The 112,762-nt window shown below is 49.0% G+C and carries 114 protein-coding genes, 3 tRNA genes and 1 pseudogene (1 of these 118 running past the window's edge); 52 read left to right on the top strand and 66 right to left on the bottom strand.

What is annotated here, in order from left to right; translation table 11 throughout:
• Window positions 1–60 precede the first annotated feature (60 nt).
• Genes ACTHRY_RS01110 through ACTHRY_RS01095 form a run of 4 tightly spaced genes read right to left on the bottom strand, consistent with a single transcriptional unit; the run spans window position 61 to window position 2,987 of the window.
• On the bottom strand, window positions 61–699 hold the full coding sequence (locus ACTHRY_RS01110; protein ID WP_049323583.1) for an MBL fold metallo-hydrolase: 639 nt from the start codon (window positions 697–699) through the stop codon (window positions 61–63).
• A 60-nt stretch (window positions 700–759) separates the two neighbouring features.
• A complete protein-coding gene (locus ACTHRY_RS01105; RefSeq protein WP_049323581.1) occupies window positions 760–1,284 on the bottom strand; it encodes a DUF4189 domain-containing protein in 525 nt (174 codons plus the stop codon).
• Window positions 1,285–1,339: 55 nt separating this feature from the next.
• The gene (locus ACTHRY_RS01100) at window positions 1,340–1,990 is read right to left on the bottom strand and encodes an HAD-IA family hydrolase (RefSeq protein WP_049323580.1); all 651 of its coding nucleotides are present in this window, start codon (window positions 1,988–1,990) and stop codon (window positions 1,340–1,342) included.
• A 10-nt stretch (window positions 1,991–2,000) separates the two neighbouring features.
• Window positions 2,001–2,987 carry an RluA family pseudouridine synthase gene (locus ACTHRY_RS01095; RefSeq protein ID WP_049323579.1) on the bottom strand — a complete coding sequence of 329 codons (987 nt, stop codon included), beginning with the start codon at window positions 2,985–2,987 and terminating at the stop codon, window positions 2,001–2,003.
• A 514-nt stretch (window positions 2,988–3,501) separates the two neighbouring features.
• On the opposite strand from ACTHRY_RS01095, the gene ACTHRY_RS01090 reads away from it, so the two are divergent.
• On the top strand, window positions 3,502–6,399 hold the full coding sequence (locus ACTHRY_RS01090) for an Rne/Rng family ribonuclease (RefSeq protein WP_440373974.1): 2,898 nt from the start codon (window positions 3,502–3,504) through the stop codon (window positions 6,397–6,399).
• 233 nt (window positions 6,400–6,632) lie between these two features.
• Complete coding sequence (locus ACTHRY_RS01085; RefSeq protein WP_199900426.1) at window positions 6,633–7,352, top strand: hypothetical protein; 720 nt, start codon at window positions 6,633–6,635, stop codon at window positions 7,350–7,352.
• Between the two features lie 121 nt (window positions 7,353–7,473).
• Here ACTHRY_RS01085 and mscL read toward each other — a convergent pair whose 3' ends face one another.
• Together mscL and fabI are read right to left on the bottom strand one after the other, a co-directional pair.
• Entirely contained in the window at window positions 7,474–7,917 is a 444-nt protein-coding gene (gene mscL / locus ACTHRY_RS01080) for a large conductance mechanosensitive channel protein MscL (RefSeq protein WP_107792171.1), read from the bottom strand.
• A gap of 445 nt (window positions 7,918–8,362) precedes the next feature.
• Window positions 8,363–9,151, bottom strand: a complete 789-nt coding sequence (fabI, locus tag ACTHRY_RS01075) for an enoyl-ACP reductase FabI (RefSeq protein WP_003748060.1) — start codon at window positions 9,149–9,151, stop codon at window positions 8,363–8,365.
• Between the two features lie 208 nt (window positions 9,152–9,359).
• Between fabI and ppk1 the strand changes: the two genes are divergently transcribed.
• The 5 genes from ppk1 to ACTHRY_RS01050 all read left to right on the top strand — a co-directional run bounded on the left by ppk1 (window position 9,360) and on the right by ACTHRY_RS01050 (window position 16,453).
• Window positions 9,360–11,417 (top strand): polyphosphate kinase 1, encoded by a 2,058-nt coding sequence (ppk1, locus tag ACTHRY_RS01070; RefSeq protein ID WP_440373973.1) that lies wholly within the window; start codon window positions 9,360–9,362, stop codon window positions 11,415–11,417.
• 100 nt (window positions 11,418–11,517) lie between these two features.
• Window positions 11,518–13,533, top strand: coding sequence for a prolyl oligopeptidase family serine peptidase (locus tag ACTHRY_RS01065; RefSeq protein WP_049323117.1), 2,016 nt, complete (start codon window positions 11,518–11,520; stop codon window positions 13,531–13,533).
• 398 nt (window positions 13,534–13,931) lie between these two features.
• Window positions 13,932–14,168, top strand: coding sequence for an acyl carrier protein (acpP, locus tag ACTHRY_RS01060; RefSeq protein WP_003679644.1), 237 nt, complete (start codon window positions 13,932–13,934; stop codon window positions 14,166–14,168).
• Between the two features lie 162 nt (window positions 14,169–14,330).
• A complete protein-coding gene (fabF, locus tag ACTHRY_RS01055; RefSeq protein ID WP_049323116.1) occupies window positions 14,331–15,578 on the top strand; it encodes a beta-ketoacyl-ACP synthase II in 1,248 nt (415 codons plus the stop codon).
• Window positions 15,579–15,760: 182 nt separating this feature from the next.
• Window positions 15,761–16,453 (top strand): hypothetical protein, encoded by a 693-nt coding sequence (locus ACTHRY_RS01050; protein WP_049323115.1) that lies wholly within the window; start codon window positions 15,761–15,763, stop codon window positions 16,451–16,453.
• A 55-nt stretch (window positions 16,454–16,508) separates the two neighbouring features.
• On the opposite strand, the gene ACTHRY_RS01045 is transcribed toward ACTHRY_RS01050, so the two are convergent.
• Both ACTHRY_RS01045 and ACTHRY_RS01040 read right to left on the bottom strand, forming a co-directional pair.
• Window positions 16,509–16,838, bottom strand: coding sequence for a rhodanese-like domain-containing protein (locus ACTHRY_RS01045; RefSeq protein WP_049323114.1), 330 nt, complete (start codon window positions 16,836–16,838; stop codon window positions 16,509–16,511).
• A 52-nt stretch (window positions 16,839–16,890) separates the two neighbouring features.
• Window positions 16,891–17,547: a protein-L-isoaspartate O-methyltransferase family protein gene (locus tag ACTHRY_RS01040; RefSeq protein ID WP_049323112.1), complete on the bottom strand. Its 657-nt coding sequence runs from the start codon at window positions 17,545–17,547 to the stop codon at window positions 16,891–16,893.
• Window positions 17,548–17,729: 182 nt separating this feature from the next.
• Between ACTHRY_RS01040 and tpiA the strand changes: the two genes are divergently transcribed.
• The 5 genes from tpiA (at window position 17,730) to ACTHRY_RS01015 (ending at window position 20,108) form a co-directional block, all read left to right on the top strand.
• On the top strand, window positions 17,730–18,503 hold the full coding sequence (tpiA, locus tag ACTHRY_RS01035) for a triose-phosphate isomerase (protein WP_004464448.1): 774 nt from the start codon (window positions 17,730–17,732) through the stop codon (window positions 18,501–18,503).
• Window positions 18,504–18,510: 7 nt separating this feature from the next.
• Window positions 18,511–18,870 carry a preprotein translocase subunit SecG gene (secG, locus tag ACTHRY_RS01030; protein ID WP_049323110.1) on the top strand — a complete coding sequence of 120 codons (360 nt, stop codon included), beginning with the start codon at window positions 18,511–18,513 and terminating at the stop codon, window positions 18,868–18,870.
• A gap of 15 nt (window positions 18,871–18,885) precedes the next feature.
• A tRNA-Leu gene (locus ACTHRY_RS01025) sits at window positions 18,886–18,971 on the top strand.
• Window positions 18,972–19,061: 90 nt separating this feature from the next.
• Window positions 19,062–19,619, top strand: coding sequence for a UbiX family flavin prenyltransferase (locus tag ACTHRY_RS01020; protein WP_049323108.1), 558 nt, complete (start codon window positions 19,062–19,064; stop codon window positions 19,617–19,619).
• Window positions 19,620–19,673: 54 nt separating this feature from the next.
• Window positions 19,674–20,108: a pyridoxamine 5'-phosphate oxidase family protein gene (locus ACTHRY_RS01015; RefSeq protein ID WP_036492087.1), complete on the top strand. Its 435-nt coding sequence runs from the start codon at window positions 19,674–19,676 to the stop codon at window positions 20,106–20,108.
• Between the two features lie 52 nt (window positions 20,109–20,160).
• On the opposite strand, the gene ppk2 is transcribed toward ACTHRY_RS01015, so the two are convergent.
• Window positions 20,161–21,090 (bottom strand): polyphosphate kinase 2, encoded by a 930-nt coding sequence (gene ppk2, locus ACTHRY_RS01010; protein ID WP_036492084.1) that lies wholly within the window; start codon window positions 21,088–21,090, stop codon window positions 20,161–20,163.
• A gap of 166 nt (window positions 21,091–21,256) precedes the next feature.
• Between ppk2 and ACTHRY_RS01005 the strand changes: the two genes are divergently transcribed.
• The 11 genes from ACTHRY_RS01005 (at window position 21,257) to ACTHRY_RS00955 (ending at window position 31,204) form a co-directional block, all read left to right on the top strand.
• Window positions 21,257–23,038, top strand: coding sequence for a bifunctional chorismate-binding protein/class IV aminotransferase (locus ACTHRY_RS01005; RefSeq protein WP_049323107.1), 1,782 nt, complete (start codon window positions 21,257–21,259; stop codon window positions 23,036–23,038).
• A gap of 101 nt (window positions 23,039–23,139) precedes the next feature.
• Window positions 23,140–24,000, top strand: coding sequence for a ParB/RepB/Spo0J family partition protein (locus ACTHRY_RS01000; protein ID WP_049323106.1), 861 nt, complete (start codon window positions 23,140–23,142; stop codon window positions 23,998–24,000).
• Between the two features lie 281 nt (window positions 24,001–24,281).
• Window positions 24,282–24,635 carry an ATP synthase subunit I gene (locus ACTHRY_RS00995; RefSeq protein WP_049323105.1) on the top strand — a complete coding sequence of 118 codons (354 nt, stop codon included), beginning with the start codon at window positions 24,282–24,284 and terminating at the stop codon, window positions 24,633–24,635.
• Window positions 24,625–25,491 (top strand): F0F1 ATP synthase subunit A, encoded by an 867-nt coding sequence (gene atpB, locus ACTHRY_RS00990; protein WP_440373972.1) that lies wholly within the window; start codon window positions 24,625–24,627, stop codon window positions 25,489–25,491. Before ACTHRY_RS00995 ends, atpB begins: the two co-directional genes overlap by 11 nt.
• Before the next feature lie 64 nt (window positions 25,492–25,555).
• Window positions 25,556–25,792: a F0F1 ATP synthase subunit C gene (gene atpE / locus ACTHRY_RS00985; RefSeq protein WP_003748101.1), complete on the top strand. Its 237-nt coding sequence runs from the start codon at window positions 25,556–25,558 to the stop codon at window positions 25,790–25,792.
• A gap of 73 nt (window positions 25,793–25,865) precedes the next feature.
• A complete protein-coding gene (locus tag ACTHRY_RS00980; RefSeq protein ID WP_003708446.1) occupies window positions 25,866–26,336 on the top strand; it encodes a F0F1 ATP synthase subunit B in 471 nt (156 codons plus the stop codon).
• A 4-nt stretch (window positions 26,337–26,340) separates the two neighbouring features.
• Window positions 26,341–26,874, top strand: coding sequence for a F0F1 ATP synthase subunit delta (locus ACTHRY_RS00975; RefSeq protein WP_440373971.1), 534 nt, complete (start codon window positions 26,341–26,343; stop codon window positions 26,872–26,874).
• Between the two features lie 10 nt (window positions 26,875–26,884).
• The gene (gene atpA / locus ACTHRY_RS00970; protein ID WP_036492075.1) at window positions 26,885–28,432 is read left to right on the top strand and encodes a F0F1 ATP synthase subunit alpha; all 1,548 of its coding nucleotides are present in this window, start codon (window positions 26,885–26,887) and stop codon (window positions 28,430–28,432) included.
• Window positions 28,433–28,456: 24 nt separating this feature from the next.
• Entirely contained in the window at window positions 28,457–29,332 is an 876-nt protein-coding gene (gene atpG, locus ACTHRY_RS00965; protein WP_049323104.1) for a F0F1 ATP synthase subunit gamma, read from the top strand.
• A gap of 38 nt (window positions 29,333–29,370) precedes the next feature.
• The gene (gene atpD / locus ACTHRY_RS00960) at window positions 29,371–30,768 is read left to right on the top strand and encodes a F0F1 ATP synthase subunit beta (RefSeq protein WP_003748111.1); all 1,398 of its coding nucleotides are present in this window, start codon (window positions 29,371–29,373) and stop codon (window positions 30,766–30,768) included.
• 10 nt (window positions 30,769–30,778) lie between these two features.
• Window positions 30,779–31,204: a F0F1 ATP synthase subunit epsilon gene (locus ACTHRY_RS00955; RefSeq protein WP_036492070.1), complete on the top strand. Its 426-nt coding sequence runs from the start codon at window positions 30,779–30,781 to the stop codon at window positions 31,202–31,204.
• Window positions 31,205–31,578: 374 nt separating this feature from the next.
• Here ACTHRY_RS00955 and ACTHRY_RS00950 read toward each other — a convergent pair whose 3' ends face one another.
• From ACTHRY_RS00950 to ACTHRY_RS00935, 4 genes are all read right to left on the bottom strand, one after another.
• Window positions 31,579–33,291: a flotillin family protein gene (locus tag ACTHRY_RS00950; RefSeq protein WP_049323103.1), complete on the bottom strand. Its 1,713-nt coding sequence runs from the start codon at window positions 33,289–33,291 to the stop codon at window positions 31,579–31,581.
• Between the two features lie 211 nt (window positions 33,292–33,502).
• Complete coding sequence (locus tag ACTHRY_RS00945; RefSeq protein ID WP_049323102.1) at window positions 33,503–34,168, bottom strand: YqiJ family protein; 666 nt, start codon at window positions 34,166–34,168, stop codon at window positions 33,503–33,505.
• 213 nt (window positions 34,169–34,381) lie between these two features.
• The gene (locus tag ACTHRY_RS00940) at window positions 34,382–35,044 is read right to left on the bottom strand and encodes a PspA/IM30 family protein (RefSeq protein WP_049323101.1); all 663 of its coding nucleotides are present in this window, start codon (window positions 35,042–35,044) and stop codon (window positions 34,382–34,384) included.
• 53 nt (window positions 35,045–35,097) lie between these two features.
• Window positions 35,098–35,598 (bottom strand): hypothetical protein, encoded by a 501-nt coding sequence (locus ACTHRY_RS00935; RefSeq protein ID WP_049323100.1) that lies wholly within the window; start codon window positions 35,596–35,598, stop codon window positions 35,098–35,100.
• Between the two features lie 182 nt (window positions 35,599–35,780).
• Between ACTHRY_RS00935 and polA the strand changes: the two genes are divergently transcribed.
• The 7 genes from polA (at window position 35,781) to ACTHRY_RS00900 (ending at window position 46,868) form a co-directional block, all read left to right on the top strand.
• The gene (polA, locus tag ACTHRY_RS00930) at window positions 35,781–38,573 is read left to right on the top strand and encodes a DNA polymerase I (RefSeq protein WP_049359623.1); all 2,793 of its coding nucleotides are present in this window, start codon (window positions 35,781–35,783) and stop codon (window positions 38,571–38,573) included.
• A gap of 9 nt (window positions 38,574–38,582) precedes the next feature.
• Window positions 38,583–40,067 carry a hypothetical protein gene (locus ACTHRY_RS00925; protein ID WP_440373970.1) on the top strand — a complete coding sequence of 495 codons (1,485 nt, stop codon included), beginning with the start codon at window positions 38,583–38,585 and terminating at the stop codon, window positions 40,065–40,067.
• A gap of 185 nt (window positions 40,068–40,252) precedes the next feature.
• A complete protein-coding gene (locus ACTHRY_RS00920) occupies window positions 40,253–41,221 on the top strand; it encodes a tetratricopeptide repeat protein (RefSeq protein WP_049359628.1) in 969 nt (322 codons plus the stop codon).
• 149 nt (window positions 41,222–41,370) lie between these two features.
• Window positions 41,371–41,856, top strand: coding sequence for a hypothetical protein (locus ACTHRY_RS00915; RefSeq protein ID WP_049359629.1), 486 nt, complete (start codon window positions 41,371–41,373; stop codon window positions 41,854–41,856).
• Between the two features lie 227 nt (window positions 41,857–42,083).
• Entirely contained in the window at window positions 42,084–45,371 is a 3,288-nt protein-coding gene (locus ACTHRY_RS00910; RefSeq protein ID WP_152901086.1) for a DUF2339 domain-containing protein, read from the top strand.
• Window positions 45,372–45,644: 273 nt separating this feature from the next.
• Window positions 45,645–46,025, top strand: a complete 381-nt coding sequence (locus tag ACTHRY_RS00905) for a putative zinc-binding protein (protein ID WP_049323094.1) — start codon at window positions 45,645–45,647, stop codon at window positions 46,023–46,025.
• Window positions 46,026–46,067: 42 nt separating this feature from the next.
• On the top strand, window positions 46,068–46,868 hold the full coding sequence (locus ACTHRY_RS00900) for a sulfite exporter TauE/SafE family protein (RefSeq protein ID WP_049323093.1): 801 nt from the start codon (window positions 46,068–46,070) through the stop codon (window positions 46,866–46,868).
• A gap of 68 nt (window positions 46,869–46,936) precedes the next feature.
• Here ACTHRY_RS00900 and uvrD read toward each other — a convergent pair whose 3' ends face one another.
• Both uvrD and gap read right to left on the bottom strand, forming a co-directional pair.
• Window positions 46,937–49,144, bottom strand: coding sequence for a DNA helicase II (gene uvrD / locus ACTHRY_RS00895; RefSeq protein ID WP_049323092.1), 2,208 nt, complete (start codon window positions 49,142–49,144; stop codon window positions 46,937–46,939).
• 100 nt (window positions 49,145–49,244) lie between these two features.
• Window positions 49,245–50,273 (bottom strand): type I glyceraldehyde-3-phosphate dehydrogenase, encoded by a 1,029-nt coding sequence (gene gap, locus ACTHRY_RS00890; protein ID WP_049323091.1) that lies wholly within the window; start codon window positions 50,271–50,273, stop codon window positions 49,245–49,247.
• 775 nt (window positions 50,274–51,048) lie between these two features.
• Between gap and ACTHRY_RS00885 the strand changes: the two genes are divergently transcribed.
• The 3 genes from ACTHRY_RS00885 (at window position 51,049) to ACTHRY_RS00875 (ending at window position 53,615) form a co-directional block, all read left to right on the top strand.
• Entirely contained in the window at window positions 51,049–52,584 is a 1,536-nt protein-coding gene (locus tag ACTHRY_RS00885) for a sodium-dependent transporter (RefSeq protein WP_049323089.1), read from the top strand.
• Window positions 52,584–52,676 (top strand): methionine/alanine import family NSS transporter small subunit, encoded by a 93-nt coding sequence (locus ACTHRY_RS00880; RefSeq protein WP_049323088.1) that lies wholly within the window; start codon window positions 52,584–52,586, stop codon window positions 52,674–52,676. Before ACTHRY_RS00885 ends, ACTHRY_RS00880 begins: the two co-directional genes overlap by 1 nt.
• Window positions 52,677–52,985: 309 nt before the next feature.
• Window positions 52,986–53,615, top strand: a complete 630-nt coding sequence (locus ACTHRY_RS00875; protein WP_440373969.1) for a hypothetical protein — start codon at window positions 52,986–52,988, stop codon at window positions 53,613–53,615.
• An 80-nt stretch (window positions 53,616–53,695) separates the two neighbouring features.
• Here the strand turns inward: ACTHRY_RS00875 and ACTHRY_RS00870 are convergent, their stop codons facing one another.
• Window positions 53,696–54,391, bottom strand: coding sequence for an LrgB family protein (locus ACTHRY_RS00870; RefSeq protein WP_003748143.1), 696 nt, complete (start codon window positions 54,389–54,391; stop codon window positions 53,696–53,698).
• 15 nt (window positions 54,392–54,406) lie between these two features.
• Window positions 54,407–54,880 carry a CidA/LrgA family protein gene (locus tag ACTHRY_RS00865; RefSeq protein ID WP_049322216.1) on the bottom strand — a complete coding sequence of 158 codons (474 nt, stop codon included), beginning with the start codon at window positions 54,878–54,880 and terminating at the stop codon, window positions 54,407–54,409.
• Between the two features lie 14 nt (window positions 54,881–54,894).
• On the opposite strand from ACTHRY_RS00865, the gene ACTHRY_RS00860 reads away from it, so the two are divergent.
• Window positions 54,895–55,788 (top strand): LysR family transcriptional regulator, encoded by an 894-nt coding sequence (locus tag ACTHRY_RS00860; RefSeq protein ID WP_049322215.1) that lies wholly within the window; start codon window positions 54,895–54,897, stop codon window positions 55,786–55,788.
• A gap of 244 nt (window positions 55,789–56,032) precedes the next feature.
• Window positions 56,033–57,505, top strand: a complete 1,473-nt coding sequence (mgtE, locus tag ACTHRY_RS00855; protein ID WP_440373968.1) for a magnesium transporter — start codon at window positions 56,033–56,035, stop codon at window positions 57,503–57,505.
• 149 nt (window positions 57,506–57,654) lie between these two features.
• Here mgtE and ACTHRY_RS00850 read toward each other — a convergent pair whose 3' ends face one another.
• Complete coding sequence (locus ACTHRY_RS00850) at window positions 57,655–57,921, bottom strand: SemiSWEET family transporter (RefSeq protein WP_004518970.1); 267 nt, start codon at window positions 57,919–57,921, stop codon at window positions 57,655–57,657.
• A 218-nt stretch (window positions 57,922–58,139) separates the two neighbouring features.
• On the opposite strand from ACTHRY_RS00850, the pseudogene ACTHRY_RS00845 reads away from it, so the two are divergent.
• Window positions 58,140–58,669, top strand: a pseudogene (locus ACTHRY_RS00845) (IS1595 family transposase); the annotation flags it as partial.
• Window positions 58,670–58,689: 20 nt separating this feature from the next.
• Here ACTHRY_RS00845 and ACTHRY_RS00840 read toward each other — a convergent pair.
• Window positions 58,690–59,073: a hypothetical protein gene (locus tag ACTHRY_RS00840; protein WP_004518967.1), complete on the bottom strand. Its 384-nt coding sequence runs from the start codon at window positions 59,071–59,073 to the stop codon at window positions 58,690–58,692.
• A 207-nt stretch (window positions 59,074–59,280) separates the two neighbouring features.
• Here ACTHRY_RS00840 and thiE point away from each other — a divergent pair, with 207 nt between their 5' ends.
• The 3 genes from thiE to ACTHRY_RS00825 all read left to right on the top strand — a co-directional run bounded on the left by thiE (window position 59,281) and on the right by ACTHRY_RS00825 (window position 61,041).
• Window positions 59,281–59,898 (top strand): thiamine phosphate synthase, encoded by a 618-nt coding sequence (gene thiE, locus ACTHRY_RS00835; protein ID WP_440373967.1) that lies wholly within the window; start codon window positions 59,281–59,283, stop codon window positions 59,896–59,898.
• Between the two features lie 41 nt (window positions 59,899–59,939).
• Window positions 59,940–60,134, top strand: coding sequence for a sulfur carrier protein ThiS (gene thiS / locus ACTHRY_RS00830; protein ID WP_004518965.1), 195 nt, complete (start codon window positions 59,940–59,942; stop codon window positions 60,132–60,134).
• A 118-nt stretch (window positions 60,135–60,252) separates the two neighbouring features.
• The gene (locus ACTHRY_RS00825; protein WP_440373966.1) at window positions 60,253–61,041 is read left to right on the top strand and encodes a thiazole synthase; all 789 of its coding nucleotides are present in this window, start codon (window positions 60,253–60,255) and stop codon (window positions 61,039–61,041) included.
• A gap of 71 nt (window positions 61,042–61,112) precedes the next feature.
• On the opposite strand, the gene ACTHRY_RS00820 is transcribed toward ACTHRY_RS00825, so the two are convergent.
• From ACTHRY_RS00820 to ACTHRY_RS00780, 9 genes are all read right to left on the bottom strand, one after another.
• The gene (locus ACTHRY_RS00820) at window positions 61,113–61,880 is read right to left on the bottom strand and encodes a uracil-DNA glycosylase family protein (protein ID WP_440373965.1); all 768 of its coding nucleotides are present in this window, start codon (window positions 61,878–61,880) and stop codon (window positions 61,113–61,115) included.
• Complete coding sequence (gene rimI / locus ACTHRY_RS00815; protein ID WP_049323707.1) at window positions 61,874–62,317, bottom strand: ribosomal protein S18-alanine N-acetyltransferase; 444 nt, start codon at window positions 62,315–62,317, stop codon at window positions 61,874–61,876. The genes ACTHRY_RS00820 and rimI overlap by 7 nt, the downstream gene beginning before the upstream one ends.
• Window positions 62,314–62,988 carry a tRNA (adenosine(37)-N6)-threonylcarbamoyltransferase complex dimerization subunit type 1 TsaB gene (gene tsaB / locus ACTHRY_RS00810; protein ID WP_049323708.1) on the bottom strand — a complete coding sequence of 225 codons (675 nt, stop codon included), beginning with the start codon at window positions 62,986–62,988 and terminating at the stop codon, window positions 62,314–62,316. Before tsaB ends, rimI begins: the two co-directional genes overlap by 4 nt.
• Window positions 62,989–63,150: 162 nt before the next feature.
• A complete protein-coding gene (locus ACTHRY_RS00805) occupies window positions 63,151–63,825 on the bottom strand; it encodes a glutathione S-transferase (protein WP_049323709.1) in 675 nt (224 codons plus the stop codon).
• A gap of 8 nt (window positions 63,826–63,833) precedes the next feature.
• Window positions 63,834–64,229: a hypothetical protein gene (locus ACTHRY_RS00800; RefSeq protein ID WP_049323710.1), complete on the bottom strand. Its 396-nt coding sequence runs from the start codon at window positions 64,227–64,229 to the stop codon at window positions 63,834–63,836.
• Window positions 64,230–65,396, bottom strand: coding sequence for a beta-ketoacyl-ACP synthase III (locus ACTHRY_RS00795; RefSeq protein WP_440373964.1), 1,167 nt, complete (start codon window positions 65,394–65,396; stop codon window positions 64,230–64,232). It lies immediately after the preceding gene.
• Between the two features lie 19 nt (window positions 65,397–65,415).
• Window positions 65,416–65,661 carry a GNAT family N-acetyltransferase gene (locus tag ACTHRY_RS00790; RefSeq protein WP_049323712.1) on the bottom strand — a complete coding sequence of 82 codons (246 nt, stop codon included), beginning with the start codon at window positions 65,659–65,661 and terminating at the stop codon, window positions 65,416–65,418.
• A 34-nt stretch (window positions 65,662–65,695) separates the two neighbouring features.
• Window positions 65,696–66,604 (bottom strand): hypothetical protein, encoded by a 909-nt coding sequence (locus ACTHRY_RS00785; protein ID WP_049323713.1) that lies wholly within the window; start codon window positions 66,602–66,604, stop codon window positions 65,696–65,698.
• A 308-nt stretch (window positions 66,605–66,912) separates the two neighbouring features.
• Window positions 66,913–66,988, bottom strand: a tRNA-Phe gene (locus tag ACTHRY_RS00780).
• A gap of 204 nt (window positions 66,989–67,192) precedes the next feature.
• Here ACTHRY_RS00780 and ACTHRY_RS00775 point away from each other — a divergent pair.
• Window positions 67,193–67,753: a hypothetical protein gene (locus ACTHRY_RS00775; RefSeq protein ID WP_049360232.1), complete on the top strand. Its 561-nt coding sequence runs from the start codon at window positions 67,193–67,195 to the stop codon at window positions 67,751–67,753.
• Window positions 67,754–67,800: 47 nt separating this feature from the next.
• Here the strand turns inward: ACTHRY_RS00775 and coaD are convergent, their stop codons facing one another.
• From coaD to ACTHRY_RS00760, 3 genes are all read right to left on the bottom strand, one after another.
• Entirely contained in the window at window positions 67,801–68,313 is a 513-nt protein-coding gene (coaD, locus tag ACTHRY_RS00770; RefSeq protein ID WP_049323715.1) for a pantetheine-phosphate adenylyltransferase, read from the bottom strand.
• Between the two features lie 107 nt (window positions 68,314–68,420).
• Entirely contained in the window at window positions 68,421–69,107 is a 687-nt protein-coding gene (locus ACTHRY_RS00765; protein WP_049323716.1) for a Bax inhibitor-1 family protein, read from the bottom strand.
• Between the two features lie 162 nt (window positions 69,108–69,269).
• Complete coding sequence (locus tag ACTHRY_RS00760) at window positions 69,270–69,545, bottom strand: oxidative damage protection protein (RefSeq protein ID WP_003682648.1); 276 nt, start codon at window positions 69,543–69,545, stop codon at window positions 69,270–69,272.
• 127 nt (window positions 69,546–69,672) lie between these two features.
• Here ACTHRY_RS00760 and glnE point away from each other — a divergent pair, with 127 nt between their 5' ends.
• Window positions 69,673–72,357 (top strand): bifunctional [glutamate--ammonia ligase]-adenylyl-L-tyrosine phosphorylase/[glutamate--ammonia-ligase] adenylyltransferase, encoded by a 2,685-nt coding sequence (gene glnE, locus ACTHRY_RS00755; RefSeq protein WP_049323717.1) that lies wholly within the window; start codon window positions 69,673–69,675, stop codon window positions 72,355–72,357.
• A gap of 90 nt (window positions 72,358–72,447) precedes the next feature.
• Window positions 72,448–72,960 (top strand): SH3 domain-containing protein, encoded by a 513-nt coding sequence (locus tag ACTHRY_RS00750; protein WP_049323718.1) that lies wholly within the window; start codon window positions 72,448–72,450, stop codon window positions 72,958–72,960.
• 111 nt (window positions 72,961–73,071) lie between these two features.
• Here the strand turns inward: ACTHRY_RS00750 and ACTHRY_RS00745 are convergent, their stop codons facing one another.
• Entirely contained in the window at window positions 73,072–73,299 is a 228-nt protein-coding gene (locus tag ACTHRY_RS00745; protein WP_049323719.1) for a hypothetical protein, read from the bottom strand.
• 321 nt (window positions 73,300–73,620) lie between these two features.
• On the opposite strand from ACTHRY_RS00745, the gene ACTHRY_RS00740 reads away from it, so the two are divergent.
• From ACTHRY_RS00740 to ACTHRY_RS00725, 4 genes are all read left to right on the top strand, one after another.
• The gene (locus ACTHRY_RS00740; RefSeq protein ID WP_440373963.1) at window positions 73,621–74,715 is read left to right on the top strand and encodes an FAD-dependent oxidoreductase; all 1,095 of its coding nucleotides are present in this window, start codon (window positions 73,621–73,623) and stop codon (window positions 74,713–74,715) included.
• A gap of 168 nt (window positions 74,716–74,883) precedes the next feature.
• Complete coding sequence (gene glyS, locus ACTHRY_RS00735) at window positions 74,884–76,947, top strand: glycine--tRNA ligase subunit beta (protein WP_049323722.1); 2,064 nt, start codon at window positions 74,884–74,886, stop codon at window positions 76,945–76,947.
• A 164-nt stretch (window positions 76,948–77,111) separates the two neighbouring features.
• Window positions 77,112–78,191, top strand: coding sequence for an iron-sulfur cluster carrier protein ApbC (apbC, locus tag ACTHRY_RS00730; RefSeq protein WP_049323723.1), 1,080 nt, complete (start codon window positions 77,112–77,114; stop codon window positions 78,189–78,191).
• 59 nt (window positions 78,192–78,250) lie between these two features.
• Window positions 78,251–78,326 (top strand) — tRNA-Lys (locus tag ACTHRY_RS00725).
• Between the two features lie 37 nt (window positions 78,327–78,363).
• Here the strand turns inward: ACTHRY_RS00725 and ACTHRY_RS00720 are convergent.
• The 6 genes from ACTHRY_RS00720 to ACTHRY_RS00695 form a co-directional block, all read right to left on the bottom strand.
• On the bottom strand, window positions 78,364–79,350 hold the full coding sequence (locus ACTHRY_RS00720) for a tyrosine-type recombinase/integrase (protein ID WP_440373976.1): 987 nt from the start codon (window positions 79,348–79,350) through the stop codon (window positions 78,364–78,366).
• Window positions 79,266–79,595, bottom strand: a complete 330-nt coding sequence (locus tag ACTHRY_RS00715; protein WP_083301548.1) for a helix-turn-helix domain-containing protein — start codon at window positions 79,593–79,595, stop codon at window positions 79,266–79,268. The genes ACTHRY_RS00720 and ACTHRY_RS00715 overlap by 85 nt, the downstream gene beginning before the upstream one ends.
• Before the next feature lie 266 nt (window positions 79,596–79,861).
• Window positions 79,862–80,296, bottom strand: coding sequence for a hypothetical protein (locus tag ACTHRY_RS00710; protein WP_440373962.1), 435 nt, complete (start codon window positions 80,294–80,296; stop codon window positions 79,862–79,864).
• Between the two features lies 1 nt (window position 80,297).
• On the bottom strand, window positions 80,298–81,056 hold the full coding sequence (locus ACTHRY_RS00705; RefSeq protein WP_440373961.1) for a nucleotide-binding protein: 759 nt from the start codon (window positions 81,054–81,056) through the stop codon (window positions 80,298–80,300).
• A gap of 150 nt (window positions 81,057–81,206) precedes the next feature.
• Window positions 81,207–81,758: a TrbM/KikA/MpfK family conjugal transfer protein gene (locus ACTHRY_RS00700; RefSeq protein ID WP_049351571.1), complete on the bottom strand. Its 552-nt coding sequence runs from the start codon at window positions 81,756–81,758 to the stop codon at window positions 81,207–81,209.
• Window positions 81,759–81,868: 110 nt separating this feature from the next.
• The gene (locus tag ACTHRY_RS00695; RefSeq protein WP_164836862.1) at window positions 81,869–82,036 is read right to left on the bottom strand and encodes a hypothetical protein; all 168 of its coding nucleotides are present in this window, start codon (window positions 82,034–82,036) and stop codon (window positions 81,869–81,871) included.
• A 139-nt stretch (window positions 82,037–82,175) separates the two neighbouring features.
• Here ACTHRY_RS00695 and ACTHRY_RS00690 point away from each other — a divergent pair, with 139 nt between their 5' ends.
• Window positions 82,176–82,796 carry a hypothetical protein gene (locus ACTHRY_RS00690; RefSeq protein WP_070814584.1) on the top strand — a complete coding sequence of 207 codons (621 nt, stop codon included), beginning with the start codon at window positions 82,176–82,178 and terminating at the stop codon, window positions 82,794–82,796.
• Between the two features lie 1,357 nt (window positions 82,797–84,153).
• On the opposite strand, the gene ACTHRY_RS00685 is transcribed toward ACTHRY_RS00690, so the two are convergent.
• A complete protein-coding gene (locus ACTHRY_RS00685) occupies window positions 84,154–84,837 on the bottom strand; it encodes a S24 family peptidase (protein WP_440373960.1) in 684 nt (227 codons plus the stop codon).
• Window positions 84,838–84,957: 120 nt separating this feature from the next.
• On the opposite strand from ACTHRY_RS00685, the gene ACTHRY_RS00680 reads away from it, so the two are divergent.
• Window positions 84,958–85,170, top strand: a complete 213-nt coding sequence (locus tag ACTHRY_RS00680; RefSeq protein WP_168166787.1) for a helix-turn-helix domain-containing protein — start codon at window positions 84,958–84,960, stop codon at window positions 85,168–85,170.
• A 3-nt stretch (window positions 85,171–85,173) separates the two neighbouring features.
• Window positions 85,174–85,941: a hypothetical protein gene (locus ACTHRY_RS00675; protein ID WP_440373959.1), complete on the top strand. Its 768-nt coding sequence runs from the start codon at window positions 85,174–85,176 to the stop codon at window positions 85,939–85,941.
• 658 nt (window positions 85,942–86,599) lie between these two features.
• On the opposite strand, the gene ACTHRY_RS00670 is transcribed toward ACTHRY_RS00675, so the two are convergent.
• A complete protein-coding gene (locus ACTHRY_RS00670; RefSeq protein WP_440373958.1) occupies window positions 86,600–86,983 on the bottom strand; it encodes a hypothetical protein in 384 nt (127 codons plus the stop codon).
• Window positions 86,984–87,668: 685 nt separating this feature from the next.
• On the opposite strand from ACTHRY_RS00670, the gene ACTHRY_RS00665 reads away from it, so the two are divergent.
• Genes ACTHRY_RS00665 through ACTHRY_RS00655 form a run of 3 tightly spaced genes read left to right on the top strand, consistent with a single transcriptional unit; the run spans window position 87,669 to window position 89,238 of the window.
• A complete protein-coding gene (locus ACTHRY_RS00665) occupies window positions 87,669–88,067 on the top strand; it encodes a phosphoglycerate kinase (RefSeq protein ID WP_440373957.1) in 399 nt (132 codons plus the stop codon).
• A gap of 56 nt (window positions 88,068–88,123) precedes the next feature.
• Complete coding sequence (locus ACTHRY_RS00660; RefSeq protein WP_440373956.1) at window positions 88,124–88,912, top strand: N-6 DNA methylase; 789 nt, start codon at window positions 88,124–88,126, stop codon at window positions 88,910–88,912.
• A 14-nt stretch (window positions 88,913–88,926) separates the two neighbouring features.
• A complete protein-coding gene (locus ACTHRY_RS00655; RefSeq protein ID WP_314052103.1) occupies window positions 88,927–89,238 on the top strand; it encodes a hypothetical protein in 312 nt (103 codons plus the stop codon).
• Between the two features lie 266 nt (window positions 89,239–89,504).
• Here the strand turns inward: ACTHRY_RS00655 and ACTHRY_RS00650 are convergent, their stop codons facing one another.
• The 26 genes from ACTHRY_RS00650 to ACTHRY_RS00525 form a co-directional block, all read right to left on the bottom strand.
• Window positions 89,505–90,755: a Y-family DNA polymerase gene (locus ACTHRY_RS00650; protein WP_440373955.1), complete on the bottom strand. Its 1,251-nt coding sequence runs from the start codon at window positions 90,753–90,755 to the stop codon at window positions 89,505–89,507.
• 1 nt (window position 90,756) lies between these two features.
• Window positions 90,757–91,338, bottom strand: a complete 582-nt coding sequence (locus ACTHRY_RS00645; RefSeq protein ID WP_070615770.1) for a LexA family protein — start codon at window positions 91,336–91,338, stop codon at window positions 90,757–90,759.
• A 150-nt stretch (window positions 91,339–91,488) separates the two neighbouring features.
• Entirely contained in the window at window positions 91,489–92,382 is an 894-nt protein-coding gene (locus tag ACTHRY_RS00640; protein ID WP_440373954.1) for a zeta toxin family protein, read from the bottom strand.
• Window positions 92,383–92,405: 23 nt separating this feature from the next.
• A complete protein-coding gene (locus tag ACTHRY_RS00635) occupies window positions 92,406–92,621 on the bottom strand; it encodes a hypothetical protein (RefSeq protein WP_224783325.1) in 216 nt (71 codons plus the stop codon).
• A gap of 2 nt (window positions 92,622–92,623) precedes the next feature.
• The gene (locus tag ACTHRY_RS00630; RefSeq protein ID WP_150537981.1) at window positions 92,624–93,250 is read right to left on the bottom strand and encodes a recombinase family protein; all 627 of its coding nucleotides are present in this window, start codon (window positions 93,248–93,250) and stop codon (window positions 92,624–92,626) included.
• 9 nt (window positions 93,251–93,259) lie between these two features.
• Window positions 93,260–93,934, bottom strand: coding sequence for a Fic family protein (locus ACTHRY_RS00625; RefSeq protein ID WP_150537980.1), 675 nt, complete (start codon window positions 93,932–93,934; stop codon window positions 93,260–93,262).
• A gap of 239 nt (window positions 93,935–94,173) precedes the next feature.
• Window positions 94,174–95,238: a relaxase/mobilization nuclease domain-containing protein gene (locus tag ACTHRY_RS00620; RefSeq protein ID WP_049323738.1), complete on the bottom strand. Its 1,065-nt coding sequence runs from the start codon at window positions 95,236–95,238 to the stop codon at window positions 94,174–94,176.
• Window positions 95,239–95,248: 10 nt separating this feature from the next.
• On the bottom strand, window positions 95,249–95,764 hold the full coding sequence (mobC, locus tag ACTHRY_RS00615) for a plasmid mobilization relaxosome protein MobC (protein ID WP_049323737.1): 516 nt from the start codon (window positions 95,762–95,764) through the stop codon (window positions 95,249–95,251).
• Window positions 95,765–95,826: 62 nt separating this feature from the next.
• Window positions 95,827–97,056 (bottom strand): ArdC family protein, encoded by a 1,230-nt coding sequence (locus ACTHRY_RS00610; RefSeq protein ID WP_440373953.1) that lies wholly within the window; start codon window positions 97,054–97,056, stop codon window positions 95,827–95,829.
• Between the two features lie 55 nt (window positions 97,057–97,111).
• Window positions 97,112–97,318: a hypothetical protein gene (locus ACTHRY_RS00605; RefSeq protein ID WP_049323736.1), complete on the bottom strand. Its 207-nt coding sequence runs from the start codon at window positions 97,316–97,318 to the stop codon at window positions 97,112–97,114.
• Window positions 97,319–97,327: 9 nt separating this feature from the next.
• Window positions 97,328–99,904 carry an LPD7 domain-containing protein gene (locus ACTHRY_RS00600; RefSeq protein WP_440373952.1) on the bottom strand — a complete coding sequence of 859 codons (2,577 nt, stop codon included), beginning with the start codon at window positions 99,902–99,904 and terminating at the stop codon, window positions 97,328–97,330.
• Window positions 99,905–99,965: 61 nt separating this feature from the next.
• Entirely contained in the window at window positions 99,966–101,978 is a 2,013-nt protein-coding gene (locus tag ACTHRY_RS00595) for a type IV secretory system conjugative DNA transfer family protein (protein WP_440373951.1), read from the bottom strand.
• A 70-nt stretch (window positions 101,979–102,048) separates the two neighbouring features.
• Window positions 102,049–102,417, bottom strand: a complete 369-nt coding sequence (locus tag ACTHRY_RS00590) for a single-stranded DNA-binding protein (protein ID WP_049323733.1) — start codon at window positions 102,415–102,417, stop codon at window positions 102,049–102,051.
• A gap of 9 nt (window positions 102,418–102,426) precedes the next feature.
• A complete protein-coding gene (locus ACTHRY_RS00585; protein WP_070615587.1) occupies window positions 102,427–103,554 on the bottom strand; it encodes an ATPase, T2SS/T4P/T4SS family in 1,128 nt (375 codons plus the stop codon).
• 54 nt (window positions 103,555–103,608) lie between these two features.
• Window positions 103,609–104,931: a type IV secretion system protein VirB10 gene (virB10, locus tag ACTHRY_RS00580; RefSeq protein WP_440373950.1), complete on the bottom strand. Its 1,323-nt coding sequence runs from the start codon at window positions 104,929–104,931 to the stop codon at window positions 103,609–103,611.
• Window positions 104,928–105,761: a P-type conjugative transfer protein VirB9 gene (gene virB9, locus ACTHRY_RS00575; protein WP_065423771.1), complete on the bottom strand. Its 834-nt coding sequence runs from the start codon at window positions 105,759–105,761 to the stop codon at window positions 104,928–104,930. The genes virB10 and virB9 overlap by 4 nt, the downstream gene beginning before the upstream one ends.
• A 27-nt stretch (window positions 105,762–105,788) precedes the next feature.
• On the bottom strand, window positions 105,789–106,493 hold the full coding sequence (locus tag ACTHRY_RS00570; protein ID WP_114139676.1) for a virB8 family protein: 705 nt from the start codon (window positions 106,491–106,493) through the stop codon (window positions 105,789–105,791).
• Window positions 106,490–106,612, bottom strand: a complete 123-nt coding sequence (locus ACTHRY_RS00565) for a hypothetical protein (RefSeq protein WP_282822551.1) — start codon at window positions 106,610–106,612, stop codon at window positions 106,490–106,492. Before ACTHRY_RS00565 ends, ACTHRY_RS00570 begins: the two co-directional genes overlap by 4 nt.
• A 72-nt stretch (window positions 106,613–106,684) precedes the next feature.
• Window positions 106,685–107,179: a hypothetical protein gene (locus ACTHRY_RS00560; RefSeq protein ID WP_049323729.1), complete on the bottom strand. Its 495-nt coding sequence runs from the start codon at window positions 107,177–107,179 to the stop codon at window positions 106,685–106,687.
• A gap of 18 nt (window positions 107,180–107,197) precedes the next feature.
• Complete coding sequence (locus ACTHRY_RS00555; protein WP_128582986.1) at window positions 107,198–107,389, bottom strand: hypothetical protein; 192 nt, start codon at window positions 107,387–107,389, stop codon at window positions 107,198–107,200.
• Window positions 107,390–107,412: 23 nt separating this feature from the next.
• Entirely contained in the window at window positions 107,413–108,327 is a 915-nt protein-coding gene (locus tag ACTHRY_RS00550; RefSeq protein ID WP_440373949.1) for a type IV secretion system protein, read from the bottom strand.
• 62 nt (window positions 108,328–108,389) lie between these two features.
• Window positions 108,390–109,061 (bottom strand): type IV secretion system protein, encoded by a 672-nt coding sequence (locus tag ACTHRY_RS00545; RefSeq protein WP_440373948.1) that lies wholly within the window; start codon window positions 109,059–109,061, stop codon window positions 108,390–108,392.
• An 83-nt stretch (window positions 109,062–109,144) separates the two neighbouring features.
• Window positions 109,145–111,424, bottom strand: coding sequence for a TraG/VirB4 family ATPase (locus tag ACTHRY_RS00540; protein ID WP_440373947.1), 2,280 nt, complete (start codon window positions 111,422–111,424; stop codon window positions 109,145–109,147).
• 34 nt (window positions 111,425–111,458) lie between these two features.
• On the bottom strand, window positions 111,459–111,890 hold the full coding sequence (locus ACTHRY_RS00535) for a VirB3 family type IV secretion system protein (RefSeq protein WP_049323725.1): 432 nt from the start codon (window positions 111,888–111,890) through the stop codon (window positions 111,459–111,461).
• 18 nt (window positions 111,891–111,908) lie between these two features.
• On the bottom strand, window positions 111,909–112,223 hold the full coding sequence (locus tag ACTHRY_RS00530) for a hypothetical protein (protein WP_223169098.1): 315 nt from the start codon (window positions 112,221–112,223) through the stop codon (window positions 111,909–111,911).
• Window positions 112,224–112,290: 67 nt separating this feature from the next.
• Window positions 112,291–112,762 carry the 3' portion of a lytic transglycosylase domain-containing protein gene (locus ACTHRY_RS00525; protein WP_049323724.1) on the bottom strand. 170 nt of this gene lie beyond the right edge of the window, so 472 of the gene's 642 nt are visible here — the last part of the coding sequence; its start codon lies beyond the right edge, outside the window; its stop codon occupies window positions 112,291–112,293.

Below are 112,762 nucleotides of genomic sequence, written 5' to 3'. Positions count from 1 at the left end.
GTTTTCCTTTATACGCATAATCTGTGTATGCCAGAATGTTGGCTTTATACAACATTCATATTAACGAACCAGAAACGGATTGTACCTTTTCTCATGCCCGATGCTGGTCATGCGACCGTGTCCGGTGATAACTTGTGTGTTTTCGGGCAGGGTTAATAGTTTAGCGCAGATATTGTTTATGAGGTCATCATGATTGCCGCGCGGAAAATCTGTGCGACCAACGGTCTCATAAAACAAAACATCGCCTGCGACTAAAAGCCCGTTTTCGGCGTTGTAAAAAACGACTTGGCCGGGGGTGTGGCCGGGAATGTGGAGGACTTGGAAGCTGTGGTTGCCGACCTTGAGCGTTTCCCCTTCTTCCAGCCAGCGTGTCGGCGTGAATGACGGAGAAACGGGGAAACCGTATTGCGCCGTTGTTTGCGGAAGGGCTTGGAGCAGGAATTCGTCGTCTTTGTGCGGGCCGAAGACGGGTACGTCGCAGGTTTTCAAAAGCTCAACCACGCCGCCTGCGTGGTCAAGATGGCCGTGGGTCAGCCAAATGGCGGTCAGCTTGAGGCCTTTGTTTTGGGCTTGTTGCAATAAATAGGGTACGTCGCCACCGACATCGGTCAACACGGCTTCTTTGGTTTCGTCATCCCAAATCAGCGTGCAGTTTTGACGGAAGGGGGTAACGGCGTTGATTTCAAATTGGAGTGCCATGAGTGTTCCTGGGAAAGGCTTATTTAATGTTGTTTACGTTTCAGACGGCCTTTGGTCTATTTAGAATCTAGGCATTGAGCAGGCTTCGTTTACAACGATTTTGCATTTAAGAGCACCAGCTGCATTACATTTATTTAAAGCTTTAGGTTCAGCAAGACCGGGAGCTTCCATACCATAAAATGTTTTTAATTTTTTTCCGGATGTTCCTTGAGCTACTGCAACGCAGCCGTTTCTGACTGAAGCTGCTATAACACAGGGGGCATTGCTTCCTCCTCGTTCACAGGTCCTGATGGCTTCCTTTTCAGCTTCGGCACGAGAATCCATATCGAGTGCACCACCTGAAATACCCGTTTTAATATTAACTGCCAGTGCCAAATATTTTGAAGGAACATCAATATTGATAATTTTGGGTTGAGTGGAACCGCTATTGGAAGATTGGGGTCTTCCAACGTTATATAGAATCTGTCGGCCAGAGCTATCAATAATACGGCAGGTTCCAGTCGCAGGTTGGTATTCTCCACCGCAGCCATTGGCGTAAACATTAAGGCTTGCCAGCCCCAATAACACAAAAAGCATTTTTTTCATTTCAAATCCAATCTATTAGTTACTTAAATCTTTGTCAGTTGATGCACGTCGTCATTTATAAGGTTTCCAATACGTCAGGCAATTCGGCCAAGCTGTTGAGCATGGCGACATGGGGCATGGCGGAAAGTTGTTGGGCGGTGTGCGCGCCGGTGGTAACGGCGATGGCGCGGATTTTGGCGTTGGCGGCCATTTCTAGGTCATGGGTGGTGTCGCCGACGACGACGGCCTCTTCCGGCTCAACACCCAGTCGGTCGCAGAGGGCGAGTACCATATCGGGCGCGGGTTTGGACGGATATTCGCTAGCGCAGGCGGTTTCCAGCCAGAAGGCTTGGGTGCCGGTTTGCTCGATGGACCTATCCAGTCCGCTGCGGCCTTTGCCGGTCGCTACGGCAAGCCAATAGCCTTGTTGCTTCAGGCGTTGCAGGCAGGGCAGGGCTTCGGGGAACAGGGTCATGTTGCGGTTGTTGGGATTGAGGTAGTGCGCGGCATAGGTCTCAATCAGGGTTTCCTGAACGTGTTCGCTGACGTTGTGGGCAAGGCGGCGGATGATGCCGGAGAGGCTGTATCCGATGAGCGGACGGATTTGGTCGGCTTCGGGAACGGGCAGACCGCAATCGGCAAAGCTTTGTTGGAAGGTGTGGATGATGGGGTTGGTGGTGTCGGCAAGCGTGCCGTCCCAGTCGAAAATGATGAGTTTGGGTTTCATGGGTTTCCTTTCAGACGGCCTTTTCCTGATTTTCCAACATTAAAACAAATTGCGCCAATTCTTGCGGCAGGGGCGCTTTCAGAATCAGTTTTTCGCCGGTCAGCGGATGGGCGAGGTGCAGCTCGGAGGCGTGCAGGAACATTCTTTTCAAACCGAGTTTCTGCAGGCGTTTGTTGGCTTGATAGTCGCCGTAGCGTTCGTCGCCGGCAATGGGGCAGTTTTGTGATTGCAGGTGGACGCGGATTTGGTGGGTGCGGCCGGTTTTTAGGGTGGCTTCGACAAAGGTCAGGTCGGACAGGCCGACTTGGTGCAAAAGGCCGTCTGAAAAACGGTTTAACACGCGGAAGATGGTGTGGGCGGATTGGCCGTCTTCGCTGACGCGCACCATTTTTTCGCCTTGTGCGCCGGTGTATTTGAACAGGGGGAGCTTGACGTGGAAGCGGTCGTTCGGCAGCCTGCCGACACCCAGCGCGAGATAGATTTTTTTCGGATGGTCGTTGCGGATGGCTTCGTGCAGTTTCACCAAGGCGCTGCGTTTTTTGGCAATCATCAAAAGGCCGCTGGTGTCTTTGTCGAGGCGGTGGACGAGTTCGAGATAACGCGCTTCGGGACGGGCACGGCGGATTTGTTCGATGACGCCGAAGCTCACGCCGCTGCCGCCGTGAACGGCAACGCCGGATGGTTTGTTGATGACCAAAAGCGCATCGTCTTCGTAAATGATGTCAAATTCGCGTGCAGGCGCGGCCTGGCTTTCAGACGGCCTTTGTTTTTCGGCGGTGCGTATCGGCGGAATGCGGACGGTATCGCCTGCCTGAATGCGGTTGTCGGGTTTGCAGCGTTTTTTGTTCAGCCGCACTTCGCCGGCGCGGATGATGCGGTGGATATGGCTTTTCGGGACGCCTTTGAGGATTTTTATCAGATAGTTATCAAGGCGTTGGCCTTCCTCGTGTTCGGCAACGGCAATCAGGCTGACTGAATCTTTGCGTATTGCGTGCATTTTCTCTATAATCCCAAACGTCCGTTTCGGGACCCGAACCTGCCGTCGCAGGCCGTCTGAAACGGATTTATTGTTAAAACGAGATTTTATATTAAAAACGCACTCCGCAAAGCATTTCCTTGTGTTTGTTCAAAGCCGGCAAACGCAATCCCGTAATTAAGTTTGAGTTGAACTTGCCGTCCGGCCGGGCGTAAGACGCAATCCGCGCAGTACCGTCCGAAATTATCGGCGCTACGATAATAAGAAGATGTAGGCTGCCTTATTTTGTCCGAAGCATCAGCATTCGGACGGCAGCGGAACCATCAACCTTTCCGCCGCATTGTTCTTTATTTCCTTCTTTATCCGAATCCGTCCGCACATGGCTTGAGTTCAAGCATGCAACCTTGCGGATTTCAAATCAAAAACTGGTTACACAGGGGTTCCCCCATCTTGCCTTTGCAGAGTGCCAACCGGACAGACAGGCCGTCTGAAAAAGATATTCACAAATCAAACGGCCGCTGTTCACGAGGTGACTATGAAAAGAATGTTATTCAACGCAACGCAGGCCGAAGAGCTGCGCGTTGCCATTGTCGATGGCCAAAACCTTTTGGACTTGGACATCGAAACGCTGGGCAAAGAACAGCGTAAAGGCAATATCTACAAAGGTATCATTACCCGCATCGAGCCGTCGCTGGAAGCGTGTTTCGTCGATTACGGAACCGACCGCCACGGCTTTTTGCCGTTTAAGGAAGTGTCGCGCTCATATTTCCGCGACTACGAAGGCGGCAGGGCGCGTATTCAAGACGTGCTCAAAGAAGGCATGGAAGTCATCGTCCAAGTCGAAAAAGACGAGCGCGGCAACAAAGGCGCGGCGCTGACTACCTTCATCAGCCTGGCCGGCCGCTATTTGGTATTGATGCCGAACAATCCGCGCGGCGGCGGCGTATCCCGCCGTATCGAAGGCGAAGAGCGCCAAGAGTTGAAAGCCGCCATGGCAGAACTCGACATTCCGAACGGCATGAGCATCATCGCCCGCACCGCCGGCATCGGCCGCAGCGCGGAAGAGTTGGAATGGGACTTGAACTACCTCAAACAGCTCTGGCAAGCCATTGAAGAAGCAGGCAAAGCGCATCATGACCCTTACCTGCTCTTTATGGAAAGCTCGCTGCTGATTCGTGCGATTCGCGACTATTTCCGTCCCGACATCGGCGAGATTTTGGTGGACAATCAAGAAGTTTACGACCAAGTTGCCGAGTTCATGAGCTACGTCATGCCGAGCAATGTAGGCCGTCTGAAACTCTATCAAGACCACACGCCGCTGTTCTCCCGTTTCCAAATCGAACACCAAATCGAAAGTGCGTTCTCACGCAGCGTCAGCCTGCCTTCCGGCGGCGCGATTGTGATCGACCATACCGAAGCCCTGGTTTCCATCGACGTCAACTCTGCGCGTGCCACACGCGGCTCGGATATTGAAGACACCGCGTTCAAAACCAATATGGAAGCCGCCGAAGAGGTCGCCCGTCAAATGCGCCTGCGCGACTTGGGCGGTTTGGTCGTCATCGACTTCATCGATATGGAAAATCCGAAACACCAACGCGATGTTGAAAACGTCCTGCGCGACGCGCTCAAAAAAGACCGCGCACGCGTGCAAATGGGCAAACTTTCGCGTTTCGGCCTTTTGGAGTTGAGCCGCCAACGTTTGAAACCGGCTCTGGGAGAAAGCAGCCATGTTGCGTGTCCGCGCTGTGCCGGTACCGGCGTTATCCGCGGTATCGAATCCACCGCCCTGCACGTTTTGCGCATCATTCAAGAAGAAGCAATGAAAGACAACACCGGCGAAGTACGCGCACAGGTGCCTGTCGATGTCGCCACCTTCCTGTTGAACGAAAAACGCGCCGAGCTGTTTGCGATGGAAGAACGTTTGGATGTGAACGTCGTCCTGATTCCAAACATCCACTTGGAAAATCCGCACTACGAAATCAACCGCATCCGCATCGATGACGTAGAAGAAGACGGCGAACCGAGCTACAAACGCGTTGCCGAGCCGGAAGAAGACGAATCCGCCAAACCTTTCGGCAGCGAAAAAGCCAAAGCTTCCCGTCCTGAGCCTGCCGTCAAAGGCGTGCGCCATACCCAGCCTGCACCGACTGTCGCCCCTGAGAAAAAAGCCTCTTGGTGGGACAGCTTCAAAGCCTGGTTGAAACGCATTTTCGGCGGCGAGCCTGCACCTGCGGCAGTTGCTCAAGAGCCTGCCGAAAAACGCACTACAACCAACCGCAGCCAAAACAGCAACCGCCGTTCAAACAGCCGCCGTCAAAATCCACGCCGCAACAACAAAAACGACGGCAGCAAAGTTGAAGTGCGCGAAGTGAATGCCGAAGCTGCCGAGAGCAAGTTTGAAGAAAACAAATCAAGCGAAAGCCGCAACGACGAGCGTAAAGAAAGCCGCCGCAGCCGCAACCGCAACAACCGCCGCGATGAGCGCAACAACGAGCGTAACCGTGTTGAGGAAACGGTTGAAGACGTAAACGTTCAAGAAGTGGCCGCACTGGCTGAGATGCCGTCTGAAAACCAAGCGGAACAAAACGGCAATAAACGCCGCCGCAACAACGGCCGTAACGAGCGCAACCGTAACCAATATGCGGAAAACCGTGTTGAGGACGTGAACGTTCAAGCCGATGGCGAACAGGCGCAAGTCGAAGCGGACGACAACGCCCGCAGCGAAGAGGGTGTGAAAAACAACGGCCGTCAAGGACGCGACTGCAACAACCGTCAGCGCAACAACCGTCAGCGCAACAACCGCAACGACCGCCGTTCCAACAGCAAAAAACGCAATATTCCGTCTTCAGCAAAAATCGAGCAATACCTGAACATTACCGATACCGCCGACAAAGTTCTCTTTGCTGTGGCGCATGTTTTGGGTTTGAACGAAACGGTTGAAGCTGCAAATGCGACATTGTCTTCTGAAAGCGATCAAGCCGAGCCGCTGGTGATTGTAGTATCCGAGCCTGAAGTGACCAGCGCAGAGCCATTCGTATTTGCGATTGAAAGCGAAGACGAGCCTGCCGTAGCGCAAACTGAAGGCGCTGATGCCGAACAAGCCCTGCTTGCTTCTGCAGTCAGCAATGTCAAAGAAGCCATTGCTGCGGTATTGTCTCCAAATGCAACGGCTACTGTTGCATCGGTTGAAGCACCAGCCGAAACTGTTGTCACACAAACTGAAGCCGTAGCTGAAGCAGCGCCTGTCGCAATCGTTGTGCCTGAGAGCTTGGGCGATTTGATCTTCGTTGAAACCGATCCGCAAGCCGTTGCCGCTTTTGCCGCGCAGCCACAACCTGAACCGGTTGCTAAAACACGCCGTTCGGATGTGCCTAAAGTAGAAGTGGAAGACACAGCAGTCGAAATGATTTTGGTGGAAACACGCAAAGACTAAGATTGGTTTTCCAGTTAAAAGCCCGATGTTGAACGCATCGGGCTTTTTTACAGGAGAAGTGCTACGACTATAGGGAATAGTTAAGAAAAGGAAATTTCTTTTGAGGAGAGTGAGAAGTATGAAGCATCAAGAAGTTGGAGTTATCGATATTTAAAGGTCAGAATCATTGCTACCTTGAAAGACTTAGCCTTTACATAGGGTTGGTCCTGTATAAAAAATAAGATCATGGAAGTATGAATATGAAGTTAAGATATTTTGAATTAGATAGACCTTATGTGGAAAATCGCCAAAGGATCGAGGAGTTGATGGACTCAGCTTCATTAAGATACGAGGAGGCCAGGATAGAGGACTACAATCAAAATTGGAAATGCCGTAGAAAAGCGTTTGTATATGAATCGAAGTGTATGACATCTATGTTGGAGCGACTCTTCAAGCCTGTTCCAACTAAGGATTGTTGGAAAATCATCATAGAATGCATGGATAAGGTCTGCAATCCTTGTATCATAAACTTACTTGGTGTCTATACTGTTCAGGTTCCATTTGATTTTTGTACCTATGAAGCTTTAGATCCTGTTGATAAGAAAAAGATGCTCTTGGCTGCCTTAGTCGAAGGGGCAAACCGTGTATTTCATAAGCTTTCTATTCCATTCTGCTTACTTGGGGATGTAGTGAATGAAATAGAGAGAAACCATTATGAAAATAGTTGGGTATGGAAAAAGAAGAAGATTCAATCCACCACTTTTTCCATTCAAGTGGAACATCAGATCGATAAAGTTGACTTGTTTTGGAATATTGAAAATAAAGACAAGAGTATTCGTCATTTGATTAAAACCTGTCCTGCTCATGAAATGGATTATGGCGTTTACCTTGGTAAATTAGAGGTAAATGATAATTTCCTTTATCTATTGGGTAAAAATAATGAGGTCGTAAGCAAGGTTTCTATAAATAAATGAAGGATAGCTGCTTGTAGTTTTTCTTAAACAGCCAACTATGTCAGAGCGATAGAGTTAGAAAAGGCCGTCTGAAATGGTTTCAGACGGCCTTGGTTTGTGTGTGTATGTTTAGGTATTGTGATTAGTTTTTGTTCAGAGAGTCACGGATTTCGCGCAACAACAGAACTTCTTCGCTAGGCTCTGCTGGTGCTTCTTCAGCAGGAGCTTCGGCTTTTTTCACAGAGTTGATGGCTTTAACCACGCAGAAGATGGCAGCGGCGATGATCAGGAAGCTGATTACAGTGTTGATGAACAGACCGATGTTCAGGGTAACGGCACCGGCTGCTTGAGCGGCCGCCAGGTTAGCGTAACCGGCTTCAGGAGCGGCTTGTGCGCCGTCTTTCAGCGTGATGAACAGGTTGGAGAAATCAACGCCACCGATCAACAGACCGATAGGAGGCATGATTACATCGTCAACTAATGATTTGACGATGCCGCTGAATGCTGTACCGACAACCATACCGACTGCGAGGTCGACAACGTTGCCACGCATAATAAATTCTTTAAATTCTGAAGCGATTGACATAATTAATCTCCTGTATGTGTTTGAGTCAAAATCAGATGTGATTCAATAAATCGGCAGGCATATTAACGCTTTATCGGTTAAGAAAAATTCATTAATGTTAAATTTTGTATTTTATGCCAAAAATGTCCTGCTTCTATGCCTTCTGTATGAAAAACAGGCCGTCTGAAATTTTTCTGTTACTTTTTTACACTTTTTATCAGCGGCTAAGTATCAGATAACATGAATGTTATCTTTAGAATCAATGCTCTACCTTGCCTTTTAAATGAGATGAAATGATAATGTTGTAATGTTATTAACATAATGTGCCAAAGCATACGGCAATCATATTTCCTACGTGTATTTGAATTTCAGACGGCCTTATCGATTATGCAGTCATTCAAACCATAATGTAATGGCCATAAAAAACGCACTTTCATGATGAAAGTGCGTTTGGTGTGAAAACTGTTTAGTTCTCTTCGTCGTTCAGTGCGTTGATGCTGTAACCGCCGTCAACGTACGTAATCTCGCCGGTGATGCCGGAAGCGAGGTCGGACAGCAGGAAGGCGGCTGTGTTACCGACTTCTTCAGTGGTAACGTTGCGACCCAATGGGTTGTGGGAAGCGACGTGGCCCAAGAGTTTGCTGAGATCGGCGATGCCGGAAGCGGCCAGGGTTTTGATCGGGCCTGCGGAGATGCCGTTGCAGCGGATGCCTTCTTTGCCCAGGCAGGCGGCAGTGAAGCGGATGCCGGCTTCGAGGCTGGCTTTGGCCATGCCCATAACGTTGTAGTTAGGAATGGCACGAACGGCGCCCAAGTAGCTCAGTGCAACGATTGCGGCGTTGCGGCCCTGCATCATCGGACGGGCGGCTTTTGCCAGCGCAGGCAGGCTGTATGCGGAGATTTCGTGAGCGGTGTTGAATGCTTCGCGGCTGATGCTGTCGAGGAAGTCGCCGCTCAAAGCTTCTTTAGGGGCGAAGCCGATGGAGTGAACCAAGCCGTCCAAGCCGTCCCAGTGTTTGCCCAAGTCAACGAAAACTTGGTTGATTTCGTCGTCGCTGGCAACGTCGCAGCGGAACACGAGTTCGGAGCCGAGTTCGGCCGCCATTTTACGGACGCGCTCTTCCAGTTTGTCGACAACATAAGTAAATGCCAATTCCGCGCCTTGTTCGCGGCAGGCTTTGGCGATGCCGTAAGCGATGGAACGCTCGGAGATCATGCCGGTAATCAGAATTTTTTTGCCTTGCAAAAAGCCCATTTTCTTATCCTTTAGCAGTGGTATTGCGGTTGCATTAAACGGCGCATTATAGCAAAAACCGCTGTTTCGGTATAGAAAAAAACGGATAACCCTTTGTCTTGCCTCAAATAGGGATAAGGTTTTCTGTCAAGGCCGTCTGAAACCTGACGGAACGGCGGCAAAACGTTATACTTGATAGTCTTAATGACCGATGTTTCAGGAGTGAACCATGCCCGAGCAAAAACGCATTCTTTGCCGAGAACTCAGCCTGTTGGCGTTTAACCGCCGTGTACTGGCTCAGGCGCAGGATACGAAAGTTCCTTTGTTGGAGCGTTTGCGTTTTTTGTGCATCGTGTCTTCCAATTTGGACGAATTTTTTGAAGTCCGCATGGCGTGGTTGAAACGCGAAAACAAACTGCGTCCGCATCAGCCGCTCGACAACGGAAAAACCGCGGCCGAAACCATCGAAGCGGTGGCGAAAGAGGCGCAGGCTCTGATCCGCGAGCAGTACGACCTGTTTAACAAAGTATTGCAGCCTGCACTCAGCCGCGCTGGCATTCATTTCTATCGCCGCCACAAATGGACGGCCGCGCAGAAAAAATGGATTGAAAACTATTTTGACAACGAGCTTTTGCCCATTCTCACCCCCATCGGCCTTGATCCGTCACACCCGTTCCCGCGCCCGTTAAACAAATCGCTCAACTTCGCCGTCGAACTCGAAGGCACAGATGCGTTCGGCCGTCCGTCAGGAATGGCAATTGTGCAGGCACCGCGCATTTTGCCGCGCGTCGTCCCCATGCCGTCTGAAATTTGCGGCGGCGACGCAGGCTTTGTGTTCTTATCGTCTATTTTGCACGCCCATGTCGGTAAACTTTTCCCCGGCATGAAAGTGAAGGGTTGCCATCAATTCCGCCTCACGCGCGACAGCGATTTGACGGTGGATGAGGAAGATTTGAAAAACCTGCGCGCCGCGATTCAAAACGAATTGCACGACCGCGAATACGGCGACGGCGTGCGCTTGGAAGTGGCGGATACTTGCCCGGCATACATTCACGATTTCCTGCTCGCCCAGTTCAAACTGACTTCTACCGAGCTGTATCAGGTCAAAGGGCCGGTCAATTTGGTGCGCCTTAATGCCGTTCCCGATTTGGTGGACAGGCCAGATTTGAAGTTTCCGCCGCGCAATGCAGGCCGTCTGAAAGCCTTGCGCAAAAATGGCTCCGTGTTCAAACTGGTCAAACAGTCGCCGATTTTGCTGCACCATCCGTATCAGTCGTTTGATCCGGTTGTCCAAATGATACGCGAGGCTGCGGCCGATCCGGATGTATTGGCCGTCAAAATGACCATCTACCGCACCGGCAGCAATTCCGAGCTTGTGCGCGCATTGATGAAGGCCGCGCTGGCGGGTAAACAAGTTACCGTCGTGGTCGAACTGATGGCGCGTTTTGACGAAGCCAACAACGTCAACTGGGCGAAGCAGCTGGAAGAGGCGGGCGCGCACGTCGTGTACGGCGTATTCGGCTACAAAGTCCATGCCAAAATGGCTTTGGTTATCCGTCGCGAAGACGGCGTGCTCAAGCGTTATGCCCACCTCGGTACCGGCAACTACCACCAAGGCACATCGCGCATTTACACCGACTTCGGCATCATTACCGCCGACGAACAAATCACTGCCGATGTGAACATTCTGTTTATGGAAATCACAGGCTTGGGCAAGCCGGGCCGTCTGAACAAGCTCTATCAAAGCCCGTTTACCCTGCACAAAATGGTCATCGACCGCATCAAGCAGGAAACAGAACACGCCAAAGCCGGTAAACCGGCACGGATTACCGCCAAGATGAATTCACTCATCGAGCCGAGTGTGATTGATGCGCTGTATCAAGCCAGCGCGGCAGGCGTGCAAATCGACCTGATTGTGCGCGGTATGTGTACCTTGCGCCCGGGTGTCAAAGGCTTGTCCGAAAACATCCGCGTCCGCTCCATCATCGGCCGCCAACTCGAACACTCGCGCGTGTATTGCTTCCATAACAATGGTGCAGACGATACCTTTATCTCCAGCGCCGACTGGATGGGTCGCAACTTCTTCCGCCGCATTGAAGTCGCCACGCCGATTACCACGCCCGAACTCAAAGAGCGCGTGATCCGCGAAGGCTTGGAAATGGCTTTGGAAGACAATACCCAGGCTTGGCTGATGCAGCCTGACGGCAGCTATGTCCGCACCCAGCCGAAAGACGGCGAGCCTGCGTTTGGTTTGCAGGAAGGTTTGTGGAAAATATACGGGCGTTGAGTTGAATCATACTTAGGCCGTCTGAAACGCAGGTTTCAGACGGCCTTTTTGATTTTGCCGTTATAATTCCGTTTCCCAATCTTTCAGACGGCCTTTTTTTATGAAATCCTACCCCGATTCCTATCTCCATTTTGAAAACCTCGACGCCCCCGAAACGCAAGATTTTGCCGCCGCGGCGCATGCCGAAACGCGTGCGCGTTTTTTAGAAAACGACAAAGCACGCGAATTGTCTGACGGCATTTTGGCGCAGATGCAGGACACGCGGCAGATTCCGTTTTGTCAGGAACACCGCGCGCGGATGTACCATTTCCATCAGGACGCGGAATATCCGAAGGGCGTGTACCGCGTGTGCACGGCGGCGACTTATCGTTCCGGCTATCCTGAGTGGAAAATCCTGTTTTCAGTGGCGGATTTCGACGAATTGCTCGGCGACGATGTGTATTTGGGCGGTGTGTCGCACTTGGTAGAGCAGCCCAACCGCGCGTTGTTAACACTGAGCAAATCGGGCGGCGATACGGCTTATACGCTGGAAGTGGATTTGGAAGCAGGGGAATTGGTAGAAGGCGGCTTTCACTTTCCGGCAGGCAAAAACCATGTGTCGTGGCGCGATGAAAACAGCGTTTGGGTGTGTCCGGCTTGGGACGAACGCCAGTTGACCGAATCTGGCTATCCGCGCGAAGTGTGGCTGGTGGAGCGCGGCAAAAGTTTCGAGGAAAGCCTGCCGGTGTATCAAATCGATAAAGGCGCGATGATGGTGAACGCGTGGCGTTATCTCGATCCGCAGGGTTCGCCGATTGATTTGATTGAAGCGTCGGACGGTTTTTACACCAAAACCTATTTGCAGGTGTCGTCCGAAGGCGAGGCGAAGCCGTTAAACCTGCCCAATGATTGCGATGTGGTCGGCTATCTGGCGGGGCATCTTTTGCTGACGTTGCGCAAAGACTGGAACCGTGCGAATCAAAGTTATCCGAGCGGCGCGCTGGTGGCGGTGAAGCTGAATCGGGGCGAATTGGGCGCGGCGCAGCTTTTGTTTGCGCCAGATGAAACGCAGGCATTGGAAAGCGTGGAAACGACCAAGCGTTTTGTGGTGGCGAGCCTGTTGGAAAACGTACAAGGCCGTCTGAAAGCATGGCGTTTTACCGATGGTAAATGGCAGGAAGTCGAGTTGCCGCGCCTGCCTTCGGGCGCGTTGGAAATGACCGACCAGCCGTGGGGCGGAGACGTGGTTTACCTTGCCGCCAGCGATTTCACCACGCCGCTGACACTGTTTGCGCTGGATTTGAACGTGATGGAACTGACCGTCATGCGCCGCCAGCCGCAACAGTTTGATTCAGACGGCATCAACGTGCAGCAGTTTTGGACGACTTCGGCCGACGGCGAGCGCATTCCTTATTTCCACGTCGGCAAAAACGCCGCCCCCGACACGCCGACCTTAGTCTATGCCTACGGCGGTTTCGGCATTCCCGAATTACCGCATTATCTGGGCAGCGTCGGCAAATATTGGCTGGAAGAGGGCAACGCCTTCGTGTTGGCGAACATACGCGGCGGCGGCGAATTCGGCCCGCGCTGGCATCAGGCGGCGCAAGGCGTAAGCAAACATAAAAGCGTCGACGATTTGCTGGCAGTCGTGCGCGATTTGTCCGAACGCGGCATGAGTTCGCCCGAACACATCGGTTTGCAGGGCGGCAGCAACGGCGGCCTGATTACCGCCGCCGCCTTCGTGCGCGAACCGCAAAGCATCGGTGCGCTGGTGTGCGAAGTGCCGCTGACCGACATGATCCGTTATCCGCTGCTGTCCGCCGGTTCAAGCTGGACGGACGAATACGGCAATCCGCAGAAATACGAAGTCTGCAAACGCTGGCTTGGCGAATTGTCGCCGTATCACAATCTTTCAGACGGCATCGATTATCCGCCCGCACTCATTACCACCAGCCTCAGCGACGACCGCGTCCATCCCGCCCACGCGCTCAAGTTCTACGCCAAACTGCGCGAAACCTCGCCGCAATCTTGGCTCTACTCGCCTGACGGCGGCGGCCATACCGGCAACGGCACGCAACGCGAATCCGCCGACGAACTCGCCTGCGTGTTGCTGTTTTTGAAAGAATTTTTGGGGTAGAAAGAACCTTGTTTGATTTGCCCGCTTATGTCGGGCCGTCTGAAAGGGCGGGCAATAAAACGAGTTTGATGGCGTTGCGAGGCCTTATTTAAGGCATTTTTGATTCGTCTTATACTCCTGCCAGACGCGCGAAAACGGAAAGAAAAAACGGCGAAAACCGGTTTTTCAGACGGCCGAGATTCACGATAATCAAACTTAACCCTATGATATCAAATAAAAACAATTTCCTGCTTGTAGGTTAAAATCAGCCTATGCTAATATGCGCAACAACAGGTTTTTACTGAATAATCTGTGCTAAAATGCAGGATTAGATGGAAAACTCTATCCGAATTCGGTACAATACCGACGAATTATTTCTCTTAAACAACCTGCCGCAAGGCGAAAAGGAACGACTAATTATGTCAAACATCGAACAACAAGTTAAAAAAATTGTTGCTGAACAACTGGGCGTAAACGAAGCCGAAGTGAAAAACGAATCTTCTTTCCAAGACGATTTGGGTGCTGACTCTCTGGACACCGTGGAACTGGTGATGGCTTTGGAAGAAGCTTTCGGCTGCGAAATCCCTGACGAAGACGCTGAAAAAATCACTACCGTACAATTGGCTATCGACTACATCAACGCCCACCAAGGCTAATCGGTCGCCTCAAACACCCAGCCTCTGCTGCGCCATCGCAATAGAGGCTTTTACCTTATTATCAAACCCCTGAAATTTCAGACGGCATGAGTTTTGCCCGTTTTCACGAAGAAAAAGAGCAAGTCTGCCGCGAAAATCCCGACAACTAACAGCGAGATTATCATGAGTCAGAGAAGAGTAGTCATCACAGGTCTTGGCCAAGTATCACCGGTCGGCAACGACGTCGCCACCGCATGGAGCAATCTGCTCGCAGGCAAAAGCGGCATCGGACGGATTACCCGCTTTGACGCATCCGACATCAACAGCCAAATCGCCGGCGAAGTACGCGATTTCGACATCGGCCAATACATCAGCGCGAAAGAAGCGCGCCGCATGGACGTGTTTATCCATTACGGTATCGCCGCCGCCCTGCAAGCCATCAATGATTCAGGCTTGGACGATTTGGAAACCCTCGACAAAGACCGTGTCGGTGTCAACATCGGCTCCGGTATCGGCGGCCTGCCGAGCATTGAAGCGACCGGCAAAGCCGTACTCGAAGGCGGCGCGCGCAAAATCAATCCTTTCTTTATTCCGGGCTCGTTGATCAACCTGATTTCCGGCCACGTGACCATCCTTAAAGGCTACCGCGGCCCGAGCTACGGCATGGTGTCTGCCTGTACCACCGGCGCGCACTCCATCGGCGACTCTGCACGACTGATTAAATACGGCGATGCGGATGTGATGATTGCCGGCGGTGCGGAAGGCGCAATCAGCACTTTGGGCGTGGGCGGCTTTGCTGCGATGAAAGCCCTTTCTACCCGCAACGACGATCCCGCCACCGCTTCCCGTCCGTGGGACAAAGGCCGTGACGGTTTCGTTATCGGCGAAGGCGCTGGCGTGCTGGTGTTGGAAGAATTGGAACATGCGAAAAAACGCGGTGCGAAAATTTACGCCGAAATCGTCGGCTTCGGCATGAGCTCCGATGCCTACCACATTACCGCGCCTAACGAAGAAGGTCCTGCATTGGCCGTTACCCGCGCCCTGAAAGATGCCGGCCTGAATCCTGAAGACGTTGATTACGTCAACGCACACGGTACATCGACTCCTTTGGGCGATGCCAACGAAACCAAAGCCATCAAACGCGCTTTGGGCGATCATGCGCGCAAAGTCATCGTTAACTCCACCAAATCCATGACCGGCCACTTGCTTGGCGCGGCTGGCGGTGTGGAAGCGTTGTACAGCGTGTTGGCGGTACACGAGCAAAAATCTCCACCGACCATCAACATCTTTGAACAAGACGTTGAAGCCGGTTGCGATCTGGACTACTGTGCCAACGAAGCACGTGACGCGAAAATCGACGTTGCCATCTCCAATTCCTTCGGCTTTGGCGGTACCAACGGCACATTGGTATTCAAACGCTTCAAAGACTGATAGAAGGTTTTAAGCCAAATTGAAAAGGCCGTCTGAAACTGGGTTTCAGACGGCCTTTTCAATTTTAAAAGTTAAATATTCTTGATAATCTATATCATTTATATAAAAATATCGACTCCAATCAATATCGCCCGGATTTTATCGGGTAATCAACCCAATTACATTTTTATCAGGAGTCTGCAATGAAAACCATCCGTATTCTAGCATTGGCCGCCGCGCTGGCCGCCGTGCCTGCATTTGCATCTGATTTCGGCCATGAACAGGCATTGACCATAGACGGCAAGCCCGCCCATCTGGCAGAAACTTCAGCCCGTATTTTGGCAAACGAAACCCTGACTGCGCCGCAACTGGTCGAAGACATTACCGATGGATTGGGTGCGAAAAAAATTCCGGGTTATAAATTGATGATTATGGGCCGCACTTATTCGGTGGCGGCAGAAACCAAACCACCGAAAGAAGGCCAAACTCAGTGGCGGGACAATACGTTTATTCATCGCGGCGTAAAACTGTTTGTCGGTATTCCGGTTCAAAACGGCAAGATGGATTTGGCATCTGCCCGATTGATTAATATCGGCGTGGTTGATGACAACAGTGGTGCCGCGCCTCATGATGAGGGTGAGAAAATCCGCCCCGTCGGCAAACAGCTGATGTCTCCCGATACCAAAGTGGAAAATGTGAAACTCAATATTGCCAAACTGACGTTGCCAAATATGAAATTAGGCGAAACCAGTGGCGGTGGCGTGAAATTGGAAGCATCGGCAACATTGGACGGTAAACCGATACAGACCAAAATCGACAGCACTTTCTCCCGCTTTTATTCTGCCAAACCGGCGGCTACACGGCCGTTTATGGCAGATGCACGGTTTGTGAAATAATCACAAAGGCCGTCTGAAACCCAGTTTCAGACGGCCTTTTATTGATAAAACCGATTCAATACCGCATCATTTTGCTGTCCACCTGCATTGCCCAAGCATCAATACCGCCTTGCAGGTTGTAGAGGTTTTCAAATCCGGCATCTTCTAGATACATTGCCGTGTGCAGGCTGCGGATGCCGTGGTGGCAGTAAACGACGATGGGCAAATCGTCGTCGGGCAGCTCGTTTTGGCGCAGTGGGATGAGGTTCATCGGGATGTGAATGGCAGCGGGCAGGGTGCAGATGGCGCGTTCTTCATCGGTGCGGACATCGAGCAGATGAAATGCGCGGCCTTCGTCCTGCCATTGTTTCAATTCGGCGGGCGAGAGTTGGATGATGTCGGTCATAGGGTAGGGTGTAAAAGTATGAGGCCGTCTGAACTTTCAGACGGCCTGTTGTTTAAAAATCGAAATCGCCGAACGGATTGGCTGATTTGTCTTCCAAGTGTGCTACGACGGTGTCGAACAATACCTTTTCGGAAAACTCATTGCCGTTACGCGTCAGCAAAAGCGCGCGTTGTACCGGTTTGCGGCCGACGATGACCACCATACGGCCGCCGTCTTTCAGTTGCTCTTTCAGAATTTCAGGCACACTGTCTACTGCGCCGCCCACATAAATCGCATCAAAAGGAGCGCCTTGCGATGCTTCGGTCAGGCCGTTGTTTTGCACATAATCAACGTTGGTAAAGCCCAATTCGTCCAAAACTTTTTTGGCGCGTTGCTGCTGCTCGGCATCGATGTCGTCAGTGACGACTTTGCCGGCCAGTTTGGACAGCAGGGCAGTTGCATAGCCTGAGCCTGTACCGATTTCTAAGACGGTTTCGTCTTTTTTCAGTTTCAAACCTTGAGCCAGGCGGGCAACGACTTTGGGTTCCAACATCTTATGGCCGTTGGTCAGCGGCAGCTCCATATCCGCATAGGCCAAACCTTGAAAAGCCTCGCCGACAAAATGTTCGCGCTCGATCTCCTCCAAAGCATCCAAAATGTCGAAGTCCAAGACATCCCACGGACGAATCTGCTGTTCAACCATATTGAAACGCGCTTTTTCAAAGTCCATATTTGTGCTCCGTTCAATTCTTAATTTTATCGAAGCATACATTATAAATCCTTGTCGGAGAGTGTGCCATCTTTCAGACGGCCCGGAGGCTCGTTAATAATTGCCAAGCGCACATATATCCACTAAACTTTCACATTACATGACGCTACAGCAAGCAACAACCAACACACGGAGCAATAAAGATGTATCACCAAATCGGAATGTGGGATCAAAAATGGGTTATCGGCAACTGGAAAATGAACGGCCGACTCCAAAACAACAATGCGCTTATGCACCGCTTCCGCATCATGCCCACCGCCGAACGCGTCCTCATCGGCCTCGCCGCTCCGACCGTTTATCTGTTGCAATTGCACAACGCCATGCAGATTGTTTTGAACAACCGCATCTTGACCTGTGCGCAAGACGTGAGCCGTTTCCCGAATAACGGCGCGTACACCGGCGAAGTGTCCGCCGAAATGCTTGCCGACATCGGTACAGACATCGTCCTCATCGGCCACTCCGAGCGCAGCCTTTATTTCGGCGAGAAAAACGAAATCCAACGCCGCAAAATGGAAAACGTCCTCAACGTCGGCCTGATTCCATTGTTGTGCGTCGGCGAAAGCTTGGAAGAACGCGAAGCCGGTAAAGAACACGAAGTCATTGCCCACCAGCTTTCCATCCTGCAAGGTTTGAACACCAAAAACATCGCCGTTGCCTACGAGCCGGTTTGGGCGATCGGTACAGGCAAAGTCGCCACTGTCGAACAAATCGCCGACATGCACGCATTTATCTACAAAGAAATCTTGTCTTTGTGCGGAAGCGATGTTAAAATCCGCGTTCTTTACGGCGGAAGTGTGAAAGCGGATAACGCGGCCGACATCTTCGCAGTACCTCATGTAGACGGCGCATTGGTTGGTGGCGCGTCATTATCATATGACTCCTTTACCGCCATCATTAACGCAGCACAAGCCTCGTAGAAAACATATGGAAGCCTTTAAAACCCTTATCTGGATTATTAATATTATTTCCGCTCTATTCGTAATCGTGTTAGTATTGCTGCAACACGGTAAAGGTGCGGATGCCGGCGCAACATTCGGTTCTGGCAGCGGTAGCGCGCAAGGCGTATTCGGTTCTGCCGGTAATGCCAACTTCCTCAGCCGCTCGACTGCCGTTGCTGCAACATTTTTCTTTGCGACCTGCATGGCAATGGTGTATATTCACACCCACTCCAATAAGCACGGTTTAGACTTCAGCGATGTGAAGCAGACCCAACAGGCTCCTAAGCCTGCAACGCCTGCACAAAACAATACAGCTCCTGTTGCTCCGAATCCTCAGCAGCAGTAAGACAATTTGATTTATGCCGACATGGTGGAATTGGTAGACACGCTATCTTGAGGGGGTAGTGGCCGTAGGCTGTGCGAGTTCAAATCTCGCTGTCGGCACCACATTAGAAAATCTAACCGCTTTTTAGCGGTTATTTTTTCGTCTTGAGAATCTGCCTTTCCTTTATTTTTAGGCCGAGACAGGGAAATACAATGAAGCGTTTGGTTGTCGGCATCAGCGGTGCCAGCGGTTTTCAGTATGGCGTGAAGGCTTTACAGCTTTTGCGTGAGCATCAGGTAGAAACGCATTTGGTGGTTTCGCAAGGGGCGGAGATGACCCGTGCTTTGGAAACGGATTACACCAAAGAAGACGTTTATGCTTTGGCGGATGTCGTGCATTCTGTCCGTAATGTAGGGGCAAGTATTGCCAGCGGTTCGTTTTTGACGGACGGAATGTTGATTGCGCCGTGTTCAATGAAAACTTTGGCTTCGGTTGCTCATGGGTTTGCCGATAATTTGCTCAGCCGTGCGGCGGATGTAACGTTGAAAGAGAGGCGCAGGCTGGTGTTGATGGTGCGTGAAGCACCGTTAAACTTGGCACACATCGACAATATGCGCCGTGTAACAGAGATGGGCGGCATAGTGTTTCCTCCTGTTCCGGCTCTGTATCAGAAGCCCGAATCCATTGATGATATGATTACGCACAGCGTGTCTCATGCTTTGGACTTGTTCGGTATTGTTCAAACCGATGCGCCGCGCTGGCAGGGCTGATGTTTCAGACGGCCTGAAAATAAATTTAATACACTGAGAAAGAGGATAAAAATCATGCAAGCGATTCCTGCCAATATCGTTAAATTTTTGAGCAATCATCATGTCGTCAGTATTGCCGCTGCGGCAGACGGCGAAGTTTGGGCGGCTTGTTGTTTTTATGTGTTTGATGAAGCCAATGCCCGCCTGATTGTGCTGACTTCTTTGAAAACAAAGCATGGCGGACTGATGAGCCGTTCTGCCAAAGTAGCCGGTACCATCGCCGGTCAGCCTGACAGTATCACGAAAATCAGTGGTGTTCAGTTTGCGGCGACTGCCGCTTTGATTGAAGATGAAGCGGATTTGAAAGCGGCGCAGTCTTTATTTTACAAAGCGCATCCTGCCGCCAGGGTGATGAAAAGTGATGTCTGGGCGTTGAATTTGGATAATGTGAAATTTACTGACAATAAATTGGTATTCGCACAAAAAACGTATTGGAATCGTGAGGATTAAGAAAAGGCCGTCTGAAAGATAAAATTTCAGACGGCCTTTGATGCTTTAAGAATTAATCGTGTCCGATGTCTACGGTTTTTTCTTTGTAACGTGTGTCGGGAATCAAAACAATTTTATCGTCCACTTTGCCGATGGCTTTCACGTCTTTGCCCGGATAGTCCAGCTGATGCAGGAAGTAGCGGATACAGTTCAAACGTGCGCGTTTTTTGTCGTCGGAGCGGATGATGACCCAAGGCGCGTCGCCGGTGTGGGTGTGGAAGAACATGGCGTTTTTGGCTTCGGTGTAGTCGTCCCAGCGGTCGAGCGACTGGATATCCACAGGGGATAGTTTCCAGTGTTTCAGGGGGTCGTCACGACGGGAGATGAAGCGGCGGAGTTGTTCTTCACGGGATACGGAGAACCAGAATTTGAACAGGTGGATGCCGCTGGCAACAAGCATACGTTCCAATTCAGGGGTTTGACGCATGAAGAGCAGGTATTCGTTAGGTTCGCAGAAGCCCATAACGCGCTCTACGCCGGCACGGTTGTACCATGAGCGGTCGAAGAATACCATTTCGCCCGCGGTCGGCAGATTTTGGATGTAGCGTTGGAAATACCATTGGCCGCGTTCGGTAGTGGTCGGTTTTTCCAGTGCGACAACGCGTGCGCCGCGCGGGTTCAAATGTTCCATAAAGCGTTTGATGGTACCGCCTTTACCGGCTGCATCGCGGCCTTCAAACAGGCTGACGATACGCTGACCGGAATCTTTAACCCAGCTTTGTACTTTCAATAATTCGATTTGCAGCTTCTGTTTTTCTTTTTCGTAAACAGAACGGCGCATACGTTGTTTGTACGGGTAGTTGGCAGGAAGCGGTGCGCTGCTGGAATCCTCGTCAGTGCCGCGTCCTTCGTGTTCCAAAACAGCCTTTTCGAATACTTGCAGCTGGTCTTGTTTCTCGCCCAGTTCAACATTCTCGAACGGTTCTAGTTGGTGGTCTGCCATAAAGTCTCCTTATCGATTAAGTTTTAAATGATATAGTGTGGTATGGTTTGATTCTACCCTTTTATGCCTCGTTCGACTACATAAAATTACATTAGAGTACTTTTTTTGAATTTGTCTGCTAACTTATGTAAAAGCAGCGTATAATCAGCCTATTTGTACAGCAATCATGCCTTATTTCGCCCTGTTTGACGATGCCGTGAGCGGCCGAGCAAAACTCTATCAAAATCATGTAGAAAGCCATCGGTTTTATCATAACGAACTGGATTCGTTAACAAGTATTTTGCAAGCCGGCTGGAAAAAGGGTTTGCATGCAGTGTTGTTTGCAGACTACGAATTCGGGTTGCCGCTGATGGATATTCCGTCTGGCCGCAGTGGCAGTCTGCGTTTGCACTGGTTTGCCGATTATTCCGAAATCGATGCCGAAAACTGGCTGGCCAATCATTCAGACGGCCTTGAGGCAGGCATCTCTACTCCCCGATTCTCCGTATCCGAAGCCGATTATCTCGAGCATATCCGTCAAATCCACGAAGCCATCCGCCGCGGCGATACCTATCAAATCAATTACACCGCACGCCTGCACCTGCAAACTTACGGCAATCCGATTCAACTTTACCGCCGCTTGCGCCAGCCTGTGCCGTATGCCGTTTTGTCTTGTCTGCCCGACGGGGCAGGGCAGGAGGCGTGGACTTTGTGTTTTTCTCCCGAACTTTTCCTCAAAATCGATTCAGACGGCCTGATTACAACCGAGCCGATGAAAGGCACTGCGCCGATTCTTCACGATGGGCAAGATGAACGCCGCGCCGTTGAATTGCAAAACGACCCGAAAAACCGCGCCGAAAATGTGATGATTGTCGATTTGTTGCGCAACGACCTCGGCAAAATTGCGCAAACAGGCAAAGTATGCGTGCCTGAACCGTTTAAAGTTTCCCGTTTCGGTAGCGTTTGGCAGATGACTAGTGCCATCGAAGCGCAGGCGCTGGCTGATGTTTCGGTTGCCGATATTCTCCGCGCAGCCTTCCCGTGCGGCAGTATCACCGGCGCGCCTAAACGCATGAGTATGCAGATTATTGAGTCCCTCGAATCCGAACCGCGCAGTTTGTACACAGGCAGCATCGGCTTTTTGCATCCGTGTGATACGGGTTTGGGGTTTGAAGGCGTGTTTAATGTCGTGATCCGCACTTTATCTCTGAAGCCGGTTCCAGACGGCCTTTATCAAGGTGTTTATGGCGTGGGTTCGGGAATTGTGATTGATAGCGATCCGGAGGCCGAATATCGCGAGTGCGGTTGGAAGGCGCGCTTCCTCAATGAATTGCGGCCTGATTTTGGTATTTTTGAAACCATGCGCGTGGAAAACAAACAATGCCGTTTGCTTGATTTGCATTTTGGCCGTCTGAACAGCTCGGCGCAAGTGCTCAACCTGACTTGGCCTGAAAACGCAATAGAGCAAATCCAACATTATATAGATGCGTTGCCAAATGGGTTGTTTAGAGTCAAAGCCGCCTTGTTTTCAGACGGCCTTGCATTGAGCCATGCGGCTGTTTCTGAATTGAGTGAACAACAATACGTCATCTTGAGTGAGCACACATTAAGCCAACGCGATTATCTGCGCCGTTTCAAAACCACGCGCCGTGAAATTTTTGACCAGGCGTGGAAAACGGCAGAAGGGCAGGGCGCATTTGACAGCCTGTTTTTCAATTCAGACGGCCTGTTATTGGAGGGAGGAAGAAGCAATGTGTTTATCAAATATCAGGGACAATGGCTTACGCCGTCTTTGGATTTGGATATTTTGAACGGAGTGATGCGCCAAGCGGTATTGAAGCAGCCTCAGCTTTTAGGTGCGGATACAATCAAAGAAACCCACATCTCGCGTTCTATGTTGGAAAATGCGGAAGAAATCCGCTTGAGCAATGCTTTAAGGGGCGTGTTTGCGGTTTCGCTCCGTAAATAAATGGCAATAGTCAAATCATCGTGATTCAAATTGTCGTAAATCGGCAATATCCGATAGAATACGTCATTTCAACATTGAGGCCGTCTGAAAGGGAAAACAATATGGCAAAAGCAAAAGGTGGATTGGGACGCGGTTTGGATTCGCTGATATCCAATGCGGTGGACAGCAGCAGTAGCGACCGCCTGACAACGGTTGCCATCGCCGATATTCAGCCCGGCCGCTATCAGGCGCGCGTACAAATGGATGACGAAGCCTTGCAGGAATTGGCCGATTCTATTAAGGCACAAGGCATTATCCAGCCGGTTATCGTACGCGAACGTGGTCTGTCTCAATATGAATTGATTGCCGGCGAACGCCGTTGGCGTGCTTCCCAGTTGGCCGGTTTGACCGAAATTCCCGTCGTCATCAAAACCATCAGCGACGAAACCGCGTTGGCCATGGGTTTGATTGAAAACCTGCAACGTGAAAACCTCAATCCGATTGAAGAGGCGCAAGGTTTGAAACGCCTCGCCGACGAATTCGGACTGACCCACGAAACCATCGCAAAAGCCGTCGGTAAAAGCCGCAGCGCCATCTCCAACAGCCTGCGCCTGTTGAGCCTGCCTGAGCCGGTTCAAGAAATGCTTTACCAACGCCGTCTGGAAATGGGTCATGCCCGTGCGTTGCTGACCTTGCATGTGGTCGATCAATTGGAGTTGGCGCAAAAAGCCGTCAAAAACGGCTGGTCGGTGCGCGAAGTAGAACGCCGCAGCCAATTGGCGCATCAAAAAGCCAAGCCCGAAGCAGCCAAAACCATCAGCCCGGATATCCGCCGCATCAATGATGCATTGACCGAGCATTTGGGCGTTAATGCCGAAGTCAAAACCAGCAATCAGAAAAAAGGCAAAATCGTGCTGCATTTTGATACGCCGGAAACATTCGAATATTTGCTGAAGCAGTTGGGCATCAATCAAGCGTTCTAACGGCTTTATAAATAGAACAGGCCGTCTGAAAAAAAGCTTTTCAGACGGCCTCAATTTTTGAAAAAGCGTAGAGCGTATAAATGTTTACAATACAAATCAAAATCTTCTGTAAAATCTATGTAACAACATGTAATTTGTGTTAAACTCCATTCCAGCAAAGATTTGTTTTATATGTGTTAATCATTTATTTGTGAAAGGTTCACAAAGATTAACATATTGCTTGACGTTAACAAACTTCTTGATTATATTAGCCTGCCTTGCTTTTTGGGGTACAAAGTACAATGAATCAGATAGTCCCATTGCAAGTGATTGTATTATTAATAATTTCAGTTGTTTGTGCATTATTCTCCGGATTGCCCGGCTTCCTCTCTGCTTTGGCGGGAGGATTTTCGTACATTTTGCCTACCCTAGTTGCAGTTTTACTTTTAAAGTTTTCCCGACGAAATCCCGATCTGCAAAGCTCGATGTTTGTCGGCGGAGAGGTTTTAAAAGTAGTGCTGTCGCTGGTATCTATGTTGGTCGTTTTTGCGATATGGCATCGATCACTGGTATTTTACCCATTTTTATTGGCGTTTCTTGGCGTCAGTCATTTGGTTTTTTTAGTATTGTTGAGAGTAAAACACTATGGCAGGTGAAACTATGACCGCTGCCGACTACATCAAGCACCACTTGCAAAGCTTGACCAGTATGTCGGATGTTACTCAGGGTCAAGGACTGAAAAACATTGCTGATTTTTCGTTCATTAACCTTGATGCAATCTTTTTTGCCGTTCTGTTGGGCGTAATCGGCAGCTTCCTTTTGTGGCGCGGTGCCAAAAAAGCGACGGCTGGTGTTCCCGGTCGTTTCCAAGCGGCTGTTGAAATTCTGTTCGAATTCGTGGATGACATGTGTAAAAGCATTATCCATAACGAACAATCGCGTAAAGCCGTTGCCCCGTTGGGTCTGACCTTGTTTGTCTGGATTCTCTTGATGAATGCCATGGATATGCTGCCGGTTGATTTGCTGCCGATGGCATGGCAAGGCATTACCGGTAATCATCATGCCCTGTTGCGCGTTGTGCCGACAGCTGACTTGAATACGACTTTGGCTCTGGCGATTGGCGTATTGCTGATCTGTATTTACTACAATGTCAAAATCAAAGGCCTTGGCGGTTGGATTCACGAGTTGTTCTGCGCACCTTTCGGTCCATGGCTTGCTCCGGCCAACTTCCTGCTGAACTTGGTAGAGTTTTTGTCCAAAACCGTATCCCACGGTATGCGGTTGTTTGGTAATATGTATGCCGGTGAGCTGGTGTTCCTGTTGATCGCCCTGTTGGGCGGTGCATGGGCGTCAACCGGCAGTGTCGAAACTTTGGATCCGATTTTATTTGTGTTCCACCTGATTGCCGGTTTGGCTTGGTCGATTTTCCACATTTTGGTCATCACCTTGCAGGCATTTATTTTCATGGCGTTGGCGTTCGTATATATCGGACAGGCGCATGATGCACACTAATCAAGTAGTTTTTTTGTAGTTTGTTTTTTGTAGTTTAACCTTTACTATTTTAAGGAGTTTAAAAATGGGTTTGATTGCTATCGCATGTGGTTTGATCGTTGCCTTGGGCGCATTGGGTGCCTCTATCGGTATTGCAATGGTTGGTTCTAAATACTTGGAATCTTCTGCTCGCCAACCTGAGCTGATCGGTCCGCTGCAAACCAAACTGTTCTTGATCGCTGGTCTGATCGATGCGGCTTTCTTGATCGGTGTGGCTATTGCCCTGTTGTTCGCCTTCGTTAACCCGTTTGGTGGTGCGTAATCAAGACGGAGCGATCCGTTCAGATACAGGCTTGCCGTCTGTTTGATTAACCCAGATACGAAGGTTAAGTAACGTGAATATTAATGCAACCTTATTTGCGCAAATCCTAGTTTTCTTTGGCTTGGTTTGGTTTACGATGAAATTCGTATGGCCTCCGATTGCCAAAGCATTGGATGAGCGTGCCGCAAAAATCGCCGAGGGCTTGGCTGCCGCCGAGCGCGGTAAGAGCGATTTTGAGCAGGCAGAGAAAAAAGTTGCAGAACTTATGGCCGAAGGGCGTAATCAGGTAACCGAAATGGTTGCCAACGCCGAAAAACGTGCTGCGAAAATTGTAGAAGAAGCCAAAGAGCAAGCTTCTCATGAAGCAGCACGCATTGCAGCCCAAGCAAAAGCTGATGTAGAGCAAGAAGTTAACCGTGCACGCGAAGTGTTGCGCGAACAGGTCGCTTCATTGGCTGTTAAAGGTGCGGAATCTATCCTGCGTAAAGAAGTCGATGCTTCCAAACATGCAGATCTGCTCAGTGCCTTAAAACAGGAGCTGTAATCTTATGGCAGAGTTCGCAACGATTGCCAGACCTTATGCGAAAGCATTGTTTAGTCTGGCTCAGGAAAAAAACCAAATCGAGTCTTGGTTGGGCGAACTGAAAGAACTCGCAGCGGTTGTTCAGGATGAGAAAGTCATTGCTTTCATCGAGCAGCCGGAAACGGGAGCTTCCGAAAAGGCAGAAACGCTCAAAGGTCTTGTCGGTATCAAAAATGTCGAATTGGCAAATTTTATTACCGTTTTGGCCGAGCAAAAGCGTTTGCTGGTATTGCCGGAAATTTATGCCCAATATCAAGATTTGACCTTGATACACAACAATACGAAATCGGCAGTAATTTACAGCGCGTATGAGCTCAGTTCTCAGCAGCTGGCCGATGTTACCGATATCCTGACAAAACGCTTCAACAGCAAATTGGATGTGGTAACTAAAGTTGCCCCTGAATTAATCGGCGGCATCAAAGTAGAAGTGGGTGATCAGGTCTTGGATTTGTCCGTACAAGGCAAACTGAATGTTTTGTATGCGACTATGACAAATTAGGAGAGTTTTCATGCAGCTTAATCCTGCTGAAATTAGCGATTTGATTAAAGCCAAAATCGAAAATCTGTCCGTCAATGCAGAAGTGCGTACCCGTGGTACCGTTGTTTCTGTTACAGACGGCATTGTGCGCATTCATGGCTTGTCAGACGCGATGCAAGGTGAGATGCTCGAATTCCCCGGTAACACTTTCGGTCTGGCCATGAACTTGGAGCGCGACTCCGTCGGTGCCGTAGTGTTGGGTGAGTACGAACACATTAAAGAAGGCGATACAGTTACCTGTACCGGCCGTATTTTGGAAGTGCCGATCGGTCGCGAATTGGTTGGCCGCGTAGTTGATGCATTGGGTCGTCCTATCGACGGTAAAGGTCCAATCAATACAACTTTGACTGCTCCAATCGAAAAAATCGCACCGGGTGTGATTGCGCGTAAATCGGTTGACCAACCCATGCAAACCGGCCTGAAAGCCATTGACTCTATGGTTCCGGTTGGTCGCGGTCAACGTGAGCTGATCATTGGTGACCGTCAAACCGGTAAAACAGCCGTAGCACTGGATGCCATCGTTAACCAAAAAGGTACAGGCGTTATCTGTATTTATGTGGCTATCGGTCAAAAAGCATCTTCTATTGCCAACGTAGTACGCAAATTGGAAGAGCATGGCGCGATGGAACATACTATCGTGGTTGCTGCGACTGCTTCTGAAGCCGCTGCGCTGCAATACATCGCTCCTTACTCCGGTTGTACCATGGGTGAATTCTTCCGTGACCGCGGTGAAGATGCATTGATCGTATACGATGACTTGTCTAAACAAGCCGTTGCATACCGTCAAATTTCCCTGCTGCTGCGCCGTCCACCTGGTCGTGAAGCCTATCCTGGCGACGTATTCTACCTGCACTCCCGTCTGTTGGAACGTGCAGCCCGCGTCAGCGAAAACGAAGTTGAAAAACTGACCAATGGCGAAGTAAAAGGCAAAACCGGTTCTCTGACTGCGTTGCCGATTATTGAAACCCAAGCCGGTGACGTATCAGCATTCGTACCAACCAACGTAATTTCGATTACAGACGGCCAAATCTTCTTGGAAACCGACTTGTTCAACGCCGGTATCCGTCCTGCAATCAATGCCGGTATTTCCGTATCGCGCGTAGGTGGTGCGGCACAAACCAAAGTCATCAAAAAACTGGGTGGCGGTATCCGTTTGGCGTTGGCGCAGTACCGTGAATTGGCGGCGTTCTCCCAATTTGCTTCCGATTTGGACGAAGCAACACGCAAACAGCTGCAACACGGTGAAGTGGTTACTGAATTGATGAAACAAAAACAATTCAGCACATTGAACACTGCCGAAATGGCATTGACTTTGTGGGCGATCAACAACGGTTCTTACGCAGATGTTCCGGTATCCAAAGCCTTGGCTTTCGAAGCAGAATTCCTGAGTTTCGTACGTACGCAACATCCTGAGGTTCTGGATGCGATTAATGCATCAGGCGCAATGTCTGACGAAAGCGAAAAAGCATTGACCGAAGCCATGAAATCTTTCAAATCTTCTTACGCTTACCAAGCATAAGTATTGAGATGAAAGGAGTCTGAAATGGCAGTCGGAAAAGAGATTCTCACCAAAATCCGTAGTGTTCAAAATACCCAAAAGATCACTAAAGCGATGCAAATGGTGTCGACCTCTAAAATGCGGAAGACTCAAGACCGGATGCGCTTAGCGCGTCCGTACGCCGAAAAAGTGCGTACAGTGATGAGCCATCTTGCACAGACCAATGCCGATCATGGTATCAAATTGTTGGAGCCACACCGCGAAGTGCGTCGTGCCGGTTTCATTTTGATTACCTCGGATAAAGGTTTGTGCGGCGGCTTGAACGCAAACGTACTGAAAAAGTTTTTGGCGCAAGTTCAAGAGTATCAGGAACAAGGCATCGAAGTCGAAGTCGTGTGCCTGGGTAGTAAAGGTTTGGCTGCATGCCAAAGCATCGGTTTGAACGTTATTGCCAGTGCAACCAATTTGGGCGATACCCCGAAAATGGAAGCGTTGCTTGGCCCTTTGACCGAAATCTTCCAACGTTATGAGAGACATGAATTAGACCGTATCCATATGGTTTACTCACGTTTTATCAACACAATGCGCCAAGAGCCGCGTATGGAAGTTTTGCTGCCTATCGGTGAAAACGTTATTGACGACGGAACAGGTCATTCTTCATTTACTTGGGAATACCTCTACGAGCCGAGCCCTATCGCCGTATTGGAATATTTGGTTCGCCGCTATTTAGAGTCTGTGGTTTATCAGGCATTGAGCGACAACATGGCATCTGAACAAGCCGCGCGTATGGTAGCGATGAAAGCCGCAACCGACAACGCAGGTAATGCCATCAAAGAATTGCGCTTGGTGTACAACAAATCGCGTCAAGCCGCGATTACCACAGAATTGTCAGAAATTGTAGCAGGTGCAGCGGCAGTTTAATGCCGTCTGAAGCCTGAACAGGAAATTAGGATACGATAATGAGCCAAGGCAAAATCGTACAAGTTATTGGTGCGGTGGTTGACGTGGAATTTCCACGCGACGCTATCCCGCATGTTTACGATGCCCTGAAATTGGACGAGAACGGTCTGACTCTGGAAGTTCAACAGCTTCTGGGTGACGGCGTTGTCCGTACTATTGCAATGGGTAGTTCAGACGGCCTGAAACGCGGCATGTCTGTAAGCAATACTGGTGCGCCAATCACTGTGCCGGTAGGTAAAGGTACATTGGGTCGTATTGTCGACGTATTGGGTACGCCTGTTGATGAAGCAGGTCCGATCGATACCGACAAGAGCCGCGCCATTCACCAAACTGCTCCGAAATTCGACGAGTTGTCTTCAACTACCGAATTGCTGGAAACCGGTATTAAAGTGATCGACTTGCTGTGTCCGTTTGCTAAGGGCGGTAAAGTAGGTCTGTTCGGTGGTGCCGGTGTGGGCAAAACCGTGAACATGATGGAATTAATTAACAACATCGCCAAAGCGCACAGCGGTCTGTCCGTGTTCGCAGGTGTGGGTGAGCGTACCCGTGAAGGTAACGACTTCTACCACGAGATGAAAGATTCCAACGTATTGGATAAAGTAGCCATGGTGTATGGCCAAATGAACGAACCTCCGGGCAACCGTCTGCGCGTTGCTTTGACCGGTTTGACTATGGCCGAATACTTCCGTGACGAAAAAGACGAAAACGGTAAAGGCCGCGACGTATTGTTCTTCGTTGACAACATCTACCGTTACACTCTGGCCGGTACTGAAGTATCTGCACTGTTGGGCCGTATGCCTTCTGCAGTGGGTTACCAACCGACATTGGCTGAAGAAATGGGTCGTTTGCAAGAGCGTATTACCTCTACCCAAACCGGTTCCATTACTTCCATCCAAGCCGTATATGTACCTGCGGATGACTTGACTGACCCGTCTCCAGCGACAACTTTCGCCCACTTGGACGCAACCGTCGTATTGAGCCGTGATATTGCCTCTTTGGGTATTTACCCGGCAGTTGACCCGCTTGATTCTACTTCACGCCAATTGGATCCGATGGTATTGGGTCAAGAGCACTACGACGTAGCGCGCGGTGTACAGTCCACTCTGCAAAAATACAAAGAATTGCGCGACATTATCGCCATTCTGGGTATGGACGAATTGTCTGACGAAGACAAACTGACTGTAATGCGTGCCCGTAAAATCCAACGCTTCCTGTCTCAACCGTTCCACGTTGCAGAAGTGTTTACAGGTTCTCCAGGCAAGTATGTTGCCCTGCGCGATACCATTGCCGGCTTTAAAGCCATCTTGAACGGCGAATACGACCATCTGCCTGAACAAGCGTTCTACATGGTAGGCGGCATCGAAGAAGCAGTTGAGAAAGCGAAAACCTTAAACTAAGGAGGTCGGCATGAGCGTCATGCAAGTTGAAGTGGTCAGTAGCGAGCAAAACATCTATTCGGGCGAAGCCAGCTTTGTGGTGGTTCCGACCGTTCAAGGTGAGCTTGGTATTTATCCACGACACGAGCCGATTATGAGTTTGGTACGCCCCGGCGCATTGCGTTTGACTGTTCCGGGTGAAGCTGAAGAAGTGCTGGTTGCTGTTTCCGGCGGTGTTTTAGAAGTACAGCCTGATAAGATTACTGTATTGGCAGACGTTGCTGTCCGCAGTACCGAAATGGATCAGGCGCGTGCTGAAGAAGCTAAAAAAGCAGCCGAGGCAGGTGTTTCGGCAGCCAAAGATGATAAATCTCTGGCCGAAGCGCACAAAGCATTGGCAGCAGCCATTGCCCAGCTGAAAACTTTGGACTACCTTCGTTCGCAAAAAAACAAGTAATGTGGGTTCATCAAGAAAAAGCACAACAAAATGTTGTGCTTTTTTATTTTCTTGAAGATAAGTAGCTTGATATTAAAATACCGATAGACGAGTAGATGGCAAGTTTGAAATCGAAACGGTAGAATCAGTTTTTATGACTCAATTGTTGGTGGATCATTGTCAAAGCAGTTAGCCTTGTTATTTGGCTAAGAATAACCCACTCAATCTTTTTTAACCACAAAAAGCAGGGTGGATAATTCCTAAAATTTATTGCAACCGCAACAGAGCTGAATTGGTGAGTATTGAAAATATTAGAATTTGTGGAAGCTCTTGTATAAACAAAAGGCCGTCTGAAAAGTTTCAGACGGCCTTTAAACCATTATGACAGTATCTGTTTATGATTGGTCGATGCTTTTATCCAACCCTTGGGTCAGACCGTTGATGTCGCCACCATTCAGTCCTAACTCTTTCAATAGACCGTCAACCAACGGGGCTTGGCTGCGGTAGCGCAGGGCGCTGTTGACCATTTGGTCTGCAAGGCTGGCTTGTGTGGTTTGGCCGTCTGAAGCACCTTCCGCGCCGTTTGCACCACCGGCAAAACCACCCAGACCATTGACTTGCAAAATCTTGATGTCTTCGATTTTTTCCATTGGGCGGACGGATTCGCGAATGATGTCGGGCAGGTGTTTCAAGAGGGCAAGGCGGACTTGCATTTCAACCTGCTCGACACTCAGCACGTTGGCAGCTTCGTTGACGGCGCGGGTACCTTCGGCGTCAACCTTGTATTGTTGCTCTTGCGCTTGCGCCAACAGAATTTTGGCATCGGCTTCACCTTTGGCTTGCAGGCGTTGTTTCTCAGCTTCTGCTTCAGCGGCAATGCGCACGGCTTCGGCGCGGTCTTGTGCAGCTTGTTTTTCAGCCTCAGCGGCGACAGTGAGCGAAATCGCGTCTTTTTGTGCGGCTTCTTCGGCGGCAATCAATTCAACCGCTTTGGCACGTTCGGCGCGTTCGGTTTCGCGTACGGTAATCACGCTCTCTTCTTCGCGAACAGCGGCGGCGCGGGCTTTGTCGGCCTCGGCTTTGGCTTCGGATTCGGCACGCGATTTCTCGGCAACGGCGATGGCACGGTCTTGCTCGGCCAATTCGATGGCTTTGCGGCGTTCAACCTCTGCCTGTTCAACGGCTTGGGCTTTGCGGATGTCTTCGTTTTTAATGTCGCGTTCGGCGGCAATGCGTTTCAAATCCACTTCGCGTTCTGCGGCAATTTTTGCTTCTTCCGCCTCACGTTTTTTCTGAGATTCTTGTTCGGCAATGCTGGCCTCTTGTTCGGCGCGGCGGACGGCAATCTCACGCTCTTGTTCGAGTTTGGCGTATTCTTCTTCGCGCGAGATTTTTAGGCGTTGCTGCTCGGCTTCGAGGTTTTTGGTTTTAATCGCCAAGTCGGTATCTTGTTCGATTTCGTTACGTTTTTTGCGGCGGCCTTCGATGGTTTCGGTCAGTTTGGTCAAACCTTCCGCGTCAAACGCGTTTTGCGGGTTGAAGAACTCAAAGCTGGTTTGGTCGAGGCCGGTCAGGGAAACGGTTTCAAGTTCGAGACCGTTTTTGAACAAGTCTTCACTCACGACTTGTTGTACTTTCTGAACGAAATCAACACGTTTCTCATGCAGCTCTTCCATCGCCATTTCGGCGGCAACGGCACGCAAGGCATCAACGAATTTACCTTCGACGAGGTCTTTCAGCTCATCGGGGGACATGGTTTTCATACCCAGCGTTTGTGCGGCGGTCGCAATGCTCTCGGCGCTGGGTTTGACGCGGACGTAAAATTCAGCCATTACGTCAACGCGCATACGGTCGCGGGTAATCAGCGCCTGCTGCGCCGCGCGGCGCACTTCAAGGCGCAGTGTATTCATGTTGACGGGGATGATTTCGTGTAGCACGGGCAGCACCATCGCGCCGCCGTTCATGATGACTTTTTCGCCACCGAAACCGGTACGGACAAATGAGACTTCTTTGCTGGCGCGGCGGTACAGACGGGTCAGGATGAGGCCGAGTACAATTAGCGCGACGAGTATGACGCCGGCGATGGTGCCGATGGAGACCAAGTTCATGGTTTTTCCTTTCTTCTTGTTAATATGCCTTTGGGGGCGGTGGATTCAGAAGGCTTTGAGGGAAAGAGGCCGTCTGAAAGGGTTAAAAATATGGGTTGAAATAATAGGGTGGTTGTTTTTCTAATTGTTATTTCAAATTTCCAGATGGTGAGGATAGGGCAGTAAAGTATCTATTTTTCCCGTATCGATAAATCAGCAGTTTCAGACGGCCTCAATCCACCAAGCTTCCGCTCGGATTTAAAATTGCTTTAAATGTATTTCCGTCCAACGACACCAGCAATACTGCATCGCCTTGTTTCAATACATCATCAGAGTCAGGCTCTACCATCACATAATGCTGTTGGCCGTAAGCATCTTTCACGCGCACCTGCGCCGCATTGCCTACCCGAGCTTCGCCCAACACCACCGTGCCGACGCGGCCGATTAAACTTTCCTGCGAAACGGCTGTGGTTTCATCTTTCGGCATAATTTTGTACAAACCGCTAGCCGTTACGCGCACCAAGGGCAGGGAAAGAAACCAAACGATGACTGCTGCCAGCGTGCCATTCAGATAACTGCCGAATACAGTGGCAAAGGCCGTCTGAAACAGATAACCCGTCAGTCCGTATACGGCAAGAAACACCACCATCAACATCAGCACCGGGATACGTCCGACATACAGCCAGCTCAGGAAACGCACGAATATGCCTGCATCCGCCACATCCAATCCGACCTCGGCGTGTGCAGTTTCGGTCAGGCTGTCGGGCAACAGGTTGTCCAACCAGTCGCTGATACCGCCTGCCAGCATGGAAATGATTTCAAACACACCGAGCAAACCCATCAGCGCAATGGCAATGCCGAAGATTTCAGTTTCGGGGGCGTTGATTAAATTCCACATATTGCATTTCCTTATTCTTTTTAATTTTCAGACGGCATATATTTTATTTTAAAGTTAAGCCGATTGGATATGGATATTTTTATTAATTTGTTGTAACCAACTGGATTTTCCCAATCCGGCATCTTTTTGTTATTGAAGCGTGTATGGTTTTCTTTTTTCAGACGGCCCTGTGAGGATAGGGGCCGTCTGAAACCGCGATTTCCTCAATATGGCTTATGATTTCGCCTTCAACGCCGCCAATCGTTCGGCAATGCGGTTGTTGCGGCTTAAGTCTTCCAGTTCTTTCAGCTTGGCCAACTGCGCCGCATCGGTGCTGCTGTGTACCGAGTTTTGGCGACCCATCACGCGGTTGAAAGCGTTGCCGCTTTTTTCAGCATCACGGGCAATACGGTTGAGATCGCTGCCGCCTGCCGCTTTGCCTGCGCCAGCGTTCTGCTGCGCGGCGCGCCAGTCTTGCAACTGCTGCTGCATCTCGCGTTTTTTTGCCTGCAGGGCGGCGATAAAGCCTTCGAGCTCTTTTTCTTGTGCGGCACAATCGGCAATGGTGTTTTCCAAGATGGGCAGACGCGCTTCGATGTCCATTTGTTCGGCGATGCCTGCCTCAGCAAGGTCGTCGCGACCGGCATCCACGGCGGCTTGCAGGTTGGCATCGATGGCTTCGTGGCGGTTGCTCTCGTCCGCCATTTTCTTGGCGGCAAGGTGTTTCTGCGCCAACACTTTGCCTAACTCGGCACGCACTTCATCCACCGCCCGCTCGATTTCGCGGATGCTCTCGTTCATGACCGCTTCAGGTGCAAGGTTTTCCGCCGCATCAATCAGGGCATGAAAACCGCCGCTTACCAGACGGCCTACTCGGCGGGATAGGGTTTCGCTCATTTGGATTTTCCTTTCACTAAAATGTGTTTGTTTCATTTGGTATGGCGGCAGTCTTAAACTTCATTTGCCTGCTGCACAATCTTCGCCAGTTTCAAAGTGTTTTCAAGCTGTTGCAGAACGCTGTCGTCGTATGCCGCGCCTTTGCCGGTTACGGCGAGTTGCAGGATGCTGTCGGTGAGGCGGACGATGCGCCACATCAGTTCGCGTTCGTATTTTTTCAAATCGTCGAGGTCAGCTTCTTCGGGCAGGTCGGCGGCGAGCGTTGCGCCTAAATCGGGCAGTTGTTCAAACAAACGAGCCACGATATGCGAATGCGCCCCTGCCTGTTTTTCCGCGTGCAAGATTTCGTGTTTTGCCGCTTGGAAAAATTGCTCCTGCGCCGTCAGTGCGGAGCTGTAATCGCGTGTCTGCGTATGCGCCAAGCGCGCCAGCTTGAGCAATTCGCGGATTTTTTCAGACGGCGTATTCGCACCTTCGATTTTGAGTTCAGCAATAAAATCAGCATCTTCCTGGGTGATGCGCACACTAATTGGGATACGGTTCGTTGCATTCATATTCGTTTGCTTTGGTTTTGTATTCATTTGAATACAAATATACAAGATGGGATTCTGAGGCGCAATACCTGAAACCGTATATTTATGTAAACATCAGGCCGTCTGAAACTTGATTTTCGGTTTTCAGACGGCCTTTTCCTTTATAATCCGTACATTATTTTTATACACACAGCAGGTTCCCCATGTCCAACAAACCCACACTCCTTCTCGTTGACGGCTCTTCTTATCTTTACCGCGCCTATCATGCTATGGGGCAGAATTTGTCCGCGCCCGACGGTGCGCCGACTGGGGCGATGTATGGCGTGTTGAACATGCTGCGCCGGTTGAGGGCGGATTATGTGCACGACTATTGCGCGGTGGTGTTTGACGCTAAGGGTAAAAATTTCCGCCATGAAATGTTCCCCGACTATAAGGCGACGCGCCCGCCGATGCCGGACGATTTGCGCCCGCAGGCGGAAGCCTTGCCGGATTTGGTGCGCCTGATGGGCTGGCCGGTATTGGTGATTCCGCAGGTGGAAGCGGACGACGTTATCGGCACTTTGGCTAAGATGGCTAGCGAAGCAGGGTGGAACGTGGTGGTATCTACCGGCGATAAGGACATGGCGCAGTTGGTGAATGAGCGCGTGACGCTGGTGAACACGATGAGTGGCGAGACGCTGGACATTGAAGGCGTGAAGGAAAAATTCGGCGTGCGCCCCGACCAAATCCGCGATTATCTCGCGCTGATGGGCGACAAGGTGGACAATGTGCCAGGTGTGGAAAAATGTGGCCCGAAAACGGCGGTGAAGTGGCTGGAAGCCTACGGCTCGCTGGTTGGTGTAATGGAACACGCTGGCGAAGTCAAAGGCAAAGTGGGAGAAAACCTGCAAGCCGCTTTGGAACAACTGCCGCTGTCGTATGATTTGGTGACGATTAAAACCGATTTGGATTTGCACACCGAGCTTTCAGACGGCCTTGAAAGCCTGCGCCGCACTACGCCTAAATGGGCGCAGCTGGTTGTCGATTTCAAACGCTGGGGCTTCCGTACTTGGCTGAAAGAGGCGGAAAGCCGTATGCACGAAGCGCAAAACACTGATTTGTTCGGCAGCGAGCATATCGGCGAACAAGCCGCATTGGCGATGGAAACACAGCCTGAAAAACAACCCGAACTCGCCCCTGTCCCTGAAAAACTGGATTATCAAGCCGTTACCACCGAAGCGCAGTTTACCGCTTTGTTGGACAAACTGGCTCAGGCGGACAAAATCGGCATCGATACAGAAACCACGTCATTAGACGCGATGAATGCTGCGCTGGTTGGCATCAGCATCGCGTTCCAAGCAGGCGAAGCGGTTTACATCCCCGTAGGACACAGCCTGACTGCTGCACCCGAACAACTTGATTTGCAAGACGTATTAGGCCGTCTGAAACCGCATTTGGAAAATCCCGCCCTGAAAAAAATCGGGCAAAACCTCAAATACGACCAACACGTTTTCGCCAACTACGACATCGCCTTGAACAGCATTGCCGGCGATTCCATGCTCGCTTCCTACATCATCGAGAGCCACCTTGGACACGGCTTGGACGAATTGTCAGAACGCTGGCTCGGCTTGGAAACCATTACCTACGAATCGCTGTGCGGCAAAGGCGCGAAGCAAATCAGTTTTGCCGATGTTGCCATCGGGCAGGCGACCGAATACGCCGCCCAAGACGCCGATTTCGCCCTGCGTCTCGAAGCGCACCTACGCGCGCAAATGGATACCAAACAGCTTGAAATGTATGAAAAAATGGAGCTGCCCGTCGCGCAAGTATTGTTTGAAATGGAACGCAACGGCGTACAAATCGACCGTGCCGAACTCGCCCGCCAAAGCGCAGAGCTCGGCGCCGAACTGATGAAGCTCGAACAAGAAGCCTACGCCGCCGCAGGCCAGCCGTTCAACCTCAACTCGCCCAAACAGCTACAAGAAATCCTGTTCGACAAAATGGGTATCCCCACCAAAGGCCTGAAAAAAACCGCCAAAGGCGGCATTTCCACCAACGAAGCCGTGCTCGAACAGCTCGCACCCGACTACCCCCTGCCCAAAATCATCCTGCAAAACCGCAGCCTGGCAAAACTCAAATCCACTTACACCGACAAACTGCCCGAAATGATTTCCCCCAAAGACGGCCGTGTGCATACCACCTACGCCCAAGCCGTCGCCATCACCGGCCGCCTCGCCAGCAACAACCCCAACCTGCAAAACATCCCCATCCGCACCGCAGAAGGCCGCCGCGTGCGTCGCGCCTTTACCGCACCGCAAGGCAGCGTCATCGTTTCCGCCGACTATTCCCAAATCGAGCTGCGCATCATGGCGCACCTCTCCGGCGACAAAACCCTCATTACCGCGTTCCAAAACGGCGAAGACGTACACCGCCGCACCGCCGCCGAAGTGTTCGGCATCTCCCCCGAAAACGTCTCGTCCGAACAACGCCGCTACGCCAAAACCATCAACTTCGGCCTGATCTACGGCATGGGCCAATATGGCCTTGCCAAATCATTGGGCATCGACAACATCTCCGCCAAAAACTTTATCGACCGCTACTTCGCCCGCTACCCCGGCGTCGCCGAATACATGCAGCGCACCAAAGAACAAGCCGCCGCGCAAGGCTTCGTCGAAACCCTGTTCGGCCGTCGCCTCTACCTGCCCGACATCCACAACAAAAACGCCAACGCCCGCGCCGGAGCCGAACGCGCCGCCATCAACGCCCCTATGCAAGGCACCGCGTCCGACCTCATCAAACGCGCTATGATAGACGTATCCCGCTGGCTTTCATACGACCTGAAAAGCAAACTGATTATGCAGGTGCATGACGAATTGGTGTTGGAAGTACCCGAAGCCGAACTGGATTTAGTGAAAGAAAAATTGCCGCAGATTATGGCGAAAGTGGACGAAGGGATGTTGAACGTGCCGCTGGTGGCTGAGGTTGGTGTGGGTATGAATTGGGAAGAGGCTCATTGAGGAAATGGTATGTATTTCAATCGCTATGTTTTTGACTGCTATCTGCAAACTGATTCAGCAAGAGAAACTAAAAACTTCTTTGAAAATTTATCTGTATGGGTAAAAGAAGAAAAATGGAAGGAAATATACTCTTACTTATTTAAGCAAGGATATACACAGGAAATCGAAGGTGATTGGATAGAAACTATACAAAACCTATTAGAAAAATTTTCAGATTGGGAACGTGCTGAGAATATTGAGCAGGCAATTGAAAAGTTTGAAGGATTTGTTGATTCTTTTCTTGCTGAAAGTGATAAAAAGGAATGTAGGAACAAATTGGCATGGTTAGATAGAATTTCATTGTTTTTGTATCTAAAAGACCCTGAACATTATATTCCGTATTTTTTTACTAACCGGTTTTTCTTGTTGGAAAGAGTTTTCCAGTCATTTGATATACCTTTGCCAATACTGCCAAGTAAACAGAAATACCGTGATCGTTTCCTTTACTATGGAAATTTATGCCGAGATATATACGAATTTCGGAAAAAATATTCATTAGACTATATAGAATTAAATTGTTTTCTATATGATTTTTCGTTAAAAACCCTACCTGATTTTATCAATGCCGATGAATTGCCTGATGCGATCAATATTTATATCAGTGGAGGAACAAAAGAGGATACGGATCTATTAACGAAGAATGGGGAAAAATATCAAACTTTTTGGCAGGGAAATCCGCAAACGAAAATAGGGGATATTATTTTATTGTATAGTTTGTCCCCGTATAGTGGATTAACGGCTATCTTCCGCGCGGTATCTCCTACCTACTATGATCCATTTAGTAACTATCCTGAACGAGTTTGGGTAGGCTGTCCCATAGTCATTCAGACGATTCATTTATCTGAATTGAAAAATAATCCAGTTTGGAAAGAAAAAGGTTTGGTTAAAGCCAATATGCAAGGAGTGAATGGAAGGGAATGTACATCAGATGAATACAATGCAATCATAGAGATATTAAAATCTAAAAACTTTGATGTTTCTATACTGCCAAAATTACCATTTTTGGACGAGCCTGATTTTGGCAATTTAAGTAATGAGCGGGATGTAGAAATTACTTTACTTGAACCGTTGTTGAAACAATTAGGGTTTGATGAAGATGATTGGCTAAGGCAGATGACTTTAAGAATGGGGCGTAATGATCGTGTTTTTCCTGATTATGCCCTATTTGCAAATGATCGACGTGGAGAAGAGAGTGCCCGATTTATTTGGGAAGCCAAATATCGTATTGCTAATGAAAGACAGTTAAAAGATGCCTTCCTGCAGGCGAAGTCTTATGCTTTGCGTTTGGGGTGTGATGGCTTTGGCTTGGTTGCGCTTGAAGGGGTATGGATTTCAACTCGGCAAGATGACTTTAAGTGGGAGCGATTGCATAAGTTTTCTTGGAGTTCATTGAAACAAAAAGAAAATTTTTCAAGATTAAGAAAATTTTTCAAGATTGACAGGATTGGCAGATAAACGTGTATTGATTAAGTAGTCGTAGGTTGAATTCAAAACATATCCAAGGTCGTCTGAAAACCTTTCAAGGTTTTCAGACGACGTTATATTCAGCATTACTAGATTTTAAGAATTTGATTTATGGGTGTAATTAAAAAATAGTTATGGTATCGAAAATAAAAAATGAATAAGACTGGGAATATAAGATGAAATTGTTACTCGCTTGTTTTTTAATAGCTGTCGTGATTTTTCTTTTTAGGCTTATGCGACGGAGTACGGTTAAGGAATATGCTCCTGTCCAGACTTCTGATCCTATTCAAGCTATTACTCAGTTGGCAGAAGAAGGAAATGTCCAGGCTCAATATGAATTAGCCGGGTTATGTTGTAATAAAGAGCCTAAAGATTATCGAAAGGCAGTGCATTGGTATATGAAGGCGGCAGAGCAGGGGCATCTTGATGCGCAATGCCTTTTGATAAAGGAGTATTCTAGTTTTTTGACTAACAGGGACTATGAGCAGTTGAAACAGTGGCTGTATGTGAAGGCAGAGGAGGGTATTGTTCAAGCCAAATTCTATTTGGGTGAGCTGTATTTCCAACTGTCAGATTATGAACAGGCATTGTATTGGTATCGTTTGGCTGGTAATCAGGGATATGGCCCTGCTGATTGCCAAATAGGAACAATGTACGAGTATGGAATAGGTGTTCCTCAAGACTATAAACAGGCAGAAGAATGGTTTATTAAAGGCGGGCCATATGGCGATGCTCAGTGGCATCTGTTGACGATGTATGAGCATATGGCAAATGAAGGAGATATAGAGGCTCAATACAAATTGGGTTTGCAGTATCGATACGGTGGAAGTGTAGATCAATGGGATCCTTCTTTTGGTATTGATTATAAGCAGGCACTGTCTTTATTTCGTAAATTGGCGGAACAAGGGCATGCCGATGCTCAGTTTGAATTGGCTCAGATGTACAATGATGGAGTAGGCGTGACGCAAAATGATGTATTGGCGATTTATTGGTATCGTAAAGCGGCAGAGCAGGGAGTTGCATCGGCTCAGTTTCGTTTGGGCATTAAGTATAAACTTGGCCAAGGTTTTCAACAGGATGAAACGCTGGCTCAGGAATGGTTTGAGAAGGCTTATAGCAACGGGTATCCTCGTGAAGAGTCTTAAGGTTCAATAAGTAGTTGCTCAAGTAACCTGACAATAATATTAGGCCGTCTGAAAATCCCTAAATATTTTCAGACGGCCTTTTTCTATTTTTTCCATTTCCTGTATTATTCATATTGATTTAAACACTCTTTCTTGAAAGGTCAAAAATAATGTCGCTCACTTTAAAATCTGTTCTGACCGCCGGTTTGCTCCTTCTTGGATTCCAAGCTGTAGCCCAAGATATTCCGCAAGCGTTTCAAGGTAAATGGGCCGGGCATTATGAAGGGAAAGTATCGCCCAAACATGTAAGGGCTTTATGTGCCATGGGTTATGATGAAAACGCTGCTATGGATAATGTCGATGTGTCGGAAGATAGCGGCTTTTATATTGAAATAGGTAAAAAATCAATTGAATTAAAGGGTTGGGAATGGGGTGAGAAATATACGAAACTGAATTATCGAATTTATTCGCCCGATAAAATCGCAGGTACGGCACGCGTTCGGGAAGAGGAGCCGGAGCAAGGTACGCAGATTTATAACGATAATTTTGAGTTTTCTTTAAACCGAGGCGTGCTGACGCAAAGATTCCGTGATTACTCGACGGACGGCTCAGGCAAAAAAGTTTGGCGGACGCGTACGCTGATGCGTTGCAAATAATATTCGGTAAATCATTGCTTATCTGTTGATGTATTCATGATACATAAAGAAAACATGCTTAAGGCCGTCTGAAAATCCTTAAACATTTTCAGACGGCCTTTTTATGCCGATTCTTTATCTTCTATTTGCCGTATGCTTTTATTCTCGGCCTTTTGTCTCTTTTTTTCATGAATAATGTTGCCGGTGTTACAATCGGCATATTCTTATTGTTATCAAACAGGTGTTTCATGCAGTTTTTTGGCCTGCTTATTCCTATTATGATCGGCTATTTTCTTGATGAGATGGCCACGGGCGTGATTATTGGGTCGTTGTTTTGGCTGGTTGCTTGGTCGATTGCCAAACAGCGTCAAGAAGAGCGTTTGGCTGAATCTGCTACGGCAGGCGACAGGATGCAGAAGCTGGAGCAGGAAGTCGAGCTGCTGAAACGGCGTTTGTCGGTGTTGGAGCATGAGGCTGTCCGTGATGAGGCGAAGGTAGGGCAGGGGCTTGAGGCTCGGGCTGTTGCCGATGTTCAGACGGCCTCTGAGCCGCTTCATGTTCGGATTGAGCCTGAGGCGGAAGCTGCGCCTGTTAAGCAGAAGATTGAAGAGGCGTTTGCTCCTTCTTTTTCTATACCTATTAATCCTGTTTCTGCCAAGGCTGCTGCTTCGTCTGAGCCTGTTGCGGAAGAAGTTGTCGGGGCGGTTGCTCCGGTTGTTGCTGAACAAGCAGGGCTGCCTAAGGAAGAGGCTGTTATTGCTTCGATGCCGTCTGAAAAAGAAGAAGCGCCATCGCGTCAATTCGTTATCCATAAAGATAAGGTGGAAGGCGGAGAGTACAAGTTTTCCGACAATCCGATGGTTGCTTGGTTCTTGCGCGGTAATCCGCTGTTGAAAACCGGTATTGTGGTGTTGTTCCTCGGCTTGGCGTTCCTCTTGCGCTATGCCTCCGAGCGGGTTCATGTGCCGGTGGAGCTGCGTTATCTGACTGTGGCAGGCGCGGGTTTGGCGGCGGTGGTCGGCGGCTGGAAGCTGCAAAGCCGTAAGCGTGAATATGGCTTGGTGTTGCAGGGTTTCGGCGTGGCGGTGATGTATTTGACGGCGTTGGCGGCGTTGAAACTGCATCCGCTGCTGCCTGTGTCGGTCGTGTTCGGGCTGATGGTGGCGATGGTTGTGCTGATGGCGTGGCTGGCGGTAAGGCAGAATGCGCAAATTATGGCGCAGGTTGCTTTAATCGGCGGTATGGCCGCGCCTTTGCTGACTTCAGACGGCAGCGGCAATTATTTGGTGCTGTTTTCTTATCTTGCCCTGCTCAACGGCGGTGTGGCCGCGATTGCGTGGTTTAAGGCATGGCGTCCGCTGAACCTGACGGGTTTTGTCGCTACTTTTGCCATTGCCGCGCTGTGGGGCATGCGAAGTTATACGCCGCAACATTTCGCCACTACCGAGCCTTTCCTGATTTACCACTGGCTACTCTATACCTTTATCGCGTATCTGTTCGCACGCCGTAAGTTGACGGAAAACAGCGAAGACAGCGTTACGCCGATTGCCGACAATGCGACTTTGGAAGAAATCGGCAAGAGTATTTATACACACGGCCTGCGCGTGCATGTCCTCGACCATACTTTATTGTTTGGCACGATGGCGGCGGCGTTCGGCCTGCAATACCGCATGGTGGAGCATTGGCCGTCTGCGGATGCGCTTTCCGCATTGGGTTTTGCCGCTGTTTACGCACTGGCCGCGCTGCTGCTGAAACGTCAGCAGGGGCTGTATATTTTGCGTCAGGCATTTTTTGCGTTGGCGGTGTTGTTCCTCACGATTGCCGTTCCGCTTTATTTTGAACCAAGCAATACAGTTATTTTGTGGAGTGCCGAATCCGCACTGGTTTATTTCTTCGGTTTGCGCCAACAGCGTCCGCATATCCGTTTGGGTGCGCTGATGGTTTATCTCTTGGCGGCACTGATTCAGCTGGGCAATTATCAGAACTTCGGCACCGATACCGTTCTGGAAGGACAGTGGTTTACGACGGTCGTGGTGTTGCTTGGCGGAGCAGCGATTTACTTGCTGTGGTATTTCTCGCGTCGCGAAGGTTCGGCGCAATGGGAAAAATCCGTTCAGACGGCCGTGTTGTCTGCCGCCTTGCTGTACATCTCTATTTTGCCTTTGCTTTTCTTGGCCGACCAAGGCAGCATTGTCGCTCTCTCCGCTTTGGCGGCGGCGTGGGCATTCTGCCGGCGCAAACATGAGCCGAATGTGTTTATCACATTTGCCTTGGGCAATGTATTGTTCGCCCTGTTGCTGCAATCCGGCATTATTTATGAATCCCAAGGCTTCCTGAGCCATCTGTACCTTATTGCCGCTACGCCTTTGCTGTTTGCGGCTGCCTACGCGCTGCAATATCCGCGCGTGCCGGTTGCAAGTGAAAAGCCGGAAGGAAACGAGGTTTACTTTGCGCAGGTTTCAGGCTGGATCATCCTGCTTACAGCGTTGGCAACAGGCAGCTACGCCCTTTATATGCAATGGACAGGCGAGGAAACCCTGTTTATCGAGTTGTGGATGTGGCCGATATTTGCCGGCTTGCTGCTGTTTGCCAAACGTTTGAAATGGGAAGAATTGCTGCAGGCAAACTTGGCATTCCTGCCCGTGTTTGCCCTGCATTTTGTCTTCTACCATACCGAACACGCATGGACAGCCGCCGCAGCCTTGCCGCTTGCCGCCGCTACCGTGTTGAACTTCATCATTCTGAACAATTATCCGCGCCCTGATCTGATTTGGCTGCACAAACTCAATATCACAATACTCGGCATACTTTGGACGCTTTGGACGGCGCTGTATGTCGGCGGCCTCCTCTCCGGCGTTTGGACTCAGCTTTCATGGCTGGTCGTGCCTTTGGCAATGTGGATTGTTTTCCATACGCAGCGCCAACGCGCATTTTTCAGACGGCATCAAGCCATTTATCAGCATTTTGCTATGCCGTTGTGCGCCCTTGCCGCCGCCTGTTGGATGCTGTGGACCAACTTCTCCACGCCGTTCCAACCTTCGCCGTTGCCGTATATTCCCGTGCTTAATCCGGTGGAACTTGCCAGCGCCGGTATGCTTTGGTTTGCCCTGAAATCCCTGCCCGAAGCCTTGCCGCCCGAGCTTCGCCGTACCACGGCAACCACAGTTTCCGCCTTGGCATTTATGCTGATCAGCGCAGGCGTGATGCGCGTATGGCATTTCTACGACGGCATTACTTGGCGTCTCGACATCATGCTCCAATCCTTCGGCCTGCAAGCCAGCCTCTCCGTCGTTTGGGCAGTAACCGCCATCATCTTGATGGTACTCGGCAACCGCCGCAAACAGCGTTCCTACTGGATGACAGGCGCGACGCTGATGGGCATCGTGGTCGTCAAACTCTTCCTGATCGAGCTTTCCAACAGCGGCGGTATTGCGCGCATCGTCTCCTTCATCATCGTCGGCTTGCTGTTGCTTCTGGTCGGCTGGTTTGCCCCCGTTCCGCCCAAAGCAGAGAATGATGGCGAACCTAAAGCCTAATCATTAACTTCAAATAAAAAGGCCGTCTGAAAAAGCAGCGTTATCTGTTTTCAGACGGCCTTTATTTTTTAGAAGGTGCCATCTGCTTTGTTCTGGAATGACTAATCGTATTGAGTTATGATGCCTTTTAATATATAAATGGATAAGCCGTAGGCCGTCTGAAAAAAGCAAACGGGTGCAACCCGAATATCCGCATACCACGCATAATGCGCCCGACAGACTGACCATGGGCGGACACATAAAGATAAAAACCGCTACCGAAGGAAATAGAAAATGCCTAACCGCAATGAGCTTCCCTTACTTTATTCTTGTTCCGGATGTTCCTATGTGGCGCAGCTGGCCAACAACACAGCCGTAGCGCTCGACCATGCCGGAGAATTTGAAATGTCGTGCATTTCCGGCGTGGGCGGCAAAGTCGCGCCGTTGGTACGCAAAGCGCAGTCCGGACGGCCGATGTTGGTTATTGACGGCTGTCATCTGCATTGCGCCAAATCGTGTTTGGAAAATGTGGGCGTCGAAATCCCGGAAGGGCATCATGTAAAACTATACGAACTGGGCTACAAAAAACGCTTTGGCAAAAGCTATGACGAGGCTACGGTAGAAGAAGTTTATCAATATGTTTTGACGAAGAAGGGCGATGTATTGAGCAGTTAACGATCTTTAATAACAAAAAATTTAATCAAGAGGAAACAATCCATGGAACAATTATTTATTCCCGGCAGTATTATTGCCGATTATTTTTATATCGGCCTTTTCCTGCTGGTTGCCGCGTCTTTGATTGCGGGCTATGTCGATGCTATTGCGGGCGGAGCAGGGCTGATTTTGATTCCTGCATTTTTGATGGTAGGTTTACCACCTCAGGTCGCGTTGGCACAGGAAAAATTGGTGAGTACCATCGGTACGGTGGCTGCGATTAAAAATTTTATGAAGAGCAGTTCGATCGTATGGCATATTGTGCCGGTTGGCATTGTTGCGGCTTTAATTGGGGCATTTGTCGGTGCAAAAGTCATTTTGATTCTTCCGGTGGAAACCATCAATTACATTATTCTTGCGTTTTTGCCCATAGGCTTGTTGGCAACTTTGTTTAAAGGTGTTTTGCTGAAAAAAGAAGACGAGCGTGGTGAAATAAAAAAATCCGTTATTGCCGTATTTTTAACTTGTCTGATTGTTGGTTTTTATGACGGTTTTTTTGGCCCGGGTACAGGTAGTATTTTCATCATTGCTTTGTTTGTCATTAACAAATTGTCGTTGTTGCAGGCTTCGGCTACTTCCAAGATTTTCAATTTTGCTTCTAACATCGGGGCATTTGTTGCCTTCTTGATAGCAGGGAAAATGGCGTTCCTAATCGGAATCCCGATGATTTTGGCAAATTTGTTGGGCAACCATTTTGGCAGCCTCCATGCTATTAATTCAAACGGAGAAGTTATTCGTAAGGTTTTGGTTGTAACGGTTTTGCTGATTATCGTTTCAATGGCATATAAGGCTTTTTCGGCTTAATAGATAGATGTTAAAAGGCCGTCTGAAAATTTTTCAGACGGCCTTTATCATTCCAAGTCTTCTAATTTCTAAATCTCCTCCAATTTTGCAAACTTGGTGTCCAGCTCTTTTACGCCCTGTTTGCCGAAGTTGATGGTCAGTCGGGCGGATTCGCCTTTGTCCACGGCATCGATGATGACGCCGGTGCCGAATTTGGCGTGGCGGACGTTTTGGCCGATGCGGAAGCCTGCGTAGGTTTGCGGCTGTTTGTAGTCATCGATGATTTTGTCTTTGGATGCGACGGTTTGGCGCGGGCTGCCGTAGCTGTCGTAGGCGGTTTTTTTGACGGACAGGTAGTGCAATACTTCGGGCGGGATTTCTTCGACGAAGCGGGAGACGATGCCGAATTGGGTTTGTCCGTGCAGCATGCGTTGTTGCGCCATGGTGATGTAGAGGCGTTTGCGGGCGCGGGTGATGGCGACGTACATGAGGCGGCGTTCTTCTTCGAGGCCGCCGCGTTCGGCAAGGCTCATTTCGCTGGGAAAGCGGCCTTCTTCCATGCCGGTGAGGAAAACGGCGTTAAATTCCAAGCCTTTGGAGGCGTGGACGGTCATCAGTTGGACGGCTTTTTCACCTGCGCCTGCTTGGTTTTCGCCGGATTCGAGGGCGGCGTTGCTGAGGAAGGCAAGGATGGGGAAGGCGGGGTCGTCTGAAATGTTGTCGGGCAGGGTTTCAAAGTTGCTGTCTTCGGGTTTGAACTCGATGGCGGCGTTGACGAGTTCGTCGAGGTTGTCGAGGCGGTCTTGGTTGTCGCCTTTTTGGGTTCGGTAGTGTTCGGTCAGACCGCTGTCTTTGAGGATGCCGACGATGATTTCGGACAGGGGCATTTGTCCGACTTGGTTGCGCAGGGCTTCAATCAGGCGGACGAAGGCGGCGATTTTGGTGGCTTTTGCGCCGGCATTGCAGGCTGCCTGCCAAAGGGTGATGCCTTGTTCGTTTGAGGCCGTCTGAAGGTTTTCGATGGTGCGTGCGCCGATACCGCGCGGTGGGAAGTTGATGACGCGCAAGAGGGCGTTGTCGTCGTCGGGATTGACGGCAAGGCGCAGGTAGGCGAGGGCGTGTTTGATTTCTTGGCGTTCGTAAAAGCGCAGGCCGCCGTAGATTTTGTAGGGGATGCCGCTGCGGAACAGGCTTTGTTCGATGACGCGCGATTGGGCGTTGCTGCGGTAGAGGACGGCGATTTCGTCCAAATCCCAGCCTTCGAGTTCGAGGGCTTTGGTTTCGTCCACGATGAATTGGGCTTCTTCGAGGTCGGTAAAGGCGGAGTAGTAGCGGATTTTGTCGCCTGCTTCGGCGTCGGTGCGCAGGTTTTTGCCGAGGCGTTCGTCGTTGTTTTCGATGACGGCGTTGGCGGCGGCGAGGATGTTGCCGACGGAGCGGTAGTTTTGTTCGAGTTTGACGGGTGCGTCGATGTGGAATTCTTCCATCAGCGCGGTCATGTTGCCGACGTGCGCGCCGCGGAACCGGTAGATGCTTTGGTCGTCGTCGCCGACGGCAAATACTGCTGTGTTGTTGCCGGCAATCAGTTTCAGCCAGGCGTATTGCAGTTTGTTGGTGTCTTGGAACTCGTCGACCAGAATGTGGTTGAAGCGGTTTTGGTAGTGTTGGCGCAGGATTTCGTTGTTTTGCAGCATTTCGTAGCTGCGCAGCATGAGTTCGGCAAAATCGACCACGCCTTCGCGTTGGCAGATTTTGTCGTATTCGGCGTAGCACTCAATCATGCGGCGTGTGTGCGGATCGGGCGCGCTCAAGACGGAAGCGCGCAAACCGGATTCTTTTTGCGCGTTGATAAAGCCTTGCAGCGAACGCGGCGCGATGATTTCTTCGGCGATGTTGAGGCTTTTGAGCAGGCGTTTGATCAGGGAAAGCTGGTCGCCGCTGTCGAGGATTTGGAAGGAGGAGGGCAGGCCGGCATCGCGGTGGTGCAGGCGCAAAAAGCGGTGGCAGAGACCGTGGAACGTGCCGAGCCACATGGCGCGGACGTTGACGGGAATCATCGCGCCGAGTCGGGTTTGCATTTCTTTGGCGGCTTTGTTGGTAAACGTTACCGCCATAATGCTGTGTACGCTGGCCTGACCGCTTTGCAAAAGCCATGCGATGCGCGTGGTCAGTACGCGCGTCTTGCCGCTGCCCGCGCCCGCCAGCACAAGGGCGGATTGCGGCGGCCAGGTTACGGCGGAGAGTTGTTCGGGGTTTAAGCCTTGCAGGAGGTTGGGGGCGGATTCGTTGGAAAACATGAAGAGGACGTCTGAAAATAAATGGGAATGCAATATTTTAAAGGAAATACAAAAGGCCGTCTGAAAAGATGTTTCAGACGGCCTTTGCGTTGGAAGCCGATTAGAACGGACGTACTTCCAAACCGAACATACGGCGTGCGGTGTTCAGCATTTGGCAGCTGAAGCCCCACTCGTTGTCGTACCATGCGAACACTTTAACCATTTTGCCTTCGGTTACTTTGGTCAGCGTAGAGTCGAATGTGCTGGCTTGGGTAGTGTGGTTGAAGTCCATAGAAACCAGCGGCAGGGTGTTGTAACCCAAAACGCCTTTCAGACGGCCTTCTTCGGAAGCGGCTTTCATCAGCGCGTTGATTTCTTCGACAGAAGTCTCGCGGCTTGCTTGGAAGCTCAGGTCAACCAGGGAAACGTTGACGGTCGGTACGCGGATGGCGAGGCCGTCGAGTTTGCCTTTCAGGGCAGGCAATACCAAGCCGACGGCTTTTGCCGCGCCGGTTTTGGTCGGAATCATGTTTTCCACGCCGCTACGAGCACGGCGCAGGTCTTTGTGGCGTACGTCGGTGACGGTTTGGTCGTTGGTCAGCGCGTGGATGGTGGTCATCACGCCGTTTACGATGCCGATGTTTTCGTTCAACACTTTGGCCACGGGCGCCAGGCAGTTGGTGGTACAGGACGCATTGGAGATAACGGTCATGTCGACGGTAATCACGTCGTCGTTTACGCCGTAAACGATGGTTGCGTCAACGTCATCGCCGCCGGGAGCGGAAATCAGCACTTTTTTCGCGCCGCTTTCCAAGTGGATTTTGGCTTTCTCTTTGCTGGTGAACGCGCCGGTACATTCCATGACCAAGTCAACGCCCAATTCGCCCCATGGCAATTCGGCAGGATTGCGGGTGGAGAAGTAAGGGATTTTTTTACCGTTGATGATGAGGTGTTTTTCATCATGGGAAACATCGGCGTCAAAGCGGCCGTGAACAGTGTCAAATTTGGTCAGGTGGGCGTTGGTCTCGATGCTGCCGCTGGCGTTGATGGCAACGATGTCGAGTTGGTCTTGCAGTTTGTAGTCGAAAATAGCGCGCACTACTTGGCGGCCGATGCGGCCATAACCGTTGATGGCAACTTTGATACCCATGGCTTTTCCTCTTCTTTTGGGTTTGGGTTGTGGATTGAATGGCGGCAATTATAGCAAAATTGTAGTGCTGTGTAATTAATGTTTTATTGAAATTTTTTGATTCGATTATTTTTAATTGTAGATGATTAGAGTAGAAATACGGGTTTAAAATTGATTTTATTTTGGATTTTTTGTTATTTTATTTTTTATTCATTTTATTTTTAATATTTTATGCTTATTTTAAATGATGGTGATGAAGAGTGTAGAAAAAGGCGGATTGTTTTTGTTTATATTAAACGGAATTTTGGAGCGGTTTCTTGATTACAACATGCAACAGTGAAATTTTCAGACGGCCCGGATTGGACGGAGGGAAACAGGCCGTCTGAAACATTTTGATGACGGGGGATTTGAATGCGTTGGGTTGCCGCTTTTCCTTACGGGATAAGGGAAAGGCGGTTTGCGGCAAGGGCGGTTGTCAGTGTGAAGAGGAGGAAAAAACGGGGCTTGGGTGTTGCGTTTGGTTTGTATATAAAGAAGTGTATGAAGATTTTAGTCGTAGTGCATGAAGATTTTCCTTGCGATTTTAATGCAATACTGACTTGCCAACAGTGTTAAATTTTTTTACGATAAGGTCAGATTATGTTTGCATGGCCATAAGCGGTGCATTCTTTAAATACCGGATATTATCCTTGTCCGAATATCTATTTTAACCGGCCGCTTTGTCCGGCCTGATTTCTAAATATATACGCGCAAGGCCGGGAGGCCTTGACGACACTCGATTTTTAAGAGGTTCATTGTGTCAAATTCTCAATCCAGCGAACGCGCGACGTTTAGCAGTCGCCGTGCCTTTATGTTTGCCGCCATCGGCTCGGCCGTGGGCTTAGGCAACATTTGGCGTTTCCCTTACATCGCCTTCGACAACGGCGGCGGTGCTTTCGTCCTCCCTTATTTGGTTGCGCTGTTGACGGCAGGTATTCCGCTGTTGCTGCTCGACTATGCCATCGGCCACCGTTACCGCGGTTCGCCTCCTTTGGCTTTCCGCCGCCTTGGCCGTTGGTTTGAGCCGGTGGGTTGGTGGAACTTCCTGACCAACGTCATCATCTGTATCTACTACGCCGTGATTGTCGGTTGGGCGGCAAGCTATGCCTATTATTCATTTACTTCTGCATGGGGTGCGGATCCGCAGGCATTCTTCTTCAAAGACTTCCTGCAAATGGCCGATGCCAAAGACTTGGGCTTGGACTTTGTCGGCAAAGTGGCCGGCCCGCTGATTGCCGTGTGGGTGTTTACGCTGGCGATTATGGCTTTGGGCGTGCAAAAAGGCGTGGCCGGTGCGTCCACATTCTTCATGCCGTTGTTGGTGGTGATGTTTGTCATCATGGTGGGCATTGCGCTGACTCTGCCGGGTGCGGCAAAAGGTTTGGACGCTTTGTTTACGCCTGACTGGAGCCGTTTGGCGGATCCGAAAGTCTGGGTAGCCGCATACGGTCAAATTTTCTTCTCGCTCTCCATCTGCTTCGGCATCATGATTACTTATTCTTCTTACCTGAAGAAAAAAACCGACTTGGGCGGCACAGGCTTGGTTGTCGGCTTTGCCAACAGCAGCTTTGAGTTGCTCGCCGGTATCGGCGTATTTGCCGCATTGGGCTTTATGGCTCAAGCCGCAGGCAAAGAAGTCAGCGAAGTGGCATCCAGCGGTATCGGTTTGGCGTTTATCGCGTTCCCGACAATCATCAACCAAGCGCCAATGGGTGCATTGATCGGCGTGTTGTTCTTCGGCTCGCTGGTGTTTGCGGGTGTAACTTCCATGATTTCCATCGTTGAAGTGATTGTGGCCGCGATTCAAGACAAAATGAACATCGGCCGTGTCAGCGCGACGATGATTGCAGGCGTTCCCATGGCGATTGTTTCCACCTTGCTGTTCGGTACGACCACCGGCCTGCCTGTGTTGGACGTATTGGACAAATTCATCAATACTTACGGCATTGTGGCTGCCGGTTTTGTTTACGTTTTGGCGATTGTTTTGTTGCGCAAGCTGCCCGAACTGCGCAATCACTTGAACGCGCTGTCTTCCATCCGTGTCGGCAAAGTGTGGACCGCCAGCGTGGTGGTTACCGTCGCCATGCTCGGCTATATGCTTTATCAGGATACTGCCGGCCTCTTAAAAGAGAATTACAGCGGCTATCCTGACAGCTTCCTCAATATCTTCGGTTGGGGCATGGTAGGCGCCATCCTCATATTGTCGGTCTTGCTGTCGTTCTTGCCGTGGAAACACGGTCAGGGCTTCAACGTCAAAGACGAACATGAACACGAACGTGAAGGAGACGAATAATGAGTATTTCAGCCATTATTATGATGCTTGTCGCATTGATCGTCATTTGGGGCGGATTCATCGTCTCCGTCCTGCGCCTGCCTAAAGAATAAGGCTTGAGCAAATGAAAAGGCCGTCTGAAAGTCATTTTTCAGACGGCCTTTTTGTTACATAGCAAGGGGACGGAAGAGGGGAAATCATCTTGGTGGATGGCATGGGCAAGATTTTTAATAATAGATGGCCGGGTATGATGTATAAATTATATCTATTTGTTTTAAAAGGATTTAAATCCAATTATCGTGTTAATAAACCGTTGTTCCCTTCAATCTTTGCCCGCTGTTTTCTTTGTTCTAGAATAGAGTCCGCAATGCCTTTTATGAGGCATTAGGTACAGTATCCGTTTATTTGTTAAGGAGAATTTCATGGCTAAAGTACATCAACCAAGTAAAGAAAGTGATTCTGAAGATTTTGTTATCCGCCTCGATCCGCGCGAGTGGGACGGTACTTTTTCAGAAGAAGGCAAAGGTCCTAATGACGGCTATGATGATGACCATACCATCCGACTCGATCCGCGCGAATGGGACGGTACTTTTTCAGGAGAAGGCAAAGGTCCTAATGACGGCTATGATGATGACCATACCATCCGCCTCGATCCGCGCGAATGGGACGGTACCTTTTCAGGAGAAGGCAAAGGGCCTAATGACGGCTATGATGATGACCATATCATCCGCCTCGATCCGCGCGAGTGGGATGGTACTTTTTCAGGAGAAGGCAAAGGGCCTAATGACGGCTATGATGATGACCATATCATCCGCCTTGATCCGCGTGAGTGGGAAGGTTTCGAGCCTGCGCAGCCGGCCGCGAAGCCGATATTGGAATCCAAAGCTTTCGATGGCGATGAACTTTTGAGCCGTGCCTTTGGTGAGGCTGATCCTCTTGATTCTTCTGCCGGTCTTTCCTCAGACAATGCGACCTATTCAAGCAATGGCACAGGTTCATCTGCGTTGGATACTATCCATGATTTAGCAGAGGCTTCTATTTTCAAACTGTAATCGTTCCATAATATAAAAGGCCGTCTGAAACCAATATATGTTTCAGACGGCCTTTGTGTGTATGGTCATCAGGACGGGGCCTAACTCATCATCCAGATTACCAAATGCACCATGGTCGGGCCAAACAATACCATAAACAGTCCGGCCAAAATCATGGTCAGGCTGGCCATCACGCCTTCGGTTTCGTGGCGTTGTCCGGCACGCGATGTGCCGAAGCCGTGGGCGGCATTGCCGAATGCCACGCCGTTGGCGGTGTGGAAACGGATGCGGGTAAAGGCCAAAAACAGGTCGCCGAATATCATGCCGACAAAGCCGGTGATGATGGTGAACAGGGAAACGAGCGAGGCGGAGCCGTGGATTTCGCTGGCGAGGACGACGGCAAACGGGGTGGAGATGGAACGCGCCATCAGGCTGTTGGTCACTTCGTTGTTGAAGTGGAACATATGGCTCATGAGGAATGCGCTGACTACGCCGACAAACATGCCCACCATAATGGCGATGGAGAGGATGGGCAGTTGGCGGCGGATAACTTCGCGGTTTTCATAAATGGGGACGGCAAAGGCAACGGTAACCGGAGTGAGCAGGAAGACGATGCCTTGGGTATATTTATGGTAGGTGTCGTAATTGACGCCGAATGCCAGCAGCAGGAGGATGGTGCTGACGGAGACGGTAACGACGGGGGAGAAAATCATTAAGGGTTTTTTGCGGTGGATTTTTTTGGCAACGACATAGGCAAAGCAAGTCCAGATGAAGCAGGCGAGGGCGGTGTAGTCCATTTTTATTCTCTATTTTTAGGAGTGGAGTTTTTTGTAGAGGCGGCGTTTCCAGCGGTAGCAGAAATCGAGGGTCAGGGCGGTGCTGATCATCACGAGCGCGGTGCCGACGGCGATGGTCAAAATCAGCTGCCAACCTTCGGACATCAGCAGGTCTTGATATTGCAAGACGGAAACCATGATGGGGATGAAGAAAAAGACGAGTTCGCCCAATGCCCATTTTGCGCCGCGGTCAACCATGCCCGGGCGGATGATGCCGAGCCCCAAAAGGGCGAGCATGAGGAACAAGCCCAATACGCCTGAAGAAATAGGCAGATGCGTGAAGCGGACGATAAGGTCGGAGACGCCCCATACTGTGCCGATGATGGCAAGCTGCAAGGCCGTCTGAAAAAATCTGGTGAGGGAATCCATGATATGGGTGTGTGTTGAATGAAAGGCTTGATTATAGAAACCTGGTTTCTGCATAATATGAATTATTAAACGAATAATCATGCCTTAGAGGAATAATGGACTTTAAAAGCCTGTATTGTTTTACCGAACTCATCCGCCTGCAAAGTTTTTCGGCCACGGCTTCCGCGTTGAATTTGACGCAGCCGACGGTCAGCAAAATCATTCAGGCTTTGGAAGAAGAATTGGGCGTGCCGCTTTTGTGCAAAGAAAACGGACGCAAAAAGCGGCAGGTGCAGCCGACCGCAATCGGCGAAGAAGTCTATCGCCACGCGTTAAACCTTCTACACGAACGCGATTTGCTGCTGGCCCGCATTGACGATTACCGCCATGTCAAAAGCGGGACGCTGCGTTTGGGTTTGGCTTTGTTTGGCAGCGATTTGCTCAGTCATGCGCTGTTTGATTTCCACCAAAAATGGCCGGACATTGAATTGTCGTTTTTGGAACAAGGCTCGCTCGCCATCGAGCAATCCTTGCGCAACAACGAACTCGATGCCGGACAGCTGCTCGCGCCGGTTCACGAAGACTTCGACAGCATCACGTTGTGCGACTATCCGCTGGTGGTCTTGATGCCGAAAAATCGGGCGAGACACGATGCGCTGACGCTCAAAAGCCTGCAACACGAGCCCTTCATTCTGTTCGGCGCAGGCTTTTCCCTCAACGAAACCATTCAGACGGCCTGCCGCAATCAAGGTTTTACGCCCAACGTTGTTTGCCGTACCGGACAATGGAATTTGGTTGCCGACATGGTGGCGCACAATATGGGCATTGCCTTGTTACCCGAATACTATGCCCGAAAAATCAATCCCGATGTCTTTGCCGCCATTCCTTTGGTCGAACCCGAAATCCGCTGGCAGCTCACCATGGCATGGAAAAAACACCAACGCCCGACGCCGGCCTTAAGGGCTTGGTTGGACGTGGTCAGGGAAGCGTTTGGAAGGCGAAACAAATAAAATCAAATCATCAGGCCGTCTGAAAAAAAAGGTATTGCCATCACCCGGTTTCAGACGGCCTTTCCCGTTAAAAATGGTAAAACGGCCTAAAAAAGAGTAGAATATGCACCGTTTACAACTCTGCGCCTCTCAGCAGGCTCGAATTATGGACCTTCCCAGTTCGCCTTTGAACTTCCCATCAGACACACAACAACCATAATCATCCCGCCGAAATGCCTCCCCGCGTCCGGCGGGCGGAGCATTTATGAGCATCGAACAAACCCCTCCGAATCTCGACCATACCCCCGACAATGAAGCGGTGGAAGACCGCATTTCTGACGATCGCATCTCTGACGATATCGACCGCATCCACGCCTTATGTGAAATCCTCGAGCCGTCCTTCGAACAAATCGAAGCAGGCGTGCCGATTGAAGACGAAAGCCTGCGCGACAAGTTCACCGAGCTGACCGTCCTCTTGGCCGAGCTGCACCCTGCCGACGTGGCCGCCGTCTTGGAATCCCTGCCGCCGCGCGAGCGTAACATCGTCTGGCTTTTGGTTGCCCCGGAAGACGACGGCGAAGTGTTGCTGGAAGTATCCGACGCCGTACGCGAAACGCTGATCGAGTCCATGGACAAAGACGAGCTGTTGGCCGCCGTCGATGATTTGGACGCAGACGAATTGGCAGAGCTGGCAGACGACCTGCCGCACCAAGTGGTGTACGAAGCGCTGCAAACGCGTGATGAAGAAGAACGCGAGCAGGTCAAAGCGGCGATGTCTTACGAAGACAACCAAGTCGGCGCGATTATGGACTTTGAATTGGTCAGCATCCGCGCCGATGTGGCGTGTGAAGTCGTATTGCGCTACTTGCGCCGTTTCGACAGCCTGCCCGACCATACCGACAAGATTTTCGTGGTCGATGAAAACGACGTGTTGCAAGGCGTTCTGCCCATCCGTAAACTCTTGGTTGCCGACCCCGAAGACATGGTGGCGGACGTAATGGCCACCGATGTCGTGCGCTTTCGTCCCGAAGACGACGTGGAAGAAGCGGCGCAGGCGTTTGAACGTTATGACTTGGTCACCGCGCCGGTTGTCGATGAAAACAAAAAGCTGATCGGCAGGATCACCATTGACGAAATGGTGGACGTGATCCGTGAAGAATCCGAAGCCGACATGTTTAACATGGCTGGTTTGCAAGAAGAAGAGGACTTGTTCGCCCCGATTTGGGACTCGGTGAAAAACCGCTGGATGTGGCTTGCCATCAACCTGTGTACCGCTTTTATCGCCAGCCGCGTGATTGGCGCATTTGAAGGCAGTATCGAGAAAATCGTCGCACTGGCCGCGTTGATGCCCATCGTCGCCGGCATCGGCGGCAACTCCGGCAACCAAACCATCACCATGATCGTCCGCGCCATGGCGATGGGACAAATGACCAGCACGCAGGCAGGCCGCCTGCTGAAAAAAGAAGTCGGCGTCGCCCTCGTCAACGGCATTATTTGGGGTACGGTAATGGGCGTGATTTCATGGCTCCTCTACGGCAACATCGGCATCGGTTTGGTCATGGTGGCCGCGATGACCTTGAACCTTTTGCTGGCCGCAACCGTCGGTGTCCTCATTCCCGTCATTATGGAAAAAGCTGGACGCGACCCCGCATTGGGCAGCTCGGTGCTGATTACCGCAGTTACCGACTCCGGCGGCTTCCTGATTTTCTTGGGATTAGCAACCATGTTCCTGTTGTAATAGGAAAAAAAAGACGTGTTCGATACGTCCTTTTCAAACCGTTTAAAAGGCCGTCTGAAATTTCAATTTTCAGACGGCCTTTGCTGTTTTTTAAAGCTTTACATCATGAGGGCGTTTAGTTTTGGGGCTGACGTAGATTAGCCCCTTGTTTAAAGCGAAGTCAGAAAAGTCAGAAATCCCAATATCACGCCGACTGCGTTGGGTATAATCAGAATCCAGTCTTTCCGGGGTTCTTTGCTCCAACCGTACAAAACCCAAATCAGACAGGATACTGCTGCAAACAGGGGTTGCCACGGCTGCGCCTTTGCCCCTTGCATATTGGCGATAATTTGGGGGATATAGGCGACAAATACGAAAATACCTATTGCCGCTCCTATGCTGCCGACAACGGTATTGAATTTTGCTTTGCTTATCATGCTGGTAAGTCTCCTTTTAATATGAAAATCGAGGCGGTAGATAATATGGGCAGGCTGACTCAGCCGAGGGAACAGCCGCAGCCGCAATGATGTTCGTGGCCTTGGCCATGTTCGTCCGAATCTTCGGCAAGCAGGGCTTCGTAGTCGCCGCTTTCAATCAGGCTGACCAGTTCTGCCGGACTTTCCGCGCCTTCTACCTAGTCGCAGGATAAATAACTCTATTCTACCGCAAAATATGTATGTCATCATCCATCATTTGGCCTTGGCTGCCGATGAGGTTTTCGAGGGCTCTGTCGAGCTGGACGAAAGCTATTTCGGCGGACAGCGTAAAGGCAGACGTGGTCGAGGTGCGGCAGGAAAAGTGGTTGTCTTCGGCATTCTGAAACGCAACGGACGGGTCTATACCGTTGTGGTGGATAATGCCAAGTCTGAAACGTTATTCCCTGTCATCAAAAAGAAAATCATGCCGGACAGCATTGTTTACACGGATAGCCTGAGCAGCTATGATAAGTTGGACGTGAGCGGTTTTATCCATTACCGCATCAACCATTCCAAGGAATTTGTCGACCGTCAGAACCACATTAACGGCATTGAGAATTTTTGGAATCAGGCAAAACGTTTCTTGCGAAAATACAACGGAATCGATCGCAAATCTTTCCCGCTGTTCTTGAAAGAATGCGAATTTCGATTTAACTTCGGCACACCGTCTCAACAGCTTAAAATCCTGCGAGATTGGTGTGGAATTTAGGGCTAATCTACGTCAGCCCCTTAGTTTTTGATGACGTTTACGGCGTAATGGGCAGTAGTGTTACGGCGGGCTTGGGCGCGCATCATATAGACCTGCACTTTATATTTGCCCGATTGGGTAGCGATACCGTCAAATTTATCGCCTTGTGCCGAACCGTTAAATACGGCTTCATCGTCTTTGGGTGCCCATACGTTGAAATAGGCGTTAGGGCTGCCGGTTTTACTGATGCGCAGGCGGTCGCCCTTGCGTACGGAGAACAAATGCTCGGCGGTTTGATAGCCGGTGATTTTGCCGGAAAAACGCTGCTTGGTTTGTTTGTGTGCCGAAGCTGGTTTTGAAGCTTCCGCTTTAGGCGTGGCGGCATTTGAATAAGTGGTAAACAGTAAGGGAAGGGCGGCTAACAAGAGAAATTTTTTTCATGGGTTGGGTCTCCGAATGTGGGGCGCCAATATGGCACTCATTTTGATAACCCATCAGTATGTTCATATTTTTATAAAGCCAAAGCCGAATAGGGCAATATTCATTTTTTCAATCAGGCCGTCTGAAAACAAATATTATTCAGACGGCCTTTTCTGATAATATAACAACGAATTATTCCTTTCGGAGCCGTTATGACCTTCCCGCCACTCAAATCTCCCCTGAAATTTTACGCCGTTGTTCCCACTGCTGACTGGGTCGAGCGCATGGTCAAAGCAGGTGCCGACACGGTGCAACTGCGCTGTAAAATCCTGCATGGCGACGAGTTGAAACGCGAAATCGAACGTTGCGTCGTAGCCTGTCAAAACAGTGCAACCCAGCTTTTCATCAACGACCACTGGCTCGAAGCGATTGCCGCAGGTGCATACGGCGTGCATCTCGGGCAGGAAGACATGGACACTGCCGACCTAGCCGCGATTGAAGCTGCCGGTTTGCGCTTGGGCTTGAGTACGCACTCTGTTGCCGAACTCGATCGCGCCTTGTCCGTACAACCTAGCTACGTCGCCAGCGGCGCGATTTTTCCGACCACGACCAAACAAATGCCCACCGCCCCGCAAGGCTTGGAGAAACTGCGCGAATATGTGAAACAGGCTCGCGGCATACCCGTCGTCGCCATCGGCGGCATCGATTTGAACAACGCTGAAGATGTACTTGCCACCGGCGTTTCCTCCCTCGCCGTCGTCCGCGCCGTTACCGAAGCGGAAAATCCCGAAGCCGTGGTTAAAGCGTTTCAGGCTTTGTGGGATGAATAAGGCCGTCTGAAAATAAGAAGTCTGACAAGAGGAGCAGCATTATGAAGATTATATTAAACAATGAAGCCATCACATTAAACGGCACAACCGTTGCCGACCTTATCGCCCAAACCGCGCCGCAGAAACCGTTTGCCGTTGCCGTCAATACCCAGTTTGTCGCCAAAGGCGCGTATGCGGAAACGGTTTTAAACGAAAACGACAAAGTGGACATTGTGCGCCCTGTGGTCGGCGGATAAGCGATTTGCAATCAACAGGTCGGGTATTTGCGCCCGACTTTTGCCTGTTTGAATATCGGGCAGGGTTGCCCGATTGCCCCATGCTTAAAATCTAAAAAACAATACAAAGGAATTCATCATGTTTACCCTATACGGAGAAACTTTCCCTTCACGGCTGCTGCTCGGTACGGCTGCTTATCCGACGCCGGAAATCCTCAAGCAGTCTGTCCAAATCGCGCGACCGGCGATGATTACCGTTTCATTGCGCCGTGCCGGTAGCGGCGGCGAAGCGCACGGGCAGGGTTTTTGGTCATTGTTGGAAGAAATGGGCGTGCCTGTGTTGCCCAATACCGCAGGCTGTCAAAGCGTGCAAGAAGCCGTGACCACTGCGCAAATGGCGCGCGAAGTGTTTGATACCGACTGGATCAAGCTAGAACTTATCGGCGATGATGACACGTTGCAGCCCGATGTGTTCCAGCTTGTCGAAGCGGCGGAAATTCTGATTAAAGACGGCTTCAAAGTACTGCCTTATTGCACCGAAGACCTGATTGCCTGCCGCCGCCTGCTTGACGTGGGTTGTCAGGCGTTGATGCCGTGGGCGGCACCGATTGGCACGGGTCTGGGCGCGGTTCATGCTTATGCGCTGAAAGTCCTGCGCGAACGCCTGCCCGACACGCCGTTGATTATTGATGCCGGTTTGGGTTTGCCTTCGCAGGCGGCACAAGTGATGGAATGGGGCTTTGACGGCGTGTTGCTGAATACCGCCGTTTCCCGCAGCGGCGATCCGGTCAATATGGCACGCGCTTTTGCGCTTGCGGTTGAGTCGGGCCGTCTGGCCTATGAGGCGGAACCTGTGGAGGCGCGTGAGAAAGCGCGCGCCAGTACGCCGACGGTGGGTCAGCCTTTTTGGCATTCGGCGGAATATTGATACACATTAGGGCGTGTCGAACACGCCCTTTTTTATTGGTGGAAAACCTGATTTCAGGTTGAACAGAATGTTCAGACGGCCTTGGCCAAAAGCTGTTTCAATGGCTTTAAGATTTGCCATGCTTGCGCTTTAAGTTGCGGCTGCATCAGCAGGCGGGCGGGGTGGGGAATGACGAAATGCGGCCGCTCTGCGCACAATTCGTTCATCAACCCGATCATGTCGGGGCTGTCGAAGATTTTGCCGAGAAACAATACTGCGCGCGCTTGCGAGGCGGTCAGCTCGTTTTGCATTTCGGCAAGCTCGGCGCGGATGTGTTCGGCATCGGGCAGGGCGGTGAACACGGGCGTGGTTTTGACCCATGCGGTTTTGTGCGCCTGCTCGGGCTTGAGACCGATAGCGGCTAGGATGTTGTCGAGAAGCGTGCCGACGTCGCCGCTAAACAGCGTACCGTGCAGGCTGTCTTCGGTGGATGGGCAAATGCTGACCACCATGATTTCAGACGGCCTGATGGTTACGTCAAGACGGGGCAGATTGTCTGAATGCGCGGCTTTTTCTGTTTTTGTCGGTATTTCGGCAATGGCTTTGGGTGCCGCTTCGGGAACGCGGACAGCCGGTTTGGCCGTTTGCGCAGTGGCAATGGCGGCGGTGCGTGCCTGATGGGCGCCTGCGGATAAAGTACGCACGGCTTGCGCGGTATCGGCGGCAATGGTTTTGGAGCGGACGGGCGCGGCTAATGCTGCGGCTTGAGGCGCGGCATGGATGATTTTGGCGTTTCGGTTCAGCCACATCGGGCCCAAACCCAAGGCTTCGTGCAGGTGCAGGTAGCGGCTGCTTAACATGATTTCTCCATCAATACGGCATCTTCGCTGCCACCGTCGGGCAGGGCGTAGTAGTTTTTGCGGCGGCCGCAAGTTTGGAAGCCGTGTTTGCGGTAGAGCTGCTGCGCGGTTTCATTGCTTGCGCGGACTTCGAGCAGCAATCGGGTTACGCCTTGCTGTTGCACTGCGTTTTGCCAGTGTTGCAGCAGGGCGGACGCAATGCCTTGGCGGCGGTATTCGGGCGCGACGGCAATCAGGTGCAGTTCGGATTCGTCAAACACGGTTTGCCACACGATAAAGCCGGTAATTTGGTGGTCGGTCTGACTGAGCCAAACGCTGTCGGGATGGTGTTGAACCGCCGATTCAAACTGCTGCGCCGTCCACGGCGAAGGATTGCCTTGTGCGTCGATGGCGGCAAGGGTGGGGCAGTCGGCAAGTACGGCTGGGCGCAGGTTCACGGTTTGGCCTTTTGTTGGGCTTGCTCTTGCGCGGTCAGGGCAATTTTGTTGCGGACGTAGAGCAGCTCGGCGTGCGCCGCGTCGGTGGCAACATAGCGGCCGCTGCGGGCAAGTTTAAGATAGTCGGCGGCGGTCGGCATATCGGCTTGACCGTCAAAAGGCGGTTTGTCGGCGAGGGCAAAGGCATTGCCGATGCCGCCGGTAGGCGTTTTGCCTTCGGGCGCGGTAATGGCGGCGGCTTTGCCAACCGTGTAATCGCTCAAGCGGACGTGGTTTTGCGTATCAAACCATGCGTAGAACACTTCGCTCATACGCGCATCGGTGGCCGCCAGTACACAGCTTGATGGCGGCAGCAATGAAGCGGCGGCATCGAGGCAGGGAATGCCGATCATGGGCGTGTCAAACGGCGTGGCCAAACCTTGTGCAACCGCCGCGCCGATACGCAGGCCGGTAAATGCGCCGGGACCTTGTGCATAGACAATGCAGCCCAAATCGGCGGTCGTGATGCCCGCTTCTTTAAAGAGGCGTTCGATTTGCGGCAGGATTTGTTCGGATTGCTTGGTGCCGACGTTTTCATGAAACAGGCGGACTTCGCCTTGATGTTCCAATGCGATGGACAGAAAGGATGTGCTGGTGTCGATGGCAAGAGTCGGGCGGTTGTCGGTTGGCATGGTGTTATTTTTTAGAAGGATATGGGTTGCCATTATAGTGGAACGGCGAGGGGGAACAAAGCATTCGGGCGGAGCGTTGGTAAAAACGCCGTTTACGGCAAAGCTATTCGATAAGTGAACCAAGGTTTCAGGCCGTCTGAAAACGTTTCAGACGGCCTTGTTTTATTTGTCGAGTTTCAATAAAGGCGAACCTGCTTTTTCAACGGCGCGGCGGTAGGCTTCATGCGCCTCGATGCGTTGCAAATAAGCGCGGATATTGGGGTAGTCGGCAAAGTCGAAGCGATCGGCCGCGGCTTGCAGTGGATAGCTCATCATGATGTCGGCACCGCTGAGGTTGTTGCCGACCAACCATTCGCGGTTTTCCAACTCGCTGTTGATGTGGGCAAGATGCAGCGTGGCTTGCGGATGGATAAAGCTGCTTTTGACGCTGCCGCTGATTTTTCGGGCAATCGGTTTGACGAAAAACGGCATGGGCGCACTTTCAATTCGGCGGAACACCAGTCCGAGCAGCAATAACGGCATCAGCGAACCTTCGGCATAATGCAGCCAGCGTTGATATTGCCAGTATTCGCGGCTGCCGCGTTCGGGCATCAGACGGCCGTTGCCGTAGGTTTGAATCAGATAGTCGGTAATCGCGCCGCTTTCCGCCAAGATAAAGCCGTCATCATCCAATAAAGGCGATTTGCCCAAGGGATGGATGGCTTTGAGTTCGTCAGGGGCGAGCAAAGTGTCGGGATGGCGGCGGTAGGTTTGCAGGCGGTAGGGCGTACCGAGGATTTCAAGCAGCCAAACAATGCGCAGGGCGCGGGATTGATCGAGAGAATGCAAGGTAATCATGAGGGGCTTTAAATATCGGTTTGTTTGAGGCCGTCTATGCTGATTTGGCAGGCATCGGCGTATTTTTGCAGGGTTTTGGCCGGTAGTTTGGCGAATACTTCGGGACGGAAATGCCGACGAAGCTGCCATTTCCATACGCCTGCCGCCATGGCCAAGCCGGTTTCATCATAACGGCAGCGGAACATATGGTAGTACAGCGGCGAATATTCGCCTTTTTTGACGGCTTCGCGCGCGGCCTGAGTTTGGGCATCGAGTTCGCACACCGCCATTTCGGTGGCGTAGGCTTCGTCCTGCCAACCGTTGCTGGTGGCCGCTTCGTAGTGGCCGTCGCGGGTGCCGTAGATGACTTTGCGGTGGCCGTGGTAGCTGGCGCTGTTGTCTTGAGGGATGTCGTCAATCTTCATTCAGACGGCCTTTACTGCTTCCAAAAGCATGAAACATGTTGAAAAGCGTCCGCTTTCCGGAACGTAACACAGGATTTTTTGGCCGTGTTCGATGGGGAAAGTGCGCATAAATTCTTCAAGGATGATGTAAATCGAGGCCGAACCCGTGTTGCCCTTGCTGTGCAGATTGGTAAACCATTTTTCCTGCGGAATGTCGAAGCCGATGTTTTTCAGGCCGTCTGAAAGGCGGTCGCGGAAAAAGCCGGAAGAGTAGTGGGGTAGGAACCAATCGATTTCTTCGGCGCGGATGCCGTGTTTGGCGGCGATTTGGGAGAGGGGTTTTTCCACTGTATAGCGGACGATGTTTTCGTTCAGCAGTTTGACGTCCTGTTTGACCGCCATCAGGCTGTGGCGGCGGCCGTAATCGGCATCGGCGTGTTTCCAGCCTTCAAATACGCCGTCGCGGAATTCTGCGCCGGCATACATACAGGGCGGCATTTCGTTGGCGTAGGAAAGCAGGTCTATCCAATGGATTTTCAGGCTGAGGCCGTCTGAATTGGGGCGGTCGGACAGATACACCGCGCCTGCGCCGTCAGACAGCATCCAGCGTAAAAAGTCTTTTTCAAACCCGATTTCGGGGGACGCGTTTTCCAGTTTTTTATGGTCGGTTTCACTTTGGAACACTTCGCTGCGCATGACCGCCGAGGCGTTTTCAGAGGCAACGGAAACCGCATGTGCGTGTTCGCCGGTGCGTACGGCGTTGTAGGCGTGTTTCATCGCCGCCATACCTGCCGCGCATACGCCTGCCATGCTGAACACTTCGCAAGGCGGCATATCCAGCAAGCCATGCACCATCACGCCGTGTCCGGGCATGGTTTGGTCGGGATAGGAAGTGGCGCAGGCCAGGCTGCCGACGGTTTCTGCCGCAACGCCTTGGGCAATCAGGCCGTTGACCGCTTCGGCGGCCAACTCGGCATTGGTGTGCGTCGTACGGCGGCTTTCGGGGTCGATGGCGTAATGGCGCGACAAAATGCCGTTGGAGCGCAAAATCATTCGGCGCACGCGTGAAGGCACATCGCCTGCCATGCCGAGGACGGCTTCCATTTCGTCATTGCCGACGGGGGCGTTGGGCAAGAAGGCAGAAACGCGGTTGAGATAAACGTCTTTGAGTGTGTTATTCGATGTCATGATGTGTTTGTCAAAATAATTAACCGATAAACCGCGCCGCGTAGTCGCAGCTTGCAGTCAACGGGATGTGGTGTGCTTCGGCGTATTCCATCAGCGCGTCCACCAGCAGTTTGGCAATGCCGCGATGACGGAAGTTGGGCGAGACCTCGGTATGGTTTACGTCCCAGCCGCCGTTGTGTTCGGTATAGCTGATATAGCCTGCTTCCAAACCGTCAATATCGATTTGAAAGCGACGGCGTTCGGGGTAGTAGATAACTTCGGGCATGATGGATTCCTAGTTTGAGGCTGTCTGAAAAGTATTATCTGCCTGACGGTTGTCCATAATAATCCGCCAGCTTTTTCAGACGGCCTTTGAGCAGCGGATGCAGCAGCTTTTTCAAAATCACGCTGACAGGCAAAACCACCAAAATCATCGCCAATAAAAAGACGATGTAAAAGCACAGCAGCGCACGGCGCAAAAACGGAGAAATACGGCCTGCCGCCATCAAAAGCCTGCCCCAGACGAAGAAGCTGCGGCCGGCGGCGCGTTCGCTGAAAATCAGTTTTTCATTAACCGTCACTGCGCCCATGTTTTGAAACAGGGTTTCGTCCAAGGGCTGTTGGTTTAACAGCGCATCGCGCAATTTCGTCCCAAACCGCGCCGCATCCGCCAATTCTTCTTCAGCAATGCCGGCGGAGGGCAGGGAGCGGAAATAGCGTTTGTCGCCGGTCAGCATCCATGCGGGCGTGGTAATGAAACTGGCCGCGCTGTTGCAGGCATCGATTTTTACGATGTTGCCAATGAGTTTGGCGCCGTTTTGTTTCAGCAAAGATTTCATTTTTTCCTGCGCGCCCAGCCACATATTGCGGCAGCCGATAAGCGTGATGACCGGTTTGCCGTCCAGCAGGCGGCGCGTTTCTTCGCGTTGCAAAAAGGCGGTCATCGGTTGCGAAGGAGAGAGGAACCAAACGGTGTAGGCAATGACCACTACATCGTAATCTTCGGACGGAATGTGCGGCGGCAGAATCGGGGCGGGCTTTAAATGGACGGTTTCAGGAAAGGTATCGAAAAAACGCCAAAACGGCCACGGAAACGGAAACGCCTGCTCCGGGACGATACTGACGCAATCAACCTGTATGCCGGCTGTTTGCAACGGCGCGGCAAAATTTCGCGCCAGGCTGGAGAGCTGCCCCGTTTGCGAGTAATGCACGATCAGCACTTTTTTCATTATCTTCCCTACAATGAGTAAGTTATGGTTGGTTTGGACGGTATTATATAGTAAACCGACCGGCCTTGAACTTTATTCATATTCAGTATGTTCGCGAAGGTTTCAGCCGATTTGGATGGAAGCGCCGTATTCTGTCGGAATGGGGCGGTGAAGCGGATTTTTATGCCATGCCAACATGAACAACGGCCGTCTGAAAATTTTCAGACGGCCTTGTGTGGAAATCGGGACGCATGGTCTGGAATGGGATTTGCGCTAAGTATGGCGTGCAAATCGTATAGATAAAAAAATAACCGCTTCAAGGCGGTTGGTGGTGGCCAGAGGCGGAATCGAACCGCCGACACACGGATTTTCAATCCGTTGCTCTACCAACTGAGCTATCTGGCCTTCGCATGTTTCGTTGCGAGATGTGAATTAAACCAAATTTCGTTGCCTTGTGCAAGCGTTTGTAGGCTTTATTTTTGAGGCGGTAAATTAAGATTTTGTTTTGTATTGAATTATTTTTCGTTTTAATTGGCGGTTTTTAAGTTTGCCGGTTTGATTTTCAGACGGCCTAAGATACAATCGGCTTTTTTGCTTTGGATTTATGCCATGCTGTATGTGTTTGTTCGTGATATGTGGGATGTTTTGCGTTTGCGCTATCGTTCGCCGGAGACGTATTTGTATTCGCCTTTGGTGATGGCGGCGGTGTTGCTGCTGTTGGGCGTAGTGAACGCGGCCAGCATGTCGCCTTTGTTTGGCGGCGGCGCGGCGGCGGTGTGCCTGTCGGTGATTTTGGTGATTGTGAAATGGTTGGTGTTGAGCCGCTCGATGCGCAAGGTGCTGCATTATTACGGTGCGCCCCGGCTGCCTTTGTGGGGCTTTATTTTGGTGTCCGAGGCTTTGCTCTTGCCGCTGTTGCTGGTGTTGTATGTGCCGGCGTTGGCTGTGTTTGCGCTGTTGTGGCAGGCTTGGGTGTTTGTGGTGCAGGTACGCGGTTTGATGTGGATGGGGAATGCGACGGTAGGCCGTGTTTTAGTGGGTTATGTGTTGTATGGTATCGGCATGTTGTGCGTGGGTACGGTGATTTTGATGTTGTTTATTAACGCCGGTTGGTTGGACATGGAAACGTTAAAACAAAACCTGCAGGCGGTGATGTCTGCCCGTCAATAATCAATGAAATTTGGAAGGCCGTCTGAAATGTTCGGACGGCCTTTGTTTTATGTGTTTGTTTCGTGGTCTTGCAGGATTTTTTGATAGACGGGGTCGGGGAGGTAGCGGCCTATCATGTCGCGCCAGCCTTGGGGGCCGACCAAGCCTTTGACCATGGTGGAGGATACTTCGGCGATTTCGCGCGGCGGCATCAGGAAAACGGTGGAGATTTCGGGGGCGATGTCGCTGTTGATGTAGCGCATCGAGCGTTCGTATTCGTAGTCGGCGGCGGAACGGATGCCGCGGACGATGAAATTGGCTTTGGCTTCGCGGGCGTAATCGACCAAAAAGCGGTTTTCAAACACGCTGATGCGGACGTTGGGGAAGGGGTGGGTAATGGCATCGAGCATGGCGCGGCGTTCTTCTATGCTGTAGGTGCTGCGCTTTTCGGGATTGGTGCCGATGGCGACGATGAGTTCGTCAAAGAGGGATTGGGCTTCCTGTATCATCCACAGGTGGCCGAGGGTGGGTGGATCGAAGCTGCCTGCGTACACGGCACGGCGCGGAGTGGTCGTGGTCATTTTGGGTTGGGAATGGGGTTTGTGTGGCGTTCAGGATAGGGGAGTTTGCCGGTGATGTCAAAAATCAAAAAGGCCGTCTGAAGTTTCAGACGGCCTTTGCGGCTTGATCAGTCGTCACCGCTGAGAGAGATGAGGATTCTCAAGAGGCTGCTGAAAATATTGTAGATGGAGATGAAGATGGTCAGCGCTGCGCTGATGTGGCTGTCTTCGCCGCCGTCGATGACGGTACGCACCTGCCACATAATCATCAGGGAACTGAAGACAACGAAGCCGGCCGCGATGGTCAGGCTCAGGGCAGGGATGTTGAGGAAGATGTTGGCCACAACGGCAATCATGAGCACGATGGCGCCGGCACCGAGGAAGCTGCCGAGTTTGTTCATGTTCATTGTGGTGCGGCGTGCCATGGCGGACATGGTGAAGAATACACCGGCGGTCATGGCGGCGGCCGTGCCGACGATTTGTGCGCCGTTGTTAATCGCCAGGGCGTATTGCAGCATAGGGCTGATGGCAAGGCCCATGCCGAAAGTGAAGATCATCAACAGGGCGATGCCGACGTTGCTGTAACGGTTTTTCTCGATCAGGAAGGTCATGCCGTAGAAGAAGCCGAAGAAGGCGGCCAGGGCAACATAGTATGAGCCGAACATGGCGAAAATGTTAAAGCCTGTTTTGGCGGAAAAGAATGCGCCGGCAATGGCAGGAATGAAAGACAGGCCGAGCAGGCGGTAGGTTTTTTGCAGGACGGTATTTTTGGCAACCGAGCCTTGCGAGGTATAGTCGTAAACGTCGTTTTGCATGGCGTTTGCTCCAGTGTGGATTGAAATGAATGAAATTTGGATTTTAACAGAGAATCATGGGTTTGTATGATTTATCTGTTCTATTTGTCTAATATGCGGGGCAATCGGGAATTTTAAAGGCCGTCTGAAAATCGGGTTTCAGACGGCCTCGGCGTTTAATGCTTATTTAGGCTCTTGCGGAACGTAGCCTTGTACGGCATCTGCGCCGTCGCCGAAGAAGTATTGTTCCATCTGCTGGGCGAGGTATTCGCGTGCGCGCGGATCGGCAAGGCTTAGGCGGTTTTCGTTGATGAGCATGGTTTGGTGGCGGGTCCATGCCATCCATGCTTCTTGGGAAACGTTTTCGAAGATGCGTTTGCCCAGCTCGTTGGGCAGCGGCGGAAATTTCATGCCTTCGGCTTCTTTGCCGAGTTTGACGCAGTGAACCATACGGGTCATGGCGGTTTCCTTATGATGGGTTGCAAAGTTGGTATTTTAGCCGATTGCACGGATAGGGGAAAGCGTGGCTTTCAGACGGCCTGAAAGCTTGCTATGATGGTCTTTTCTGTTTATTCAGGCAAAGATTATGAACCGCCTCGACACCGCCCGCCGTTATTCCCTGTTTCTCGCCCGCAACCTTGATTCCGGCAAACTCAAGCCGGAAATTTTCCTGCCCATGCTGGACAAGGTGTTGACCGAAGCGGATTTCCAAGCCTTTGCCGACTGGGACAAAATCCGCGCGGAAGAAAATGAGGAAGAATTGGCGCGGCAGTTGCGCGAGTTGCGCCGTTATGTGGTGTCGCAGATTATCGTGCGCGATATAAACCGCATCAGCGATTTGAACGAAGTAACCCGCACAATTACGCTGTTTGCCGATTTTGCCGTCAATACCGCGTTGGACTTTTCTTACGCCTATTATCAGGATATGTATGGTACGCCGATCGGGCGTTATACGAAATCGCCGCAGCATTTGAGCGTGGTGGCGATGGGTAAGGCGGGCGGTTATGAGTTGAATGTGTCTTCCGACATCGATTTGATTTTCGTCTATCCCGAATCGGGCGACACCGACGGCAGGCGCGAACGGGGCAATCAGGAATTTTTCACCAAAGTTGGGCAGAAACTGATTGCGTTGTTGAACGACATTACCGCCGACGGGCAGGTGTTCCGCGTCGATATGCGGCTGCGGCCGGACGGCGATTCAGGCGCGCTGGTATTGAGCGAAACCGCGCTGGAGCAATACCTGATTACGCAGGGGCGCGAATGGGAACGCTACGCGTGGTGCAAAGGTCGCGTGGTTACGCCGTATCCGAACGACATCAAATCGCTGGTGCGCCCCTTTGTGTTCCGCAAATATCTGGATTACAGCGCGTATGAAGCAATGCGCAACCTGCACCGCCAAATCCGCAGCGAAGTCAGCAAAAAAGGCATGGCGGACAACATCAAACTCGGCGCGGGCGGCATCCGCGAAGTCGAATTTATCGCCCAGATTTTCCAGATGATACGCGGCGGCCAAATGCGCGCGCTGCAACTGAAAGGCACGCAGGAAACGCTGAAGAAACTTGCCGAGCTGGGCATCATGCCGTCTGAAAACGTCGAAACCCTGCTTGCCGCCTACCGCTTCCTGCGCGACGTTGAACACCGCCTGCAATACTGGGACGACCAGCAAACCCAAACCCTGCCTGCCTTGCCCGAACAGCAACAACTGCTCGCCGAAAGCATGGGTTTCGACAGCTACGCCGCCTTTTCAGACGGCCTCAACATTCACCGCACCAAGGTCAATCAGTTGTTCAACGAAATCTTGAGCGAACCCGAAGAACAAACGCAAAGCAACAGCGAATGGCAGTGGGCATGGCAGGAAAAACCCGACGAAGAAGAGCGGCTAGGCCGTCTGAAAGAACACGGGTTTGATGCCGAAACTATCGCCGCAAGGCTCGACCAAATCCGGCACGGCCATAAATACCGCCACCTTTCCGCCCACGCCCAGCCGCGTTTTGACGCCATCGTGCCGCTGTTCGTACAGGCAGCGGCAGAGCAACCCAACCCGACCGATACGCTGATGCGGCTGTTTGACTTCCTCGAAAACATCAGCCGCCGTTCCGCCTATCTCGCCTTCCTCAACGAACATCCGCAAACCCTGGCGCACCTAGCACAAATCATGAGCCAAAGCTCATGGGCGGCGGCGTATCTGAGCAAATATCCGATTCTGCTGGACGAACTCATCAGCGCCCAGCTTTTGGATACCGCGTTCGACTGGCAAGCCCTTGCCGCCGCCCTTTCAGACGACCTAAAAGCCTGCGGCGGCGACACCGAAGCGCAAATGGACACCCTGCGCCGCTTCCAGCACGCCCAAGTCTTCCGCCTCGCCGTCCAAGACCTCGCCGGACTGTGGACGGTAGAATCCCTCTCCGACCAACTCTCCGCCCTCGCCGACACCATCCTCGCCGCCGCCGTGTCATGCGCGTGGGCGGATATGCCCAAAAAACACCGCGACACGCCGCAATTTGCCATCATCGGCTACGGCAAACTCGGCGGTAAAGAGCTCAGCTATTCCTCCGACCTCGACCTCGTCTACCTCTACGACGATCCCCATCCCGACGCAGGCGACGTGTACAGCCGCCTCGCCCGCCGCCTGACCAACTGGCTTTCCGCCGCCACCGGAGCAGGCAGCCTCTACGAAACCGACCTGCGCCTGCGCCCCAACGGCGACGCCGGCTTCCTCGCCCACAGCATCGCCGCCTTCGAAAAATACCAGCGCGAAAACGCCTGGACGTGGGAACACCAGTCCCTCACCCGCGCCCGCTTCATCTGTGGCACACCCGAAATTCAGACAGCCTTCGACCGCATCCGCACCGAAATCCTCACCGCCGAACGCGACCAAACCGCCTTGTCAGGCGAAATCATCGAAATGCGTGAAAAAATGTTCCCTACCCATCCGCCGGTTGACAGCAACGTCAAATACGCGCGCGGCGGCGTGGTCGACGTCGAATTTATCGTCCAATATCTGATACTTGCCCATGCCCGACGGTATCCGCAACTCCTCGACAACTACGGCAACATCGCCCTCCTGAACATCGCCGCCGACTGCGGCCTCATCGACAAAACCCTCGCCGAACAAAGCCGTACCGCCTACCGCTTCTACCGCCAGCAGCAACACAACACCAAGCTGCGCGATGCCAAAAAAACCGAAGTGACGGACGAATTGCTGACCCACTACGGCAATGTGCAAAAACTGTGGCAGGAAGTATTCGGGGCAGAAGTGAAGTTCGGATAAGCAGGCGGACGTATTCAGCGTCAAAGCTTGCACGGCAACACAATTTACCGCCACAACAAACTCACTCTAAACATATAAGGAAAACCAACCATGAAGAAAATGGCACTGTTTTTAACGGTTTTACTGTCGTCGGCTGCAGCCCAAGCTGCTGATTACTTTTTGCCTTATACCGAATGCGATGGCTCTGCAAACGTTCGTGCCGCTCCTGATACACGCAGCAAAATCATGACCGTACTGGATTATGAAAGCAAAAAACATAAAATACTCAGTAAACAGGGTAAATGGTTTCATATTCAATTAGACGGGCACCGTACAGGCTACGTCCATCAAAGCCAAGGCTTTATCGTGCACAATTATGTCGTCGCCAGCCCGGACGGATCGGCAAACGTCCGTAGTATCGACTATTTCAAAGGACCGATTGGTCAAGCCGAAATCATTAAAACGCTTCCTAATGGCACTTATGTACAAATTGTCCCGTCTTTAAGAAAAGGCGACTGGCTTTTGTATGACAACCAGGGGGCTTACACAGAAAAAGACGAGTATGGGCATCATGTTTCGATTCAGGGTTATATCCACAAAAGTCAACTTCGACGCGTGGAGTAATAAAGCAAGCAATTTACCCGATAAAGCATACTTTCGGACATAAAGTAGGTACTGTTTTGCAAAGATATAAAAAAGGCCGTCTGAAACTTTTCAGACGGCCTTTTATGGTATTTATTCTTCTTCCTCTTCCGGTTCTGCTTCTGCCTCTGCAGGTTTTTCAAGGAAATTGCCTGCCAACCACAGTAAAGCGCCGCCGCCTGTAATGCCTGCTTTAATCCATAGGGCGGTATCTTCGCCCCATTCGTAAATCCAGGCCAAGACTTTGGGGACGGCGTTCATATAATTCAAACCGAATGCCAATACGCCGAGGATAAATAAAGTACTGCCTAAGCTTTTCATTGTTATTCCTTATAAAATCAAATATATGCATCAAAACAATTCAATAAATGCAGTGATGCCGAGTGAATGAATGTGTCAAGAAATGCCATTATATTCGGTTTTATGTAAAGAAGATATTTTTATCAAAACTGAGTGGCAGGCTGAGGTGATGGGGAACTGCTTGCAGAGGGGAAATTCCGTCTGTTTGTTTATAAGTTATCGGCTTGGTCTGGGCAATCATGATATGCAAAAACTGTTCTCATTTTGTGTCGATATTGTGATAAAGCAAAACAAGTTCTAAAATATGCAGTTCATTTTCATATTAAAAACAAGGAGAAACTGATGTCTAAGATTGCGGTACTCGGCGGCGGCCTTTCCGGTCGCCTTATTGCGTTCCAATTGGCGGAGCAGGGCGTGGCGGTAGAGTTGTTTGAGAAAGGCGAACGTAATGGCGCACAAGCCGCAGCCTATGTTGCCGCCGCCATGCTGGCGCCTTCTTCCGAGGCGGTGGAGGCAACGCCCGAAGTCATCCATTTGGGCAAACAAAGCATTGCGCTTTGGCGCGCGATTGTTGGCCGTCTGAACACGCCGGTGATGATGCAGGAAAAAGGCAGCCTGATTGTTTGGCATACGCAGGACAAGCCGCTTTCTGCCGAGTTTGCCCGTCATTTGAAGCGCGGCGGCGTGCCGGAACACGAAACTATACGTTGGAACGCGGATGAAATCGCGGCCAACGAGCCGCAACTGGCAGGGCGGTTTTCAGACGGCCTGTATCTGCCGGTGGAAGGACAGTTGGACGGACGGCAGGTATTGAATGCGCTTGCCGATGCTTTGGAATCAATGAATGTGCCTTGCCATTGGTTGTGCGAACGCGAAGTCGAAGATTTGGCGGCGCAATACGATTGGGTTATCGACTGCCGCGGTTATGGTGCAAAAGCAGCGTGGAACAGGCCGTCTGAAAGCCAATTGCGCGGCATACGCGGCGAAGTGGCGCGCGTTTACGCACCCGAAGTCGAGCTGTCCCGCCCAGTGCGCCTGCTGCATCCGCGCTATCCTTTGTATATCGCGCCGAAGGAAAACCATATTTTTGTGATTGGTGCGACCCAAATCGAAAGCGAAAGCCAAGCGCCGGCCAGCGTGCGTTCCGGTTTGGAACTTTTGTCCGCGCTGTATGCCGTGCATCCGGCCTTTGGCGAGGCGAATCTTTTGGAACTGGCCACCGGCCTGCGCCCGACGTTAAACAATCACAATCCCGAAATCCGTTTCAACCGCGAACGCCGCCTGATTGAAGTCAACGGCCTGTTCCGCCACGGCTTTATGATTTCGCCGGCCGTGACCGGCGCGGCCGTGCGTTTGGCCGGTGCGCTGTTTGCCGGAAGCGACATTCCCGAATACGACGAAACCAGCGGTTTGCCGTATATCCGCGCTGCGAATTGAAGCCATTGCGGACAAAGTTGCTTGAAAATCGGGCAAATTGTTTGTGAAAGACAGCCACAGGCCTTCTGAAAATGATAAAATCGCTGTCAATTCAATTAACCTTGCGTCTGAAAACCGCATGATGCCGTATTCAGACGCCAAACCAATTTCCTATTTAACGATAAGCACATGACAACCCAAACCCTCTTAATCGAACTTCTCACTGAAGAACTCCCGCCAAAGGCCCTCAATAATTTGGGCAACCATTTTGCCGCTTCCGTTGCCGAAGGCTTGGAAAAAGCGCAACTGATTGACGGCGCGGCCGAATACACTGCCTACGCTTCTCCGCGCCGCTTGGCCGTTCAAGTCAAAAACGTGAAGGCCGTACAAGCCGACCAAAAAATCGTGAAAAAAGGCCCGGCCGTGGCCAATGCCATGAAAGACGGTGCGCCGACTAAGGCTTTGGAAGGTTTTGCGCGCGGTGCGGGTGCGAAAATCGAAGACTTGACCATCATCAACGACGGCAAGCAAGACGTGTATGCCTACGAATACGTCCAAACCGGCAAACCGCTGGGCGAGCTTTTGGAAGACATTATCAATCAAGCCGTTAAGAAACTGCCGATTCCGAAAGTGATGCGTTGGGGCAGCAGCACGTTTACCTTCGTGCGTCCTGTACACAGTCTGATCGTGCTGCACGGCGGCGACATCGTGAACGTCAGCGTTTTGGGTCTGCAAAGCGGCAACAAAACACTGGGTCACCGCTTCCTCTCCAACGGCGAAATCGCCATTGAAAATGCCGACAGCTACGCCGCCCAAATGCGCGAGCAAGGCAAAGTTGTCGCTTCGTTTGCCGAGCGCAAAGCCGCCATTCAGACGGCCTTGAACGAACAGGCAGGCCGTCTGAACGCGACCGTTGCCGCCGATGAAGCATTGTTGGACGAAGTGACTGCATTGGTCGAATGGCCTGTGGTATTGGAAGCCGGTTTTGAAGAACACTTCCTTGCCGTGCCGCAAGAATGCCTGATTCTGACCATGCAGCAAAACCAAAAATACTTCCCACTGCTCGACCAAAACGGCAAGCTGATGAACCGCTTCCTGCTGGTGTCCAACCTGCAAACCGAAGACCCGTCGCACATCATCCAAGGCAACGAACGCGTTTTGCGCGCGCGCCTGTCTGATGCCGAGTTCTTCTACAAACAAGACCAAAAAGCGACTTTGGAAAGCCGCCTGCCGAAATTGTCCAGCGTGGTTTACCACAACAAAATCGGTTCTCAGGCCGAACGAATCGAGCGTCTGCAAAGCATTGCCGCCCACATCGCCAAAGCATTGGGCGCGGATGCCGCCGCAGCCGAACGCGCCGCACGTTTGGCCAAAGCCGACTTGGTCACCGAAATGGTCGGCGAGTTCCCCGAGTTGCAAGGCACGATGGGTAAATACTACGCCCGCTTGGACGGCGAAACCGAAGAAATCGCCGAAGCCATTGAGCAGCACTATCAGCCGCGTTTTGCCGGCGACAACCTGCCGAACGGCAAAGTGGCCACCGCTGTTGCGCTGGCCGACAAACTGGAAACCTTGGTCGGCATTTGGGGCATCGGCCTGATTCCGACCGGCGACAAAGACCCCTATGCCCTGCGCCGCGCCGCCTTGGGTATTTTGCGGATGCTGATGCAGTACGGTTTGGACGTAAACGAACTGATTCAGACGGCCTTCGACAGCTTCCCCAAAGGTTTGCTCAACGAAAAAACGCCGTCTGAAACTGCCGACTTCATGCAGGCGCGCTTGGCCGTGTTGCTGCAAAACGATTATCCGCAAGACATCGTTGCCGCCGTATTGGCGAAACAGCCGCGCCGTCTGGACGATTTGACCGCCAAACTGCAAGCCGTTGCCGCGTTCAAACAGCTTCCCGAAGCCGCCGCATTGGCCGCCGCCAACAAACGCGTACAAAACCTGCTGAAAAAAGCCGATGCCGAGTTGGGCGCGGTTAACGAAAGCCTGTTGCAACAAGACGAAGAAAAAGCCCTGTATGCCGCCGCGCAAGGTTTGCAGCCGAAAATCTCCGCCGCCGTTGCCGAAGGCAATTTCCAAACTGCTTTGTCCGAACTGGCTTCCGTCAAACCGCAAGTCGATGCCTTCTTCGACGGCGTGATGGTAATGGCTGAAGATGCCGCCGTGAAACAAAACCGTTTGAACCTGCTGAACCGCTTGGCAGAACAAATGAACGCAGTTGCCGACATTGCGCTCTTGAGCGAATAAGGCTGCGTTTCAGTCAACCCGCTTTTCAGGCTGCCCGATGATTCAGGCAGCCTGAAGTTTTTCGGGCGTATCCCTTACATGGCGTTCAAGGGTATAATTCAGCAGATTTGTCAGGCAGGCAAATCGCGCACATCAAACAATTTCCCACATTCAAGAGGCAGATTATGAATATTCCAGCCATCCGAACCGCACTCGATGCCGTGTTGATTCCCACCACAATACGCACTTTGGGCAGCGAAAAAGCCGTTTCGCTTCTGGAAGAGCGTTCAGACGGCCTGCATATCGGCCTGAAATTCGCGTTCCCGGTTGCCCATATTGCCGCAGACATTGCCAACGCCGTTCAAGAAGCCGTCATTTCGCATACCGGCGATACCCATATACACTTGAGTATCGATACCGAAATCGGTACGCATAAAGTCCAACCCGGCGTAGCAACCATCAAAGGCGTGAAAAATATCATCGCCGTAGCATCGGGCAAAGGCGGCGTCGGCAAATCAACGACCACTGCCAACCTTGCCACCGCAATGGCCAGAATGGGCGCGCGCGTCGGCGTACTCGATGCCGACCTGTATGGCCCAAGCCAGCCCACCATGCTCGGCGTACAAGACCGCAAACCCGACCAACAAAACAAAAAACTCATTCCCGTTGAAGCTGAAAGCGGCATTCAAGTGATGTCCATCGGTTTCCTGGTCGATACCGACCAAGCCGTCGTTTGGCGCGGCCCGATGGTCAGCCAAGCCTTGCAACAACTTATGTTCCAAAGCGAGTGGGACAATGTCGATTATCTCTTCATCGATCTGCCACCCGGTACCGGCGATATCCAATTGACTCTGTCGCAAAAAATCCCCGTGACCGGCTCCGTTGTCGTGACCACGCCGCAAGACATCGCCCTGATTGATGCACGCAAAGCCGTGGATATGTTCAACAAAGTCAATATTCCGATTTTGGGCGTTTTGGAAAACATGTCTGTCCATATTTGCACCAACTGCGGCCATGCCGAAGCAATCTTCGGCGAAGAAGGCGGCAAAAACTTGGCAGAGCGTTTGAATGTACCGTTGCTCGGCCAGCTTCCGTTGAGCCTGCCCGTGCGCGAAGCCATGGACAGCGGCACATCTTTAGCCTTGTTTGAAAACAACCAAACCATCGCCGACATCTACACCGAAGCCGCCTTCCAAATCGCGCTGGCCATTGCCGATAAAGGCAAAGACTTCAGCAGCCGCTTCCCGAAAATCGTCGTCGAATAAAAAAGTTTAAAAAAGGTGTTGACAGCTGTGTGCCCCGTCTCTATAATGCACAGCTTATCGGGTCGTTAGCTCAGTCGGTAGAGCAGCGGACTTTTAATCCGTTGGTCGAGCGTTCGAATCGCTCACGACCCACCACTTTTCCTAAGCCTAAACAATTGTTTAGGCTTTTTTCTTAGCCACCGCCTATATTGGGGTGTGCCTGTTTTGTGTCGAAACCAAGACCGACACTGTCCAATATAGCCGCGTGTCCGTGCAAATGTTCGGGGGCTAGATGGGCATACTTCTGAACCATCCCGACATTTTCCCAACCACCCATTTCCTGCAAAGCGGCGAGCGGAACTCCGGCTTGTACCAACCAACTTGCCCATGTATGCCTCAGATCGTGCCATCTGAAATCAACAATGCCTGCCTGAGACAATGCGTTTTTCCAAATACGCGAACTGATGCTTTTCACGGGTTTACCGTTTGGTAGAGTAAAAACAAAAGATGGATGTTTGCCCATCCGTTTTTCCAATATACCGAGTGCCGTCTGATTCAGGGCAACGCCGATAGCGCGTCCTGCTTTGGCTTCGTCTGCCTCAATCCATGCCGTCTTGCGACTTAGATTGATATGCGACCACTTCAGCCCCAGTACATTGCGTTGCCGCAAGCCTGTCGCCAAACTGAACACTGCCATATCAGCTAAATACTCCGGCAGGGCATCAATCAGCCTTTGGGCTTCTTCATGCTTCAGCCAACGGATACGGCGTTTGGCTTCACGATACAGTTTCAACTTCGGCACATTGTCCAGCCAGCCCCATTCTTTTTCCGCCTTATTCAAAATCGATCGAATTAAGGCAAGATAGCGATTTTTGGTACTGTCCGAACAAGTCATGCGGTTAATAGTCTGCATGATGAAATCACGGCTCATATGGTGCAAGAAGACACCTCTGAAATGAACTAGACAGCGCAAACGGCTTATGTCATCCCTGATACTTTTCTTGTCCCCCATCTCTTCAATCCACCGAACTGCCGCTTCATCCCACAGTCGTTTCGGTTTTTCGTTGAAATGTTCCTGCTGCCACAATTCATGTTTCAGTTTGTCATGCAGCCTTTGGGCTTCATTTTTGTCTTTGGTGCGAGAAGATTGTCTAATTCTTTGACCGCTTTGCGTTGTGATGTCAATGTAATAGACGCCATTTTCGCGTTTATAGATCGGCATTTTTGTTCACTCCTACTTTCGAGTGAAGCCAGCATCCGCGCATTTTCCAGTTCGTTTATAAATGCGTCAAGTGCGGGCTGCGTGATACAGTATTTCCGTCCGGGCATGGAGGCTGCCAAACGGCCGGAGCGGATATGTTCCCGTATGGTTTCGGGATGGCATTTGCAGTATTGAGCCGCTTCTTTCACGTCATATGTCTTCATGGATTACCTCGATATTTCATAAACCGTGTAGGGCGCGTTTTCCTGTAGTAGCGACAGCCGTCTAACTGCCGCATATCGCTTGATACGGGATTCCAACACTAAAAAGTTGTTTCGGTCGATATAAAACAGCAGGCAGAGATAACCCTGCCTGTCTGCTTCGAGTGGAACGAGACGGAAGTGAGGAAACTGATCATCCTTTGGATTAAACAGGGCGCTTACTTTTACGGTAACAACTTCTACACTCTTCTCTATCAGCATAAAGTTCCCTAAACAAATTTCAGAACAAGTATGGAACAGAAGAAAATCAGTGCCGCAACTAACCATGACCGGTTTATCTTCGTTGTTACTTCGTCAAGGTATCCCTTCATTTGTTTGTCAATTTTGGCTTGGATTGAGGCGTACAACTTGCCTTCACTTTCAGCTAGCTCTTTACCATACCCTGCTAGAAGATCTGCCATAATCTGTTCACGATAAGTCTTCAAATCTTCAGCAATTTGAACTGCCGTTTTCAACGGTTCTTCGATTTCAGAAGTAATTCCGTCAAAATCCTCACGAGTACGGTTACGTTGTTCCTCAAACAAGGCTTTCAACCGGCTTTCCTGTACCAACAGAATTGCAATAACCGGGTCGTCTGCTGTAAGTTTGATACCTGAAACCCGGAACACGTCGGCAATAATGGCATCTACTTCTGCTTTTTCCATATCATGCCTCTGATTTTTCCGGTTGGCGTTGAGTAGCCAAAAACTCTATTTGATCCAGTTGTTCATACAACTCACGCTGTACCGTACGCAGACGTTGGCGAGGCATCAAGCCAAATTCACCTGAATTTTGTGCTTCAGTTAAAGTCAGGTTTTTGGTTGTCATTTCTTTTATATCTGCACCAAACGTATCAGGGTTGCGATGTGAAATATGTACCACGCCGATAATACGATCCTTGTATTGCTTATAAACACCAAATTCTTCAAACGGTTTATCTTTAGTTACCACACCTTGAAAGTCGTTAAGCCAAATAACCACTTCAGCCTGTAAAGCATTTAATGTTTGCACCAAACCTGTAATACAGTCATCAAGAGCCTGTCCACCTACGAGTGGTACATGAATAATCATGCGGATACCGTTTTCGGCCAAGAAGGGCGGTACTTCGTTTTCTGCCATATAAGACATCAATGGCACAAAAGTAGCAGCCCCGTTGTCAATGACAGCAATACCTTCCTCGTTTACCAGCTTCTCAATCAATCCATCAAAATAGCGGGAATCAATATTATTACTGTCATTTAAAATATCGATTACTTCAGGATTTAACGCCGAGAAACGGCTAAAAGAAGGATTTACGGGATCAGTATCAAAGCAATGCAGTTGCTCTCCACTGGCTTTTGCTTTGAGGTAGTCACCTAAAAAACTTGCAATCGTTGATTTACCAACGCCGCCTTTACCTTGTGCAATAAAATGGACTTCTTTCATGGCATAACCTTTCGTTTGTTCAAATGATTTTTTACAAAAAGAAACCTGCTCGTCCCTGAACAAGTTTGTGTTTGTAAAAAAAGCAGCCCTATATAGCAGGGCTGCCGAAGCTGCTAAACATTTATGCCTATGTAGAGCAGGAGTGAAGATTTAACGAATATCTACCCAGCGACCACCATTCTTCTCTTCGCCGACATATCGTACTTTATCGCCCGCAGTCGTCCATCCGTGGTCGTAATAAGCCTTGCAGTATTCCGGTTTATCAGGTCTGACGTAAAACTTTTTAACCATCTGGCAATTTTCATCAGACGTATATTGTCGGCCAAAACGATATTTGTTTTTTTGTTCGCATACCTTCTCAAACCTTGAATAACGCATCATGCGGTTCAACTCTTGAGCATCACACCGGCCAGCTCCATTTGCAATTGCATCAACCAAACCCGACATTTCGGCACTTTCCGAACTACTCGGACACATTTTTAAAAAGTTACGACGCGCCTTGATCGTATTGCCCAATTTTTTGTGGCGAATCGAAAAATATCGTCTAATAGAAGACGCACATTCGCTTGGACGATCACCTGATGACAGACATAAAATTGCCTCACACGCCAAGCGCGTATCGCCTGTAAGCACATCGTCAGCATAAGTCGCCGGCGCTGCTCCCAGTAACGCCGCAATTAACAAACCCAAAGATTTTTTCATACACACACCTTTTCCATATTGAAATAAAAGACGAAAAAAAGGATAATCTGCGTACCCCTACGAGATCATCCATCTCAACTTAAAGCCGCTTTTGAATGAAAGCGGCTTTTTCATTGCCAAACAACTGTGCGAACTTGGAACTTACATCCATCCTGAACGATATTCACACACAAATCACCATTACCTTTCATCAACAGATCAACCTGTTTAGATGCGGCTCTCATACTATGATAAGTACCAATAATGATTTGCTTAACGGGCTTGCGGATCTTTTTCATGTTACTTCCTTTCGCTTTTAGATGAAGTGAAGGTCGTCTGAAACCATTTTCAGACGACCTTGAGAATAGGCGGGCATTTCTCTACCCGTGTTAAGATTGGATTACCACATCTTCTCTTTACACGAAACAAGAAATGCCCATGAAAAACAATCAAAAAGAGTTATTTGAAAATATTACTATCAGTGTTGTTTATGGCTCGCTTTTGATAAAAAGTATGCCTCTATTTATTTTTTTATGCGTGATATTTTCCGCTTGGCAGCTATGGGAAAACCATAGTGAAATCTCAATAAAATTTAAATGGACGTGGAAACTATTTGTTTCTTCAGCACTTGCATTATTTATCGCCAAAATAATTTCGATCCATCATTTCAATCACAAATATGGGATCTATCCCGAATATCTTAACTATTCAATTTCTGTATGGACTATCATCACTGCTATTACGTTTTTAACACTTCCAATCTTGTGGCATATACTCAAACTCATGATAGAGGGTAGAAATGCCCCGTTATTTAAATCTTTTAAAAAAGGTATCTATGCAATAACACTCTTAATTATGTGGGGGCTTATTATCAAAGCATATGATAAAGCTACCGAGTATGATCGCTGGCCACTCATGTTGGATGCGTACAGCTATTCCGACTGCAAAACAAGTCAAGGTAGTATTGCCATACGAAAAGATGATACAACGTGTTACCGATTCATACTTAGCTATCCACTCAAAATAGAGATGCAGGAATATCCATCACCTAAACCATGAGGAGCAACCGTGGCATGAGCCGACATCCAAGGATAACCAAATAATCATTTCCGATATAATCCACACCTGAAATCCGATGGCTATCGTTGTCAAAGCTGATTGCCTATCGTACTCTTTCCAGCCTCGGAATATATAGAATGAATGCAACAACGCCCATGTTAAAATTATAGACAGTCTGATTTTATTGCAGCAGTCCACTTATCATTCATCTCCAGAAGATTATTGCAGGGCTTTCACCTGCTCCCCGACCTATTGCCGGTAGTCAGCCTTATCAAGACATCGCTCAAAACGGTAGGGTGCGATAAATACCATACCGCCGATTTTTACCCTCCCGCTACTGCTTACTGATTCACAGGCAAAGTGCTTGTACAGGACATCACACACGGACGGTTTCGGAACCGCTCAGTCTTTTTGCTCCGAGCCACTGAGTTGCCCGCCACCCTATAATGTAACCAGGCGGTAGAAAAAACAATTTGGAATATGTTTTAAGACAAATTTATCTTATAATGCGTTTCTTCGTCATTTGTCATAATGACACTATTGAACTATAATAAACTATCTGATTATTTCAGATGAACCCAAACGGAAACCCGCTTCTTGCACAAGCGGGCTTGGATTTGGATACATGTTTAAAGACGGGTAGCGCCGTCTGAACATTTGGGCATTTGCCCTATCGGACTTTTCCGATAAATACCCGCTCACGGCGGGGAATATAAAAACCAAAATGTATTTTGCAGCTTGTCCGCAGATTATCGCTGCTGCATCGGGATTACGTCCCGATTAAAAAATACGTCCAACTTGCCGCCTGTTACCGGACCCCACTGGGCAACCCGGATGCGCGGCATTTTTTTTGGCAGGTCGGATGCTGCCTGCAACCGTTTGTCCGATTTACCCAAAGGCTCGATCACCTTTTTTACGCATGATGTTTCAGTCTTTTCACGCTAAAACAACTCCGAAGGCCGGTTGCTTCGTTCCAAACTGTTAAAGAACTTTGATAGACGTATATTAGCCATAGGTAACAAATATTGCAAGAAAAATATTAGCTAAAGCTAAATATTTACATTTTTAAATATTCAACATATTGTTTTAAAAGATTATATTTTTAGAAAATAAGTTACTAGAAGTAGAAAAAGGTGGTCTGAATTATCAAACCACCTTAGAACAAGAATTCCCCAAGAAGGACAATTAAAGTCAGAATTAATGCTGATGTTCTGACAAGTTTGTAAGAATCGTTATTATAAGAATCGTTATTATCAGGGGCTTTAAACAATTTCTAGAATGTGACAGCCCTTATGAAGTTAACCAGGGCATATGTGAAAATAAGAGGTCGTCTGATATTTTCAGACGACCTCTTATTTTAAAACCTTTGGAAAATCTGAGACTGCCCTATTAAGACTTTGCCAATGACTACAAGACTTGATCTGTTTTTGGTAGAAATTTCCCAACTCTTATACTGACGATTGTCAGAGATTACGAGCAGATTATTACCAACCATTTGTAATCTCTTCAAATGAAGATGATTTCCAACCATAAACAGGTACACCCCATCTCCATCATATTTGTTTGTTGATATATCTACAAACACCAAATCACCCGGCTCAAGTGTTCCGGACATATTATCAACTCGTATATTTGTTAGCCTTAGACTATCTGGGTTTTTAGCAGAGAAAATCCTGCGATACTGATCTTCCGTATACTCAATATACGAAATATTGGCTGAAATATCTGACGTATTGATTGGATACTGGTCAAGTATATCGTTATCCAGCATTTTTATGGTAAATGGTGATACGGTCGTTTCAGCAGCTTTGGGTTCAGCCGATTTATTTGCCCAAAATCCTTTTCCACTAGCAAGCCAATCAGGATCACATTCGAGAAATTCAGATGCTCTTAGTAGATTTTGCCCGGCTAAAACCTTTGTTGTCCCATTCAGCCATTTAGAAACTGAGGGGGGTTTGACTTTGCAATATTTAGCCAAATCAGCTTGTGATTTACCTAAGTCGTCAAGGCGTTTTTTAATTCTGTCTGCAAGTGTATTCATTTTCTAATTATCGCTTTACAGCTTTTTCTTTTGGGTAATAGCTTTTTTTCGATTATTGATTTATTTGTTAGCTATGGGTAATATGTAAGTCTTGGTTTTGTCAATTACAAGGAAATGACAGTGAGCGAATACACATTGCAACAGTGGTTGCGAGAAAGAAGAGGTCGTCTAAAAGAGATGGCTGAAACATTAGGTATAAACTACTCATGGATTTCTCAAATTGCCAGCGGTCGGAAAAAAGCACCGCTGGATACAGCTATTAAAATCTCGGCTTACACAAATAATGAAGTTACGGTTGAAGCCATTTCTAAAGCTTATAAACCAAAAAAATAACCTATGCTCACAGCCGAAATCCGCCACCACATAACAACGGACTTCGTGGTTTACCGCGAGTTCGGGCTTTTGTGCGGCTCCAATATTCAGGCAGCGACATTATTGTCAGGGCTGTTTTGGTGGAGCGACGTGGCCGATAAAGAACCAAAACGTCAGGGTTGGTTTTATAAAACCGCTTCCCAGCTGTTCGATGAGTTCGGACTGACACGGCGTGGCTATGAAAAGGCAAGAAAATTCCTTTCAGGCAAAGGCGTTATCCAATGCCGACGTGCAGGTGTACACGGCAGGATGCACTGGCAGCTCAATAAAGAGCGTCTGTTAGAGCTATGCTATCTTGTCAAAGGCCAACCAGTGCCGCAATTCGACAGCCGTTATCATATCGATACCGACAATTTTCGCCTTGAGAAGTGGATTAACCTCACACTTTGGAATGACTTTCTGAAGATGCGTGCCGAAAAAGGCAAGCCCCTCAATATCAAGCAGAAAAAAATCCTGCTCAAACAGCTTAAAGACCTCAAAAACAAAAACTACGACCTCAATGCCGTGATGCAGAAATCGATTCTGAACGGCTGGGCAGGCTTCTACGCCTCCGACCGTTCCCCCAACATCCCTACGCCACCAACGTCTGAAGCGGCCACACGCAAAGCTAAGGCGGAATACGAGGCGCAAATCAAACAATCCGCCGACCCGCCGCCCGATACAGGCGGACAGCGGAATCCCGACAACCCTCACCGTCAAAATCTCCAAAATTACTATAAGAAAAAACAGTAACCATCATTAGGCTGTTGGCACAGCCATGCCCCAAAGCTGCTCCGGCAGCTTTTTTTGCGCTTTTTGCCGGTAGATATGCTACCTAAAAGGCTGTTTTGTCTGTTTCTCTCAACAATTTGAGATGTGATGGGCTGTTTTTCTGCTTCGTTTACCTGTTTTTATCCGAATCAAATTTAAAGAATAAGTTTTAATGTTGAATATAAGTATCTGAAAATATTATGTTTGTACATAATGAGCAAAGAACTTTGGCTTTAGAGGACATAGAACTTTGTCCGTATAGGACGGCCTTTATACAAAGATCACCTTCACAGACCACTATCAAAAAATATTACAGGCTCGCGCCTGACTGTTTTTTGTGCAACTTATGATGGATGTAGATGGATATTGACGTTTGAGAGGATATAGACTCTTTTTGAGGGAGAGATATGTACAGGTTTTGTGGATAAATCGTTAGAAATATGTACAGGAGACGCTGTACCTGTTCGGAAATCCTGCTAATACTGCCCGTTTGGAACACTCGCTGGCTGAGGCAGAACAGGGGGAATTTGTAGTGGTCGAACTGTGAGGAAGCGCCGTTTTACCGCTGATGCCCCGAAGATTTGGCATATTGGAAAATATTTTTTTGAGTAAAGGCCGTCTGAAAATTCAGACGGCCTTTTCATTTGTAGTCCTCCGGGTTAATCTGATTTTGCCAATCAAATTTGTTCTTCCCGGAATTGGATTGAGCCAAAGTTTCTTTTGGCTTTTCAGGTTCAGAAACGGGGCTTTTTAAATTAATTAATTTATTATCATTTTGAGATTCTTCTACCTTTTTTTCAGCTCCTAAATTCATTTTTTGAAGCCGGGAACGGATGAATCGATTTAATGCCTGTTGGCTTACTCTTACATTTTTCTTTTCAGCCAAAAACTGCAATATCAGTTTTTCAGTAAACCCAAGCTGCTTCATTTTTAAAATTTCATCTTTATAAGGCTCCAGTACGGATCGTTTCCCTGGACTCAATTTATTTTCATACGATTTGATGAAATCTTCTAAATCACTCATACACACCTCTTACAACATCAAAACAACATTTATACAACCTATTTTACAACCTATACAACACTTATACAACCTATTACAACAATAAACAACTAAAAACAACATTTATACAACATTTAAACAACATCTATATAACAAAAATACAAGCATATTTACAACACGAATACAACATTAAAACAACATATACAACATTAAAACAACCATATACAACCTATTTACAACTAAATAACAACATATATACAACAATTAAACAACAAATACCTCCTCTCCGCGCGTACTTCTTCTCTCAAAAAAGGATATTGGCTAAGTACCAATAAATTTTAACTACAACGCAGGATAGGCAACGAGTGCCAAAAACAGGGTGGTTTTACCACCCTGATTCCGCCCAAAAGGGCGGAAACGCCGCAAAGCGGCTGAAGGTTTGAACAACCATCGGGGGCATCTGCCGCCGTGTTGTTGGTTGATGTCTAAATTTCAAAGCGCAAAAAGTCCAGACCAAGACAAGTGTCTCTGCACGTCTTCCACCTTTTCCACCACGCCACAGAAGGCGCACCGGACAAAGATGAAAGCCGCACAAAGCCAGTCTGGACTTTTTGCGCTTTGAAATTTTTAACGACATCACAACAAGGCGGCAGATGCCCCCGATGGTTGTTTATTTATGAATGAACATTTATGAAAGGACTATCAGATGGGATTAGATATGTATGGCTATACCATGAAAGCCGAGTTTGTCGGCGACCGTCAAACCGATGTGAATGTGAGTGAAGATGAACGCGAAGAAGCAGCACTGAATCATTTTGCCTACTGGCGAAAATTTAACCATCTTCATGGTTGGATGGAAAACTTATATCGTCAAAAAGGCGGAAAAGCTGAAGTCTTTAATTGCTGCACTGTTCGGCTAGAACTTGAAGATTTAGACCGTCTGGAATCTGATTTAAATGAAGAAAAATTGGAATACACGCCGGGCTTTTTCTTTGGAGATTCGCAAATTTATCCCGAAGACATTACAGAAACCAAAACCTTTATAGCGAACGCGCGGTTAGCGATAGCTGAGGGGCGAGCAGTTTTCTATGACAGTTGGTGGTAATGGCATTTAAACGGTTTCAGGCGGCAAAGGTCGTCTGAAACCTTCGGGAGCAAAAAATGGATAACACGGTTAAAGAGCTGAAAAAACTTATTTATTCATTCGGTGCGGCATATAAGCCGTCTGATGTTTTTCGTGATTTCGTCGAGCTGGCAGCGATTGCCATTTTAAACAGCTATATTCGGGATGAAGATTGGGAAAATCGTGAAGAGCGATACCACGTTATCCGCCGACAATATAAAGAAGAGGCTTTTAAAATTTTTCCTGAGCTATTAGGCGTTTTGGCTTCGGGCTGTATTCGAGCGGTGAAAGTCGGAAACTACGAAGATTTTTTGGGCGAACTTTATATGGACTTGGGAGCGTCGAACGAGCGTAACGGACAGTTTTTTACGCCAATGTCTATATCAAGAGTGATGGCAAAACTGGCGGGAATTGACACGGTGGAGAAGCTGGCGAATAAAAGATTTGTTTCTTTACTTGAGCCATGTTGTGGCAGTGGTGCGAATCTGCTTGCTTTCGCCGAACATATCGCCGATAGCGGAAAAATTCCAAGCTTACATATGGCAGCGGTTGCGGTAGATATTGATGTTTTATGTGTGTGGATGTGTTTTGTGCAATGCCATTTTTACGGTATTCCCGCAAAAATTATACATGGCGACAGTTTGAAACTTGAATTTCATACGGCTTGGCGGACGGTGCATTGGTTGCGTGGAGGATTTGAAGACGATATGAAAGCTGAAATTGTCGCTGACAAAAAAGCCGCTTTCGATGCAGAACAGCAACACCATAGAGAAACGAAGATTACCGCCCCTTTGTTGACTTTGGAAGAACAGTTGGTCTTGTTTTAAGGAAAGGAAGAAGCGTGATGATTCAAGATGTGAAAAAAGTGGATTATGACAAAATGTTTTCTGAATGCCTAAAAGGTAAAATTCCAACTGAAACGAGGCTGGATACCGAAGCCCTAATTAATCTATTAATGTTGGAAAATGTTTCTGAAATTGAAGCAAGCATTAGAAAAGGTTGTATAAGAGCAACACATTTTATAGGTTCTGACAAAAAATATATCTATGATACAGGTATTGATGATGAAGAAATTCAATGGGAAATTGAAGATTTTAAGGCGCATTACCCTCACACTTGGTGGACGGTAGAGCAGATTAATTATAATGACTAAGATATAAAGGTCGTCTGTAATCACTGTTTCAGATGACCTTTATCTGTCTAAGCCAAACTGAAAAAAGAAGCCCGCCGCAGCCCCGTTACCGCCTCTCAAAGTTCGGCAGAAACGTCCCCACGCCCCCAAGTAGAAAACAGACTTAGGCAGCTTTTCCGGCACCTTCGGCAACCTACAAAACTGCCACGCCTATTTTCCACTTGCCCCCTACGGCGGGCTTTTTATTTATGAAAAATCGGGATTCTTTTGAAGAAACTTATCCTTCGTCAAACGATGGGTAAATCTGTAAACCGTGTGGTATAGCACTGACTCAATCTGTCCCTATTCATTTCCCAGTTGTTGGCCAATAGTTCTGATGCAAGTTTCAGACGGCCTTTACCGTACCGGCGATTAATTTTGTCCCATGCCTCCATAACTGGGTTGGTAGTTGCTGACTGCCAAAGATCCGCCTGTATCTGCCCGGCGGGCATTAAACCCTGTAATTCGATCCCGCATTTTTTATAGAGGTAGCCACTGCGGTAGATAGTTTCTAGTATCTTTTGTGCTGCGTGATTTAACAGCACGGTGTCGGAAGTCGGTACAGTTAGGCTTATTGTCTGACTGTTATGATATTGAGGATCAGATTCTTTGAAAAAATCGGTATGTAAAAACACAGAAACAGATGAGGCCGTCAATTGGTCTTTACGCAATGCTTCAGCACCTGAACTGATATGATGCGTGATGGCGGCTTTTAAAGCCTCCAGTGTATCTATGCGTGTTCCAAAACTGCGGCTGCGGACAAGATTCTGTCTTGTTTGCGGTTTGGGGTGCAAACCATCACAGGCAACGCCCTGCATCTCACGTTGCGTCCGTTCGACCGTCACACCGTATCGCCGGCGTAGGGTGCCGGTATCCGCCCGAACGAAGTCCAATGCGGTATAAATTCCTTGCGCCGCCAGTTTGGCCACTGTTCTACCCCCAATTCCCCAAATCTCATCGACACCCTGGCTGCGCAAGGCACGAAGGCGGACAGACTCATTCCAATCTGACCAAACCACCACTCCTCCAAAGTGATCGGGGTAACGTTTGGCAAGATGATTGCAAAACTTGGCCAGCGTCTTGGTCGGTGCGATGCCGACGCAGGTCGGTATGCCAACCCACTGCAATACGCGATGTCTGATTTGGCCGCCGAGTTCGGCGAGGTTCTCGATACCGGCCATACTGGCGAAACATTCGTCTATCGAATAGACTTCAATCGTAGGGACACAACCGGCGATAGTTTCCATCATCCTCCGGGACAGGTCCGCGTAGAGTTCGTAGTTGCTCGAATAAGCTTTCAGACGACCTTGAGAAACTAAGTGTTTCACACGGAAATAGGGTTCCCCCATCTTAATGCCTAAAGCCTTTGCCTCAGCAGATCGTGCAACCACGCAGCCGTCGTTGTTTGACAGGACGACGACAGGGACGTTCTTCAAATCCGGCCGGAATACCCGCTCACAGGAACAGTAAAAGCTGTTGCCATCTATCAGTGCATACATGTCAGCCACCCTGACGCACGTCTTTGATGACGAAAGTCACGACCCCTACAACCGACCATGTATCTTCATCGGTCGGTACAAAATCAGGGTACTCGCCGGAAGCGTTTTCAGAGTGCAGCTCAGGCTTTCGACCGGGAACTTTGTATAGCCGTTTGATCGTAAACTCGTTGCCTAAATCCGCCATCACAATATCGCCGTGCTTCGGCGTTTTGGAGCGGTCGATGATCATAATATCGTCTTTACTAATCCCAGCATCTAGCATGGAATATCCACCGGAACGGGCGGCGAAGGTGGCGGACGGGTTGGCAATGAGATATTCGTTGAAATCTAGGTAGTCTGCGACATACGGCTCCGCAGGTGACGGAAATCCGGCCGGCACTTTTTCTAAGGCAACCGGAACCTTCAGATTTGTCCGACTTATTGGAATCAGACTGTCCGGTGGCAGGGCAGAAGAGGCAATCATGGCATCGACAGCGGGTATCAACGAAACAGGAATACGCTTTACTGTCGTCGCTTCACCGGTCTTGCTTTTGCGCCCAGCACCGTCTCTACGGCCACCGCGTTTCTTTGGTATTTCGCTCATAGTTTTTGTAGTTTGATTTTGTAACGAAATCATTTTACCAAAGAATATAGTTCATTTGGATTTAAATTTCCCATAACCAAACATCCTTTTGTTTAGAATACAAAAACACCCCGAAGGGTGTTTTTTCTTTGGAACAAATGGCCTAATAATTTAGCGATCAATATCTAAATCCATATTCTGTTGAGGATTCTTATCTAACTGTTGGAGTTGGCTGTCATAAAGATTGATTTTTGCGTGAATTTGATTAGCCGGTTGTAAACCAGCAATCAGTTTTTCTGCGTGCTTAATTACTTGTTTCTGAAAAGCACTCAAAGAGTCAAACTCCTGTTTAATACGAGACTCCAATTTTTCTAGATATCGGGTATTGCGATGAAGCTCATGGTCAATCGCCATACCAGGCAATTGGTTTTGATGGATTCTACTGTCAAAGATCAGACCTTCGCGTGAATAAACAGCAAAATAATCGGCCTTACCGGAAAGAAAAACTCTATCTGCATTCTCTGGAAGTTTTTCCACTACCAAATCATGATGTTCTTTTGGTGTTGCTCTTGGTGTTTCACCAGCTTTGACCATTTCATCATAGCGTTCTAATGTGCCTTGCCAACTTACTTCTGAAGGAGCAGTTTGTAGATAGACAGCAGTTTGATAACCATGCTGTTGCATATCGTTCAAAGTCTTAATTGGCGTTTCAGGCGTTCTGAAAGTTCCTTCAACAACGATGTTATACCCTTCTTTAAGTGCTTGCTCTATAACCCTACCTGTCATTTTCCCTGAAAATTCGGCTGTATGTTTGGCAGATTCTTTGCCATATTGAGCCTGTATCTCATCAAAATTAGGATGATAACGACGGAACTCATCCCCATTCACAACCAGCACATTTCCGTTCAGTTGTGCATTAATCATCTTAATAAGATTTGATTTTCCTGCCCCTGGTTGCCCCCCAAGTACAAAACCTTTCGGTGGTAATTCAGGTTTAATCTGATGTTCATCCATCAGATCGTCCCATATTTTCTCAAATGCTTCATTTTCCTGCTCAAGCGTCATAGATAACTACCTTCCTTATCTGACTAGACAGAATACTTTTGATAAATCTGATTGCACTCACTCACTACTTTGTCAAAATCAATATCTTCAGGTTCTGAAGCATACAGTTCCCGGCGTAAGGCGACCAAACGACTTTGATCAGGTGTACGGCCTTCGCTTCGTGGAGTTTTTCGCGCAATCATGGCCAAAACTGAAGCCACACGTTCAATCAAAGCGTCTTTCTGCATTAAAGTAGCCATTTTTATTCCTTTTCTGAAATTAGGGATTGTTTGTGTTGTCGCATTACCAGTTTCACCAGGGATACGCTACACCCGGCCAACTTGGCTGTTTCTTGAAGGGTATGATGTGAGCGCAGGCTGATAATCAATTTATGTTTTTGAGTATCTGCCTGACGACCTTTGAATCGTCCTTGTTTTTTTGCTTCAGCAATTCCGGCTGCTTGGCGTTTCTTACGTTGTTCGTAGTCATCTCTAGCCATTTGTAGGGCAATTTTAAGCAACATGGTTTGTATGCTGTCTAAGACGATTTTGGCAATATCGGAGTCAGTCTGTATTTGACTCAGGTCGATAATGCCGGGAATGGCGAGAAATGCCCCTTTTTCACGGATACGGTTTACCAGCTTTTCTGCTTCAACCAGTGGCAGACGAGTGATACGGTCAATATGCTCGGCGATGATCACGTCGCCTTCTTGCAAATCGGCAATCAATTTGTTCAATACAGGTCTGTCGGCACGAACGCCCGAAGCCTTTTCCTTATAAACCCCCGCAATGTAGTAACCTTCTGCCTTAGCTTTCTCAATTAAGGCGTTTTGCCGCTCGAGATTTTGTTCTTCGGTACTGACACGTTGGTAAATTCTCGCTGCTTTCATAGTCGGGCCTCAGTAGTCGATACCGAAAATACAGTTTTGATACAGGAAGGTGGCAACATCGAAATCATCGCCGGAGCGGTAGAAAGCTGAAAGTTTTTCGTTGAACTCAGACATTTGCAGTTCGGAAATTTCCAAAATACCGCAGCCTTTTTCTATTAACAGCGCGTTGGCAAACAACGTGGCCGTTCTTTTATTGCCGTCCCAAAAGATTTGCTGTCGCATAAAGGCCAACATAGATCGGATAGCAGTTTCGGTGGTCGAACGGCTTCGGTTCGCAATTTGACCAAACAGGTTCTGTACTTCAACTTCTGATATGGCGGGCGGTGTATGGCGCGATCCGTCAACTAGGGTAACGCCGACTGTGCCGGTGCGAAAATCTCCGGGAGCTAATGAATCTTCTTGGGCAACGATACTGTTTATTTTCTTTAGCAGTGGAATATCAACGGGAAGGCCGTCTGAAATATGGCGCATTACATATTGGTAAGCACGTTTCAGATTTAAGATAGTCTGAATATCACCCAATGATGCCGAAGCAACATTTTGCCCATTGATAATCTGTTCTGTCTGCAACAAAGTTGTCTGACAGTTTTCAAACCGGCTTAGATTGTGGATTTGGGCAACTAATACCTTTTTGGCCAAAAAGATATTTTCTTTAAGGCTGAGATTATATTTATCTGGAAACACTGTTGCTCCTTATACGGATAAAGGTGGTTAATTTGGGTATGCTCTAATTATCTATTAAATAAATACTTTTATGTTTGGCTAATTTAAAATAATCAGGACTTAAATTGTCTATGACCAAATTATCTATTCTATTTGTCTAGTAGGCAAACTGATTTACATAGCCTGACAAAATATAAAAACAAAAAAGCCCGGCGGCCGTACAGACATCTGTACGGCCGCCGGGCTTTTGCATTGCTTGTTTAACGAGTAGGTTCGTTGTCTTGTTCTATACCTGTTTGTTTGGAAATATGCGGTTCTTGCTGTAATTGAGGGCTGACCTTTTGATCGTATTCCCGTTGTGCTTTAGTGCTTAGAGGTTGCCCAATCATATCCTTAGCCAATCTACTGATAAGCCTGGCTTCATTTTTGTGTCCCATCTTATACAGTTCTTTGGCTATAAGACCATATTCAGCCAATATGTAACCGCGTGTCTGCATGACCTTCTGAATGTAGGGATGTGTCGGACGTTCCAGGTTTTTGATTGCTTGGTTTAATTCTTCCAGCCGTTGCTTTTCGATGCGGGGTGTTGCACCACGTTCTTTCATGGCTCGCACTATGCCATTTTCAGCTTTGAGGATTTTTCCCCGGTGTTGCCGTTTAGTAGCCGCACACTCTACACCTTCCTCCCGGAGTTTTTCAGCAAAACGGACGCGCCATTCAAAAAGATCATTTTTACGCGGATTAAGCCGTTGCCCGTAGGTATCTCTCATCAATACACACAAATGTACATGGGGATGCTCGGGTTCGCCTTCTTTTTCGGATTCGTGGTGTAAAGCGAAGAGATATTGATGGTCGGCAAACTGTTCAGCGGCAAAATTGCGGGCGGCATTCAAGACGGCCTGCGGCGGTGTTCCGGCAGGCATGGATAGGACGATATTGAGGGCTTCCCGGTGTTTGCCTCTTTCGGGGATATTGAGTTTCTGCCAATCTTCTAGTTGCGATTTGACAGCTTTTTTACCGTTTAATTTTTCACCGGAGTGATTTTCGACAGTAATTTTACCGTTGCGTGAAATGTAGTCCAAATGGTTGCGTATGCCCTGCATACCATTGGAGTTTCGACTTAGCCTTTTAGGGATTTTAACCATGACTTCGGGGTGTTTTTTAGCCGCCGCCGTCAGGTTGGCCAATCCGCTACCTGATTTGAGGGGTACTCTGGATTTTGCCCGGTGATTGGATTTTGAGATGGGGATGCTGGAATCTTTTGCACGGACGGAGCGGGTTTTGAAACCCAAAAACCAATCGTCTATTTTACGGTACAGGGACATAGCTTTACTCCTATTCGGACAGGCGTTTGCGGTTGGTTCGTAATACGTCACTTACCCTTTGGGTATGTTGCCTGATGAATTCTGATAGGGCATTTATCTGTTCGGATGTAAGCGAAACACCTTCGCCCATATTGAGCTGTCGGGCAATTTGGTTGAGGTTGCGGCCTATACTTAAAAGCTGGTAGTTTGACTGGAAAAGCACTTCGACTTCGGCCGCCGTCAGCAGGGGATGCTTACGGACGTGCGACTGGACTATATCGCGTATGATGTCGTTCACGCTGCTTTTGTGCTTTTCAGCGGCGGCTTCGAGGTAGGCACGGTCTTTTTCGGGCAGGCGGACGGTAACGCGTTTGCTGCTTTTTGGGGGTGGAAGTCCGATCAATTCGGGTTCTTCCTTTTCAAGCTGCGCCTTCAAAAGCCGTTTTGCCATCCACGACACACTGGCTTTCCCATACCGTTGTTTTGCCAGTTGCGTAAGCTCTCTAATTTCTTCATGGGTTAAACCATAGACACTGATTTCAGGCATGGTTCTTTTCCTTAAAAAAACAAGGTCGTCTGAAACCATGTTTCAGACGACCTTTCTTATCGTTATCGTCCGTAAAACAGTTCCTGTTGCTCAGGAGACTGTTCCAGGTCTTTTTGTGTCGTCAGGCGGCCATATTGGGTCTGATAGAAATTCAGGCGTGCCTGTATCTGTGTTTGTTCGGGCAGGCCTTTAATCAGGTTTTCCATGCCTGCCTCCAAAATTCGGTACTTTTTCTGCTCGTCGGCATTCATATCAGACAACCGCTGCCCATACTGTTCTTTTGCTACCAGCAAACGTTCTTCCAAGGTTTGCGCCGGTTGCCGTGCCTCCTTTTCAGACGGCCTTGTTGTATTTGTAGCCTGGTCAATGGATTGATTCTGCTCCCGATCTATTTCTATCTGCTTTTCAAAAGAAAAAATAAATTCTTTGATTTTTGCCGCATCTTGAGAGGCTTTCAGAATTTCCATAGGTTCTTCCGTCAATACCTTTACCCAATCGCCAACATATCCGGCGTGTCTGTCTGGATTATGCGGAAGACCCAGCTCACGACTCATCATCATCGAAGAAATTTCAGCACGAAGTTCTTCCCGGGCATAAGATGAATCACCAAAGCGACCGCCCATATCTCGATTAAGCCGGTCGGCATGCCCTGTCCTATGCCCAAGTTCATGCAGAGCAACAGCGTAATATTCTCCCTGCCCAAGAAAACGTTCTTTAGGGGGCAGTACTATAAAATCCCGGGTTCGGTTGTAATACGCATCATTGCCTCGATGATGGATAACCGCGCCCGAAGCCTTGAGAAGTTTTTCTGCACGTTCGTGGTCAATCCATACAGGCGGTGCCTTTTCCCATGCCGGTAAACCATCTATCTGTTCGGCATTAAAAACGGTAAAACTTTTGAAATAAGGGTTCTCCAACTGGATTCTTTCTTTAACGGGTTCTCCATTTTCGTCTCGAATAATTTTTCCTTTTTCATCTTTTTGGATCTTCTCGGTATGGGTAATCAGCCTTACTAACCCAGTTCCACGCTCCCCTTTTCGGACTTGTGCGTTCACACTCTGAGCCTGTTTGTAAGTCATCCAGCGCGGATCACTGTAACCTTGAATCATCAAATTTAGACGGTTCATACCGCTATATTCAGTACCTGATACGGGGTTGAAAGGAAAATCTCTACCCATATCAGGCTGCCAGGGCAATTGAAATGGAGCTGTACCCTGCTTAAGTCGCTCGATCAGTTCTTTGGCGATTTTTTCTGCATATTCTTCTTGATGGCTTTTTTTGCGCTCAGTCATTTTTTATCTCCTCCAAACAGAAAAAAGCCCTGCCATTTCCGGCAGGGCTTACTGTTTATTTCCAACTACTTAAATCTAAAAGCCGTTTGGCCTCCGGTGGAGACTCCGGGTTATCCAAATAAGCTTTCATGGCTTCATAAGACTGGCAGGCGGTCAGATAAGCCTCCTGTTCTTCATGACTTAGATTGAAAAATACCTCTTGCTCTTCAGAAGTGAGTAGGGTATTCCAATCTTCCTGCAAAATATCGGCATACTCTTCCATCTTTCCTCCTTATCTTGTAATTTCCGGATCCTGCCCTCTTTCAGGACTGTATTGCTCCCGGCCTTTTGCCGTCTGTTGTTGCTCTTGTGTCGGACTTGGAATCTGAATCGGATCGGGCAATTTCAGCTTCGTTCCGTGCATATTTTGGGCGGTATGCTCGTAGTAGTTTCTCAAGGCTTTTGTGCGTACATCACCTTCCAGCCCGCGTATTGAATCCATCACACCGCGTTCATACATTGCCAGTTTCTTTTGATTGGGCTTACTCAACTTTTGTGCTTTCTGCATATAATGATCTTTCGCCGCAACAAAGCCTGTATTCAACGCAGCCGCCTTCATATCATCAGTCTGATGCACGACTTCGGCGGGAACTTCTTCCCGACCAATGGAATGAACCGGTACGTCAATATCGGTATCAGCTCGAGGAGAAGCATTGATTGTTCTGTCGGAAGGCAGTGTGCTTTGCGCTTTCAGTCGATCAGCGGCAGACAGCATGGCAGCATCGGGCTGGGTATGAATGCGCTCTTCACGTTCAACCTCGGGTTTAAGCTGTTCCTGCTCCTGTGTAGGCTTCCCCGTTTCGCTTTGAGAGTTACCCTGTTCTGTTTGTTTATGAGGCTCTTGTCTTGGCTGTTCCTTCTCTACTTCCGGTTGTCGTCTTTCCTGCTCACGCACCATCTCCGGTGTAATGCCATTTTGCGCGTAACGTTCCCGCAACGCTTCCACTCGCTGCAAATCAGCGGCAGTCGGATTGTAGCCACTGGTACGGATACCCTGGGCGGCGGCTTCAATAAACATTGCCTGACGGAAATCTTTACTGCCCGACAACTTGATGCTGTCCCAACCTTTGGCTTTGACAACTTCCAACATATCCTTGACTGTTTGCGGATCAGAAAGGGCTGTTTTTAACTCCTTGCCTTTATCTTCAAACAGCACTGTTTTGTGGTCTGAAACGGAATAGAATTTGCCGCCTACGCTGTGGTAACGCGTTTTGATGTTGTCAGGGATACGATATTGCAGGTCTAAAACGACCTTGCGGGCGTTTGGTTCAGTTTCAGACGGCCTATCGAACTTTGGGGCGGTAAATTCCGATTCGGAGCGGGTAGAAGTCTGTCCTTTTTTGTTCTTTTCCTGAATAAACTCATCTTTTAGGGGTGCTTCCCATCCTTGCTCCGTTTTATAAAACGTTACGCGTTGTCCATCATGTGTTATACCTTCATAGAATTTAAGCGTACCTTCTTTATCCAAGTCTTGTTGAATTTCTTCGGGTGTTTTGCGTAGATACATGATGTCGGTTGTTGCATCATGCAACTCGTAATGTTTAAAGTCAGACTCACGGTAAACCGGCTCATTGACTGTTTGGGTTCGACCATCGTATTCAATACTGTTGGTTGTATTAGAAGAGGTCGTCTGAATGTTGTCTTTGTTTTCAGGATTCATGGGGTTCTCCAAGTTTTCAGGTTCGGGCAGGCTATGGTTGGCTTTCTCTACCCTTTCGCGCCATGCCTCCAATTCGTCAGCGATTGTCTGTTCTTGGTTGCTGATGTCGGGCTTTGGGACGAGATTGATACCTTCTTTAAAGGTTTGACGGACAGCCTCTAAACCGGCCAGTTGGTGCAGATCGTTGAAATCGCTCGGTAAAGGGGGACGGCCTTTTTCATCTACCCCTTTGCCTTTCTGATATTGTTGTATCTGCGTCATGGTAAATTCGGGCTGGATTGCCGTAGCACGATCGCCCAATAAAGCAACCGCCTGTCGTGCTTTTTTAATGCCGGTTTGTGAAGCATCATTATCAACTGCAACCACGACAGGTACGTTTTGAGGAAGTTTTTGTGCCAGTCGTTCGGCAACGGCAACCATATTACCTGCATCAAAAGCAATGATGACGGGCTTGCCAGTGGCTTCGTAGATACTTGCCGCCGTAGCATATCCTTCCGCCATGACGACACCGACCTTTTCTACATCCTCAGCCTTACCGATAAAGGCATATGCTCCCTGAACCTGACCTCCTGCCAAGAAACGTTTACCGCCATCTTGGTTGATGGATTGCAGGTTGACGATCTCATTTTCGTACAGGACGGGGATAATCAGATTGTCGTTGTCCTTATATTCGTTTTGACGCAGACCGGCGATGGCATCCGGGTTGGTAATTCCTTTGGCAGCAAGATAGGGATGGATCAAAGAGGCAGGTCGGCTGCTTTGCCATATCTTTTGTGCTGTGATTTTGACCTTTTGTTGTGTTTGTTGCCGTTCGTGTTCGGCAGCCAAACGTTTTGCTTCGGATTCTGCCTTACGACGTTCAAGCTCTTCCGCACTCGGCGGCGTATAAGGCTTGGTAGGCTGCCATCCGTTCTGCCGCGCCAACTTCCATACGGTTTCAATGTGCCACATTCCTGGCTTCAAGCTTTTCCAGGTCGATTTAGCATCACGAGCAGAATAACTGTCGGCACGTTGAGACCATTCATCCCAAAGGTCGTATCCGTTCTCACCCAGTTCATCTTTAACGGCTGCGCCAACCTGCCACCAAGTATCTCGGTCTTGTGAGTCGATATAACTCAAAGCACTGCGAATGTCATCAATGTCGCTCATATCTTCAATTCCTTATAGACTGAAAAAAATAAAGCGGCCTGCATTTTGCAGACCGCTTCTCTTATGCTCCGGCTTGGACGTTATCACCAATGAACTGCTTGATAAATGGCAGTGAGTCTTCACCCCAATTTTCCAAAAGCACAGGCATCAGTTCATTGATATATTCCGGCGGGCTATCCGGCGGAATAATCGAGGATAGGATTGCACCGGCAATTTCTTCTGAGTTTGAAGCATCCTTCCAATGGAAACTATCCATCTCATCGGGAGAAACGAATGTTGCTTTAGATGCAGTGATGGGTGATCTAACATCGGTATGAATATCCAAAACCGGGATCTCCGGCAATGCCCAATTTGCCCGTTTAGCGAATACGGGGTCGGTGTAATATACGATTTTCTTGGCATAGATCGGACGGCTGTTACCCAAGCTGATGATACAGTCGCTTTTCGGCATCATCTTCAACTCGTCCGGATTCATCACTGCTCGGCGTTGATCACTGGTACTTGTGCTTCGACTTCCCCCTTTCCCTACTGACCGTGATGTAGATTTGGCTTTGTAAGTCTCGTAACCGATAAGTTTACTGTATTCATCAGCATCGCTTTGTTCTCGCGGTGGATAGACAATTTGACAGCCAAAGTTGGTGAAAAATGTGCGTGTTGCATCACGTCCATATAGATCAGTTACCTGAGATGGAGTTTGTATAATCAGCAGAAGACGCAGACCGTAACCGGCGATATACGAGACACCGTGCTGAATGGCTGGAATCACACCCAAGGCGGTAAATTCGTCCATCAATAGGCAGCATTGGTATTTCAGCGCATCGGAATTGTTGGATGGCAAACCCTGCTCAACGTTTACTGTAATCAGTTGGCTGAAAAAAAGGTTCGTCAGTCGTGAAAATACGGCTGTTTCAGTTGGAACAATACCGATATAAACCGTCATCCGTTTTTTGCGTACTTCATCCAAGTAAAAATCGTCGCCACTTGTTGCCGCTTCGACTACCGGGTCAATGAAAATGCCCAAAGGCGCAATCAGTGTTGCCAAAATGTCTGCGCCCGTTTTGGCGTTTCCGTTGGCAAAGCCCATCAGTAGGCTGCGGCAGTTTTGGCTCAACTGTGTATGAGGCTGTTGTTCGCGCAATGTCATTTCATCTTTAATCCACTCCGCCAACGTTCTACCATCCGATGGTGTCGTCAAACGGAACAGGTTGGCCAACGTGGTTTTGTTTTCAGGTAAGGATAAGTCGCGCTCCGATTCCGTCTCAACCATGTAGAGCAACAGACCGGCAAACAGGTTTTGTGCAGATTCCTGGAAAAAGGTTGCACTGCCGTTATCTTTAGCCGGCTTTGGGTACATGATGGAAGCGATGTTTTTCACATCTTTGTAGGTATAGATGGGATTTCTGCGGATATAGGTACAGGGATTCCAACGGTGTGAAACCAAAGGTGCGTTCGGATTGCGTTCGTGTTCCGGCATACGCCCGCCCGGGTTAAACAAAAACACTTCCTGCCCATGAGAAGACCGATAGCCACCTGAAATCAGGAAGTTTTCCAGTTTCGGATCAAATACGACCATGCTGTCCCGGTAGTGAAGACAGTTTGGAATCACAATACCTACGCCTTTTCCTGACCGGGTAGGTGCGGCTAAATATAAAAATTCGTTACCTGACCAACGCAAATAATCGTTACCATATTTCCCAATCAGTAAATCCGGTTCCTCATCACCAGTAAATTTCTTTTTCAAAAGACCATGCTTTGTGATTTCCATACGATTGGCAAAGCGCGCCGATCCATGCAGTTCACGTTTTGGTTTCATCAGCATTGCTGCACAAATTATCACGGCAACTACAATTGGAATCAGAAGAGCAATAAAGACTGATACTTCAAAGGCCGTCTGAGCGCCAGGTCTCAACCGGTCGTAGTATTTCCAATAGTGGTACAACATGCTAACGGATGGCTCGCTTTTTAAATTCAACCATGCCGTCATTACGATACTACCTAGGTACATGCCACCAGCAAAACTTATTGGAACAAAAATGCCCAGCATGGCTAACAGCCCAATTAACTTGTTTTTCATTCTCTAATGCCCCATAAAAAAATATAGCCCGCTTAAAGCGGGCATACGATTACAGCTTGAACTCAAAAACTTACAGATATTCCAAACCGGACACAGTTTCGTTTTGGTTTTTCGTATGAATAATCTGTATTTCTCCAGCCATAATCTCATACACAGTCTTCTCAACACCGTGATGTTCGTAACGGCGTGATTGCAACTTACCTGCAACCCACAAACAATCACCTTTCTTCATGTAGCGACAAACTGTTTCTGCCTGTTTGCCGTACAACACAACATTAAACCATTCGATTCGTTCACGTTGCTCGTTACTGGCTTTATCACGCCATTTTTCTGTATAAGCGAGTGAAATACTGCTTACAGGCGTTTGATTGGGCAGATAACGCAATTCCGGGTCTTTTCCCAAATTACCCATTACTTCAATACGGTTTAGGTATGGCATATTTCTTCCTTAAACTCGGCCACGCATGGCATAAAATTTTTCAACCGGGTCAAAATACAGTTCGGTCATATGAGTCTTTTCAAAATAGGCAACAACATCAATACTGGATTTAACCGAGTTGAGGATATAGTCGTAATCCATTGTCCGGCCGGTTGCCGATTCTTTCGCCAATTGGGCGATACGATAATGAACACTCCGTGCATCATTGGCATGGACGGACATTAGGCCGCCCGGGTGGCCTGTATTTAAGAGCGAGATATAATCCCAAGCCTCGTCGCCACGCAGCTCAGTCAGGAAAACCCGGTCGGGTTTTAAACGCATACAGGCGGCAATCAACATTTTTGCCGTGATATGGCCTTTGTAAAAGAGATGGGCATGATTAAGGTGCATGGGCAAGTCAAGCTCATGCGTGTCTTCCAGCGTAATAATACGGGTTTCTGACGGTACCAAATCGGACAGGGCTTTAGTGAACGTCGTCTTACCGGAGCCGGTGCCACCGACCATACAGATATTGAGTTTGTGTTTAATGGCCAAAGCAAAAAAGGCGTTCATATTACGGTTTGCCTTGTGATCCAACATTTCATATTGCCAAGGTGCAAGTTGTACGTCATGAGGAAGCTTCATCTTGTCAGAAATATCCCGAAAATATTTGTTGTCTATTTCCATTTTGCCAAGATTAAGGTCGGCTGAAGCTCCAAAGGCAGATACATCTTGAAAACGGGAAACACGATCCGTCTGTATGTAATCATCCAATGTAAAACGTGTCTGCGACGGTTTGCGGAAAGCATAGACGATAGTTTTGTCTTCACAGGACGGCGGTATCATGATGTGGCCGCGTTCACCGTCAGGCAGAGTAACGGAGTGGATAGGTTGCTCCATACTGATGTGTTTGCTGTTATAGGTACATAACGCAGTAGCAAGCTGAGTCAAAATCGGTAGTGTCAGTCGGTCGTCTTCAATCCGCTCAAAACCGGCCGAGGTTTCCAAAAAGACTTCGCGTTCCCGGTTAATCAGTACTTCGGTTACGCCTTCTCGGTTGAGATAATCGTCCAAACCTGTTTTGGCCATCAAGTTGCGGACAACCGCATCTGAATGGATAGATGCCTGCCCGTGAAAAGTTGTCGGGTTTTGTGTCATTTGGAATTAGGCTTTCATAAAAAAACCTGCCCCCGGAGGGGCAGGCCGTCTGAATCAGTATCCGTAAGGATTAACCAACTCATATACTTTGCTGAAATCAACATCCCGGGCAACCATGATGTTAATCAGTGAGCCCTGATTAATCGTACCGGTTGGCGGAATATTGATACTGTTTTTCAAGGCTTCGGTTGCCATCTGTTGCGCGGCCTCGCTCGTATTTTCATACGAGATGTGATTATTATTGCCCGAAGTTCGATTTTGGCGATTACCAACAGCATCACCAATATCACCAATCAAGCTAATCATAATAGAACCGCCGAAACGTTTCCAAAAATGGTATTTAACATAAGCAGCATGACCACTTTCACCCAAAGCCCCTGCACCTGGACTCGCTAGTGGCACTTTTACGCCAGTCGGCGTTTCCAGCTCATTCCATAACACGAAGACTCGTGCTTGTCCTTGCAACAAGGCGGAAGTTTGTTCACCGATGATTTTACTGCCACGTTCGATCAGAAGGGTTTGTCCATTAGCGGAATATACATCTTTCGATACGATACACCGGGTAAATCCAGGCTGGGTTGTTACGATCTTGGTATCCAATCCGCAAGGGATATTCGTTCCTTTGGCCAGCAGATATGTCAAATCTCCACGTTGTTGTGCTTGGGCTGAAGCCGTTACAGTCGCATTCAGTCGCGAACCAAAACTGCCTCCACCTCCCTGTGTAGCACCACCTCCATCCTCACCCCCAAAGAAACTTGGAGGGCTACCTGTATTCAGTTGTGCGCTACTTTCAGATGAAGTGCTGCCCAAGTCAGAGATACTACTATCGAACTTAACTAAAACATTACCACTCATTTTGCGGTCTTTAGGGGTTTGAGAAGGCGTAGTTTCAGATGGTGTGGCTTGAACAGTGCTATCGTAGGGTACTTGCTCCACCGGTTGAACAGTGGGTTGAACTGCACCCGTTTGGACTTGTGAAGCCACTTCCTGTTGAGGCTCGGAAGCACCCTCATCCGGAACGGGATCTGAAGCGGCTTGTTGATCCATCAGAGCAATTTCCGCTTTATCCTGGGCAAAGTTTTTACTCCCTGTTACTTCAGGAGCAGAAGCAATCTTTGGTTGAGAATCTTCCGCTTCTTCATCCCCACCCGTCATCCCGATCAGTCCCGATACGATGACACCTACCGCAAGAATGCCTACTCCTGCTAAAGCGACCTTACGCATATTATTAGGTGTAGCAGTATTTAGATTCAGTGGTATGCCGGGTTCGATTTTATCGTTCTGAACAGATTGGGATAGGGCTTCAGGCTTTGTAAAATCACCGTTTTCTACGGTATTAGGCTTAGTTTTTCGTTTGAATTTGTCGAAGAATTTCATCTGCCTTCCTTCTCTCTACTAATACGGACAAAATCATGATTGCCGGTGCCGGTTCGATTAAACGTGCCTTGTTCATCGAAGCTACGATTTTCCAAACCAAGCACAGATTTTCCGAGGCGCAAAACAAAATGTTTTGCAGTTTCATGGATTACCACGGTATCGCCCTCCACATGGCTGTTAAGCAACATTTCTGTACCGTCAGCCATAACTTTGTAAATCAGTGGCAGTTCTCGACCGTTATCAAAGCTGAAATAAGTAAAGCGGCCATTATCGTAGGCCGCTGTCGGTGCTAGTGCTTTATTACCCTTACCCCAATAGTTGTAATTGTACTGAACACTGGATCGATGCCTTGTTCCTTTGATTTTTTCCAAAGCCTTAGCCTGTTTCTGAGCTTCGGCACGCGCTTTATATTCCGCAGTATCAGGATAGACAAATCGAAGTAAATAAGTCGGCTTTTGAACATATTTGCCATTTTTCTTGCCGGTCAGCGACAAATCGAAGGCATATGTTCGTTTTTTGTTAGTTGTAATCAACATATTTGTGGCTGGAGCGGAAGCAACCGGCTTCATATAGAGATTGTTACCTCGAACTGCCAAATTCCAGGCTTCTGTATCACCCATACCCAAGCCGCTTGTATCACCAGTCAGCAATTCACCATCTTCAAGTTGGATTAAAACAGCTTCTCCAATACGGGCATGAACATGAATAACATCATCGGGATTGTACACAACGGTTTGGATGCGGCCGTCTTTAGCCGACCCTTTGGGAACAGATACCGCTCCGGATACAGCAGGTAAAAGTCCCATCAGCAGTAATGCTGTCAGTTTCATTTTTACATTCATCGTTAACCCTTTCTGTTATGGCGCAGTTTCCGGATCGACGCGATAACTTTTGACAATAAAGCCCAATGGATTGATACGGCGGGCTTCCTCACTCATAGGCTGGTTCGCATATTCGTAGCCGATAGTTGCGATCATGTTTTGAACAGGAATTTCCTGATTTAAATCTCCCGAAATTGGTACCATACGTTTTTCAAAACGGACTTGCGCTGTACTACCAATAAAAGTCACGGCTTTTACTTTGGCGACTACCTTGTATTGGTTTTTTAATACCTTATGCGGAGCTTGCGGATTGTCGTTATAGATTTTTGAAAATGCTGCCTGAATCTCAGGGGAACTCATCAACATAACCGCATCGTAGTTATCCTGAATTGTTACCCAGTCATAGCTTTCACGAAGTTGGACGTAACGTGTCAACCAGTGTTTATCCATAACTTCGCCGTAGGATTGTTCCTGATTTTTCATCATCGTTACGATTTCCGTTTGCCCGGTGTTGTTATCGACCTTGATTACATAAGGCCGTGTCTCTTTTAAAGGTGTCAGACCTGCTACTGCTCCAACTGCCAAGCCTGTGATCAAGAGACACGCACCACTGATGCGCCATGCAATTTTTGCTGATTTATGAACACGCACAATTTCTGCGCTTTCAAAACCTTTTGCAGCATTAATAAACTCAATAGCCATTTTGTTATTGCTGGCTTTTTGTGAATTGTCAGGCATCATTTATCCTCTTGCTGAATAGTTGAATTAATCGGAAAAGGCGTACCGTGAGGTTGAGGAGGCTTTTTTCCGGAACATGCACAAAGTGCGATAGAAAGGGAGAGAAGAAGGATGGTTTTCACGGGGATTTCCTTGATTTATGAATCGATAAGCCCAAAAAAAACACCCCGATTGGGGTGTTCTTCTCAGATAGATTAATAGGTTGTTGCGTGATATTGCGTTTTTTGAATATTGAAACGATTATCATCGGTAAGAGAAAGAGTTGTACGAAAGTTGTCAATTTTGACTTTCTCTTTAGGAGGTATGTGGATGTCGGTTGATACTGCCGACACATAATATCCCTGTTTGTCATAAATAGGAACGGACACATTAACCACAATCAGACGATTGGTTTTGTTTAAAGCCTCACCAGTAAAGGTTATATCTGCCTGTGGAATCGCCCCCTTATAACTGCCACCTCTTTGGACAACAAGCATTTTCAAGTTTTTTAATTCGTATTGAGCTGTCGATTTACTGCCTAAAGACAAAGTGTCTTTAGCTTGCCCTGCTCCCGAACCGGCCATACCTGAATTAATGCCCGCCAAAGTACCGTTGATGGCGCTGAGGCCGTCAGTCAGTTCAGCACAGGCACTCAAGCCCAAACTCAGGGCTGTTATAGCAGCAAATTTAGTAATCTTGCGATAATCCATATTTAAACCCTTAGAGTATTAATCATCAAAACGAACCGGTACTGGTCGGTCAAGCAGTTTAAAAAATAATCCAAAAATCGATAAACCGATACATAGCCCGGCTAATCTGGCCAAAGAACTTTCCATCAAGTTGCCGAACATACCGATAAACATCAACGTGCCCACAGAAAGCAACAACATCCACCAAAGCATTTTAGTTACGAAAGTCATGATCATATTCTCCTAAAATTGGATTATTTCGGTTTGACTTTCCCGCCACCGGGAAGTTTCACACCTTTTGCCCATCTTGCCACAGACATAACGGTTCGACTGAAACCGTTTACAGATGCCCCACCCGTTAAAGCGGAAGAAATCGAAGGAATACTCCAGGCAACCAAAATAAAAATTGTTGTTGATAGGAAAAAGAGCGGAATCAAGCCGACTACCTGAGCAACTGATCCGATCTCTCCAACTACTGCTCTTTCTAATTGGTTCTTGAAAAAATCATTCTGCAATGCACCTAGAATAACGTAAAACACTACTGTAACTGAGTAATTAAGGATTTGTCCTATCCAATTCATGCCCCACTGCCGTGTTGCAGGAAACAACATTGAACCTATAAACATAGGTCCGATGACGATTACCATCGCCAATGATAGTTTGGCAATTAGGTAATAAGCAAATGTAATGAGAAAGAACAAATAAGCCAATATAACAGCAACCGTACCACCAATATAAAGCATCAGCTTATCTGATACTTGTAGCATATCCAAAGAAGCGGCATACGAAAAAATATTCTCCATCATCTTTAAGATATTGTTGCTTTGGGTATCCAACGCGCTTGCAGTATAGGTTGAAGTCCCCAACAATCCACTCAGATTTTCGGGCAACATCCACATGATATTGGCGAGTTTCTGATACTGACTGGAATTGAACGCAAAAGCGATAATCAGCAACCAGCCGATCATGCGCTTACCCAAATCCACGACGTTTTCATCAAACCCCCGTTTGTAATAGTCAAACGCGACCAACAGGATATAAATTCCAAAGCCGATTTGAAAAACCGGAGCAATACCGCTGATCATGTTGTTTGATTTTTGGAACAGATTAGTTCCCATACCGTTTAGTAGAAAGTTGGCGAGTTCGGAAAAATAAGAAGTTGTTTCCATAATTTGCCCTATTTTATTTAGTGCTGCATTCGATTATTCCCGAATGCAGCACGATAAAGCTACTACTGATTGCAGACCGCATAGTTGCGATCACGGATATGACGTGCCATACATTCTTCACGGGAAGCATACTGACGCTGTTCGATTTCTTGTTGTCGTTTATACAACCGATCGAGCATATCCAGTTTGGTTTGATTGTTGGCGATTTTTGCCTGTTCTACAGAAATGCGGTTTTGCAGGTCAGTAGCGGCTTTGATGTCTTGTGCATTATTGACTTCATCCATCAAGCGCGACAGAGATTTAAGTTGTATCTCCATTGAGTTAAAGACTTTTTCCATCTCCTTCATGTTATGCACAGCCATACGTTGCGCCGTTTCAGGGTTATAAGCCTTACTATTAATCACAGACTTATAGTCGATATTTTTTGCGCCTTTATAAATCTCGCTCCACTCGGACGGAATTTGGTCTTTGAACGTATCCTTCAAAAGATTGCCCATATTGCGCGAACCTGTCATCGCTTTAAACTGTTTAACCTGTTGTTCGTACTGCTGTTTCATTTGTGCGAGTTGCTTGGCCATCTCCATCATCTGCTGAACGAAGTTTTGAGTACGCTGAGCAGCAGCTCCACCATCAAACACCGGAATACCGCTAGCTGTAACTGCTAAAGGCATAGCTGCTAAACTCGTAACAAGAAGAGCCATAGCGGATAATTTCTTCAGATTCAATTTCATCATAAGTTCCTTGTTGAAAGCCGCATCAAGCGGCAAAAAAAAAGGCCGTTTGAAATTCAAACAGCCTTCGTTAAATTAAAAGAATATTATGCGGCTCGCACATTTTTCTTCTCTGCACGGCGTTCTCGCAGGGTTTCAAGAAATGGGCGATACCAAACATCCGGATTTTTACTGCCAACATCTTCCATAATTTGATGCAACAACTCCACGTTATCAGATGAACCTGACAGGAAAGCCATTTCATCATGAAAACCGTACAAATCCAGCATGGCAAAAGCCGACTGTTTCGACTGCTTAACCAAGAATGTGCGACTTTCCAACGAGAGTTTGGAAAGTTCCTCAAACTCTTTTAGCGTCAGGCCGCAACGTTCGTAGCTGTTTTCAAATTCGGCATCAGGATTCGGCAGAAAGATTTTGGTCGGCGTCTGTTGAACAATGGCGGGGAATATCGGACAGGAAATAGCATCTTCCGGTGATTGCGACACCAAAATCAACCAGCCGCCACGTTTGCGGTCGGTTTTCAGAATCTTGAGCATGATGTCCTGCAATGCCTCAAAACGTGCCGCATACCAAAATTCTTCAATGATGGAAGCGAGAATGCCGTCTTCTTTAGCAACTTTGTCCATCATGATATTTCTCAGGTGGAACATATACGCTAAAACCGGAGCGGTCGGCGGATAGTCGTCCTTCAGAATATCGGTCAGGTCAAATCCAACACGGAAGAACTTTTCAGCATCAAACATGTTTGTTGGGTTGTCCAGGCACCATGCGAACCGTCCACCTTCACTTTCACACCATTTAGAAAGGCGCATACGAAGTGAGTTAGGATCAGGAACAACTGGGATGCTTTGCAGTAGATGACTAAACCGGCGGTTTTCATAATCCATACTGAACAGGGTATCGACAGCAGCCTGAATCTCTTTTTCTTCCGTAGCCGTCAGTTTTCCGTTCTCGTCCGCTCCGCACATACCGACCAAGCTGTACAGGAATTCACGGTTTGAAGGTGTATCAGGCAGTTGAAAAGGATTTAACCCGGTAGGCACACCTGCTTCTAAGGCAAAATAAGAACCACCGATGGCGCGGATAAAGATTTCCATACCTCTGTCCAAGTCCATCACAAACATATAAGGATTGAAGCGTTCTGTGAACGCCATCATAGATGTTTGCAAAGTGGTTTTACCCGTACCGGTTGCACCCAATATCAGTGTGTGTCCGGCGATTTTCTCACCAAGGTTGTCCTCCTTCAGATTTGAGAAATGGAAGTTGAAATCGTAAATCGTCTTGGATGTGGTTTGCAGCGGCATAATTGCTGAGCCGTCACCAATCGGATTGCCCTGTTTTTTACCGTGCGAGTAGTTGTGTATGCCGAAGGTTGTCGCAAAGTTTGTTGTCGTTTTCGGGAAAGAGCGAGGTCTTTCCTTACTGCCCGGCACCTGACTGAAAAATGTCGCCGGAGCGGAAAGACCTGCTTTAGTAAAACGATAACCGCCCGCATTCAGAAACGTAGAATAAGCACGAGCGCCATTTGCGGCCGCTTCTTCAGCAGTATTGCCATACACAACCAACGCTGCATGATAGTCGCCGAACATCAATTCGCCCGAAACGAGTAAACCCTGACCTTGTTCCAACTCTTTCTGCTGCTCCGTTGCCTTGTCGTTGACCGATGTCAGATTGTTCAACTGTTTCTTAATTTCGCCCTGCATATCATACGGATTGATGAACACAAGGCTTTGAGTGAATGTAAACTCACAAGGTAGGCGCAAGATTGATGTCAAGATTTTAGGTTTACTAATCCCAAAGTCTTTCAGATCGAACATTTGTGCAAACTTACGAGTCCCGTTTTGGGAACGAATTTCGCACAAATCAGAACCAAAATGCAGATTAGCTCCTGGAATAGTCTGATAAGCATCGACAAAAGACAAAGGAATCTCTTCCCGTGTTCCATTGATCAAACTGCCAAAAAATGAGTACACCTCCGAAAAAGCAACACCGTTTTCATTCTTATAGGCAGTCAAAAGATACGGATCGTAGGGTTCAAGTGAGCGCATCAGAATCTGAATTTGTTCCTCTGCTTCTTTAATACCTGCTTCCAAAAAGTCGGTCTTAATCAAAACCGTCAAATGGAACACGTTTTCAAAATAATCCACTTCTTGAAAACGTTTCAGATATTTATCGGCAAATTGCTGGCAAAAAGCCGTTTGAAATGCGTATTCGCGGTCAAATACAATTTTTTGGCGTTGAAGAGTTCCCCACACCGCCAAACGGTTACCTAATGTTTTGCCCATACCGGCAAGTACGTTTCGCAACGATACAAACTGCGTGAACAAGTGTTTGTCGTCCACGCCGTCAAACGGAAGACCTTCCATACGGATGACGAAGGCTAGGTGTCCCGTTTTGTAATTAACGATGTTGTTTGAAACGTGTTGGCAGATTTTCGGTAGAAAATCCGACTGTGCCGGTTGCGCTTTTAGAGCGTTGCTCAAAAAATCGCTGATAATCACTTTGTTGTCTCCCAAATTTGGTGGCGAGAATGGTATTGGTGCCGTTAAACATCTTGGCATTGCGGCGTCGGAGGAAGTATTTCGTTTCGTAGAAATAAACTCTTAAGGCTTGATCATCGTGTTTACTAATGGTGTACAAGAAAGCCAAAACCGGCAAAGGTAGCAGCAGAAAATATAAAGCCCTTCCTTCGAGGAAGGGCAATGTTGCCATTGTTAATATGACAGCAGCTAAACCACATGCGGCTAATGCCGGAAGTGGAATACCTGCCACCATTGCACGACGATTCATACCGTTGAATGTTGGTTGCTCAGTATGAATATCTTCTTTCATTCGATAGAAACTCCCACCTTAAGATAAGCTTAAGCTTCCGCCTTTTGTGAACAGCCAAGTTGCGATAACAATCGCACCACCGGCACCGACAATCCATAAACAGGTTTCCAAAATATCCCCCCATGTTTTACGACCGCCAAAACCTTGTGCCATTTGCCACAATAAGCAAATCGTAGCTACGACCCCTACAATGGTGTAGATACCTGTTCGGATGGTTACTGCCATTGAAGATACTTCGCTGAATCCGTCTGCCAATACAGTTTGTGCCATTGCCAGTAAAGCAACTGTTGCAACTGTTTGTGTATTGGTTACAGCTTTTTTGATGTAATTCATCATCATTTCCTTTTTAAAAGACAAAAAAAAACCGCATTTAGCGGTAATAAGAATTGCCCGAAGGCAGTTAAAACTCTTTAAATACATCCCATTCTGCGTATCGTTTGACGGGTGCTTGGGCTGCTACTTTGACTATGTTTTCAGACGAGCTATCAGATCGGGCAACAGCAGGTATAGGCTTCGGCTTAAAAGGCTGAACAGAGTGTGATGCCAAAACTGTACGATTGCCGCTCAATCGTGCGTAACGTTCTTTCACGTTGCGGACGTAGTGCTGCGTTTCCCGATAAGGCGGAATGCCACCATATTTCCTGACAGCTCCCTCACCGGCATTATACCCAGCCAGTACCAAATCAATATTGCAACCATGTGGGCTGGATTTGTCAGGAAAGTGGTTACATAAAAAACGCAGGTAACGTGTACCTGCGATGATGTTTTGTTCCGGGTCGTAGAGGTTTTTAGGATTCACCCCCATTCTTGCAGCAGTGGGAGGTATGACCTGTAACAAACCCCGTGCATTCTTATTGGACAGAGCATAACGG

The sequence above is a fragment of the Neisseria sp. P0004.S004 genome (assembly GCF_051963335.1).
GTDB lineage: Bacteria > Pseudomonadota > Gammaproteobacteria > Burkholderiales > Neisseriaceae > Neisseria.
This window is presented reverse-complemented; position numbering and strand designations above follow the sequence as displayed.

What these genes read in the sequence shown, in the direction of transcription:
- ACTHRY_RS00555 (WP_128582986.1), bottom strand. Translation starts at nt 107,389, where the DNA reads ATGACTTTCGTAACTAAAATGCTTTGGTGGATGTTGTTGCTTTCTGTG.
- ACTHRY_RS00750 (WP_049323718.1), top strand. Translation starts at nt 72,448, where the DNA reads ATGAAGAAAATGGCACTGTTTTTAACGGTTTTACTGTCGTCGGCTGCA.
- virB9 (WP_065423771.1), bottom strand. Translation starts at nt 105,761, where the DNA reads ATGAAACTGACAGCATTACTGCTGATGGGACTTTTACCTGCTGTATCC.
- ACTHRY_RS00945 (WP_049323102.1), bottom strand. Translation starts at nt 34,168, where the DNA reads ATGTGGAATTTAATCAACGCCCCCGAAACTGAAATCTTCGGCATTGCC.
- ACTHRY_RS00865 (WP_049322216.1), bottom strand. Translation starts at nt 54,880, where the DNA reads ATGATTATTCGTTTAATAATTCATATTATGCAGAAACCAGGTTTCTAT.
- ACTHRY_RS00600 (WP_440373952.1), bottom strand. Translation starts at nt 99,904, where the DNA reads ATGAGCGACATTGATGACATTCGCAGTGCTTTGAGTTATATCGACTCA.
- ACTHRY_RS00675 (WP_440373959.1), top strand. Translation starts at nt 85,174, where the DNA reads ATGCTCACAGCCGAAATCCGCCACCACATAACAACGGACTTCGTGGTT.
- thiS (WP_004518965.1), top strand. Translation starts at nt 59,940, where the DNA reads ATGAAGATTATATTAAACAATGAAGCCATCACATTAAACGGCACAACC.
- ACTHRY_RS00820 (WP_440373965.1), bottom strand. Translation starts at nt 61,880, where the DNA reads ATGTTAAGCAGCCGCTACCTGCACCTGCACGAAGCCTTGGGTTTGGGC.
- atpG (WP_049323104.1), top strand. Translation starts at nt 28,457, where the DNA reads ATGGCAGTCGGAAAAGAGATTCTCACCAAAATCCGTAGTGTTCAAAAT.
- ACTHRY_RS00715 (WP_083301548.1), bottom strand. Translation starts at nt 79,595, where the DNA reads ATGAAGACATATGACGTGAAAGAAGCGGCTCAATACTGCAAATGCCAT.
- ACTHRY_RS01110 (WP_049323583.1), bottom strand. Translation starts at nt 699, where the DNA reads ATGGCACTCCAATTTGAAATCAACGCCGTTACCCCCTTCCGTCAAAAC.
- ACTHRY_RS00915 (WP_049359629.1), top strand. Translation starts at nt 41,371, where the DNA reads ATGTCGCTCACTTTAAAATCTGTTCTGACCGCCGGTTTGCTCCTTCTT.
- ACTHRY_RS00640 (WP_440373954.1), bottom strand. Translation starts at nt 92,382, where the DNA reads ATGACGCTTGAGCAGGAAAATGAAGCATTTGAGAAAATATGGGACGAT.
- tsaB (WP_049323708.1), bottom strand. Translation starts at nt 62,988, where the DNA reads ATGCCAACCGACAACCGCCCGACTCTTGCCATCGACACCAGCACATCC.
- glyS (WP_049323722.1), top strand. Translation starts at nt 74,884, where the DNA reads ATGACAACCCAAACCCTCTTAATCGAACTTCTCACTGAAGAACTCCCG.
- thiE (WP_440373967.1), top strand. Translation starts at nt 59,281, where the DNA reads ATGACCTTCCCGCCACTCAAATCTCCCCTGAAATTTTACGCCGTTGTT.
- polA (WP_049359623.1), top strand. Translation starts at nt 35,781, where the DNA reads ATGTCCAACAAACCCACACTCCTTCTCGTTGACGGCTCTTCTTATCTT.
- glnE (WP_049323717.1), top strand. Translation starts at nt 69,673, where the DNA reads ATGAACCGCCTCGACACCGCCCGCCGTTATTCCCTGTTTCTCGCCCGC.
- ACTHRY_RS00530 (WP_223169098.1), bottom strand. Translation starts at nt 112,223, where the DNA reads ATGAATTACATCAAAAAAGCTGTAACCAATACACAAACAGTTGCAACA.
- ACTHRY_RS00910 (WP_152901086.1), top strand. Translation starts at nt 42,084, where the DNA reads ATGCAGTTTTTTGGCCTGCTTATTCCTATTATGATCGGCTATTTTCTT.
- ACTHRY_RS01085 (WP_199900426.1), top strand. Translation starts at nt 6,633, where the DNA reads ATGAATATGAAGTTAAGATATTTTGAATTAGATAGACCTTATGTGGAA.
- atpD (WP_003748111.1), top strand. Translation starts at nt 29,371, where the DNA reads ATGAGCCAAGGCAAAATCGTACAAGTTATTGGTGCGGTGGTTGACGTG.
- ACTHRY_RS00900 (WP_049323093.1), top strand. Translation starts at nt 46,068, where the DNA reads ATGGAACAATTATTTATTCCCGGCAGTATTATTGCCGATTATTTTTAT.
- ACTHRY_RS00545 (WP_440373948.1), bottom strand. Translation starts at nt 109,061, where the DNA reads ATGATGAAATTGAATCTGAAGAAATTATCCGCTATGGCTCTTCTTGTT.
- ACTHRY_RS00645 (WP_070615770.1), bottom strand. Translation starts at nt 91,338, where the DNA reads ATGAGCGAAATACCAAAGAAACGCGGTGGCCGTAGAGACGGTGCTGGG.
- ACTHRY_RS00690 (WP_070814584.1), top strand. Translation starts at nt 82,176, where the DNA reads ATGAAAAACAATCAAAAAGAGTTATTTGAAAATATTACTATCAGTGTT.
- ACTHRY_RS01015 (WP_036492087.1), top strand. Translation starts at nt 19,674, where the DNA reads ATGCAAGCGATTCCTGCCAATATCGTTAAATTTTTGAGCAATCATCAT.
- ACTHRY_RS00775 (WP_049360232.1), top strand. Translation starts at nt 67,193, where the DNA reads ATGCTGTATGTGTTTGTTCGTGATATGTGGGATGTTTTGCGTTTGCGC.
- ACTHRY_RS00705 (WP_440373961.1), bottom strand. Translation starts at nt 81,056, where the DNA reads ATGAAAGAAGTCCATTTTATTGCACAAGGTAAAGGCGGCGTTGGTAAA.
- ACTHRY_RS01040 (WP_049323112.1), bottom strand. Translation starts at nt 17,547, where the DNA reads ATGGACTTTGAAAAAGCGCGTTTCAATATGGTTGAACAGCAGATTCGT.
- ACTHRY_RS00805 (WP_049323709.1), bottom strand. Translation starts at nt 63,825, where the DNA reads ATGATTACCTTGCATTCTCTCGATCAATCCCGCGCCCTGCGCATTGTT.
- ACTHRY_RS00620 (WP_049323738.1), bottom strand. Translation starts at nt 95,238, where the DNA reads ATGTCCCTGTACCGTAAAATAGACGATTGGTTTTTGGGTTTCAAAACC.
- ACTHRY_RS00665 (WP_440373957.1), top strand. Translation starts at nt 87,669, where the DNA reads ATGGGATTAGATATGTATGGCTATACCATGAAAGCCGAGTTTGTCGGC.
- ACTHRY_RS00610 (WP_440373953.1), bottom strand. Translation starts at nt 97,056, where the DNA reads ATGACTGAGCGCAAAAAAAGCCATCAAGAAGAATATGCAGAAAAAATC.
- ACTHRY_RS01095 (WP_049323579.1), bottom strand. Translation starts at nt 2,987, where the DNA reads ATGCACGCAATACGCAAAGATTCAGTCAGCCTGATTGCCGTTGCCGAA.
- gap (WP_049323091.1), bottom strand. Translation starts at nt 50,273, where the DNA reads ATGGGTATCAAAGTTGCCATCAACGGTTATGGCCGCATCGGCCGCCAA.
- ACTHRY_RS00995 (WP_049323105.1), top strand. Translation starts at nt 24,282, where the DNA reads ATGAATCAGATAGTCCCATTGCAAGTGATTGTATTATTAATAATTTCA.
- fabI (WP_003748060.1), bottom strand. Translation starts at nt 9,151, where the DNA reads ATGGGCTTTTTGCAAGGCAAAAAAATTCTGATTACCGGCATGATCTCC.
- atpE (WP_003748101.1), top strand. Translation starts at nt 25,556, where the DNA reads ATGGGTTTGATTGCTATCGCATGTGGTTTGATCGTTGCCTTGGGCGCA.
- fabF (WP_049323116.1), top strand. Translation starts at nt 14,331, where the DNA reads ATGAGTCAGAGAAGAGTAGTCATCACAGGTCTTGGCCAAGTATCACCG.
- uvrD (WP_049323092.1), bottom strand. Translation starts at nt 49,144, where the DNA reads ATGTTTTCCAACGAATCCGCCCCCAACCTCCTGCAAGGCTTAAACCCC.
- ACTHRY_RS00710 (WP_440373962.1), bottom strand. Translation starts at nt 80,296, where the DNA reads ATGGAAAAAGCAGAAGTAGATGCCATTATTGCCGACGTGTTCCGGGTT.
- ACTHRY_RS00760 (WP_003682648.1), bottom strand. Translation starts at nt 69,545, where the DNA reads ATGACCCGTATGGTTCACTGCGTCAAACTCGGCAAAGAAGCCGAAGGC.
- ACTHRY_RS00935 (WP_049323100.1), bottom strand. Translation starts at nt 35,598, where the DNA reads ATGAATGCAACGAACCGTATCCCAATTAGTGTGCGCATCACCCAGGAA.
- ACTHRY_RS01000 (WP_049323106.1), top strand. Translation starts at nt 23,140, where the DNA reads ATGGCAAAAGCAAAAGGTGGATTGGGACGCGGTTTGGATTCGCTGATA.
- ACTHRY_RS00765 (WP_049323716.1), bottom strand. Translation starts at nt 69,107, where the DNA reads ATGCAAAACGACGTTTACGACTATACCTCGCAAGGCTCGGTTGCCAAA.
- ACTHRY_RS01105 (WP_049323581.1), bottom strand. Translation starts at nt 1,284, where the DNA reads ATGAAAAAAATGCTTTTTGTGTTATTGGGGCTGGCAAGCCTTAATGTT.
- ACTHRY_RS00650 (WP_440373955.1), bottom strand. Translation starts at nt 90,755, where the DNA reads ATGTATGCACTGATAGATGGCAACAGCTTTTACTGTTCCTGTGAGCGG.
- ACTHRY_RS00605 (WP_049323736.1), bottom strand. Translation starts at nt 97,318, where the DNA reads ATGGAAGAGTATGCCGATATTTTGCAGGAAGATTGGAATACCCTACTC.
- ACTHRY_RS00560 (WP_049323729.1), bottom strand. Translation starts at nt 107,179, where the DNA reads ATGGATTATCGCAAGATTACTAAATTTGCTGCTATAACAGCCCTGAGT.
- ACTHRY_RS00700 (WP_049351571.1), bottom strand. Translation starts at nt 81,758, where the DNA reads ATGAAAAAATCTTTGGGTTTGTTAATTGCGGCGTTACTGGGAGCAGCG.
- ACTHRY_RS00540 (WP_440373947.1), bottom strand. Translation starts at nt 111,424, where the DNA reads ATGGAAGGTCTTCCGTTTGACGGCGTGGACGACAAACACTTGTTCACG.
- ACTHRY_RS00685 (WP_440373960.1), bottom strand. Translation starts at nt 84,837, where the DNA reads ATGAATACACTTGCAGACAGAATTAAAAAACGCCTTGACGACTTAGGT.
- ACTHRY_RS00550 (WP_440373949.1), bottom strand. Translation starts at nt 108,327, where the DNA reads ATGGAAACAACTTCTTATTTTTCCGAACTCGCCAACTTTCTACTAAAC.
- apbC (WP_049323723.1), top strand. Translation starts at nt 77,112, where the DNA reads ATGAATATTCCAGCCATCCGAACCGCACTCGATGCCGTGTTGATTCCC.
- ACTHRY_RS00955 (WP_036492070.1), top strand. Translation starts at nt 30,779, where the DNA reads ATGAGCGTCATGCAAGTTGAAGTGGTCAGTAGCGAGCAAAACATCTAT.
- ACTHRY_RS01090 (WP_440373974.1), top strand. Translation starts at nt 3,502, where the DNA reads ATGAAAAGAATGTTATTCAACGCAACGCAGGCCGAAGAGCTGCGCGTT.
- ACTHRY_RS00940 (WP_049323101.1), bottom strand. Translation starts at nt 35,044, where the DNA reads ATGAGCGAAACCCTATCCCGCCGAGTAGGCCGTCTGGTAAGCGGCGGT.
- ACTHRY_RS00740 (WP_440373963.1), top strand. Translation starts at nt 73,621, where the DNA reads ATGTCTAAGATTGCGGTACTCGGCGGCGGCCTTTCCGGTCGCCTTATT.
- ACTHRY_RS00975 (WP_440373971.1), top strand. Translation starts at nt 26,341, where the DNA reads ATGGCAGAGTTCGCAACGATTGCCAGACCTTATGCGAAAGCATTGTTT.
- ppk1 (WP_440373973.1), top strand. Translation starts at nt 9,360, where the DNA reads ATGCCCGAGCAAAAACGCATTCTTTGCCGAGAACTCAGCCTGTTGGCG.
- ACTHRY_RS00695 (WP_164836862.1), bottom strand. Translation starts at nt 82,036, where the DNA reads ATGAAAAAGATCCGCAAGCCCGTTAAGCAAATCATTATTGGTACTTAT.
- ACTHRY_RS00850 (WP_004518970.1), bottom strand. Translation starts at nt 57,921, where the DNA reads ATGATAAGCAAAGCAAAATTCAATACCGTTGTCGGCAGCATAGGAGCG.
- ACTHRY_RS01100 (WP_049323580.1), bottom strand. Translation starts at nt 1,990, where the DNA reads ATGAAACCCAAACTCATCATTTTCGACTGGGACGGCACGCTTGCCGAC.
- ACTHRY_RS00635 (WP_224783325.1), bottom strand. Translation starts at nt 92,621, where the DNA reads ATGGCTACTTTAATGCAGAAAGACGCTTTGATTGAACGTGTGGCTTCA.
- virB10 (WP_440373950.1), bottom strand. Translation starts at nt 104,931, where the DNA reads ATGAAATTCTTCGACAAATTCAAACGAAAAACTAAGCCTAATACCGTA.
- ppk2 (WP_036492084.1), bottom strand. Translation starts at nt 21,090, where the DNA reads ATGGCAGACCACCAACTAGAACCGTTCGAGAATGTTGAACTGGGCGAG.
- ACTHRY_RS00870 (WP_003748143.1), bottom strand. Translation starts at nt 54,391, where the DNA reads ATGGACTACACCGCCCTCGCCTGCTTCATCTGGACTTGCTTTGCCTAT.
- ACTHRY_RS00800 (WP_049323710.1), bottom strand. Translation starts at nt 64,229, where the DNA reads ATGAAGATTGACGACATCCCTCAAGACAACAGCGCCAGCTACCACGGC.
- ACTHRY_RS00875 (WP_440373969.1), top strand. Translation starts at nt 52,986, where the DNA reads ATGGCTAAAGTACATCAACCAAGTAAAGAAAGTGATTCTGAAGATTTT.
- mobC (WP_049323737.1), bottom strand. Translation starts at nt 95,764, where the DNA reads ATGCCTGAAATCAGTGTCTATGGTTTAACCCATGAAGAAATTAGAGAG.
- ACTHRY_RS00535 (WP_049323725.1), bottom strand. Translation starts at nt 111,890, where the DNA reads ATGAAAGAAGATATTCATACTGAGCAACCAACATTCAACGGTATGAAT.
- tpiA (WP_004464448.1), top strand. Translation starts at nt 17,730, where the DNA reads ATGTATCACCAAATCGGAATGTGGGATCAAAAATGGGTTATCGGCAAC.
- ACTHRY_RS01065 (WP_049323117.1), top strand. Translation starts at nt 11,518, where the DNA reads ATGAAATCCTACCCCGATTCCTATCTCCATTTTGAAAACCTCGACGCC.
- mscL (WP_107792171.1), bottom strand. Translation starts at nt 7,917, where the DNA reads ATGTCAATCGCTTCAGAATTTAAAGAATTTATTATGCGTGGCAACGTT.
- ACTHRY_RS00880 (WP_049323088.1), top strand. Translation starts at nt 52,584, where the DNA reads ATGAGTATTTCAGCCATTATTATGATGCTTGTCGCATTGATCGTCATT.
- ACTHRY_RS00630 (WP_150537981.1), bottom strand. Translation starts at nt 93,250, where the DNA reads ATGAAAGCAGCGAGAATTTACCAACGTGTCAGTACCGAAGAACAAAAT.
- ACTHRY_RS00660 (WP_440373956.1), top strand. Translation starts at nt 88,124, where the DNA reads ATGGATAACACGGTTAAAGAGCTGAAAAAACTTATTTATTCATTCGGT.
- ACTHRY_RS00795 (WP_440373964.1), bottom strand. Translation starts at nt 65,396, where the DNA reads ATGACATCGAATAACACACTCAAAGACGTTTATCTCAACCGCGTTTCT.
- ACTHRY_RS01020 (WP_049323108.1), top strand. Translation starts at nt 19,062, where the DNA reads ATGAAGCGTTTGGTTGTCGGCATCAGCGGTGCCAGCGGTTTTCAGTAT.
- ACTHRY_RS00570 (WP_114139676.1), bottom strand. Translation starts at nt 106,493, where the DNA reads ATGATGCCTGACAATTCACAAAAAGCCAGCAATAACAAAATGGCTATT.
- atpA (WP_036492075.1), top strand. Translation starts at nt 26,885, where the DNA reads ATGCAGCTTAATCCTGCTGAAATTAGCGATTTGATTAAAGCCAAAATC.
- ACTHRY_RS00905 (WP_049323094.1), top strand. Translation starts at nt 45,645, where the DNA reads ATGCCTAACCGCAATGAGCTTCCCTTACTTTATTCTTGTTCCGGATGT.
- ACTHRY_RS00825 (WP_440373966.1), top strand. Translation starts at nt 60,253, where the DNA reads ATGTTTACCCTATACGGAGAAACTTTCCCTTCACGGCTGCTGCTCGGT.
- atpB (WP_440373972.1), top strand. Translation starts at nt 24,625, where the DNA reads ATGGCAGGTGAAACTATGACCGCTGCCGACTACATCAAGCACCACTTG.
- secG (WP_049323110.1), top strand. Translation starts at nt 18,511, where the DNA reads ATGGAAGCCTTTAAAACCCTTATCTGGATTATTAATATTATTTCCGCT.
- ACTHRY_RS00595 (WP_440373951.1), bottom strand. Translation starts at nt 101,978, where the DNA reads ATGAAAAACAAGTTAATTGGGCTGTTAGCCATGCTGGGCATTTTTGTT.
- mgtE (WP_440373968.1), top strand. Translation starts at nt 56,033, where the DNA reads ATGAGCATCGAACAAACCCCTCCGAATCTCGACCATACCCCCGACAAT.
- acpP (WP_003679644.1), top strand. Translation starts at nt 13,932, where the DNA reads ATGTCAAACATCGAACAACAAGTTAAAAAAATTGTTGCTGAACAACTG.
- coaD (WP_049323715.1), bottom strand. Translation starts at nt 68,313, where the DNA reads ATGACCACGACCACTCCGCGCCGTGCCGTGTACGCAGGCAGCTTCGAT.
- ACTHRY_RS00920 (WP_049359628.1), top strand. Translation starts at nt 40,253, where the DNA reads ATGAAATTGTTACTCGCTTGTTTTTTAATAGCTGTCGTGATTTTTCTT.
- ACTHRY_RS00860 (WP_049322215.1), top strand. Translation starts at nt 54,895, where the DNA reads ATGGACTTTAAAAGCCTGTATTGTTTTACCGAACTCATCCGCCTGCAA.
- ACTHRY_RS01005 (WP_049323107.1), top strand. Translation starts at nt 21,257, where the DNA reads ATGCCTTATTTCGCCCTGTTTGACGATGCCGTGAGCGGCCGAGCAAAA.
- ACTHRY_RS00925 (WP_440373970.1), top strand. Translation starts at nt 38,583, where the DNA reads ATGTATTTCAATCGCTATGTTTTTGACTGCTATCTGCAAACTGATTCA.
- ACTHRY_RS01050 (WP_049323115.1), top strand. Translation starts at nt 15,761, where the DNA reads ATGAAAACCATCCGTATTCTAGCATTGGCCGCCGCGCTGGCCGCCGTG.
- ACTHRY_RS00670 (WP_440373958.1), bottom strand. Translation starts at nt 86,983, where the DNA reads ATGAGTGATTTAGAAGATTTCATCAAATCGTATGAAAATAAATTGAGT.
- ACTHRY_RS00745 (WP_049323719.1), bottom strand. Translation starts at nt 73,299, where the DNA reads ATGAAAAGCTTAGGCAGTACTTTATTTATCCTCGGCGTATTGGCATTC.
- ACTHRY_RS01045 (WP_049323114.1), bottom strand. Translation starts at nt 16,838, where the DNA reads ATGACCGACATCATCCAACTCTCGCCCGCCGAATTGAAACAATGGCAG.
- ACTHRY_RS00950 (WP_049323103.1), bottom strand. Translation starts at nt 33,291, where the DNA reads ATGAACTTGGTCTCCATCGGCACCATCGCCGGCGTCATACTCGTCGCG.
- ACTHRY_RS00785 (WP_049323713.1), bottom strand. Translation starts at nt 66,604, where the DNA reads ATGAAAAAAGTGCTGATCGTGCATTACTCGCAAACGGGGCAGCTCTCC.
- ACTHRY_RS00790 (WP_049323712.1), bottom strand. Translation starts at nt 65,661, where the DNA reads ATGCCCGAAGTTATCTACTACCCCGAACGCCGTCGCTTTCAAATCGAT.
- ACTHRY_RS00590 (WP_049323733.1), bottom strand. Translation starts at nt 102,417, where the DNA reads ATGCCATACCTAAACCGTATTGAAGTAATGGGTAATTTGGGAAAAGAC.
- ACTHRY_RS00585 (WP_070615587.1), bottom strand. Translation starts at nt 103,554, where the DNA reads ATGACACAAAACCCGACAACTTTTCACGGGCAGGCATCTATCCATTCA.